Origin of the sequence: Roseibium sp., assembly GCF_048261595.1 — a bacterium.
GTDB lineage: Bacteria > Pseudomonadota > Alphaproteobacteria > Rhizobiales > Stappiaceae > Roseibium.
Genome location: NZ_JBLXFW010000004.1, coordinates 230,687 through 345,558, shown reverse-complemented (window position 1 = coordinate 345,558; position 114,872 = coordinate 230,687). Strand labels below are relative to the sequence as shown.

The window sequence follows — 114,872 nt, the reverse complement described above, 5'->3', positions numbered from 1 at the left end:
GCTGCGAGAAATGTGGTCACCAATATGGCCACCGGAGCCATTAATCTTCGCCGCAGCAGACAGTTACCCAGAAACATCAATTTCTCCAAACCAAATGCCCAACAACAGGACGTCACTTAACAGGTTCCCGTTCGTGCCGATATTGCATTTGGATCACGCTGCGGAAGCAATAGTGAAAATCATCCGCTCGTGAGCGTGTTCCGGGCACTGAATGCGAGCCCTTTGAGTGAAGGCGGTCCGACCTTGTGCCGTCGTCGATCGCGAGCGCGACTATCGCGTCGAATGCACTTCACCTGGCCAAGAAGGCCCGGACGGCTGTGATTTCCTGTCTCGCGATAAAGCGATGGTCGGCATATCCTCGGAGCAGGTCTATGGCATCGGCACAATGCACGTTTGCCCGCCGGGTCCCGAAGTTCAGCCAGCAACCAGAAATATTTTGACATCATACATGTCATTATGACATTCCTATTGTCATGATGAAGTCGGAAGATCTTTACAAGGTTATCTGGATGTCCCGCCCTCTCATGCAGGCCGCCGAGGCGCTGGTGGAAAAGGGACTCCAGGGTACAGGGCTGACCGTGAGGGCGCGTGCGGTGCTTGAGATTCTGCTGAGGCACGGCAGCCTGAGTGTGCCGGACATCGCCTTCCATCTGGAGATCAAGCGGCAGTACGTGCAGGTAATGATCAATGAAACGCTGGCCGAAGACCTGACCCATAAGCTCGCCAATCCGAGACATAGGAATTCGCCGCTCATCGCCCTGACCGAGAAAGGCCGGCACTTGATATCTCAGGTCTCGGAGCGCGAGCTCGAGATGGTCAATGCGATCGGCGCCGATCTGGATCCCGATGATGTCAGGGTCACGCTTGAGGTCACCCTGGCACTTGTGGAGAAACTGAAGACCTTCGTGAGGGAAGAGTGAGAATGACTTGGCTGTTCATCGCCATTCCCGTTGTCGCGGCGCTTGTCTGGGTCTTCAACGGCATCCGGCTGATCGGAAAGGTGAGCCGGGGCGAGCGGATCGGGGAACGACCCAACAGGGCGTTGTTGCTGATTGATCTGCAGACCGTCTTTTGGGATGGCGGCGCCTACAACGAAGAGGCGAGAGCGAAGGCGGAATCGGCGATATTGGCCGAGATTTCGGCCGCGAGAGCCAGTGGAGTGCCGATCATTGCCGTACGCCAGGAATGGTCAATCCCGTCCACGCGGCTCATTGCCCGGGTGATGATGAAGGGTCAGGCAATCGCCAGGACCCCGGGCACGGAACTCGCCGATCCGTTCAAAGGGGCAGCGGACCACAACATGGTAAAGCGGGTCCAGGACGCCTTTGAAACCGGGGAGCTGGATCAGTTGCTGCAGAGACTGGATGTCGGCCGCATCCGCATCGCAGGGCTGGATGCGAGTTATTGCGTCGCCAAGACGGCTCTGGCGGGTCGTGCGCGCGGCTATAAGGTCGAGCTTGCGGCTCCGGCCATCCTGGCAGCCGATGAGAGCTCCAGGCGGAGGGCTTTCAGGCAATTGGAAGATTCTGGCGTCGTTATTCAATAGGTCGCCTCCGGACGAACCGACCTTGTGCGCTCGTCAGTAGCATCCTATGTGTCTCAAGCTTTGAACTGATCCGGACTTGCCGATGTTTCCCGCTGCCTCCCGTGCCATTTCCCAGGTCTTCGAACCGCCTTTCCGCAAGATCTTCCTGAAGATGCTGGGCTTTACGCTGGCTGTGCTGCTGGTCATCTGGATCGCGCTGCAGGGTGTGGTCGCGGGCTTCGTCGAGCTCCCCTATCCCTGGCTCGAAACAGCCCTTTCGATCCTGACCGGCGTCGGCGCGATCATCGGCCTCGGTTTTCTGATCGCTCCTGTGTCGGCTCTCTTCGCCGGCCTGTTTCAGGACGAGATCGCCGATATTGTCGAGGCGCAGGATTATCCGAACGATCCTCCGGGCCGCGCAATGGCAGTCATTCCGTCGATCATCCTGGCGCTGAAGTTCACCGGAGTTGTCCTGCTCGGAAACCTCTTTGCCCTGTTCCTCCTGCTGATCCCGGGCATCAACCTGGTCGCCTTCTTCGTCGTGAACGGCTACCTGCTCGGCCGCGAGTTCTTCGAGTTCGCCGCGACCCGTTTCATGCCTGTCGAGGAGGCCAAGCGCCTGCGCAAGGCCAGGAACGGCACGGTGTTCATGGGTGGGCTGGTGATTGCCGGCGTTCTGGCCGTGCCGATTCTCAATCTGATCACGCCGATTTTCGCCACCATCTTCATGATGCACCTGTTCAAGCGGGTACGTGCCGGCGCTCCGGTCTGAAAAGGCCGCGCGTTATCGTCAGTCAATAGATGAAAAAGTAGGCAGTCAGTATAACCAGCCGTAGAGCTGAAACGGTTTAGCCAGCTGATATCGTTCAGAATCTGGGCGCTCCCTGCGTGATTCCACCTTTTCGAGCATAACTCTTTTAATATTCGTCCATAGGATGCTTTGACGAGACGGGGTCTTGGCGCTAGAACGCTTCTAGACAACGCCTTGGATTGCTTACGCTTACGTAAACGTAAGATGGCGTCGTACGGGAGAGAAATTCCATGTCGAATGCCGACCTGAGGGGCAATCGCCCTCTGTCGCCCCATCTTCAGATCTACAAGCCGATCCTGACGATGGTCATGTCGATCCTGCACCGTATCACCGGTGCGGCTCTTTATTTCGGGACGCTCCTGCTCGCCTGGTGGCTCATTGCTGCTGCAGCCGGTCCGGCCTACTTCGATTTCGTCAACGAGATCTTCGGCTCGATCATCGGCCGCCTGGTTCTCTTTGGCTTCACCTGGGCTCTTGTTCACCACATGCTCGGCGGTCTGCGCCACTTCATCTGGGACATGGGCGCCGGTTTTGGCCGCGAGGCCCGCGAGTGGCTGGCGCGTGCCACGATCATCGGTTCCGTAGCGCTGACGATCCTGCTGTGGGTCATCGGCTACATGGTTCGCTGAGGGAGACTGACATGACCGATATGCGCACCCCTCTGAACAAGGTCCGTGGACTTGGCTCGGCCAAGGAAGGCACCGATCACTTCTGGAAGCAGCGCGTCACCGCCGTCGCGAACGTGTTCCTGATTTCCTTCTTCGTCATCCTTGTCATATCGCTGCAGGGCGGTAGCTACGAAGACGTCGTCAGCCGCCTGAGCAACCCGCTCGTGTCGATCCTGATGCTGCTGGTGATCCTCTCCGGCATCTATCACATGAAGCTTGGCATGCAGGTGATCATCGAGGATTACGTTCATGGCGAAGGCGTCAAGTTCCTGACGCTGATGGCCAACTCCTTCTTCTGCGCCGTGATCGGCCTTGGCTGCATCTTTGCGGTTCTCAAGATCGGCTTTGGAGGCTAACCCGAATGCCCAAGACATATGAATTTGTCGACCACACCTACGACGTCGTGGTGGTTGGCGCCGGCGGCGCAGGTCTGCGCGCCACGCTCGGCATGGCCGAGCAGGGCCTGAGAACGGCCTGCATCACCAAGGTTTTCCCGACCCGCTCCCATACCGTTGCTGCCCAGGGCGGCATTGCTGCCTCGCTCAAGAACATGACGCCGGACAGCTGGGAATGGCACATGTACGACACGGTGAAGGGGTCCGACTGGCTCGGCGATACCGACGCCATGGAATACCTTGCCCGTGAAGCCCCCAAGGCTGTCTACGAGCTGGAGCACTACGGCGTTCCCTTCTCCCGTACCGAGGACGGCCGTATCTACCAGCGCCCGTTCGGCGGTCACATGCAGAACTACGGCGAAGGCCCCCCCGTGCAGCGCACCTGCGCGGCTGCCGACCGGACCGGCCACGCCATCCTGCACACGCTCTATGGCCAGTCCCTGCGCCACAATGCCGAATTCTACATCGAGTACTTCGCTCTCGACCTAATCATGTCCGACGACGGCGTGTGTCAGGGCGTGATCGCGTGGAACCTCGACGACGGCACCATCCACCGCTTCGCGGCCAAGATGGTTGTTCTGGCGACCGGCGGCTATGGCCGGGCCTATTTCTCCGCAACCTCTGCCCACACCTGCACCGGTGACGGCGGCGGCATGGTGGCCCGCGCGGGTCTGCCGCTGCAGGACATGGAGTTCGTCCAGTTCCACCCCACCGGCATCTACGGCTCCGGCTGTCTGATCACCGAGGGCGCGCGCGGCGAAGGCGGCTATCTGGTCAACTCCGAAGGCGAGCGCTTCATGGAGCGCTATGCACCGTCGGCCAAGGACCTGGCATCGCGTGACGTCGTGTCCCGCTGCATGACCATGGAAATCCGTGAAGGCCGCGGCGTCGGCAAGAACAAGGATCACATCTTCCTGCACCTGGATCACCTGGATCCGGCGATGCTGGCAGAACGCCTTCCGGGCATTTCCGAAAGCGCGAAGATCTTCGCCGGCGTGGATGTCACCAAGGAGCCGATCCCGGTTCTGCCGACCGTTCACTACAACATGGGCGGCATCCCGACCAACTACTGGGGCGAAGTGCTGAACGCGGACGGAGCCAATCCGGACCGTATCCAGCCGGGCCTCATGGCTGTCGGTGAAGCCGGCTGTGCCTCCGTTCACGGCGCCAATCGCCTCGGCTCCAACTCCCTCATCGACCTTGTGGTCTTCGGCCGTGCGGCCGCGATCCGGGCCGCCGAGGTTGTTGATCCGAAGGAAGCCGTGCCGACCCCGAACGCCGCTTCCTGCGAAAAGATCATGGATCGCTTCGACCGCCTGCGCAATGCGGACGGCGCGACGCCGACCGCGGATCTGCGTGACAAGATGCAGCGGACCATGCAGGAAGACGCAGCTGTTTTCCGCACCCAGGAAAGCCTGGAGCAGGGTTGCAAGCGCATGAGCGCAATCTGGGGCGAGATGAAGGACCTCAAGGTCTCCGATCGCTCCATGATCTGGAACTCGGACCTGGTCGAGACCCTCGAGCTGGAAAACCTGATGGCCAACGCCATCACCACCGTCTACGGCGCCGAAGCGCGCAAGGAATCGCGTGGCGCCCATGCCCGCGAGGACTACAAGGACGGTCCGCTCGGTGGCCGCAACGACGACGAATGGCGCAAGCACACCCTCGCATGGGTGAACGACGCAGGCGACGTCAAGCTCGACTACCGCCCGGTGGTTCTCGATCCGCTGACCAAGTTCGAGGACGGTGGCATCGACCCGAAGAAGATCGCGCCCAAAGCGCGCGTCTACTAAGGAGCGGCAGGACCCTTGAGCGCGACCGCGACCCTCATGGACACGACGAGCCCCTTCGGCACTTATCCTGCCGAAGGTCTGGTCCGCTTTGCCTGGAGGCTGGCGGACCGGCACGACCTGTCCAGGGGACTGCGCAAGCGCATCCGGTCCTTCGTGGGCCGGGTCTTCAAGGGCCCCTACGATACGGAAGCCGACGGTCTGAAGTTCCGGATCTATCCGTCCCAGAACTATGACGACCGCAAGATCCTGGCCAAGGGCCGCCTGCCGGAAAAGGCCGAGCACAAGCTGCTGAAGCCCTACCTCAAGGCGGGAACGGTCTTTGTCGACGTCGGCGCCAACATCGGCAGCTACAGCCTCTTTGCCGCAAGCTGCGGCGCAGAGGTGCTGGCGGTGGAAGCCAACCCGGATACGGCGGCCAAGCTCGCCTTCAACCTGAAGGCCAACGGCCTGACGTCGGTGAAGCTGGCGGAAGTTGCGATCGGCGACAAGGAAGGAACGCTTTCCCTGTGGTCCGAGCCGTCCAATTGCGGCTTTGCCACCCTGGTTGAGGACCTGACCACCGGCGAATGGGCCGGCGACTGGTCTCCGAGGGAAGTTGCCGTGCGCCCGCTCGCCGACGTGGTCGCGGATGCGGGCCTTGCCCGGATCGATGTTCTGAAGGTGGACGTGGAAGGCTTCGAGGACCGTGTGGTTCTTCCCTTCCTTGCTGCCACCGACCGTGGCCAGTGGCCCCGTGTCATCATGCTTGAAACCAACTGCCGGCCGCATTGGGCCGAGGACTGTACTTCCAGGCTGGAAGCCCTCGGATACCGCGCGGCCGGATCGACAAACGACAATACGGTCTTCGAGCTCGCCGCTTGAACACCGAGGAATGTGGCCCGGACGCGATCTAAAAGGGCCCAAACGCGGAGCGATGAAAAATGGTTCAGCTGACGCTTCCCCGAAACTCCCAGGTGACTGAGGGCAAGGTTTGGGACAAGCCGGAAGGCGCCACAAACCTTCGGGAATACCGGATCTACCGCTGGAACCCGGACGATGGCCGCAACCCGCGGGTCGACACCTATTTCGTCGACACCGACGACTGTGGACCGATGGTCCTCGACGGTCTCATCTACATCAAGAACAAGATCGACCCGACACTGACCTTCCGCCGCTCCTGCCGTGAAGGCATCTGCGGCTCCTGCGCCATGAACATCGACGGCACCAACACCCTGGCCTGTACCAAGGGCATGGATGAAGTCGCCGGCGACGTGGTCAAGATCTACCCGCTGCCGCACATGTCGGTGGTCAAGGATCTCGTTCCGGACATGACCCGCTTCTACGCCCAGCACCGCTCCATCGAGCCTTGGCTGCAGACGGTCTCTCCGGCTCCGGAAAAGGAATGGCGCCAGTCCCATGAGGATCGCCAGAAGCTTGACGGCCTCTACGAGTGCATTCTGTGCGCCTGCTGCTCGACTTCCTGTCCGAGTTACTGGTGGAACGGCGACCGCTACCTCGGCCCGGCCATCCTGCTGCAGGCCTACCGCTGGCTGATCGACAGCCGCGACGAGGCAACCGGCGAGCGTCTGGACAACCTGGAAGACCCCTTCCGCCTCTACCGTTGCCACACCATCATGAACTGCTCTCAGGCATGCCCGAAGGGTCTCAACCCGGCCAAGGCAATTGCCGAGATCAAGAAAATGCTGGTCGAACGCCGGGTTTGATATTCAGCCGCAGCCAATGAGTTCGAAAGGCCGTCCCCCGGGGCGGTCTTTTTGTTTGCGCGATGGTCATGTCTTCTCCCGTCATCCCCGCCTTGTGCGGGGATCCAATGCGCATCGCTGCGAACCGGAAGGGCCGGAAAAGGCACGGCGTATGAGGCGAGTCTTGCAGACGCCCCAAGTGCTCCGGGAACGAATGGATCCCCGCACAAGGCGGGGATGACTCCTGTGGCTGTTCCTCCGTCTTGGTCGCATTCCCCCGCCATCACCGGCTTCGACGGAGCCTGCCCCGAGCTGATCTGGGGGGCGATCCATGCCGTTCCCGCTTGTTCCCCTCTCCCCCCTTGAGGGGGAGATGTCTCCGCCAGGAGACAGAGGGGGTATGCGCCTCTCCTCCTCTATGCGCCGCTTTTGCTTTCGCTCCACGGTCTCGCCCCTCTGTCTGCGTTCGCCGTCCCGGCCTTGTGCCGGGACCCCATTGATAGATACTTTTTTCACTGCATTGAGATGAGTACCGATCCCGGATCTTCGCTTCGCTGCGTCCGGGACGGCAGGCCGGAGAGGTTTGTCATCAACCTCGTTTCTTCCGTATCTCGTTCCAGACACGGGGCTGATGACCTGCTCCAGCACGAAGAGCGCCGCGAGGCTTGCCTCCGGCGTTTTGGCAGGTGGTCCGTGGGAAATGCCACGGGATGGCAGGCGCGCCGGACTTGCCGGGCGAATTGGGTTGGTTGGGTGAGTGGCAAGGCGTCGCGCCTGCCCGAAGGCCTGTCCCAGGCATCTCGCCGAGTGCTCCGGTTTCCATCCGCGTGCCACTGCGGACTGCGAGGAGGGCTGTCAATTCTCCCCGACCCGTCGCCTCTCTGACCGGGCTGCCCCACGTCTGTCACCCGTGGCGCCTTCGGCTTGAGCGATCCGCCGGACCACGCTACCGGTCCGTTAGGCCGCAAGCCCGCCTGATCTCCGGTTCCCGCCACCCACGAACGGTCGGTCCGTTGTCGGCCCCGTGCGGGCAGGAACGGCATCCATGATACGGCAGCTCCGAGGTGTGGGGGATAAACGATGTTCGAAGTAATGATTTCAATGGGTTGCGGGAAACCGAGGAGGCATAAGGATGTTTCGGAGCTCTTGTGCTGCCTTGTCCTGAGTGAGGAAAAGCTGTGCCGCACTGCCCTTGCATCGATCCGCAAGTCTCTGCTCACTGTCAGCATGAGGCCGGCATTCGAATTTGCCCCCCCATCCATTGTCATTCCAGCGAAGGCTGGAATCCAGTATCCGCTTTCGGCGGTTGATTGCATTGAGAGGTCTCCGCGTACTGGACCCCAGCCTTCGCTGGGGTGACAAGTCTGGGCTTGGGGCCAGCCCTTGCCAAAGATGCTTCCGTCACCCCGGACGAAGGCCCAGCCGGAGATCCGGGGCCTACTCGTTCGCAGAGCGGTTAAGGTGAGGAATTGTCGTGCGGCTAACCTGTGTCACAACACGGCAGAGCTTCGGCAAGCGGACCTGCGAGTGGGTCCCGGCTCGCGCTTCGCTTGGCCGGGATGACGGCAGAGGAAGCGGCGTTGCCCTAGGCCAACGCATCGTCATCCTCGGACTTGATGGAGCCTGCCCCTGACCCTCGGGGGGATCCATACCGTGACGTGACCGGGATGGCAGCCGTGTTTGAGGCAATGGCACGGCATGAATGCCATTGTCGAGCCAAGGCAAGACGAAGCAAGGCAAGCTGATGAACCATGGCAGCACCAGGCGCGTAGCGCTTGCCCGATTGAACGGATCCGGTCGTCAGACGTTGTCAAAAAACGACCCGGCGCATTTGGCCTATCGTCAAAGCAAGGTAAGGTCGCCGAAACGGCGGAAATGATTCTGGAGACCCCATGAGCGGATTGCTTGCCCTTCTCGATGATGTTGCGGCCATTGCCAAGGTTGCGGCGGCTTCCGTTGACGATGTGATCGGGCAGGCGGCCAAGGCCGGGTCGAAGGCGGCAGGAGCCGTCATCGACGATGCTGCGGTGACGCCGAAATACGTCTCGGGCTTCCATCCGGCCCGCGAGCTGCCCATCGTCTGGCAGATCGCGCGCGGCTCGCTGAAGAACAAGCTGATCTTCCTGCTGCCCATTGGCCTGCTGCTGAATGAATTCCTGCCCTTTCTCATCACGCCGTTGCTGATGCTGGGCGGCGCCTATCTGTGTTTCGAGGGGGCGGAGAAGATCGTACACATCTTCAGTCCGCACCATGTCGACGCCGACCAGCCCGCCGACCTGATCCAGGATCCGACCCACCTTGAAAAACAGAAGGTTTCAGGCGCGATCAAGACCGACTTCATCCTGTCTGCGGAAATCATGACCATCGCACTGGCGGAAATTCCGGACGGGTCGATCTGGATGGAAGCAGCGACCCTTGCCGTGGTTGCCATCGGCATCACGGTGATGGTCTACGGTTCCGTCGCACTGATCGTGAAGGCGGACGATGTCGGCCTGATGATGGCAAATGAAGGCCGGTTTTCGCTCACGCGGGCCATTGGCCTCGGTATCGTCAAGGCAATGCCAAGCCTGCTGAAAGTCCTGATGACGGTCGGTACTGCCGCCATGCTCTGGGTCGGCGGCTCGATCGTTATTCACGGACTGAAGGAACTGGGGGTCGCGGCCCCCTATGACACCATCCATCACCTGGCCGAAGGGCTGGCCCACGCAGTCGGGACCGCCGAAGGTTTCATGATGTGGCTCGGTACGGCAGCCATGGACGGCGTCGCGGGGCTGGCGCTCGGCCTGATCCTGATCCCGCTCGTCACAAGGATCATCGAACCTGTGTGGGCCATGATCCGTGGCAAGAAGGCAACGGCTGCGGGCCACTGAGGTCCGCCCAACGCCTCATGTCGTCTGCAGCACTTCAAGCAACCGGGTGACGTCGCCATCGCAAACAGCGCTGGCAACAGCAAGAGCTTCGAGGCGGCAGGATTGAGGCCCGGGCGAGAACATCAGGTAGACAGGTTTCGCTAGTACATGCCCGCAGGCGGCCTCCATCAACGTATTGGCGCCGATGTAGCCGCCGATGCCATGCTTTGAATAGTTGGCTATGATCACGGCATCCGACCGTCGGATCTCTTCGAAATAGTCAGTCAGGTAGACCGCCTTTCGTGCGACCGCTTCAGCCTCCGAGGCCTTTGCCCAATCGAATGTGGTTTCCTCACGAACGGGCGTCGCCACGTCGTATCCAGCATTGACGAGCGTGCGGGCGAGAGCCTCCATTTCATCGATGAACGTCATGGAGCCGCAGATGCATAGAGATCGGCGGCCTCTCCGCTCTGGTGACTGGCCGGGCATGGTCCCTCCGAAATAGCTCAATCGGTTGTCGGCGAAACTCCTAGCACAGGTTTGTCACGCTACGGTGTTCTCGCATTCGTGTAGGGTCGTGAGTTGCCTTTCTTCAGTGCTCAGCTAGCAGTAGGGCAGGAAGAGAAGGAGCTCGTCCATGTTCAGATCGCTTGCCCTGTCCGTTGCCCTTGTTGTCGGAGCGGGTCTTGGATCCGTCCCTGCAAATGCCGAAACGGCGATCCTCGCGGGCGGCTGTTTCTGGTGCGTTGAATCGGACCTTGAGGCCGTTCCGGGTGTGCGCGAAGTGGTGTCCGGCTATGCCGGGGGAACGACGCCGAACCCGACTTACAAGAGCTATGAAAAGGGCGGCCACCGGGAAGTGGTGCAGGTCGATTTCGACGAGACAAAGCTTAGCTACCGGGACCTCGTCGACATTTTCCTGCGCACGGTCGACGTGACGGATGCGGGCGGCCAGTTCTGCGACCGCGGCCATGCCTATTCCACGGCCATCTATCCGTTGACCGATGCCCAGGCAAAGGCGGCTAGGGCCGCAATCGCCGACGGTGAAAAGGCGTTGGGCCGGAAGATCGTTACCCCTGTCGAGAGTGCGGCCCTGTTCTGGCCGGCGGAAGACTATCACCAAGGCTATTATCTCAGCGGCAAGCGCACGTTGACCCGCTTTGGCTATGTCACCCGATCCACCGCCTACAAGGGCTATCGCGGCGCTTGCGGCCGCGATGTCACGGTGAAGAAGGTCTGGGGCGCAGAGGCCTACAAGGGCATCCCCAAGCCCGGGTCTTGAGGTTGGAGGGCGGCCCCAGTCAAACGCCAGCCTCGAAGGCCTCCACGACCTCGATGAACTCGCGGCCGTATTTCTCTAGCTTGCTCTGGCCAACGCCCGAGACTTCAAGGAGCGCCATGTAGGTTCCCGGTCGGGCCTTGGCGATGCCGGCCAGCGTTGCGTCCGGAAACACAACGTAGGGCGGCACTTCGTTCTCGCGGGCGATCTGGGTTCGAAGGCGGCGCAGGCGTTCGAACAGCAGACGATCCTCCGGATCGAGTTCATCTGCGAGCTGTGCGGAGCGCTCGCCGCGGGTCTTTTTCAAGCTGGCGGCCGCCCGGTCCTTCCTGAGGGGTACGGTCTTCTCGCCGCGGAAGACTGCCCGGGCATCCTCGGTCAGGACAAGAGCGCCGAAATTGGCGTGGTCCACATCGACGAGACCGGCCGCCACCAGCTGGCGGGCGACCGACTGCCAGACCTTCTGGGAATGTTCCTGGCCGATGCCGTAGACCGACAACTTGTCGTGGCCGAAGCGGGTGATCTTGTCGGTTTCCTTGCCGAGCAGCACGTCGACGATGTGACCTGCGCCGAACCTTTGCTCCGTGCGGTAGACGGTGGACATGAACTTTTGCGCCGCTTCCGTGCCGTCCCAGGTTTCCACCGGCGACAGACAGGTATCGCAGTTGCCGCAAGGCTTCGGGTAGGTCTCGCCGAAATGGGCCAGAAGCGCCTGCCGGCGGCAGCCGGAGGTTTCGCAGATTCCGAGCAGTGCGTTGAGCTTGGCGTTCTCCGCCCGCTTGATCTCGTCTGGCGCATCGCCTTCGGAGATCATGCGTCGGCGCTGGACCATGTCGGCCATGCCATAGGCCATCCAGGCTTCCGAGGGAGCGCCGTCACGGCCCGCACGGCCGGTTTCCTGGTAATAGGCTTCGACGGACGAGGGCAGGTCCAGATGAGCGACGAACCGCACATCCGGCTTGTCGATGCCCATGCCGAAGGCAACCGTGGCGACAAGGCAAAGCCCTTCCTCGAGCAGGAAGACGTCCTGGTTGGCCGCGCGCACCTCAGCCGGAAGACCTGCATGATAGGGCAGGGCGCGCACGCCCTTGGCGTTCAGCCATTCTGCAATGTCTTCGACCTTGTTGCGCGACAGGCAGTAGACGATGCCACTCTCGTCCTTGTGGCGGGCCAGGAAATCGAGAAGTTGCTGGCGCTGGTTGGTGCGCTCGACGATTTCGTAGCGAATGTTCGGCCGGTCGAAGCTGGTCGAGAAGACCTCTGCCTTGTCCAGCTGCAGCCGGGCGATGATGTCCTCGCGGGTATGCGGATCGGCGGTCGCGGTCAGGGCGACCCGCGGAACGCCCGGATATCGGTGCCCAAGCGCGGCAAGGGACAGGTATTCGGGCCGGAAATCGTGACCCCACTGGCTGACGCAGTGCGCCTCGTCGATGGCAAAGAGCGCAATCTCCAGCGTGTCGAGGAACCGGCGGAAGCCTTCGGTGGCCAGCCGTTCCGGAGTCACGTAGAGCAGCTTCAGAGCACCGCTCCGCGCCTTCTCGCGCACTGCATCCTGTTCTTCAGGCGACAGGGAGGAATTGAGAGCTGCCGCCTCGACGCCGGCGCCGACAAGCGCACCGACCTGATCTTTCATCAGCGCGATCAGGGGCGAAATGACTATGCCTATGCCGGGCCTGCACAGGGCCGGTATCTGATAGCACAGAGACTTGCCCGCCCCCGTCGGGAACAGGACGACCGCATCGCCGCCCGCAACCAGAGTGTCGATGACTTCCCGCTGCTTGCCTCGAAAATCCGGATAGCCGAAGACGCTTTGCAGCACCTCCTGCGGGTTCGCGGGCTGTTGGGCGGAAAGACTCTGGTCCTGTGCGCTGGCCGAAAGCGGCTGCGATGCGAGCATGTGCGGCTGATTCCCTGATTCGCCGCAGTTTCGCTTATTCGCGGGCCCCGGGCAAATACAAGCCTGTGGACGGTGCTAGAGGCGTCTGCGAATGATCATACGCTCCAAAGCGGGCTCGTGAAAATGCCGATGATGGAGAAGACCGACGCGCCCCAGGCGAGGGACCGTGGCGTGGCCCGATCGGTGTAGTAGCAGAAGATGAAGATCAGCCGCAGGCCGATGAACAGCACGGCCAGCTTATCGATCCATTCCACCGAGCCGCCCTGCCACAGACCGACAATCACGGCCACTGCGAAAAACGGAAAGGCTTCGAAACCGTTCTGCTCAGCCGCCTTCGCCCGGGCGCGGAAGCCGCTCTTCCAGTAGCCCGGATCGCGCGGGTTGGCGTTGTCGAAATCCTTGTTCAGCTTCGCCGGAAAAACCGTGATCATCGGCAGAATGGCGGCAATCAGGATGCACCAGATGGCAGTCGGCATGAAACGCAGTCCTCTTCACAGTGATTTCGGCGGTGGGGACAGGCGGAAAGAATAGTTTCACTTGAGTGAAATCAACGCGAACCTCTTTCGCCCCCGGTACGGAAAACGCCATAGACACACTCGTGGAGAGAGTAAATGGCCGTATCCGATTGGCAAGCCTTCATTACCCAGACCGATCACCGCATGGGAGAACTTCGCTCCGGCATTCCGGGCGTCACCAAGGGGTTCCACGAGATCGCTCGCTCCGCGATCAAGGAAGGTGTTCTGGATTCCAAGACAAAGGAGCTGATTGCCCTCGCAATCGGTATCACCGCGCGCTGCGACGGTTGTCTTGCCTATCATGCCAAGGCCGCCGCAAAATATGGTGCCACGCGCGAGGAGGTGATGGAGACAATCGGCGTCGCCGTTTACATGGGCGGAGGGCCGTCGATGATCTACGGGGCGGAAGCTCTTGCTGCATTTGATGTTTTTTCAGGGAACGAGTGATCCGGGACAGCGTTTGTGATCCGGGCCATGCAGTCAGGGACGCCAGCTCCCGACCGCGGCTGCATCTTTGCCAAACGTCACAACCCCGTTGCAGGACGGGGTTAGACCGAGCGCATGACGGCCCGAATCAATGAATGAATCGGAGAGTTGACGTGCACGAGATCACTGTTCTGTTCGTATGTCCCGACAATGGCCTGTTGAGCCCGCTGGCCGAGGCCTATGTCAACGCGAAGGGTCTTGGCTTCGTTCGTGCCTTTTCGGCCGGCATGAAGCAGAGAGCCGCGATTCATCCCGGCGTACGCCGGCTACTGGCTGAAACCGGGATCCGTGCGGAAGCCCTGGAGCCGAAGACAATCGACGTTTTCCAGATGCCTATGGCACCGCGGCCGGACATGGTGGTGTTTCTCGGCGGTGTGGAAATCGCGCCTTTGCCGCCGGAGTGGCAGGGCAGCGTTTCCGTGGTGCATCTGCCGCTTGAGCCGCGTGCTGAGGGAAATGCCTTGCAGCAGCATCGGGAGGCGTTTCAGCGTATCCGCGCATTCGCCGACCAGGAATTGCTTGGCGATTTCGACGAAAACATCGCCGCTTGACCAGCGGAAGGGGAAGGCGGCCGAAAGTCGCCTCCCTCGTCAGTCTGGGGACATCAACTCAGTTCAACTTTGTGCAAGCGGGCCGGGGACCTGCGGCAGATGGCGTGCGAGCCATGCCCGCAAGCGTTGGCCTGGCCCGGGTCTGGGCGGCGAGAGATGGCCGATCACGTCTCCTGCCTGGAAGGTCATGTCGGCAGCGAACTTTCGGGCCAGCGCCTGCATGTGCCGGTTGGTCGCAAGGCAGTTGATGTAGATGTGGCTGTTGCCGCGACGGCGGGCTTCCTGCAGCAGGAGATCCATCAGCCGGGTTCCGATGCCCTGGCGCCGCCAATCGGTTTCCACACAAAAAGCAGCTTCCGAAGCGTCGTCTGCTCCAAGGGTTCTCAGCTCTGAAGTGCCGCGCACAACACCATCTTCGATGTAGGCGTAGATCACGGTATCGAGCGTGAAAGAGGTTTCGACGTAGTTGCGAAGGAAAGCATCTGTCGCATGCATGGCAAAGCGATTGCGCCGGGTTTCCGGGTCCAGCCGAAGCAGGTGGTCGCGGAACAGATGCTTCTCGGTCCCGTTCAAACGCCTGATTTCACCCGCGCCGAAAACGCGATCAGCCTTTTTCCCGCCCTGCTCAGTAACGAACAGGCCGAACAGATTCTGCAATGATAATGGAAGCTGCATGGAGCGCTCCTGAATGACAAAAACTGTCCTCCCGGCGCTCCCCCAAGCGCTGAAGGACATATATCAGTCGCATTCGTCCTGATTCAATAGGATCAGGTCTTAGACTTCGGTAGGACTTTGCCTTTCTGAGCGCTCCTGCGCTAAGAAGAAGCAGTTCGCGGCGGAACGAGGAATGATTCGATATGAAACGTGGATTGGCGGTAACGCTGGCGCTCACTTGTGCAGTCGTTGTGACCGGATGCCAAAGGCTGTCCGGAAGCCGGAATTATGCAGCTCCACTTCCGGCGACACCGACGACAGCGGTTGGTCAAGCCGAACTGCAGCCGCTTGACCCGCTTGCTCCTGTCGGCGCGGCCTCCGTGGATGGCGCCCAGGGAACCGATCTGGCGGCCGCTTCTGCTCCCGAGCCTACGGGCGCACTCGAGATCGGCCGCAGTGACATGGCAGGCGGCTGGAAGATTTCCTCGGCGGGCGACAACTGCATGGCCTTCATGGCGCTGACGACCTGGTCCGGAGGCTACCGTGCCAATACCCGCGGCTGCGCGACGCCTCTTCTGTCCGGTGTCTCTGCGTGGGACCTCAATGGCAAGCAGGTAAGTCTGAAGGACGGTAGCGGAAATGTCGTTGCACAGCTTTATGCGACCTCTGCCGAACAGTTCAGCGGGCAGACGTCAGCGGGTTCGCCAATCACTCTATACCGTTAGCGGATGCGTGGTTTAAACAACCTTAGGTAAAATTGACTGGATCTTTCGCGTCTTGGGTGTAAACTCTCTTCTGGCTTTAGGAGGGGTTCATGTCCAAATACGATCCGCTGCGAGAACACTTGGCTCATCTCGATGACGTTGTCTGGGCCGCCAAATTGGTCGACCTGGAAGCGATCCTCGGGTCCGATCTTCCCAAAAGCGCTCGTGAGCACCGAACATGGTGGGCAAACTCCGGCGGCAGCCTCGTTCATCAGAATGCATGGCTCGACGCCGGGTGGCGGGTGGAGCGCACGGATCTTCCGCGTGACGTTGTCGTCTTCCGCCGACTGCGGATCGGCGGCACGGCGCTGGCACAAAGCCAGGACACCGCCACTCGCCACAAGTCGGAAAGCCGGAGGGCCGGTGAGGGCGCCTTGGCCAGGGTGATGCCCGATCTGCGCCAGCCGGTTACGGTGACCTTGCGCGCCGAATGGACCCCTATTGGCGAGGTGCACAAGTTGCCGTGCTCTAGCGCCACCATCCCGGCAGGATGCGGTATCGTGCGGATCGTCTTTCAGCGACAGGGTGTCACCAATGTCATCCTTGTCGACACGGAAGCAGTGCAGCCCTTCTATCGTTCCCTGCGGCTGGATCTGAAATCCGCAGGTGAGTTGAACGAACCTCCTGTGGCGAATGACAACGGGGCCGACGCGTCTGACGCTTCGGCCGGGAACGGGGTTCTAAAGAAGCTCGGCCTGCTCCCCAATGAGCCGATGGAAGTCGACGTCGTGCAGGCGGGCAATGCCTGGCTCTTGACCGACGGACGCGGCCGCAAGGCGGATCTGGAGCTTCCGGAAGAGCGCGCGCTCGTGGCTCAACTGCTTCTCCTGCAGGCGCGCCAGAGCGCCCTGAAAGCGCGTCTGGTCAAGAGATGACCCAGGCACAAACCGCGGTTCCGGCAAGACTTCCCTGATCCGGAGGCAGGTCTGGTGGAATCGCACGGGTGCGCCCGATCGTGATTTTTTGATCATGAGCCAAGGAATGGCGCCACGATCGGTCAAATTGTTGTCCGAAGCCGTCTTTTCGTGCCTCTTCTGTGTGCAAATAAACCTTTTAAATGGATTTTACCGTTACTTCGGCAGCTCAAGACTGTTTCCGATGCTTGCATCTTGATTGGTTTGACCTTATGCGAGCGGCGGGGCGACAGTTTGGCGCACCCTGATGTTCAGGGGCGCGGACGAAATGTCAAAAACGGAGCGCCGAAGTGGAAGTGGAACTGCCGGTCAGTCGGGCTCTTCAAAGCCGATATGAGGCATTGGTATCCTCCGGGGACATCAGCGAGGATCCAATACAGTTGGATATCGTTCGACGCCTCGACCGCCTCAACACTGACCTTTCGCAGCTTCGCCTCGCATCCAAGAAAAGTTCCCTCGGTTGGCTCTTCGGCCGCAACAAGAAGAACCTGCCGACAGTGCGCGGGCTTTATGTCTGGGGCGGTGTTGGCCGTGGCAAGACCATGCTCATGGACCTGTTCATGGAAGTGGCCGTGGTCAAGCGCAAGCGCCGGGCGCATTTCCATGAGTTCATGGCCGAGACCCATGACCGCATTCATGCCTATCGTCAGGCGCTCAAGCGCGGCGAGGTGAAGGGCGATGATCCGATCCCGCCGGTCGCCCAGCAGATTGCCGATGAAACCCGGCTTCTGTGTTTCGACGAGTTCTCCGTAACCGATATTGCCGATGCGATGATCCTCGGCCGGCTGTTCACCCAGTTGTTCTCGCTCGGGGTGATCGTGGTGGCGACATCGAATGTCGATCCCAAGGACCTCTATCGCGACGGGCTCAACCGTCAGCTGTTCCTGCCCTTCGTTGCGCTGCTGCAGGAGCATGTCGACGTGGTGATGCTCGACAGCCCGACCGATTACCGTCTGGAAAAGCTCGGTGGCGCTCCGGTCTATGTGACCCCGCTTGGTCCGCAGGCGAATGGCCAGATGGACGAGCTGTGGCGCAAGCTGACACATGGGGTCGCGCCGCACGCCGAAGAACTGGAGAACAAGGGGCGCAAGATCCCCGTTCGCGCAGCCGCCGCGGGTGCAGCACGGTTCACTTTCGACGACCTTTGCATGCAGCCGCTTGGCGCAGCCGATTACCTGCGCATTGCCCATGCCTACGGAACGGTGTTCCTGGAAGGTGTGCCGGTCATGAGCAAGGCGCGACGCAACGAAGCCAAGCGCTTCATCAATCTCATCGACGCACTCTACGACAATGGCATCAAGCTCGTGATCTCGGCTGAAGCCGAGCCGACCGGGTTGTACGTCGCCGAGGGCGGTACGGAAGCATTCGAGTTCGATCGCACGGTGTCCCGTCTCATCGAGATGAGATCGGAGGCATACCTCGCGGGAGAAGAAACGCGCTTACGCGCATAGGTATGCATTCCCTATAGGTCACTTAGTGACGCGGGAGTGTTGGTCAAATGTTTGGCTCAGGAGCGCAATAATCTTTTGGTTAGCTTGCGCGGGGCCAACAAAGGGAGTAGTGCCATCCGCAGTCATCAGCGGATGACATGAGGTTCCATCTTACGTAAAGGGAAACTTTCGGATATGGCGCGGAACAAGATTGCTTTGATCGGCTCTGGTCAGATCGGCGGTACGCTCGCTCATCTTGCTGGCTTGAAGGAACTGGGGGACATCGTTCTCTTCGACATCGCGGAAGGTACCCCGCAGGGTAAGGCGCTCGACCTCGCCGAATCTTCCCCGGTCGACGGTTTCGACGCAAAGCTGGCCGGCGCAAACGACTATGCAGCCATCGAAGGCTCCGACGTCGTCATCGTGACCGCGGGCGTTCCGCGCAAGCCGGGCATGAGCCGCGACGACCTCCTCGAGATCAACCTGAAGGTCATGGAGCAGGTCGGTGCCGGCATCGCCAAATACGCTCCGAACGCTTTCGTTATCTGCATCACCAACCCGCTCGACGCGATGGTCTGGGCCCTGCAGAAGTTCTCCGGTCTGCCGAAGAACAAGGTCGTCGGCATGGCCGGCGTTCTGGACAGCGCCCGTTTCCGCTACTTCCTGGCGGAAGAATTCAACGTTTCCGTTGAAGACGTCACCGCATTCGTTCTCGGCGGCCACGGCGACACCATGGTGCCGCTGACCCGCTACTCCACCGTTGCCGGCATCCCGCTCACCGACCTGGTCAAGATGGGCTGGCTCACCGCCGATCGTCTCGAAGAGATCGTTCAGCGTACTCGTGACGGCGGCGCGGAAATCGTCGGCCTGCTGAAGACCGGCTCTGCCTTCTACGCACCGGCTTCCTCTGCCATCGCAATGGCGGAAAGCTACCTGAAGGACAAGAAGCGCGTCCTGCCGTGCGCTGCAGCTCTCGACGGCCAGTATGGCCTGAAGGACACCTATGTCGGCGTACCGGTCGTCATCGGCGCCGAAGGTGTCGAGCGCGTCATCGAGATCGACATGAACTCCGATGAAAAGGCGATGTTCGACAAGTCCGTCGCTTCCGTCGACGGTCTCGTCGACGCCTGCAAGAAGATCCAGCCGGCGCTCGCATAAGGCAGGCGCTGCCGCATCCTTTCAAGATGACCGTCGCCCCTTCCCGGCGGCGGTCCTCCGAAACGGGGGAAACAGATGAACATCCATGAATATCAGGCCAAGGCGGTACTGAAGGAATATGGTGCGCCGGTCGCGGAAGGCGTTGCCATCTTCTCCGCCGACGAGGCAGAAGCCGCAGCAAAGAAGCTTCCCGGACCGCTCTGGGTCGTGAAGTCCCAGATCCACGCAGGTGGTCGCGGCAAGGGCAAGTTCAAGGAACTCGGCCCTGACGCAAAGGGCGGCGTCCGCCTTGCCTTCTCGCTGGAAGACGTCATCAAGAACGCCAAGGAAATGCTCGGCAACACCCTTGTCACCGCCCAGACCGGCGATGCTGGCAAGGTCGTCAACCGTCTTTACATCGAAGACGGCGCCGACATCGAGCGCGAGCTGTACCTCTCCATCCTGGTAGACCGTTCCGTCGGCCGCCCGGCATTCGTTGTTTCCACCGAAGGTGGCATGGACATTGAAGCCGTTGCCCACGACACCCCGGAAAAGATCGTCACCCTGCCGATCGATCCGGAAACCGGCGTCACCGACGCCGATGCCACCCAGCTTTGCGACGCCCTGGAACTGTCCGGTGCAGCGCGCGAAGACGGCATGAAGCTGTTCCCGATCCTCTACAAGGCGTTCATCGAGAAGGACATGAGCCTTCTTGAGATCAACCCGCTGATCGTCATGAAGGACGGCCGCGTGCGCGTTCTCGACGCCAAGGTTTCCTTTGACGGCAACGCCCTGTTCCGTCACCCGGAAATCATGGAACTGCGTGACGAGACCGAGGAAGACGCCAAGGAAATCGAAGCGTCCAAGCACGATCTCGCCTACGTTGCTCTCGACGGTGACATCGGCTGCATGGTCAACGGCGCCGGCCTGGCCATGGCGACCATGGACATCATCAAGCTCTACGGCGCAGAGCCGGCCAACTTCCTCGACGTCGGTGGCGGCGCCACCAAGGAGAAGGTGACGGCAGCGTTCAAGATCATCACTTCCGATCCGAACGTGAAGGGCATCCTGGTCAACATCTTCGGCGGCATCATGCGCTGTGACGTCATCGCTGAAGGCGTGATCGCAGCCGTCAAGGAAGTCGGTCTGCAGGTTCCGCTCGTTGTCCGCCTCGAAGGCACCAACGTCGAACTCGGCAAGAAGCTGATCAACGAAAGCGGTCTGAACGTGATCGCCGCCGATGATCTCGACGACGCCGCCCAGAAGATCGTGAAAGCCGTTAAGGGGGGCGCGTAAATGTCGATCCTCGTCAATAAAGACACGAAAATCATCGTTCAGGGCCTGACCGGCAAGACCGGTACGTTCCACACGGAACAGGCGCTGCAGTACTACGGCACCCAGATGGTTGCCGGCGTGCATCCGAAGAAGGGCGGCGAAAGCTGGACCTCCGGACTTGATGCCGACGCCAAGCTTCCGATCTTCGCCTCCGTCGGCGAAGCGAAGGAAGCGACCGGCGCCGATGCGTCCGTGATCTACGTTCCGCCGGCAGGCGCGGGCGCTGCGATCATCGAAGCCATCGAAGCGGAAATCCCGTTCATTGTCTGCATCACCGAGGGCATCCCGGTTGCCGACATGGTCAAGGTCAAGGCGAAGCTTGAAAAGTCCAAGTCCCGTCTCCTCGGCCCGAACTGCCCGGGTATCCTGACCCCTGAAGAATGCAAGATCGGCATCATGCCGGGCTCCATCTTCAAGAAGGGCTCCGTCGGCGTCGTTTCGCGCTCCGGCACGCTGACCTACGAAGCAGTGTTCCAGACCTCCAACGCCGGCCTTGGTCAGACCACGGCTGTCGGCATCGGCGGCGACCCGGTCAAGGGTACCGAGTTCATCGACGTCCTGGAAATGTTCCTCGCAGACGACGAAACCCAGTCGATCATCATGATCGGCGAAATCGGTGGTTCCGCTGAAGAAGAAGCGGCGCAGTTCCTGATCGACGAAGCCAAGAAGGGCCGCAAGAAGCCGATGGCCGGCTTCATCGCAGGCCGTACTGCGCCTCCGGGCCGTACCATGGGTCACGCCGGTGCCGTGATCTCCGGCGGCAAGGGCGGAGCAGAAGACAAGATCGCTGCCATGGAAGCGGCTGGCATCAAGGTCAGCCCGTCCCCGGCAAAGCTCGGCGAAACCCTTCTCGAAGTATTGAAGGGTTAATGAGACCGATTATGCTGGTTCCGGCACGTAAATTGTTTACGTTTCGGTAGGCATAGTGACGCGATACGGTCAAGACGCCCGAAAATCGGGTGCCTTGACCGGTAAATATGAGGGGGTCGGTGATCTCATCGGCCTGAAAAGGAACCTTAGGCCGGGCTCGTGTGGGTCCGCCTTGAAGAACAAGGGCGGGGACCTCTCCGCTGGATGGACATGGCACGGCAGGAAGCGAACAACGTATTCGCACTGACGTCGTTGCTTTACGGCGCCAACGCAGCCTATATCGAAGACCTCTACGCTCAGTACAAGGAAAACCCGAGCTCGGTCGATGCCGAGTGGCAGGATTTCTTTGCGGCTTTCCAGGACGAGAAGGAAGCCGTCCTGAAGGAAGCGCGGGGGGCTCCGTGGAAACGCAAGGATTGGCCGCCTGCGGCCAGCGGCGACCTGGTCAATGCCTTTGACGGCAACTGGGCTCCTATCGAGCAGAAGCTCGGCGACAAGCTGAAGAAGCAGGCAGATGCCAAGGGCACACAGATGTCCGACGCGGATGTCCATCAGGCCACGCGCGACTCCGTGCGCGCCCTGATGATGATCCGCGCCTATCGCATGCGCGGCCATCTTCATGCCGATCTCGATCCGCTTCGTCTGTCGCCTCCGGGCGACCACGAGGAACTTCATCCGTCCTCCTACGGCTTCACCGAAGCTGATTGGGACCGCAAGATTTTCATCGATCACGTTCTGGGCCTGGAATACGCCACCCTGCGCGAGATGATGGACATCCTGAAGCGGACCTACTGCTCCACGCTCGGCGTCGAGTTCATGCACATCTCCGATCCGGCAGCCAAGGCCTGGATCCAGGAGCGCATCGAAGGTCCGGACAAGCATGTTGCCTTCACCAAGGAAGGCAAGAAGGCAATCCTGAACAAGCTTGTCGAGGCCGAAGGCTTCGAGAAGTTCCTCGATGTGAAATACACCGGCACCAAGCGCTTCGGCCTTGACGGTGGTGAAGCGCTGATCCCGGCGCTTGAGCAGATCATCAAGCGCGGAGGCCAGCTTGGCCTCAAGGACATCGTTCTCGGGATGGCCCACCGCGGCCGCCTGAACGTCCTGACCCAGGTCATGGGCAAGCCGCATCGCGCGGTGTTCCACGAGTTCAAGGGCGGTTCCTACGCGCCGGACGACGTGGAAGGTTCCGGCGATGTGAAGTACCACCTTGGTGCATCTTCCGACCGTACCTTTGACGGCAACGACGTTCACCTGTCGCTGACAGCGAACCCGTCGCACCTGGAAATCGTGAATCCTGTGGTTCTGGGCAAGGCCCGTGCGAAGCAGGATCAGCTTTCGGCTGTCGACGGCAAGTGGCAGATGGACACGACCAACGTCGAGCGGTCCAACGTACTGCCGTTGCTGCTGCACGGCGATGCCGCATTCGCGGGTCAGGGCGTGGTTGCCGAATGTTTCGGCCTCTCGGCCCTGCGCGGTCACCGCACCGGCGGCTCGATCCACGTCATCATCAACAACCAGATCGGCTTTACGACGAACCCGCGCTTCTCGCGTTCCTCGCCGTATCCGTCCGACATGGCAAAGGTGATCGAGGCTCCGATCCTGCATGTGAACGCAGATGACCCGGAAGCCGTGACCTTCGCGGCCAAGATCGCCATCGAGTACCGCCAGACGTTCGGACGTCCGGTGGTCATCGACATGATCTGCTACCGCCGCTTCGGCCACAATGAAGGAGATGAGCCGGCGTTCACGCAGCCGATCATGTACCGCAAGATCCGCAAGCATCAGACGACGCTGCAGCTCTATTCCGAACGCCTGATCAAGGAAGGCGTCGTGACGGCTGACGAAGTCGAGCAGATGAAGACCGATTGGCGTGCTCATCTGGATGGCGAGTTCGATGCCGGACAGGCCTTCAAGCCGAACAAGGCCGATTGGCTGGACGGCAAGTGGTCGGGTCTCAAGCGGGCCGATGACGAAGAAGATCCGCGCCGCGGCCAGACCGGTATTCCGGAAGACGAGCTGAAGGCAATCGGCAAGGCTCTGACGACCGTGCCGGATGGCTTCAACGTCCATCGCACGATCTCGCGGTTCCTGAACAACCGTCAGAAGATGATCGAGACCGGCGAGGGCATCGATTGGGCTACCGCCGAAGCGATCGCCTTTGCTGGACTGCTCAAGGAAGGTCACGCTGTTCGCCTGTCCGGTCAGGATTGTGAACGCGGCACCTTCTCCCAGCGTCATTCCGTGCTCTACGACCAGGAAAACGAAGGCCGTTTCATCCCGCTGAACAACCTGGCGGAAGGCCAGGCGCGCTACGAGGTCATCAACTCGATGCTCTCCGAAGAAGCGGTTCTCGGGTTCGAATATGGCTATTCGCTGGCCGAGCCGAATGCCCTGACGCTCTGGGAAGCCCAGTTCGGCGACTTCGCCAACGGTGCCCAGGTCGTATTCGACCAGTTCATCTCTTCCGGTGAACGCAAGTGGCTGCGCATGTCCGGTCTCGTCTGCCTTCTGCCGCACGGCTATGAAGGTCAGGGGCCGGAACACTCCTCCGCTCGCCTGGAGCGCTATCTCCAGCTCTGCGCGGAAGACAACATGCAGGTCGCGAACTGCACGACGCCGGCGAACTACTTCCATATCCTGCGCCGTCAGCTCAAGCGTGACATCCGCAAGCCGCTGATCCTGATGACGCCGAAGTCTCTTCTGCGTCACAAGCGGGCGGTGTCCAAGCTCAGCGAACTGGGTGAGAACAGCACCTTCCACCGTCTCCTGTGGGACGATGCGGAAATGGGAACTTCCGAAACCAAACTGGTTCCGGACGACAAGATCCGCCGCGTCGTCATGTGCTCGGGCAAGGTCTACTTCGACCTTCTCGAAGAGCGCGAGAAGCGCGGGATCGACGATGTCTACCTGCTGCGCGTGGAACAGCTCTACCCGTTCCCGAAGAAGGCCCTGTCGACGGAGCTCAACCGCTTCAAGAACGCCGAGATGGTCTGGTGTCAGGAAGAACCCAAGAACATGGGTGGCTGGTTCTTCGTCGAACCATACATCGAGTGGGTGCTCCAGCAGATCGGTGCGAAGATGACGCGTCCGCGTTACGCTGGCCGCAGCGCCATGGCCTCCACGGCCACCGGCCTGATGTCCGCACATCTCGCACAGCTCCAGGCCTTCCTCGAGGAAGCGCTCGGAAACTAATTGGCAAGGGGCTGCGACGGCGCGGCCCCTCGCACACCGGAAATGGCCAGGCAAACTTAAGAGAAGGCGACCATGGCAACCGAAATTCGCGTCCCCACGCTGGGTGAATCCGTATCCGAAGCAACGATCGCACAGTGGTTCAAGAAGCCGGGTGATGCCATCCAGGCCGATGAACCGCTGGTGGAACTGGAAACCGACAAGGTGACCGTCGAAGTGCCGGCCCCGGCATCAGGTACCCTTGAAAGCATCGTGGTCAACGAGGGCGACACCGTCGAGGTCGGCGCTCTGCTCGGCCAGATCGCGGATGGCGCAGGCGCCGCGGCTCCGGCTGCCAAGAAGGAAGCCGCCGCTCCGGCAGCAGCTTCTTCCGCATCCATCGTCGATGTCGTGACCCCGAGCGCTGGCGAAAGCGTGACCGAAGCTGAAGTCGGCGAATGGAGCGTCAAGGTCGGCGACGTGGTCAAGGCTGACGACGTTCTCGTCGAACTGGAAACCGACAAGGCGGCTCAGGAAGTTCCGGCTCCGGTCGGCGGCACCATCGTCAAGATCTCGGCCCAGACCGGCGACACCGTCGAACCGGGCGTTCTGCTCTGCCAGATCGACAGCTCCGGCGCACCTGCTGCCGCAGCTCCCGCCGCAGCCGCTGCTCCGGCACCGGCCGCGTCCGCAGGTGGCTCCTCCATGCCGCCGGCGCCTTCCGCTGCCAAGATGATGGCTGAAAAGAACATCTCTGCCGATCAGGTTGCCGGTTCCGGCAAGCGCGGCCAGGTGCTCAAGGGCGACGTCATCGCTGCCGCTGCCGCAGGCGTGACCGCTCAGCCGGCTGCCACCCCGGCCGCTCCGCGTGGCCCGGTTTCCGCCGACGACGCAAGCCGCGAAGAACGCGTCCGCATGACCAAGCTGCGCCAGACCATCGCGCGCCGCCTGAAGGATGCCCAGAACACTGCGGCCATGCTGACCACCTACAACGAGGTGGACATGGGCCCGGTCATGGAACTGCGCAAGCAGTACAAGGACCTGTTCGAGAAGAAGCACGGCGTGAAGCTTGGCTTCATGGGCTTCTTCACCAAGGCTGTCTGTCACGCGCTGAAGGAAATCCCGGCCATTAACGCCGAGATCGACGGCACGGACGTCATCTACAAGAACTTCTGCCACGTCGGCGTGGCTGTCGGCACGGACAAGGGCCTTGTGGTTCCGGTCGTTCGTGATGCCGACCAGATGTCCATCGCCGAAATCGAGCAGGAAATCGGCAACCTCGGCAAGAAGGCTCGCGACGGCAAGCTCGGCATGGCCGACATGACCGGCGGCACCTTCACCATCTCCAACGGTGGTGTCTACGGCTCGCTGATGTCCTCGCCGATCCTGAACGCTCCGCAGTCGGGTATCCTGGGCATGCACAAGATCCAGGAACGTCCGATGGCCATCAACGGTCAGGTCGTCATCCGCCCGATGATGTATCTGGCGCTTTCCTACGATCACCGCATCGTTGACGGCAAGGAAGCCGTGACCTTCCTGGTTCGCGTCAAGGAAAGCCTGGAAGATCCGCAGCGTCTGGTTCTGGATCTCTGATAAAGAGGTAAGGACAACGCCGGGAGAAGGAAGCCCATGACCCTGGAGTTTCTGATAACCGCCCTTGTGGTCGTTCTGGTTCCGGGAACCGGCGTTGTCTACACAGTTGCAGTCGGCCTTGGTCAGGGCCGGCTGGCGAGCACTGCGGCTGCCTTCGGCTGCACGCTCGGCATCGTTCCTGCCATTCTCGCGTCGGTGATGGGCCTCGCGGCCCTTCTCCACACCAGCGCGTTGGTCTTCCAGCTGCTGAAATATGCCGGCGTTGCCTATCTCCTTTATCTGGCCTGGATGACCTTGAAAGATCAGGGAGCCCTTTCACTCGGCCGCGATGCGGACCGGGGCACACGCGGCTTGCCGTCGGTCGCCTGGACCGGGTTTCTGATCAACATCCTCAATCCCAAGCTGACCATCTTCTTTTTTGCCCTTCTGCCGCAGTTCATTTCGCCGGGAGCCGTATCGCCCACGGCGGACATGTTGGGCATGGGCGGCCTTTTCATGGCGATGACCTTTTGTGTTTTCGTCATATATGGTTCGTTCGCCGCGTTGGTCGGCACGCATGTCTTGCGCAGCGAGACGGTCCTGACATGGATGCGCCGGACCATCGCCGTCACATTCGCCGGTTTCGGGTTGAGACTGGCGCTGGCCGATCGGTAGCAATGAGAGGTTCCACGATGTCCTGCCTGAACGCACGCACGCTGATCCGTCTCGCGGCCTCTGGCATCATTGCCATGTCCACCGTCGTTGGCGCGGCATTGCTGATCCCGGGCGGCATGTTCGCGGAAGCCGGGTTCAAGGCCGTGGTCAGCCCCACCAGCGTCGAACAGCTGGAAGGCACCTATTCGGTCGATGGCCGTAATCCCAACGGATCTCGTTACGAGGGTCGGGTGTATATCACGGCCAAGAATGGCATTGCCTTCTTCCGCTGGGAAATCAGTGGCCAGACATTCCATGGCCAGGGCGGCATGGCAGGATCCGTTCTGACAATCGATTGGGGTGAGAGCCAGCCGGTGATTTACCGGGTCAATGCTGATGGCACGCTCGACGGAACATGGGCCGGCGGCAAGGCGTCCGAACGACTGGTCCGGATCAAGTAGTCCGATGGGCGGCAAGGAGACACGATCGCAATGACCGAAGTGGTCTTGGTCACAGGTGGAAGCCGCGGTATCGGGGCCGCCGTCTGCCGGCGTCTCGCTGAAGACGGCCGTGCGGTCGTCGTGAACTATGCCGCCAACCGCGAAGCCGCCGATGCGCTCGTCACAGAGATTAAATCTGCAGGTGGCATTGCCGGTGCCGTTCAGGGCGATGTCCAGAATGAAGCCGATGTGCTCAAGATGTTCGAAGTTGCCGACGAGCTCGGTACCCTTGTCGGGCTGGTGAACAATGCAGGTGTCGTCGATCAGTCTCAGCGGGTCGATGAGATGTCGATGGATCGGCTGACTCGCATGTTCTCGATCAACGTCATTGGCTCGTTTCTTTGCGCCCGCGAGGCCATCAAGCGGATGTCCACGCGCCACGGAGGCAAGGGCGGCAGCATCGTCAATCTGGGTTCTGCGGCCTCAAAGCTCGGTTCCCCAGGCCAATATGTGGACTACGCTGCCGCAAAGGGCGCAATCGATACGATGACTGTGGGCCTTGCGAAGGAAGTTGCCGATGAAGGCATCCGCGTCAATGCTGTGCGCCCAGGCATCATCGAAACTGAAATCCATGCCTCCGGCGGTGTGCCGGATCGTGCGGCGGAGCTGGCCCCGACGCTTCCCATGAAGCGCGCGGGCACCGCCGACGAAGTGGCAAAGGCAATCATCTGGCTTCTTTCCGAAGATGCCAGCTACACGACTGGCGCGATCCTGGATGTTTCCGGTGGGCGCGCAATCCTCCCCTGATCCGCAACGCGGATCGTACGCAGAAAAGGCAAAAGGCGACCGAAATGTCCCAATATGATCTTGTCGTCATCGGCACCGGCCCCGGCGGTTATGTTTGCGCCATCAAGGCAGCTCAGCTTGGCCTGAAGGTGGCCGTTGTCGAGAAGCGTGCCACCCACGGCGGCACCTGCCTGAACGTCGGCTGCATTCCTTCCAAGGCGCTGCTGCATGCTTCCGAGATGTTCGCCGAAGCCGGTCACGGCTTTGAAACTCTGGGCATCAAGGTATCCAAGCCGAAGCTCGAACTTGGCACCATGATGAAGCACAAGCAGGACGTCATCGACGCCAACGTTAACGGTGTCGGTTTCCTCCTGAAGAAGAACAAGATCGACGCCCATCACGGCACCGGCAAGATCCTATCCGCGGGCAAGGTCGAGGTCACGGCAGAAGACGGCTCCAAGTCCGTTCTGGAGGCGAAGAACATCGTCATTGCTACCGGCTCGGACGTCATGCCGCTGCCGGGTGTAGAAATTGACGAGAAGCAGGTGGTCTCTTCCACCGGCGCGCTGGAACTCGAGAAGGTTCCGGGCAAGCTGGTTGTCGTTGGCGGCGGCGTGATCGGCCTTGAGCTCGGCTCCGTCTGGGGCCGCCTTGGCGCGGAAGTCACCGTGGTCGAGTTCATGGACAAGATTCTCGGTCCGATGGACGGCGATGTTTCCAAGAATTTCCAGCGCATGCTGAAGAAGCAGGGCATGGAGTTCAAGCTGTCGTCCAAGGTCACCGGCGTGACCAAGAAGGGCAAGGGCCTGGAAGTCACCGTGGAACCTGCAAAGGGCGGCGAAGCGCAAACCATCGAAGCCGATATCGTTCTCGTTGCCATTGGCCGCAAGCCCTACACTGAAGGCCTTGGCCTTGCCGAAGCCGGCGTCGCGCTGGATGAGCGCGGCCGCGTGAAGACCGATGGTCACTACGCGACAAATGTCGCAGGCATCTATGCCATCGGCGACGTGATTGCAGGCCCGATGTTGGCCCACAAGGCAGAGGACGAGGGCGTTGCCCTGGCCGAACTGCTGGCCGGCCAGAAGCCGCATGTGAACTACGACGTCATTCCGGGTGTCGTCTACACCCAGCCGGAAGTCGCTTCTGTCGGCAAGACGGAAGAAGAGCTCAAGGCAGCAGGTGTCAACTACAAGGTGGGCAAGTTCCCGTTCATGGCCAACGGCCGCGCCCGCGCCATGAACCAGACCGACGGTTTCGCCAAGGTCCTCGCTGACGCGGATACCGATCAGGTTCTGGGCGTTCACATCGTCGGCTTCGGCGCAGGTGAAATGATCCACGAAGCTGCCGTCCTGATGGAATTCGGCGGCTCGTCGGAAGACCTGGGCCGCACCTGCCACGCTCACCCGACCATGTCGGAAGCGGTCAAGGAAGCTGCTCTGGCGACCTTCGCCAAGCCAATCCACGCCTGATCGAATTTTCGGATCTGACGTTGAAAAGGCCGGGCCAACGCCCGGTCTTTTTATTTGGCCGGGACGTTTCGTGAAAGCCATCCCACGGTTTGACGAGGGGATCCAGGCCTGGGATGGGGGAGGTAGGCGTCGAGGAGCGCGCGAATGTGCCTTGATCACGAAGCCGTGAGAAAGCTTTGCATTCGGACGTGAGGCCCCTAGGTCACCCCCATGCAAAAACGCGCTATAGTTGATGTCAAGCCGAGCCGCTTGGCGCCGGAAGGGAGACCGTCTCCATGACCTGCAAACTCGTGACCCGCCGCACTCTCGTTACCTCAGCCGCTGCGACACTGGTTGCCGCAGCTTCTCCACGCCTTCTCGTTCCTGCGCAAGCCAAGGGCGTCGAGCCGACCCGTTCCATGCGCGGCGGCTCGAACAACTACCGGCCCGGGACACCGGTCGTCGACAGGATTGGCGGCGGAGGCTTCTGGATGACAGGCACCGTCCGGCGGGCCGGCGACGGCGCCCCGCTCGCGGGACAGCGCATTCAGATCTGGGCCCATACCACCGAAGGGCACGAGCGCGATCCGCAGAGCCACGGTGCGACCCTAACGGATGCAAACGGAGAGTTCCGGCTCGAAATGCCGCAGATCGTCCCGGCGTTCGGTCAACCGCACGGGCATCTGGCCTATGACAGCGGCGACTTCGAAACCGTGTTCCTGCGGCCCGTGATGGCAAGTGCCCGGGATACCAGCCTGGAAGCCCATTTCGTCCTTCAGCCTGTCTGACCAACACGGGATGCTCCCCGAATGACATCTGTGCGCGCGGCCCTGATCTGGACAGCTGTCGTGCTGATCATCGCCGCGCCAATTGCGGCGGCAGCAATGAGCCCTCTGCTGCAATGGCGCCAGCCGGTCTACATCGTGGCCGGGTTTGCCGGTGTGATGGCAATGGCGCTGCTCCTGCTGCAGCCTTTGCTCGCGGGCGGATATTTGCCCGGGCTTGCCGGGCTCAAAGGGCGGCGCCTTCACCGCTGGATTGGCGCGATCCTTCTGGCGGCCATCGTCGTTCATGTCGGCGGGCTCTGGATCACCAGTCCGCCGGATGTCGTCGACGCCCTTTTGCTGAGGTCGCCGACACCCTTCTCGGTCTGGGGTGTTGCTGCCATGTGGGCGCTCGTTGGAGCGGCGCTTGTGGCCCTTGTCCGGCGTCGCCTGCGTATTGCTCCCCGGACATGGCGCCAGTTTCATACCGGCCTTGCGATCGTCGTTGCCGCGGGCAGTGTCGTTCATGCCATGCTGATCGAGGGCACGATGGGAACCGCCACGAAGGCGTTGCTCTGCCTCGCGGTTCTCGTGGCGATGATCAAGACGGTCACGGATCTCCGCGTCTGGACAGTCCGCGGTCGCAGCAAGGACTGAGGGGCAAAAAAGACCTCTTCAGGGGCCTTTTGATGCTCAGTACATGGTCTTGAGATACTCGGCCTCGAGATCGGCGTCCTTCTTGCGCATCTCATCCATATCGGTAGGCGCTCCTGTCGTCTGATCGAGCAGCATCTGCATCAGTGATGGCAGCTGGCTGCGGTCCTGCCGATGCTCCGGATCCCACAGCCGGGAGCGGCGGAACGCCTTGGCGCAATGGAGAAAGGCCTCCCGGATCCTGATCACGATGGCGCTTCGGGGACTACGGCCATTGACCGCCAGGGCTTCGAGCAGGCCCGGCTCGGTGACGATGCTTGCCTTGCCGTTGATCCGAAGGGTTTCATCGAAACCGGGAATCATGAAAAGCATCCCCACATTCGGATTGGCGACGATGTTCACGAGCGTGTCGAGACGGTTGTTGCCGGGCCGGTCCGGTATCGCCAGAGTGTGCCAATCGATGATCTTGACGAAACCCGGTGCGTCGCCGCGCGGGCTGACGTCGGCGCTTCCGTTCGGTCCTTGCGTACCGATGCAGACAAAGGACGACAGTCTGATGAAGTCTTCGGCGTGCCGGTCGAGACCGTCCATGCATTTCAGGGATGCCAAGGTATGTGTTGCCTCATACAGGGCGCGCAGAGAGGCCTCGTCGGAAACGACGTGTTCCGGATCTATCTTGAAGTCCCTCATCGTATTGCCTTTCAAAAAAGCGGCGAGCCGGAAATCATCCGGTTGGCATCTAAAGGTGCAGAATATCAACAATGAGGTACGTACATCAAAAATACCAGGACTGTCAATTTCCGCGAGGAGGCAAGGCAACAGTCCGGGGTTTCAGCGCCCGGCTTCGGCAAGCCGGAGGGCCGTTTCCTCCTTGGCAGTTCGGATGACGATCATTGTGAAGAAACGAGCGACATTGTGCTGGTCGCGGAACAGCCTGTCGCAAAGGGCATCGAATTCTTCCATGTCATGCAGGCGCATCATGAGGACCACATCCGTTTCGCCGGTCACCGCATAGGCATGGGAAACCGCCGGCTCCCTGGTGGCAATGTCCAGGAACCGGCGCATGTGCTGTTCGCCGTGCAGCTTGAGCTCAACAGTGACGAGGGCCTTGATCGCACGCCCCGCCTTTGCCGGATTGAGGATGGCGACGATCCGCTCGATCACGCCCGTCTTGCGCAGGCGTTGGATGCGGCGCAGACAGCTCGACGGCGACAGGCCGACTTCCTCCGCCATGTCGACGTTGGTGCGCCCGGCGTCGCGTTGCATGAGATTGAGGATTTTGCGGTCGATACGGTCCATTTCAGGAGCATAACCGTTAGAAATGGCCTTGCAATAAAATTGCACTTCAACGCAATCTTTGACCAAAAATGCGAAGGACTTCGGAGTATCAAACCGGGGTCATTTCATGGGAGCACACGATGGCAAGGTTTGATCTGGTCAAGGAGAAGACGCGCGAAACGGTAGAGGTCTACTGGCTGCTCGCCCGCATCATGATCCCCATTGCGATCGCGACGGAAGTCCTGTCCAGGATGGGGGTGATCAAGGCCATCGCCCCGGCGCTCGAACCGGTGATGGGCATCGTCGGCCTGCCGCCGGAACTGGGTCTCGCCTGGCTGACCGGTATTCTCGTCGGCATCTGGGGCGCGCTGCCGCTGGTCTACACGCTTGTCGATCCAGCGTCGTTGACCGTGGCCGATGTGACGATCTTCTCATCCCTCCTGCTTTTTGCCCACGGTCTTCCGATGGAGCAGAAGATCATCCAGCAGGCGGGCCCGGGAATGACGGCCACGACCATCGTCAGGATCGCTGGAGCGTTGCTCTATGGCTTCATCCTGCACAGGATCTGCGAGGCGACCGGCTGGCTGTCCGAACCCGTCGATCCGACATGGATTCCGATGACGGCAACCACAGACTGGACCCAGTTCTTCTACGGTCTGGGCGAAACCATGGTCTGGATGCTGGTCATCCTCGTTGTGCTCGTATGGGGACTCGAACTGCTGAAAGCCAGCGGCATCCTGAAGCTGATCATGACGGCCCTGTCGCCAATCCTGCGCCTTGCGGGCATCAAGGGCGAAGCCGGACACCTGACCGCCGTCGGCCTGTTTCTCGGCATTTCCTACGGCGCCGGGCTGCTCATCCGCGAGGCACGCAGCGGCCTGGTTTCACCGCGCCAGATTTTCCTCTCCTGCGTCTTCATGGGCTTTGCCCACAGCGTGATCGAGGACACGCTGATCATGATTGCGATCGGGGCCGACGTTCACGGTGTGGTCACCGGCAGGGTCATCTTCGCAATCATCGCTACCGCCATCATTGCCGGCCTTCTGAACAGGCTGGAAGAAAAGCCCTTCTTCGCCCGTATCCTCCGCCAGCAAGGTGCTCACGCTGAAGGGTAAGGGCTGAAAGCAGAATGCGATGCCTTCAAAGAGATTAATCGCCGAACTGGACGGATTGTGCTAAGCGGGCCTTGCAATTTTTGCTTACTTTCCTGTTAGATTTGACAGGTATTTTTTGATGACTTGTTTCGGGGGGCGAAACGTGTTTTTCAGCCGGAAATTTTTTACGGGCTATGGATCCAGGCGCTGCAAGATACTTCTTATGGGGTGTTGCCTCGGTTTTTTGGCGCTTGGTCCTGTAGAAGAGGCGGACGCTTACGTCCTTCGGACAGCTGGTGCCCAGAATGCGATCACGCCCAGGATCATCACCTCAGAGGCAACCGGCCGCATCTCTGGAGACACAATAGCCTTCAATTGGGATTATGATGCGTCGACACCGTTTGCCGTCGGCGACCGCCTCGAATTTTCACTAAGTTCAGGGGCGACCTTTGCCGACAGCACCTATACGCTGGAAGGTGATGAGGGCGGCGCCGGCACCGGCGATTTGTCAGGCTCGACACTGCTGACTACTTCCCCCAATGGTCGGTCCACGATCGTCTTTCAGCTTAAAGCCACTTCGGGAACGTACCCTCTGGAAGATCAGGAGGGCGTGATCCTGAGCGGGGCAAGCATCGCGGGGCAACTTACCAATGTGAATCTTCCGCAGGTTCCTGGCGTCGACATCTATCTGACCGCTACCTTGCGCGACGCCTCCAACAACCTCAAAGGCTCTGCCACGGTCTTGCTGTTCGACAATACGCTGCAACGTATTTCAGATCAGGACTATCAGGCGGAAATTCAGAGCGTCCTGGCGACCCATATGACGAGCCTGACCAGTCAAAGCGTAGGTCTCGCCGGCCTTATGACCAATCAGGGCTTTGGCGACGGGGGCAGCAATTTCTCAGGTCTCTTTGGCGAGTATGGCCAGATCGCCAATGCCTTCTTCGCAACTTCGGGACTTTCCTTTCCAGGCTCCATCAATATCTCGGGTGGTCAAGGCGCCTTTGCAGCTAGTCTGAACCAACTGAGGGCGGCGAAAGGCATGCGGATGGCGGAAGGCGATCGTACTTCCGACGGAGAGGAGCCGAGCCCGATCAATGTCTGGATCAAGGGGCGCTGGGAAGCGGCAAGGGATTCCCGCAGCTCCACCACCATCGAAGCTGATTTCGGTGTCGTCTACACTGGCATTGATTATCGGGTGACGGAAAACACACTTGTCGGCGTATTGGCTCAGGCGGACTTCTATTCAAATACCTCTACCCTCAATAACGGCAAAGGGTACGGTGTAGGCTGGATGTTCGGTCCCTATTTCGTCACGCGTCTCGATGACCGCTTGATCTGGGACGGCCGGGTCAGCTGGGGATTGGCGAAACACCATTTCAAGTTGAACGGACCGAAGTGGGATGAGTTCGATAGCGCGCGCTGGCATTTCGAGACAAATCTAACCGGTCAGTTCGCCTATGAGGGATGGGACATCAATCCCTCGCTTGGCTTGAGCTACTTTGCCGAGCAGCAAGAGAGCTTTACGAGCGTCAACGGCACTGTTGTCGGTGCACAGACCGTGGACTACGGCAGCTTCAAGTTCGGCCCGGAGGTTTCCCGGGATGTGTTCAAGTCCGATGGCGTCAACGTACGCCTGCACACCGGTCTCAGAGGGATATGGGACTTCAGGGTTCCGGACAGCCTTCAATCCGGCAACGGTGTGCTGGGAAGCGAGCATTTCCGTGCCCGCTTCGAACTGGGCGGGAGCGTCAAGCTCGACGATTTCGGCGACCTCTATGGCCGCTATGCCGTCGACAGCACCGGTTCAGGGGACTACATGGCGCACAGTGTGGAAGTGGCGCTGAACGCACCGATCCGGCTTGGCAGTTCTCGCCGAACCGCCAGCCTGTCGGGGGCATTCAATCAGTCGCTGGGTGAGGATGTGGCCAGCAAGGTCAATCTCAAGCTGGTCGTCCCGCTCCACTAGCTGCGGCGTTTTTCTGCGGCGCTTCAGGTTTCTTTTTGCCATCTTGAGGCGGCCACGATCAGTCTTGGCCGCTCAATGCTCCCCCTCACACAGCCGGTGGTCGGCAAAGGCTTTCAGGATGGAGCAGTCGGCGGCGGTGTGGCCGCCATCACAGCTCGCCGAGATGCGCGCAAGCTCACTCTCCAGCTTCTGCAGCCGGGCAATCCTCTCACGCACGGCAACCAGCTGCTCGGCAGCAATCCGGCTGGCATCGGCGCACGGGCGTTCGGGATGAGCGCTCAGGTCCAGAAGACGGCGGATCGCCTCCATCGGCAGGCCTAGATCCCGGCAGTGACGGATGAAGCCGAGGCGCTCAAGGTCTTCGTCGCGATAGCGCCGCTGGTTGCCTTCCGTGCGAACGGGGTCCTCGATCAGGCCTTCCTGCTCATAGTACCGAATGGTGGCGACCTTGACGCCGGTGCGCCGGGACAGATCTCCGATGGAATATTTCATAAGACCCTCTTGAACCTCTAGCCGCTAGAGGAATTACATAAGGAGGGAACCTGATGATTCCGAGACCACGGAGACGAGAAAATGGGCGCCTGCTGCGGGCATGATCACGGAGCCGCATTCGATGGCCTTTCGCCGGACTACAAGCGGCGGCTTTGGCTCGTCATCTTCCTGAACGCAGGCATGTTCCTGGTCGAGATGATCGCGGGCCAGGCGGCTGGTTCTAAGGCACTTCAGGCCGACGCGCTGGACTTCTTCGGCGACGCGGTGACCTACGGCATTTCCCTGGCGGTGATCGGCGCAAGCTTGAGGGTGCGGGCGAGCGCGGCACTCGCGAAAGGAATCAGCCTGTTGCTGATGGGCCTTTGGGTGGCCGGTTCGACCGGTTATCAGCTGCTCGTGCTGGGGGTTCCGCAGGCAGGCGTCATGGGCGCCGTCGGCTTCCTGGCGTTGCTGGTCAACCTGGTCAGCGTGCTGGTCCTGATGCGCTACAAGGACGGCGACGCGAACGTCCGTTCCGTCTGGCTCTGCTCGCGCAATGACGCCATCGGCAATGTTGCGGTCATGCTGGCCGCCCTCGGGGTCTGGGGTAGTCAGACCGCCTGGCCGGACCTGATCGTCGCGGCCCTCATGGCAGGGCTGTTCCTGTCCTCAGCCGTCCAGATCCTGAGGCAGGCGCTTGGCGAATTTCGCCACAGCGCCCACGCCTGAGCCGAGTTATTCGGCCTTGCCGCTCTCCGGCTCCGGTAGGATCAGTGGCGTCTTCACCGCATCGTCCGGAAGGTCGTTGGTGGCAATCGCGACATCCGAAAAATCGGTCTGTGCGACGGTCATCTTCGACTTTGCCTTGGCGGTCTTGGCCCATTCGCAGGCGCTCGCCGGGGCGGAAACAAGTGCGGTAACGCCAAGGGCTGCAATAACTGCTGTCATGACACGCATGGCTTTCCTCCATCGTGTGATCAGCCACGCACCATAGCGCAGCTTCCCCTAGGGTAGGCGATCTGGAGGGAAACGCAAGTTTGGGCGCTGCGGCTACTTGCGTGTCAGAGTGTAGCTCTGGATGGTATCGGGAAACTGAGGGTCGTGCTTGATGTCTGTGACGAAGGCGTCGAGCCGGTCGCCGAAGCCGCGCACGTCGATATTCTTGACACCGAGAAAGCCGACCAGGAGCACGTTCAGCCCGCCGCCGTCACGAAGTTCGGCCTTGGTCCATCCCCACTTGCAGTCTCGCGGCGAGCATTTAGTGAAGGCGCGGATCCGCGCATGAACCTGATCGTTGACGCACTTCGTCTCGATCTCGAGGCGGGAGAGTTCCTTCGGTTTCGCTTGCCCGTTGACCCAGATGCCGTGTTCGGGCAACGGGCAATAGATGCGAGCCTCCGCCTCTTCGCCAATGGGCATGAGCAGAGCGATAACGAAACACAGGAAAATGAAAGGACGCATTGCGGCATCTCCTTGGATCGGAGCCTGTCGTCAAAGCGTTAGGGAAACGTTAACGGCATTCTGGGGCCGTTCGACCGGTTCCACGCGGGGCGCGCATGAACTGCGAAGCCTCTGGCGCGGAACCTGATCGGAAATCTGGCGCAGGCCCGAAGGCCTGCCGAGCAATTAGCGCTTGCGAGCGCCCGGAGCCAGACCTTCGCGCTGAGCGAGCTTGCGCGCAGCCTTGCGGGCGCGGCGGACAGCTTCACCCTTTTCACGGGCGCGCTTTTCGGACGGCTTTTCGTAAGCACGGCGGGTCTTCATTTCACGGAAGACGCCTTCACGCTGGAGCTTCTTCTTCAGAACGCGAAGGGCTTGGTCGACATTGTTGTCACGAACGAGAACTTGCAAGATGTCTCCTTTGGTTGTTAGCGAATGCCGCTTCGACAAGCGATGCAGGCAGCATGAATTGACGGGCCGCGCGCGAGGGCGGGCCAGGAAGGCGCGACACTACCAAAATTTTCGCAGAATGCACCCCCTAATTGGCAGAAAACTTGCCGAAGTATGCGTTTTTTTGACCCGCGCCCCATATCAGCGCCTCGGATGGGCCTGGTCATAGGCCTCGAGCAACCGCGCGGCGTCGATTTCCGTATAGATCTGGGTGCTGGAAAGGCTGGCGTGGCCGAGAAGTTCCTGGATCGTCCTGAGGTCACCGCCGCCGGCAAGTAGATGAGTCGCAAAGGAATGGCGCAAGGCATGGGGTGTCGCGCTATCTGGAAGGCCGAGCGCCCCCCGGAGCTTTTCCATTGCCAGCTGGATCATGCGCGGATTGAGCGCGCCGCCGCGCGCACCTAGGAACAGAGGACCGTCGGCTTTCACCACATAAGGGCAGAGCTTCAGATACGCCTCTATCGCCTCCGGAACGGCTGGCAGGATCGGCACGATCCGCTCCTTGCCGCCCTTGCCGACAATGCGCAGGCTCTTCGTGCCGGTCTTGGGCGCCGTGCGCCCGGTCAGGGACAGGGCCTCGGAAATGCGAAGGCCGCAGCCGTAGAGCAGGGTCAGGACCGCTGCGTTGCGGGCCTCGATCCACGGCTCTGATTCCATGGCCAGATCGCCACTCGTCAGGTCGATCGCATCCTTGGCCGATACCGGCTTGGGAAGCGTTCTGGCCTGACGCGGCGGGCGAACCGCATCGGAAGCGGCGGCATTTATCTCGCCGCGCCGTTCCAGAAATTTCAGGAAGGACCGGATGCCGGCCATGCCTCTGGCGAGTGATCGGCTTTGAGCGCCGCCGCGCCGCCGTCTTGCCATGAAGGCGCGGAAATCGGCCGGCCGCAGGTCGCGAATGTCCTTCAATCCCGGCGCGCCGCCCAGATGGTCGGTGAGAAAGCGCAGGAACTGGCGAACGTCGCGCTCATAAGCGACCAGTGTCTTGTCCGAGAGGCGGCGCTCGTCCGACAGGTTGTCGAGCCAGCGGCCAAGCCGGTCGTTCAGGTCCGGCCTCGCGATCACCAGAAGGGCGTCGAGATCCGAACTCTTTGATGTGGCGGATGAAGGCATGGCGCAAATCCTAGCCTTCATCCGGTAGCAATCGGTTAACGATGCCTTTGCCTTAGCTACTCAAGCCGTACAGGGCGTTGCGCGCTTTTGTCCCAGCGCCAATCGGGTCCGGCGAAACAGGTCACGCCACCATGTTGGCGAAGGCGTGGTCCACAGGTTTTCCAGTCCTTTTCCCCAGCGACAAGCGCCTTGCCGGTAGGCGTGAGCGAGAAGGAAGTCTTGCCCCAGTTCTCCATCGAGAAGTCATTGTCCGAGCTGGCAAGGGCAGGATCGTCCGCATCGCGGAGCCTCAGAAGCGTTCCAAGGAACATGAGGTCGCCGTGATAGGGCAGCGGATCCCGTTCCCGCATGAACGCGGCAAAGATCCTGCCCCAGTTCATCGGTCCGTCCGAGAGGATCTGCAGCACGGTTTGCTCGGTGAAGGACAATCCGTTGCGGCTGTCGGGCAGCTCCTGAAGGTAGCGGGTCAGTGCGCCTGCGAGGAAGGGCAGGGCCGTTCGTTCTGTCTGCGACAGCACATGCAGTTCCGTCGGATCGGGCCTGATCAGAGCCTTCCAGACCGCCTCGGCGTCCTTGTAGGCGGCCTCCGGCACGGGCTTGCGTTCGCCATACATGTGCCGGAGAGCGGCAGGCGACAGCTGGCCTATCCCGATGAATTTTGCGATTCCGGGAAAGCTGTTCAGGCTGATCAGCTCGACCTTGCGCGCGGTTGCTCCGACCATATTCAGGCGGCGCAGGACCGTGACCAGCAAGAGCTGATCATAGGGGTCATGTTCGAACCAGAGGACGATCCGGCCGTAGGTGCCGGACGCGGCAACACGATCCTCTGCCTCGCGCAAGCGCTGAAGGTTCTCCTCTTCGTCCTGACCGGGATATTCGCCTGCAATGAAACGTGCGCGAGTGCGCAGTGCCTCAGGTCCCTCAAGCACTGGTCCCTGGCAGACCGGGTCCGCGGACATGAGAAAATCACCGGCAAATCCGGCCCGCTGCAATGCTCGCTCGATGTCGTTGCCACAACGAATATGAAGCGTCGCCATATCGGCGTCGGGAGCAGGCGCTTTTCCCTCGATCGCCTGCCGTGCCGCGTCGATCTCGCCGACATGACGTTTCAGTGCAGGCCAGCTTGGAAGTCCGGCTTCCCGTGCGATGACAAGCTGTGCGTCCGCCAGTTTGAGGTTCATGGCGTCGAGCTGCCTGGCTCGCGGATGATGGTTCATCAGGCGCTCCAGCGCGCCGGAATTTCCAGCGCGCGCAGCGTCGCGGAGCGCCTTGGCGTGTTTCTTCTGCAGATCGAGATTGAGGGAAAGATCGCTGGAACTCAGCAGCGGCAGGTCCTGCGCATCGCGCAAGTTATCAGTCATGGTGACCCCCGGGCTCGGTTGTCGTCCAGTGTCCGCCTCTCCGGATCGAGCGGGAATCGGAATGTGCGGGCGCGATAACGCCCGAATTCAAGTCGGCGTGCACAGCTTTCCGCGGACCGGAGGCCCCGCCGAGGGCTCATGACCGAGAATAGGTCACCTCGTCAGGACGGTGCAAGTGGCCTCTTTCAGGGCAAAGAAAAACCGGCCTCAGGGGAGGCCGGTTTCGTATTTGCATTTCGCAGGTGCGCGATGTCGATCAGATGATCTTCTGGCCGGTCTTCGCCCAGTCGGCGAGGAAGGCTTCCAGGCCCTTGTCGGTCAGCGGATGCTTGACCAGCGCCTTCAGGGTGGACGGCGGGATGGTCGCAACGTCAGCACCGACCAGCGCACATTCCTTGACGTGGTTCGGGGTGCGGATGGACGCTGCGAGGATCTGCGTGTCGAAATCGTAGTTGTCGAAGATCACGCGGATTTCCTGGATCAGGTCCATGCCGTCCAGGTTGATGTCGTCGAGGCGGCCAATGAACGGCGAAACGTAGGTTGCGCCGGCCTTGGCTGCCAGGAGCGCCTGGTTGGCCGAGAAGCAGAGCGTGACGTTGGTCTTGTGGCCCTTGCTGGTCAGCGCCTTGCACGCCTTGAGGCCGTCGAGGGTCAGCGGCAGCTTGATCACGACGTTGTCGGCGATCTTCACCAGTTCCTCGGCTTCCTTCATCATGCCGTCGAAGTCTGTCGCGGCGACTTCAGCGGAAACGTCTCCGTCGGTGATCTTGCAGATCTCGGCGATGACTTCCTTGAAATCGCGGCCGGACTTGGCGATCAGCGACGGGTTCGTGGTCACGCCGTCGAGCAGGCCGGTTGCGGCCAGTTCCTCGATTTCTGCGGTCTCGGCGGTGTCGACGAAAAACTTCATGGACTTGTGCTCCGTAGTGGGCGCCTCTAAAGGCACATCCGCCCCCTTCCGATCGGGAGCGGTTGAAACTCGTATCGTCGTCTCTTTACCGTAGGATGCGATCGAGAAGAACCCCCGATTCGCTTTGGGGGTGATTTATGCGGTGCGTACCTCAGAACGGCGCGGGCCGCTTTGCAGACAAGAATCGAGAGCGTGCCGGGTCGAAGCCGGCAGTGGAAAGTGAACGCCTTTGCTGTTCGACGACGATCCGGCCTTCAGGGAGACCATTGCCAGCGTGCTGGTCCCCGTGGCGGTGCCCAGACCCTATACATACCGCGTTCCACCGGGCGTTTCCGTCACGCCAGGGACGATCGTCCGCGTGCCGCTCGGCCCGCGGGAAGTGTTGGGCGCGGTCTGGGATGGTGAGCCGGATGCGGCGATCAATCCGAAGAAGCTAAAGGCGATCAGCCATGTTTATGAGCGCGCACGGCCGCTCGACGCCGACTTGCGCCGTTTTGTCGACTGGGTCGCAAACTGGACCCTGGCGCCGCCGGGCATGGTCCTGCGAATGGTGCTGCGCTCCGAGGAGGCACTCGAAGACGAGCCGCCGGTGGCAGGCGTGCGCAAGGTTGGGGACCGTCTTCCCGAAAGGTTGACCCCGGCCCGCAAGCGCGTCCTTGAAACGATGGAAGACGGCTTGGCCTGGACGAAAAGCGGTCTGGCCCACGCGGCCGGCGTCAGCCCGTCGGTCGTCGACGGGCTGGTCGACCAGCAGGTGCTCGAAATCGTTTCCATGCCGGCAGCCCCGCCGCCGCCCTTGCCTCAGGTGGATTTCGCCACAGTCAATCTGACCCCTTCACAGACGACAGCTGCCGAAGGCCTCGTCGCCAGTTTCGACAAGGGCTCTGCGGTTTCACTGATCGACGGCGTGACGGGATCCGGCAAGACAGAAGTCTATTTCGAGGCCATTGCCGAGGCGATCCGGCGCGAGCGGCAAGTCCTCGTGCTTCTGCCGGAAATCGCCCTGACCGAGCAGTTCCTTCGACGGTTCGAGAAACGATTCGGTGTCTATCCGTCCGAATGGCACTCGGAGATCACGCCCAAGAACCGCGCCCGTGTCTGGCGCGGGGTCGCGAGCGGTGACGTGCGGGTCGTGATCGGGGCGCGCTCGGCGCTGTTCCTGCCGTTCTGCGACCTGGGGCTGATCGTGGTCGATGAAGAGCATGACGGCGCGTTCAAGCAGGACGACCGGGTTCCGTATAGTGCCCGCGACATGGCGGTCGTTCGCGGACATCTGTCGAAGTTTCCGGTGATCCTCGCCAGTGCGACCCCGTCCGTTGAAAGCCGGGTCAATGCAGACCTCGGCCGCTACACCAGATACGAGTTGCCCGAGCGCGCAACTGGCGCCGACATGCCGGAACTCAAGGCGATCGACATGCGCCACGAGGGCCCCGACAAGGGCCGCTGGATCGCGCCCGAGCTGCTGGAGGCGATGAAGGAGACCTTTGCTGAAGGTTCGCAGACGCTTCTGTTCCTGAACCGGCGCGGATACGCACCACTGACGCTTTGCCGCACCTGCGGTCACCGGTTCCAATGTCCTCACTGCAGCAGCTGGCTGGTCGAGCACCGGTTCCAGGGACGTCTCGTCTGTCACCATTGCGGTCATTTCGAGAAGGTTCCGCCCAGTTGCCCGAGCTGTTCTGCCGCCGATTCTCTCGTGGCCTGTGGACCGGGTGTGGAAAGAATCGCCGAGGAGGTCGAGGATCGTTTCCCGCAGGCGCGCACGCTCATCCTCTCCTCGGACCTTCCGGGAGGCCCGGAGCGGCTGCGACGGGAGATGAAGATCGTCGAGGAGGGCGGTGCCGACATCGTCATCGGCACGCAGCTCGTCGCCAAGGGGCACAACTTTCCGAAAATGAAGGTCGTCGGTGTCATCGACGCGGATCTGGGTCTTGCTCATGGCGATCCGCGTGCGGCCGAAAAGACGTTCCAGCTTTTGGCGCAGGTGACCGGACGCGCTGGGCGTGTGACCGGCGGCGGCCGCGGTTTTCTGCAAACCTATTCGCCGGACCATCCGGTGCTGAGAGCCCTGATGTCTCAGGATCGCGATGCTTTTTATGCAGCCGAGATAGAGGCGCGCCGAGCCGCGGGGCTCCCCCCGTTCGGGCGTCTTGCCGCGATTGTCGTATCGGGCGCCGACAGGCATCTGACCGAGGGTCTTGCCCGGGATCTCGCACGGGCCGCCCACCCGGATCCGGCCGTCACTGTCCTGGGACCCGCCGAAGCGGCGCTGGCCATGGTGCGGGGGCGCTTCCGGTTCCGGCTGCTTTTGATGGCGCCGCGCCAATATGATCTGCAGGGTTATATAAGGAGCTGGCTGGCGCAGGGGCCGCGTCCCGTGAAGGGCATGCGCGTCCAGGTCGATATCGATCCGCAGCACTTTTTATGACATCGGGAGAAAAAACAGCCCGAAATGGCGCTCTACCGCCTTTAGGTGAAGTTGCATGCGCAGAAACCCTGTGCTAATTGAGGCGCGGCTTTGGGGGAACGGTTCTGCCGTCTTACCTTCTGACCCTGAATTCGTTAATTATTTCAAAGACTTGCCGCCAATACTGGTCGACGGGGCTTTGAAATGCGTCAGAGAGCTCGGACCTGGTGACTGACAACGTATCTCTCGTATCCGGCGTGGCAAAGCGGTATGCGTCCGCCCTCCTCGATTTGGCCGAGGAAACTGGTGTGACCGCCGACGTGGAACGGGATCTTGGTGCTTTTGAGGGATTCCTCAAGGAGAGCGCCGATCTCGACCGTCTCGTGAAGAGCCCCGCATTCAGCGTTGAGGAGCAGCTTGCTGCCCTGACTGCGCTTCTAGACAAGGCGAAGATCTCCGGTCTCGCCGCAAATTTCGTGAAGCTGGCGGCGCGCAATCGGCGCCTGTTCGTGCTTCCCGACATGATCAAGGCCTTCCGCGTCCTGCTCGCTGAAAAGCGTGGCGAGACGACGGCCGAGGTCACTTCCGCAGCAGCGCTGTCGGATGATCAGGTCGCTGCCCTGAAGGAAGCGCTCTCCGCGTCTTCGGGCAAGTCCGTAAACATCTCGGCGAAGGTTGATCCTGCTCTGATCGGTGGCCTGGTGGTCAAGATCGGTTCGCGCATGATCGACACGTCGCTGCGTACCAAACTCAATTCACTCAAGTTCGCGATGAAAGAGGTCGGCTGATGGATATTCGGGCCGCGGAAATTTCCGCTATCCTCAAGGACCAGATCAAGAGCTTTGGCCAGGAAGCCGAAGTTTCTGAAGTCGGTCAGGTGCTGTCCGTCGGTGACGGTATCGCCCGTGTGTATGGTCTGGACAACGTTCAGGCTGGTGAAATGGTCGAATTCCCGGGCGGTATCCGGGGTATGGCTCTGAACCTGGAAAGCGACAACGTTGGTGTCGTTATTTTCGGTTCCGACCGCGACATCAAGGAAGGCGACACGGTCAAGCGTACCGGCGCCATCGTGGAAGTCCCGGTAGGCAAGGGCCTGCTCGGCCGCGTTGTCGACCCGCTCGGCAACCCGCTGGACGGCAAGGGCCCGATCGAAGCGACGGAAAAGCGCCGCGTCGACGTCAAGGCTCCGGGCATCCTGCCGCGTAAGTCGGTTCACGAGCCGATGTCCACCGGCCTCAAGGCAATCGACGCCCTGATCCCGGTTGGCCGTGGTCAGCGCGAGCTGGTGATCGGTGACCGTCAGACCGGTAAGACCGCCATCATCCTCGACACCTTCCTGAACCAGAAGCCGCTGCACGCTGGCAAGGACGAAGATGCAAAGCTGTACTGCATCTACGTTGCTGTCGGTCAGAAGCGCTCCACGGTCGCACAGTTCGTGAAGACCCTGGAAGACGCCGGCGCTCTGGAATACTCCATCGTTGTTGCCGCTACCGCGTCCGACGCAGCTCCGCTGCAGTTCCTGGCGCCGTTCGCAGGCTGTGCGATGGGTGAGTACTTCCGTGACAACTCCATGCATGCTCTGATCGGCTACGACGATCTGACCAAGCAGGCCGTTGCTTACCGCCAGATGTCCCTGCTGCTCCGCCGTCCGCCGGGACGTGAAGCATTCCCAGGCGACGTTTTCTACCTGCACTCCCGTCTTCTGGAGCGTGCAGCGAAGCTGAACGACGATCATGGCAAGGGCTCCCTGACCGCACTTCCGGTCATCGAAACCCAGGGCAACGACGTTTCCGCGTTTATTCCGACCAACGTGATCTCGATCACCGATGGCCAGATCTTCCTGGAAACCGACCTGTTCTACCAGGGTATCCGCCCGGCTGTTAACGTCGGTCTGTCGGTTTCCCGCGTGGGCTCGTCCGCTCAGATCAAGGCGATGAAGCAGGTTGCAGGTCCGATTAAGGGTGAGCTCGCCCAGTATCGTGAAATGGCCGCCTTCGCCCAGTTCGGTTCCGACCTCGACGCCACGACCCAGCGCCTGCTGAACCGTGGTGCGCGTCTGACCGAGCTGCTGAAGCAGCCGCAGTTCTCGCCGCTCAAGACCGAAGAGCAGGTTGCAGTGATCTTCGCCGGCGTGAACGGCTACCTGGATCCGCTGCCGGTCGGTCGCGTTCGTGAATTCGAGGAAGGTTTCCTCCTGTTCCTGCGCGGTGAGCACAAGGAGCTCCTGGACGCGATCTGGGAAAAGAAGGCTCTCGATGACGAACTGACGGGCAAGCTGAAAGCTGCGCTCGAAACGTTCTCCAAGAACTTCGCCTAAACGCAGTCGGGATAAGGAGCAGGGGCGGCCATGCCGAGCCTGAAGGACTTACGAAACCGCATCGCTTCAGTGAAGGCGACGCAGAAAATCACCAAGGCCATGCAGATGGTGGCCGCGGCGAAGCTGCGTCGTGCTCAGGAAGCTGCGGAGGCCGCCCGGCCCTATGCTGAACGCATGGAGCAGGTGCTGGCCAACCTCGCGGTCGCCTTTGAGGGCCGTGATGACGCACCGAAGCTGATGTCCGGCACGGGCAGCGACCAGGTTCATCTCCTGGTCGTCGCCACTGCCGAGCGCGGTCTTTGCGGTGGTTTCAACACCAACATCGCAAAGCTGGCACGCGAGAAGGCGCGGTCTCTGATTGCCCAGGGCAAGACGGTGAAAATCCTCTGCGTTGGCAAGAAGGGCTACGACGCCATCAAGCGTGAGCTCGGCAAGCACGTGATCGAGACAATCGAGCTGCGCGGCGTGAAGAACGTCGGCTTTGCCAATGCGAACGAGATCGGCAGCAAGATCCTGTCGATGTACGCCGCTGGCGAATTCGATGTCTGTACGCTGTTCTACTCCCAGTTCCAGTCGGTGATCGCTCAGATCCCGACGGCCCAGCAGCTGATCCCGGCCGACCTGCCGGCTCAGGCTGAAGGTCAGGAAGGCGGCGCTTCGGCTGTCTACGAATACGAGCCGGATGAAGCAGGCATTCTTGCCGATCTTCTTCCGCGCAACATTTCTGTTCAGATCTTCCGGGCACTGCTTGAAAACGCAGCGTCCGAGCAGGGGGCACGTATGTCCGCAATGGACAACGCGACCCGCAACGCCGGTGATATGATCGACAAGCTGACGATCAACTACAACCGCCAGCGTCAGGCGCAGATCACGACGGAACTGATTGAAATTATCTCGGGCGCTGAAGCGCTCTAAGAGCATCCCGCGTTCTTTCGAACGCGGACAAGATGTTCTGGAACTTTAATTCGATCAACCTTCCGCTTCCTGCGCTAGAGCAGGAGGCGGGTTGATCTAGACGGATCGAGGATTAGGGATATGGCTGACAAAATAGTCGGACGCGTCACCCAGGTCATCGGCGCCGTTGTCGACGTCAAGTTCGATGACCATCTGCCGCTGATCCTGAACGCTCTTGAAACTGACAACCAGGGCACACGTCTCGTGCTCGAAGTTGCTCAGCACCTGGGCGAGAACACGGTACGCACAATCGCGATGGACGCCACCGAGGGTCTGGTTCGCGGTCAGGAAGTTGTCGATACGGGCTCCGCAATCGCGGTTCCGGTTGGTGACGGCACCCTGGGTCGCATCATGAACGTCATCGGTGAGCCGGTCGACGAAGCTGGTGAAATCCCGCACGAAACCAAGCGTGCGATCCACCAGGAAGCCCCGGAATTCATCGAGCAGTCGACCGAAGCAGAAATCCTTGTAACGGGCATCAAGGTCGTCGACCTTCTGGCTCCGTATGCAAAGGGCGGCAAGATCGGCCTGTTCGGCGGCGCCGGCGTTGGCAAGACCGTTCTGATCATGGAACTGATCAACAACATCGCTAAGGCGCACGGCGGTTACTCCGTGTTCGCAGGCGTTGGTGAGCGTACCCGTGAAGGTAACGACCTTTACTGGGAAATGATCGAATCGGGCGTGAACAAGGAAGGCGGCGGAGAAGGCTCCAAGGCTGCACTCGTTTACGGCCAGATGAACGAGCCCCCCGGAGCACGTGCCCGCGTTGCACTGACCGGTCTGACCATCGCGGAAGACTTCCGTGACAAGGGCCAGGACGTTCTGTTCTTCGTCGACAACATTTTCCGCTTCACCCAGGCAGGTTCGGAAGTGTCCGCTCTGCTCGGCCGTATTCCTTCGGCCGTGGGCTATCAGCCGACGCTGGCAACCGACATGGGCGCCATGCAGGAGCGCATCACGACCACCACCAAGGGCTCGATCACCTCAGTGCAGGCCGTTTACGTTCCGGCCGATGACTTGACCGACCCGGCGCCGGCATCGACCTTCGCCCACCTGGATGCAACGACGGTTCTGAACCGCTCGATCGCTGAAAAGGGCATCTACCCGGCAGTGGATCCGCTGGACTCCACGTCCCGTATGCTGAGCGCCAACATCATCGGCGAAGAGCACTACGAGACCGCACGTGCGGTTCAGGGAACCCTGCAGCGCTACAAGGCCCTTCAGGACATCATCGCGATCCTGGGCATGGACGAATTGTCTGAAGAAGACAAGCTCACCGTTGCCCGCGCTCGTAAGATCGAACGCTTCCTGTCCCAGCCGTTCTTCGTGGCTGAAGTCTTCACCGGTTCTCCGGGCAAGCTCGTTGCTCTGGAAGACACCATCAAGGGCTTCAAGGGCCTCGTCAACGGCGAGTACGATCACCTTCCGGAAGCAGCCTTCTACATGGTTGGCTCCATCGACGAAGCGATCGAAAAGGCACAGAAGCTGGCTGCGGAAGCTGCCTAATTCTCTTTCGGACCGGGCGCAGAAACTGTGCCCGGTTCAGCCTCTTTGATGGCGCTGTCTGCCATCAGCAAAACAAGACTGACAAGGAAGACGCCAAATGGCTGAACTTTTCCAGTTTGAGTTGGTCTCGCCGGAGCGCCAGCTCCTGTCCGAACAGGTTCTGGAAGTCATCATTCCGGGAACCGAAGGCGAGTTTGGCGTTCTGAAGAACCACAGCCCGTTCATGTCCACCATCAAGCCGGGCATCCTCAAGGTCCGCAAGGACGGCGGTGCACTGACCGAGTACTTCGTTCGCGGCGGCTTTGCCGATGTAGCGCCGGGCGGACTGACCGTTCTGGCGGAACAGGCGATCCCGGTTTCCGAAATCAGCGCCGACGACCTGGCTGCGCAGATCAAGGATGCCGAGGAAGACGTTGCCGACGCAAAGGACGACGAAGCCAAGCAGAAAGCCGAACAGGCGCTGACGCAGCTTCGCGATGTGGCTGAGGCCCTCAAGGCAGCCTGATCAGGCTCGAAACACTCCCGTCACGGGATCATCAGACGCGGTCTTCGGGCCGCGTTTTTTGTTGGTGTGAAGGCGATCGGCAGCCGGGGGCGGTCACGCCCTTCTGGCCACCTGTGTAGGCTCTTCTTCCTGCTGAAAGAACTGGAAGCCGTTCCTGCCGAGTTTCTTGGCCCGATAGAGCGCGGTATCGGCTTGCTTGACGATTGCCTTGGGATCTACGTCGCCCGGAACGATCGCGGCGATACCAATGCTGCCGCCGACGCTCAGGTCATGACCGAGGCAGCGGAAAGGCGAATTCAGCTTCTTCACGATTCGGTCTGCTATCACCGCAACGATTGCGTCCGATGAACCAGAGCCTGCAAGGATGATGGCAAACTCGTCACCGCCCAACCGGGCGATCAGGTCGGAATTCCGAACGCATTCCTTCAGCCGGCCTGCTACCTGCCTGAGAAGATCGTCACCGGTATCATGGCCAAAGGTATCGTTGACTGGTTTGAAGTGATCCAGGTCGATCGTGAGAAGATGGCCGTGTTTGCCCTCGGCAGCCGCCGCCGATAGGGTCTCGTCCAAGGTGGTATTGAAGAGCGTTCTGTTGGCCAGGCCGGTCAGGGGATCGTGGTGTGCTGCGAATTCGATCTTTGCGGCAGCCTGTTCCTGTTCGGTGACATCTTCATGGGTACCAATCCAGCCGCCATCCGGCATGGGCGCGTGTACAGCACGGATAACCTTTCCGTTAGGATGCGGAAATTTGTGACGGACGACATCGCCGGATCTGAGCCGGTCCTGCAGATCCGCGACGTGCTGCTCGATATCGCCATCGAATTCGTTCCGATCCTTTTCCGCCTGCAAAAGTTCCGCAAGCGACGCGCCAGCATAAATTTCTCCCTCCGGCTTACCGAAAATGTCGATGTATCTCTGGTTCCAGAGAACCAGGCGAGCATCACCGTCGAAAACGCTCACGCCTTGGTTCATGTTTGCCAGGATTGCTGCAACCTGGTCGGCATGACGCCGAATTTCCTGCTCTCTTTGCGCGCTCAGTCCCTCTAGACGCTTGCGTTCGCTAACATCGAAGAAACTGGAAACGATGCTACCGTCCGGCAGCATGACGCCGCGAATTTCCAGGTCTTTGCCGTCTGGACTTTTTCGTTCGTACAGATACGGATCGACACGCTGAATGGCCACCAGCTTATCGTTCAACACCTGCTCAGGGTCGCCGGGGCCATAGTCTCCCCGATGGGCCAGATACCGCGCGATGTCGCTGAGTTCCGCTTTCTCCTCGATAAATTCTTGCGGCAGCGCCAGCAGCTTTTGAAACTCGTCATTGCAGACCGCCAGGCGTTTGCGTTGATCGTAATACACAAGGCCACCGGGCATGTTGTTCACGATCGCCTGCAGCGTATCTAGCTGCGATTTCGCCTCGGTGATATCTGTCAGCGTGATGACAACAAGGCCATCATCGATCCCACCCGATCCAGCCACCAACGCGGCGTCCATCCGGAGCCATACTTTCTCCGGGCTATCGGCGTATTCAACGCTCATGACGGTATCGTTCAGGCGTGAAGGTTCCGCCAGTGCGACGACAAACGGGTTGGCAAATCCTGCGAGACCAGCGTCTTCGAATGTAAAGGTCATTCTCAGATCGTGGGCCGATGTGCCAAGTAATGCGTCCTCGCTGGACCCCAACAGTTTTTCGCCCACGGGATTGATGGACACAATTTTCCCGCACCGGCTAAGTACCAGCACCCCTTCGCCGACGCATTCGAGGGTGGTCCGCTGGATTGCTTCTGATTGCATGAGCGAGCGTTCGGCAGTCTTCCGGCTGGTTATGTCGAGAAAGCTGATGACATACCGTCCGTTTGGCAGAGGCGTGATACGGGACTCCATGACGGTCCCATCTTGGGTCTCCCGCTCCATAACCGTCGGCTTTTTGTGTGCGTAGGCTTTTTCGTAGCGTGCTCGCGCAAGGGTTTCCGGGTCGCCCGGGCCATAGTCGCCACGCTCAGCGAGATAGATCATGTAGTCCAGCATCGGGAGCTGTTGCTGGATCATCTCTTCGGGAAAATTGAAAAAGTCCCGGAATGCGTCGTTGCAGGCCAGCAGCCGCATATCGTGATCATGATAGGCGAGCGCACCGGGAAAGTTGTCGAAAATGGCCTGGACCATCTCTGACTGTTGCTTGCGGTGCGTAATGTCCTGGAAACTGCCGACAAAGCGGGCGATCTCGCCGTCATGAAAGATCGGTCGCCCCACGGCGCGGACCCAGATGTCGCGCCCTTTCGCCGTCCTGAACGGCAACTCAAGGTCCCATCCCGTTCCGTTTTCAGTGGCGCTCTCGACTGCCGCGGTAATGATCTTCCCACTTTCTCCCGGATAGAAGTCGAGCGCCTGCTCGACCGTGGGGGTGAAGTCCGGGTCTACCTCGTGGATCTCACGGGTCTTATCGGTCCAGGAGAGGCTTCCGGTAGAAGGGTCGAGTTCCCAGCCGCCGACGCCTGAAACATTGGTGATCTCCTGCAGAAGGTCACTTTCACGCATAGCGGCGGCCTTATCCAGTCTCGCCTGCTCAAGCGCCTGATTGAGTTGGCCTGAGGTTTCGTGTGCCTTGAGAAGAGCCTCGACAACACGTGACATTCTCTGAAGCTGATTCAACTGCTGTTGGCTTGGCCATTTCGGCTCGTCGCCGATGACACAAAGGGTACCGAGGTTGTGCTCTCCATCGAGTGAGAGCGGCACACCCGCGTAGAACCGGATGTGCGGAGCACCTGTCACGAACGGATTGGTCTTGAAGCGTTTGTCGCAATGAGTGTCGGGAACGACCAGCGGCTCCCTGGAAAGGATCGTATGCTGGCAAAAGGAGATATTCCGCGGAGTTGTTTCCAGATCGAGACCGGTACAGGCCTTGAACCATTGGTGGTCTGTATCAACCAGGGAAACCAGGGCGATCGGACATTCGAAGATGTCGGCGACCGCCGCGACAACATCATCGAACTCGGCCTGGCGCTTCGTCCCGATGATTGACAGTGCATGCAGGGCATCCAACCGCGAATTCTCGTTGTCTGGATAGACTGCCAGCATGTGCGACGCTTCCTGCTCTGCGGCGCGAGGGCGCCTCTGTAAATAGAAATACGTACATCGGCTAGGTAAAGTAAGAGTTTAATTAGTGGAATTAGTGAGCGAACTAAGCGGGAAAGAAATATTGCATCGGTAAAACTATCAGTATTTCTATGGAGGCCGAAATTCTCAAAGACTGAATACCCGATCGCGGGCTCGCTCGCTCAATGAAACAAAAAACCCGGCCTTGCGGGCCGGGTTCGAATGACGCGATGGGGCGCGTGTGTATCTCGCTGATCAGGCGGCGATGCGCTTGAACGAGGTGTTCATGCCGCCGGAGCGGCTACGGCGACGCTCTTCCGGCGGAATGTAGACGATTGAGCGATGGTCGTCGCAATAGGAGACGCCCGGCTCGACGCGGTTCGAGCAAGGGAACGTGTAGCTGCCGGCATCGCCTTCTGCCCATTTGCAGCAGCCAGGACGCGGGAGGCTCAAAGTATCCATCGTATTTTCCTTTTTGTTCGTGCGCACGCGCAAAAGCGTTCGAGCATCCAAACCCTGGATCCGAACAGCGAGTGTCGTTTGACGGAATGTTCAATGCAGAGGCAAATCTGCAGCCAACGTATCGGCGCCTCAACCAATGCCCGGCTTACATAAGATGACCGTCATGAAAATGCAATACTCCAGGAGTCATGGGAGCCCTGCAATTCCTGCATAACAGGCATGTTGCCTAACAATTCATTTGGCTATCGGCGTGAACGACTTAATTCTTGTTATAATGACAATAAATTAACTATAGATTTACCACTATGTTGCGCCGCGATAGGAATCAAGGGCTTCCGGCGTATCAAGGTCGATATGCGCTCCGGGCCCGACCTCGACTTCCTCAACGAGGTGCCTGTTTTCCGCAATGATATGACGCGCCCCGACATCTCCATGCAGCTGCATCAGATCGGAAAAGAAGCGTTTGTCCCAAAGAACAGGATTGCCCCGTTTTCCCTGGCAGCTCGCTGTCACGATCATCCGATCGGGGTTCTCGCGATAGGCCTCGACAATCGCGTTGACGGTCTCTTCAGTCACGCCTGGCATGTCACCGAGCATGATGATCGCGGCACCTATATCCGGATCGAGTGCGCTCAGACCTGTTCGGATGGAAGTCGCCATGCCGTCGGCGAAATCCGGGTTGTGAACCACATCAGGGGTGTAGGCGCCGACGGCAGCCTGCACGTCGTCTGCCATGTGGCCGGTGACGACGAGAACCTGGGCCAGGCCGGCCTTGCTTGCGGCGGCAACGGCGTGGGCGACCAGCGGTTTGCCGTCCACTTGCTCTAGCAGCTTGTTGGCCGCTCCCATACGGCTGGACTTTCCTGCGCCCAGGACAATCGCGGCCACTTTCGTTGCCTTGCCGTGGCCGGGCTGCTCGCGCAACTGCGGGCGTGAGCCGATTTCCATGAGCAATCCTCCAACACCGAGGCCGGTGATATCTGCCGGTGTCACTTGAAGGTCGGCGAGCAAGCGGTCAAGAATCCAGTCGAAGCCGTTCTCCTTCGGGCTGCGCGCACAGCCGGGAGCGCCGATCACGGGGATCCCGGCCAGATCGCCAAGCAGGAGAAGGTTGCCCGGGTCCACGGGCATTCCGAAATAGGTGATGGAACCACCCGCCTGTTCGATGGCCGAGGGGAGCACGTCAAACCTGTCGACAACCGCAGATGCCCCGAAGAGGATCAGCAAATCGGCGCCGTCATCCCGTAAATGCCGCAGCGCATCCGCCACCTGGCCTGCTGCGTGATCCACCCGGATTTCATCGATAATGACGCTTCCGCTGGCCCGTAGGCGCTGTTCAAGAACCCGGCGGGTCTTGTCCATCGTGGAGGGTTTGAGATGATCCAGCCGCGTCGCGACCAACCCGACTTTTCTGGGGCGGAATGGTGCGATGCGCAGTGCCCGGTCGATACAGGCTTCTGCCTGTTCGACAAGCGACGACGGCGCGGCGAATGGAATGACCTTGGCGGTCGCGACCATCCGTCCGGCAGCGACCTTTTCATACTCGGGAAGGGTGGCAATGGTCAGGGCCGGGTCGATCCGGTTCATGGCATCGACGGCCGTGCGGTCGACAATCAGGAGACCATCTGTTTCGGCATACAGGTTCACCCGTCCGGTGAAGGGCGTATCGGTGCCAAGATTTCCGCCGCACGCGGCGAGGGCGATCCGGCGCGCCGAGGTGTCTTCATCCACGTCACCCGGATCCAGCCGTGCGACGACGATTTCATCATGACCTGCGCCAATGAGTCCCTGAATGTCGTCGCGGGACAGACGGTGCCCTTTCTTCAGGGTCTTGCCATTCAGCCGCGTGCTGTGTGCCAGAACGCAGCCTTCGGCGGTCTCTGTCGCCGCAGGGCCGAATTTCATCAGGTCGCTCCCGGCGCCTTGCGCAAGGCTTCGATGATGTTTGCGAGGACGGCAACGGCGATTTCCGCAGGCGATGCGGCACCTATGTCTGCCCCGATAGGGGCGTCGATGCGTGCGATCTGGTCGTCGGAAAGACCTGTTTCGGTAAAGCGCTCGACACGTTTGCCATGGGTCTTTCTGCTCCCCAGCGCACCGACATAAAAGCATCCGGTCTTCAGGGCTTCCATGAGGGGAAAGTCGTCGATCTTGGGATCGTGTGTCACAGCGGCGACGGCGGTGAAGGGATCGAGAGGTTGTGTTTTCAGGACATCCTCCGGCCATTCCGCTTTCAATGTCCCCCCGGCAAAACGCTCTTCGGTCGCAAACGCGGTGCGCGGATCGATCACCGTGACATCGAAACCCGCGATTTCCGCCATCGGCAGAAGGGCCTGCGAGATATGAACTGCGCCGATGATGACGAGCCGCGGCGAGGGGACTGAAACGGTCAGGAACGCGGAAGCTCCATCTCCCTGGTCAACGAGCCCGGACTTGCCGGAACGAAACCGGCTGCCGAGTTCTGCAGCCAATGGATCTTTGGAGAGGTCGTCACCCTTGCAGACCAGCCGCTGCTTGCCGCTGGACATGTCCGTAACGAGGATTGCTGCGCGGCGTGCATCGCGTTCTTTGTTCAGGGCTGAAAGAAGAGAGAGTTCCATGATTATCCGCGCTCGGTCGCAAGCTTGAGGCCAAGGCCCATCAGAACCGTACCGCCGATCCAGCGGGTCAGGTCTTGCCACCGGGACGACCGGCTCAGCCGATCCCGGACACTTGAGGCAAAGAAGACGACAAGGAGATCGGCGGAAGTGAAGGAGAAATTCACGACCGTGCCGAGGATGAGAAACTGCAGCCAGATCGGCAGCGATCCTTCCGGGGCGACGAACTGTGGCAGAAAGGCAATGAAGAAGAGCGCGACCTTGGGGTTGAGCACTTCGACCAGGATGCTGTCGAGGAACGAACGCTGGCGTGACTTCGGCGGCAGAACCACGTCGGCTTCGTTGCCGGCAATCCGGCTACGGATCATCTGGATGCCAAGCCAGATGAGATAGGCCCCGCCCAGCACCTTCATCGCGGCGTAAAGAGTGGGAACGGCGAGAAAGATTGCCGACAGCCCGAAGGCCGCGGCGAACACGTGGACATAGCAGCCAAGGTGAATGCCGAGGGCCGCTGAAAGGCCTGCGCTGCGTCCACGGGAGATTGTCTGCGCGGCCGTGTAGAGCAGGGCCGGACCGGGCATGTAGGCGAAGAGAACGGAGGCAAGCGCAAAGGCGAGCAGGGTGTCGACATCGGCCATTATGCGGCTCCGGCAGAGATGGGTTCCACATAAACGCGGATCCGTCCGCCGCAGGAGAGGCCAACCCGCCATGCGGTCTCATCCGCGACACCGAATTCCAGTGTCACCGGTTTCGCGCTGCCAATCACGTCGATTGCCTCGGACACGACCGCGCCCTCGACGCAACCACCGGAAACCGAGCCTTCAAAATTGCCTTCTTCGTCGATGACGAGATGGGACCCGACCGGACGGGGCGCGGAGCCCCATGTCTCGATCACGGTCGCCAGTGCAACCTTCCGTCCAGCGGCGCTCCAGGCTTCCGCGGTGGACAGGATATCCAGGTTCGATGTGGTCGTATCGGTTGCCATTTTTGCGCCTCCCTCCAGCCAGATCAAATATATGCACAAACAGTCCAGAAGGAAGGCGGACAGAAAAAAAGGTGTCGCAACCTGTCTGGTCGCGACACCTGAATAAGGGGTGTTGTTATTGTTCGCCGATTATTCCGCGGCGTTGCGCAGAGCCGGAGCCGCATCGCGGACCGAAACATCTACGTGTTCTTCAAACTTGGCGAAGTTGTCGATGAACATCTGGACAAGCTTGGCGGCCTGTGCGTCGTAGCCAGCCTTGTCTTCCCAGGTGCCGCGCGGGTCGAGGATGGAGGTATCGACGCCTTCCACGGACACCGGAACCGCGAAGCCGAAGTTGGCATCTGTGCGGAACTCGACGTTCTTGAGCGAACCCTCGAGGGCTGCATGAAGCAGCTTGCGGGTCGCCTTGATCGGCATGCGCTGGCCGACGCCGTAAGCACCGCCGGTCCAGCCGGTGTTGACGAGCCAGCAGTCGACATTGTGCTCGGCAATCAGGTCGCGCAGCAGGTTGCCGTACTCGGACGGATGGCGCGGGATGAACGGTGCGCCGAAGCAGGTCGAGAAGGTTGCCTGCGGCTCGGTCACGCCCTTTTCCGTACCGGCGACCTTGGCGGTGTAGCCGGACAGGAAGTGATACATGGCTTCGGCCGGGGTCAGCTTGGCGATCGGGGGCATGACGCCGAAGGCATCGGCCGTCAGCATGATGATCGTCTTCGGCTTCGGTGCTGTGCCGGTCTCACTCGCATTGGAGATGAAGTGGATCGGATAGGCTGCGCGCGTGTTCTCGGTCTTCGATCCGTCGTCGAAGTCGGGAAGACGGTTGTCATCCAGAACGACGTTTTCCAGGACCGTGCCGAAGCGCTGGGTGGTGGAGTAGATTTCCGGCTCTGCTTCCTGAGACAGCTGGATGGTCTTTGCATAGCAGCCGCCTTCGAAGTTGAAGACGCCTGTCTTGCCCCAGCCATGCTCGTCGTCGCCGATCAGCGTGCGGGACGGATCGGCCGAAAGGGTCGTCTTGCCGGTGCCGGACAGGCCGAAGAAGATTGCCGTGTCGCCTGCATCGCCGACATTGGCCGAGCAGTGCATCGGAATGACGCCCTGTGGCGGCAGCAGATAGTTCAGGAAGGTGAAGACCGACTTCTTCATCTCGCCGGCGTAGGACGTGCCGCCGATCAGGACGATCTTGCGGGTCAGGTCGCAGGCGATGACGGTCTCGGTCCGGCAGCCGTGGCGCGCAGGGTCGGCCTTAAAGCTCGGCAGATCGATGATGGTCATGTCCGGAACGAAGCCTGCCAGCTCGGATGCTGCCGGGCGCAGAAGCATGTTCCTGATGAACAGCGAGTGCCAGGCGTATTCGGTGTAGACGCGAACCGGCAGCTGATAGGCTTTCTCGGCGCCGCCGTAGAGATCCTGGGCGAAGAGCTCGAGGCCTTCCGCATGCTTCAGGAAATCGCTCATGAGCACTTCGAAGTGCTCCTGGCTCATTTCCTGATTGTTTTCCCACCAGACGGTGTCGGCGCTCACCGCGTCGCGGACAACGAACTTGTCCTTGGGGGAGCGGCCGGTGTGGATGCCGGTATCAGCGACAAGCGGGCCATTCGCAGCGATCTGTGCTTCGCCGCGAGAGATCGAATATTCATAAAGCGCAGGCTCACTCTGGTTCCAATAGACCGACTTCAGACCGTTCAGTCCGAACGTCTCGACACCGTAGGAGGGATTCCTGACACCTACTTCTTTCATGATCCCGCTGTCCTTGTGATCTGAATAACCAAACGCGGGCCCTGGCGAAAACAGCAACGCAGTACCCGTTGGCGCTGGGAACCTAGTAGATCAATGTAATTCCAACAAGCCGGACAAAGGAACGATTCCCGGTTTCAATCGATTAAAAATCGGCATCTTCTGATTGATAATTAATTTAGATGCCGAAATAATATTGATGATTTCGTTGGACTTGCATTCTGCGCGCGAAAACCAGTCAGCTGCACGTAAATTTCTTCGAAGACTTTCGATTTTAATTTCAAAATTTGCGATTTTTTCTGAGAAATGAAACAATGAGTCGTCTATCGCGTTAACCTCTCCAGAACCGGGAAGCGCGCTTGAGACGTTGAGTAGCTGCAAATCCTCCCAAGCATCTGGTATCAGGCCTTATCGCTTCCCATTTCAGCGATACCACCCGTGGCCACGCCTTAATTTGCGCGCATTTTCCAATGCATAGGCTAAGATTGTAATTATTGAGAATTGCCGATCTCGCCGGGGATCGACCAACAGAGGACGCTGGATCCGCAACATGCCGACTATCGCACTTGTCGACGACGACCGGAACATCCTGACTTCGGTGTCAATCGCACTGGAATCGGAAGGCTACCGCGTACAGACGTATACGGACGGTACTTCGGCTCTCGACGGACTGCAGAGCGATCCTCCGCAACTGGCCATCTTTGACATCAAGATGCCGCGTATGGACGGGATGGAGCTCTTGCGCCGCCTGCGTCAGACGAGCGACCTGCCGGTCATCTTTCTTACATCCAAGGACGACGAGATCGATGAACTCTTCGGCCTGAAGATGGGTGCTGACGACTTCATCCGCAAACCGTTCTCGCAGCGCCTGCTCGTAGAGCGGGTTCGCGCCGTCTTGCGCCGGGCGCAGCCGAAGGATTCATCGACCCCGCGTGAAGACGCGGAAAAGCTTCTCGAGCGCGGGCAGCTGGTCATGGACCAGGAGCGTCATACCTGTACGTGGAACAACAAGCCGGTGACGCTGACTGTTACCGAGTTCCTGATCCTGTCTGCTTTGGCGCAGCGTCCGGGCGTGGTGAAGAGCCGCAATGCCCTCATGGATGCAGCCTATGACGATCAGGTCTATGTCGATGACCGCACCATCGACAGCCACATCAAGCGCCTGCGCAAGAAGTTCAAGGTGGTTGACGACGATTTCGATATGATCGAAACCCTGTACGGTGTCGGATACAGGTTCAGGGAGGTCTGAAGACCCACCCCCAATGGCAGGCGAGAACAAGACCGACGAAACGGCCGCTGCATCGAGTGGCGGGCCGGAGCTCTCGCAGCTGCGCAGGCTCGGCAACAAGCGCTTGCGACGCCGTCTGCTCTCTCGCGTCGGCCGTTTGTTCGGTACCCACATTCTCTCATCGCTGACACGCCGCATCGTCGCGATCAATCTTGTCGGCCTGATCGCGCTCGTGATCGGCATTCTCTATCTGAACCAGTTCCGTGCCGGTCTGATTGACGCGCGTGTTCAGAGTCTTCTGACACAGGGCGAAATCATCGCAGGCGCAATCGCCGCATCGGCGACGGTCGATACCGGTGCGATCACGGTCGACCCGGAGCGTCTCCTGCAGCTCGAAGCCGGAGAAAGCCTGGCCCCGCGCAGCGACGATCTTGATACCCTCGATTTCCCGGTGAACCCGGAACGCGTCGGACCGGTCCTGCGGCGCCTCGTGTCACCGACCAAGACCCGCGCCCGGATTTATGATCCGGAGGGAATTCTCATTCTCGACTCCCGGCATCTTTATTCAAGCGCTCAAATTCTTCGCTTCGACCTTCCTCCGCCAACTACGGAGGAGGACGGAATGTTCGACGCGGTGTGGCGTTCGATCAAGCTCTGGTTCCGCCGCGGAGACCTGCCGCTCTACCAGGAAGCCGGTGGCGGTGATGGTCGCATATACCCTGAAGTCGAGGCAGCTCTTGCCGGTTCGCCAGCTTCGGTCGTTCGGGTGTCGCAACGCGGAGAGTTGATCGTCTCGGTCGCGGTTCCAATCCAGCGGTTCCGCGCGGTGCTTGGGACGTTGCTCCTGTCCACCCAGGGCGGTGACATTGATGCGATCGTTCGTGCCGAACGGTTGGCGATCATGCGCGTCTTTCTGGTGGCTGCCTCTGTGACGATCCTCCTGTCGATCATGCTGGCGGGTACGATCGCGGGCCCGGTTCGCCGTCTCGCGGCTGCGGCCGAGCGGGTCCGGAAAGGCTCGACGTCTCGGCAGGAAATCCCGGAATTCTCCGACCGTGAAGACGAGATCGGTCACCTTGCACGGGCTTTGCGCGACATGACCAACGCGCTCTACAACAAGATAGATGCCATCGAGCAATTCGCCGCCGACGTCGCGCACGAGCTGAAGAATCCGCTGACCTCGCTGCGCAGTGCGGTCGAGACCCTGCCGCTCGCCAAGAACGAGCATTCCCGCGCAAGGCTGATGGAGGTCATCCAGCACGACGTTAGGCGCCTGGATCGCCTGATTTCCGATATCTCCGATGCCTCGCGGCTCGATGCCGAACTTGCGCGGGCTCAGGCCGAGACGATCGACATCGCCGAGCTTTTGCGCAACATCACCGAGGCAACGAACCAGAGATCGGGTCACCCGGTGGAGGTGCGACTTACCGTTGCCGACGCCGGAAACGGTCATCCGTATCGGGTACTGGGGCACGATATCCGGCTGGGCCAGGTGATCCGAAACCTTCTGGACAACGCATGCTCGTTCTCTCCGCCGGAGGGGCATGTTCGCATCAGTCTGTCGCGAAAGGCCCGAAACATCCGCATCACCGTGGATGACGACGGTCCCGGTATCCGCGCGGAAGATCCCGACCGCATCTTCGAGCGCTTCTATACTGATCGTCCCGACGGTGAAGGCTTCGGCAACAACTCCGGACTTGGCTTGTCCATTTCGCGTCAGATCATCGAGGCGCATGGCGGCAGCATTGCGGCCCAGAACCGCTATGCCGACCCGGACGCCGGTCCGGACGGCGAAGTTCTCGGGGCCCGCTTTGTCATTCTTCTGCCTGCGGGAGACAGCAAGTGAGTTCCCGGACGCATCATGCCGGATGCGTCATCATCGGCACATTCGGTATCCTGATACGTGGCGCATCGGGCAGCGGGAAGTCGGCTCTTGCCGACGCCATGCTCGAGACGGCTCGCAGGAACGGCAACTTCACGGCTCTTGTAAGTGACGACAGGACGATCCTTGAGGTGCGAGAGGGGGCGCTGATCGCCTCTGCGCCCGAGCAGATAAGAGGGCTTGTCGAAATCCGCGGGGTTGGCATCTGTGGGAGACGGACCGAGCCGGAGGCGCGTGTCGCTTTGGTGCTCGATCTTGTGCCGCCCTCCGATGTCGAGCGGATGCCGGAAAACCTGCCGGATCCCGTTCTGCTTGAGGGTGTGAAAGTGCCGAGGGTAAAGATCCCCGAAAGGCAGTGTCACGCCTCCATCGGGATCGCGCGATGGGCCTTGAGGGGGCTTTTCCCCAATGCGCCGGACTACATTTGAGCAATTCATGGCAATTTTGCTTGCAACTCGGGGAACGGTTGCCGAGAGTGCAGCCGACATGCAACCGTCGCCCTTGCGGCACGAATAGACATCAGGGCACGAACACATGATCGGTCTCGTACTCGTTACCCATGGACGCCTCGCCGAGGAGTTTAAATCCGCATTGGAGCATGTGGTCGGACCCCAGGAGCAGGTGGAAACGATTTGCATCGGGCCTGACGACGACATGGAGCAGCGCCGGCAGGACATTCTCTCCGCCGTCGAGGCAGCCAATTCCGGCAAGGGCGTTGTTCTTCTGACGGACATGTTCGGCGGGACGCCTTCCAACCTCGCGATCTCGGTCATGGACGGCAAGTCCGTCGAGGTGGTCGCCGGGGTCAATCTCCCGATGCTGATCAAGCTGGCAAGCGTGCGTTCCGACAGGTCCCTCGCAGACGCCGTTGACGAGGCCCGACAGGCCGGACAGAAATACATCTCTGTCGCAAGCCAGGTTCTCTCCGGTCAGAGCTGATCATGACGACAGCAGCGCAAACCAGGGACACCACGCCGACAGTGCTCGAAAAAGACCTAACAATCGTCAACCAACGCGGTCTGCACGCCCGAGCGTCCGCGAAACTTGTGAAGCTGGTCGAGACCTTCGACGCGAATGTCGAGGTCTCCAAGGACGGTCAGACCGTTGGCGGCACCTCTATAATGGGCCTGATGATGCTGGCTGCGAGCCCTGGCTGCTCGATCCGGGTTGCAGTCTCCGGCGCCGAGGCGGATGAAGCCATGGCTGCAATCACCGAACTGGTCGAAGACGGTTTCGGCGAAGAAGACTGAATCCTTCCAATCGAAAGGCTTTTGACCCTCGCGGTAAGGGTTCATTCGTCTTGCGCACTTACGATATAAAGAAATCTTTATATCTCCATTGCTACGAATGCGGGTGCGCGCTATAACACCTGCCATAGGAGCGGGCAGGCGTGCGGCCTCCGCAACGAGGCAGCGATCGTATCGACCGCCTCCCTCAAACTCACCGCCCCAAATAGGCCGGGGCGAACCACTCAGGACGTTTTCATGAACGACTATATCGTCAAGGACATTGGGCTCGCCGGCTGGGGCCGGACCGAAATCGAAATCGCTGAGCACGAGATGCCGGGCCTGATGGCTTGCCGCGCCGAATTCGGTGACAGCAAGCCGCTCAAGGGTGCCCGCATCGCCGGTTCCCTGCACATGACCATCCAGACGGCCGTGCTGATCGAGACGCTGGTCGCGCTGGGCGCTGAAGTCCGCTGGGCGTCCTGCAACATCTTCTCGACCCAGGATCAGGCCGCTGCCGCCATCGCCGCTGCCGGTATCCCGGTTTTCGCCATCAAGGGCGAAACCCTGGAAGAATACTGGGACTACGCCGACAAGATCTTCGACTTCCCCGAAGGCGCCAACATGATCCTCGACGATGGCGGGGATGCAACCCTTTACATCCTCCTGGGCGCACGGGTCGAAGCCGGCGAAACCGGTCTGCTCGACAATCCGGGCTCCGAGGAAGAAGAAGTCCTCTTCGCCCAGATCAAGAAGCGTATGGCCGCTAACCCGGGCTGGTTCACCAAGCAGAAGTCCCTGATCAAGGGCGTCTCGGAGGAGACCACCACCGGCGTGCTGCGTCTGTACGAGATGCAGAAGAAGGGCCTGCTGCCGTTCCCTGCAATCAACGTCAACGACAGTGTCACCAAGTCCAAGTTCGACAACCGCTACGGCTGCCGTGAGTCCCTGGTCGACGGCATCCGCCGCGGTACCGACGTCATGATGTCCGGCAAGGTCGCCGTCGTTTGCGGCTACGGCGATGTTGGCAAGGGCTCGGCCCAGTCTCTGGCCGGTGCCGGTGCACGGGTCATCGTTACCGAGATCGACCCGATCTGCGCGCTGCAGGCGGCGATGGACGGTTTCGAAGTCAAGACGATCGAACAGGCGCTGCCGGAAGGCGACATCTATGTCACCGCCACCGGTAACAAGGACATCATCACCTTCGACCACATGCGTGGCATGAAGGACATGGCGATTGTCTGCAACATCGGTCACTTCGACAACGAGATCCAGGTTGCCGCGCTGAAGAACACCAAGCTGCGTCCGGTCAAGGACCAGGTCGACATGTACGAGTTCCCGGATGGCAAGCGCATGATCCTGCTTTCGCAGGGCCGTCTGGTGAACCTCGGCAACGCGACCGGTCACCCGAGCTTCGTGATGTCCGCCAGCTTCACCAACCAGGTTCTGGCCCAGATCGAGCTCTGGACCAAGGGTGGCGAGTACAAGAATGAAGTCTACGTTCTGCCCAAGCATCTGGACGAAAAGGTTGCCCGTCTGCACCTTGAAAAGCTTGGCGTGACCCTGACTGAACTGTCCGACAACCAGGCCCAATATCTGGGGATTAACAAATCCGGACCGTTCAAGTCTGAGCACTACAAATATTGATGGTTAACGCCCGATCCTACCATATGTAGAATCGGGCGGAAAAACCGCACTGCAAAAATTGTTAACGGGATTCTTCGATCTGAGGAGTTCCGTTAACTTTTCGGCAAGAGACTCTTCTGCGCGATTCCCAAAAAGGTTATGGTTTAACGAATCAGGGGCCAAGAGGCACAAGCTCCTGATTTGAACCGGTCTCTCCGGGGATAAAAGGCGGCGTAAGGGGATCACAAAATGCCGGTAAGCGGCTTTGACGGCGCGCGCAAACGCGCGACGTGGCGGGAAAGGATTCGGGCTTCGGTTAAGCTGACCGGCGTCAGTGCTGCCGCCCTTATGGCAAGCCGCATCCCAGCCAATGCCGAAGGCCTGGCGAACATCTCCTCATTGCAGATCAATGCCGACAACATGGTGTGGCTCGGGGCGCTTGGCGGCGTCTGTACCTTCGCCGTTACGGCAGCCGTCGCTTTCCTTCATCAGCGCCGTATCTCCGCAGGCCTGTCCGATCGGCTTTCCCGCACAAACGGTGATCTGAAGCTCAAGCTCGACAGGCTCGAGGCCATGCTCAACACGGATGAGCAACGGTCCATCGTCTGGACCGGCAACGGGGCGGTCCCGCAAATCTGGGGCGTCCTGCCAGAAACCTCGGGAGTGCCCCGGCAACCGGCACAGCTTCTTTCCTTCGGCTCCTGGCTGACAAGCAAGTGCGCAGCCGATCTCGAGATGAAGCTCGACACGCTCTTCAATACGGGCGAAGCGTTTTCACTCACACTCAAGACGGCTATCGGTTCCTATGTCGAGGCCTCTGGCCGCACGGCGGGCGGAGCGGTTGTCCTGCGGCTGCGGGATTTGACCGGCGAGCGCCAGATGCAGGCCGAGCTTGCGGCCCGCAACGCACGTATCTCGGGCGAGTTGCATATGCTGCACGCCTTGCTCAACGCCATGCCCGCGCCGGCATGGCAGAGGGATGCGGAAGGTTCCATCGTCTGGGCCAACAAGGCCTATGCCGAAGCTGTCGACGCGCCTGACGCGGCCAGTGCCATGCGCGATGGCGCGAGCTTTCTCGATGCAGCGGCCCGCGAAGCCATGCAGCGCGAGCGCGATGAGGATGGTTGCTTCCGCTCCCGCATGCCCATCGTGGCAGCGGGCGAGCGACGGGTCTTCGAAGTCACCGATGTCACGGCAAATGTCGGCAGTGCGGGGATCGCGGTCGACAGCAGCGAGCTTGAGCAGGTACGCAAGGAACTGGCCCGCGCCGAGGATTTCCACGGTCGCACGCTCGACCAGCTTCAGACGGCGGTCGCCATCTTCGGCGGCGATCGCAAGCTGCAATTCTATAATGCCGCCTTCCGTCAGCTCTGGGATCTCGATCCTGCCTTCCTTGAGGCGCACCCGGAAGACGGCGCATTGCTTGATGCTTTGCGCGCGGCCCGCAAGATCCCCGAACAGGCGGACTATCGCGGCTGGCGCAACAAGATGCTCGACGCCTATCAGTCCCTGGAGGCGCGCGAAAGCTGGTGGCACCTGCCCGATGGCCGGACGCTGCGCGTGATCGCCAATCCGCATCCGCAGGGCGGCGTGACCTACATCTACGAGAACGTCACCGAGCAGCTTGACCTGGAAAGCCGCTACAATGCGCTTGCCCGCGTCCAGGGCGAAACCCTCGACAATCTGTCCGAGGCAGTCGCGGTGTTCGGATCCGACGGCCGGCTGCGGCTCTGGAACCCGGCGTTCGGCCGCATCTGGGGCCTGCGCGAGGACCAGCTCGACGGCGTGCCGCATGTCAACGATCTGGCGGCTGCATGTGCCCTCGTCGAGGACGAGCGGGCCGCGTGGGAAGAGCTTGCCCGCAGCGTCACCGGTCTCGTGGACAGCCGAACCCAGGCGGCAAGCCGCATGGAACGTCACGACGGAACGGTGCTCGACTACGCAACCGTTCCGCTGCCCGATGGCGGTACGCTGGTCACCTTCGTCGACGTGACCGACAGCGTGAACGTGGAGCGAGCGCTCCTGGAAAAGAACGAGGCTCTGGAAGAGGCCGATCAGCTCAAGAACGCCTTCATCCAGCACGTTTCCTACGAGCTGCGCTCGCCGCTGACCAACATCATTGGCTTCGCTCAGCTTCTGACCAATCCGAAGTTCGGCGAACTGTCGGTCAAGCAGGGCGAATATGCGGATTACATCCGTTCGTCCTCGTCTGAGCTTCTGCTTATCATCGATGATATTCTGGATCTGGCGACCATCGACGCCGGCATCATGGAACTGGACCTCAGTGAGGTCGAGGTTTCCAAGACCGTTGCCGCGGCTGTGGAGGCACTCAAGGACCGCATCGCGGAAGCCCAGATCTCCCTGAACACCAGCGTTCCAGAAGATATCGGCACCATGGTGGCCGACGAAAAGCGCCTGCGCCAGGTTCTGTTCAACCTGGTGTCGAACGCAGTTCGGTACTCCGAGGAATACGGCACGGTCGATGTCAGCTGTACCCGGCAGGACAATCAAGTGGTCTTTGTCGTAAGGGACAACGGCTGCGGCATCCCGGCCGACGTAATTTCCCAGGTCTTCAATCGCTTCGTGGGCCATGGTGCCGGGTCCCGGCGCCAGGGCGCGGGGCTTGGCCTCGCCATCGTAAAGAGCTTCGTCGAACTGCACGGTGGTCAGGTCGATATCGAATCCGCCGAAGGACAAGGCACGACCGTCACCTGTACCTTCCCGGCAACTCCGCAGGCGTCCGGCAAGGTCGCTGCGGAATAAGACACAGGCGGAGCCATAATGTCCGCACAGGACCTGCGCCAGATTTCCTCACCCGATCTGCAGCTTTCACTCGCCGACGAGGCCGCGACCGTGCGCCTTGCCGAGGATCTGGCCGCTGTCCTGCAACCCGGCGACCTGATCTGCCTGTCAGGCGATCTGGGGGCAGGCAAATCGACCCTCGCCCGAGCCCTGTTGCGCGCACTCGCAGACGACCCGGATCTCGAGGTTCCAAGCCCGACCTTTACACTGGTGCAGAGCTACGAACTGCCTCGCTTTGCAGTTTCCCATTTCGATCTTTACCGGATCGAGGAGCCGGAGGAGCTGGAAGAACTTGGCCTCGATGAAATGCTCGAAACGGGCGCGGCTTTGGTCGAGTGGCCTGAAATGGGCAGTGAACTATTGCCGACAAACCGGGTCTGGCTGAACCTCGCCGGAGAAGACGACGAAACACGCACGGCGCAGTTCATGTTTGAAGAAACCGACTTCGGCAAGCGCCTGGAGCGGTCCCGTACCATTCGCGCCTTTCTCGATCAGGGTGGGTGGCATCGCGCACATCGCCGCCACCTGAAGGGCGACGCCTCCGCTCGCACCTATGAGCGCGTATTCGAGGACGACCGAAGTGCCGTCCTGATGAATTCGCCGGCTCTCTATGCGGAAAAAGCGCTTGGAGCCGAGCTCAGCTACAGCGAGATCGTTCACCTGGCGCAGGACGTCCGTCCATTCGTTGCCATCGGCGAGGAACTGTTCCGGCGTGGTTATGGAGCGCCGGAGATCTATGCTCAGGACCTTGGCGCGGGACTGCTTCTTCTGGAAGATCTGGGTAGCGAGGGCGTTCTGAAGGACGGTATACCGGATCCCGAACGCTATGAAGCCGCGACGCTTCTGCTGGCCCGAATGCACGGCGAATCCTGGCCGGAGCGTGTGATCCTGAGCTCCGCCGAAAACTATTCTCTGCCGCCCTATGATCGCCGCGCGCTCCTGGCCGAGGTCGATCTCTTCCTTGACTGGTATGTCCCGGAGATGACGGGCAAACCCGCGCCGGATGAATTGAGGGATGAATATCATTCCCTCTGGAGTGCTGCTTTCGACCGGATCGCTTCTGCCGAGACCGGATGGGTCCTGCGGGACTACCACTCGCCCAATCTCCTGTGGCGCGCCGATCGCGATGGTCTGGACCGTATTGCGCTGATCGATTTCCAGGACGCTGTCATCGGACCGGTTGCCTATGACGTTGGCTCGCTTCTGTTTGATGCCCGTGTCGAGGTGTCGCCGGAACTGGAAAGGCACCTGTTTCAAGCCTATCTATCGGCTCGAAAGGAGCGCCAGTCCGATTTCGACGAAGCGGCGTTCGAGGCGGCTTATGCGGTCATGTCGGCGCAAAGGATTGCCAAGGTTCTCGGCATTTTCGTGCGCCTGGCCCGGCGTGACGGCAAGCCGGGTTACCTCCGGCACCTGCCACGCATGAACACCTATCTCGACCGTGCCCTCAACCATCCGGTTCTCTCGGATTTGAAGCTCTGGTATGACAGGAACAGGCCCGTCAGCTCCTGACGGGACAAGACCGGTAACGAGCATGAGCAAGACCTCTTTCCGTCCAGACACGGCCATGATCCTCGCAGCGGGCATCGGCAAGCGCATGCGGCCGATCACGGCGACGACGCCGAAGCCTCTCATCGAGGTAAATGGCCAGGCGCTGATCGATCACGGCATGGATCGTCTGGTTGCCGCCGGTGTGAAAACATGCGTCGTCAACGTCCACTATCTGGCCGATCTGGTCGAGGTGCACGTGAAGCGGCGCAAGGATCTGGAGATCAGGATCTCCGACGAACGTGCAGCGCTCCTGGAAACTGGCGGGGGCATCAAGAAGGCGCTGCCGCTCCTGGGCGACAAGCCGTTCTTTCAGTTGAATGCGGATACGTCCTACTGGATTGAAGGCGTCAAGCCGAACCTGGAACACATGATCGATGCCTGGGACGATGAGCGGATGGATATTCTTCTGCTTGTTTCCGAAACGGTCACGGCGGTCGGCTACTCGGGCCGCGGTGACTTCGACATGGCCAAGGACGGCAGCCTGACCCGCCGCCCGGAACGGGGCGTCACGCCCTTTGCCTATGCCGGTGCAGCGCTTATCCATCCGCGCCTGTTCAAGGACGCTCCCGACGGCGCCTTCTCCATGAATGTCCTGTTCGACAAGGCAATTGAGAACGGCCGCCTGTTCGGCGTGCAAATGGAAGGCATCTGGCTGCACATCGGCACTCCGGAGGCTATCCGCGCCGCAGAATATGCCGTGCGCGAAAGCGCTGCGTGACGATGGCGGCAGGTGGGCGTAAGGACAACATTTACACTGTGCCGCCCTCGGTTCCTTTCCTGAGAACCCTGGCGGAAAAGCTGGTCGATGGAACGCTGGTTCCCGGGTTTCGGCCGCTGGACGATCCGCTTCTCCTGTCAACCCTGACACTCTACCTTCCGACCCGCCGTGCTGCCCGGCTTTTGCCGGATATCTTCCTGGAGCTTTTCGATGGTCGACCGGTGCTTCTGCCGGTGATCAAGCCGGTCGGCGATGTTGATGAAGACGAGCAGCTTTTGCGCGCCGATGCGGATGCTGAAGCCCTGCCACCTGCCATGCCCATGCTTGAGCGGCATCTGGCCATGACCCGGCTGGTGATGGCCTGGAAGGGTGCCTTGCGGCGCGAGGTCCTGAGCCTGCGCCTGGACGAACCGCTGGGGGTCCCGGCCTCTGCCGCCGATGCTGCCTGGCTTGCCGGCGACCTTCTGACCCTCATGGACGAGATCGAGACGGAAGAGGCCGAATGGTCCGATCTGGAAAGCCTGGTTCCCGAGGACCATGCCCGCTATTGGCAGCTCACCCTCGACTTCCTCAAGATCGTCCAGCAGGCATGGCCTGCTCATCTCGCCGAACAGGGCAAGATCGACCCCAAGGAGCGCCGGTCCCTCTTGATCCGGCGCGAGGCGGAGCGGCTGGCGGCCTTTCCGCCGAAGGGGCCGGTGATCGTTGCAGGAACCACGGGATCGGTGCCCGCGACGGCGGCGCTGCTGAAAGCTGTCTCCGAACTTGACCAGGGCGTCATCGTTCTTCCGGGTCTCGACACCCACATGGACGTCCGCTCCTGGCAAGCGCTCGGCGGACGCGACGCCAAGGTGACAAGAGACGCTTCCATGCCATGGAAGGCGGTCCAGTCGGTCCCCGGTCACCCGCAGTATGGGCTGAAGCAACTGCTGGAAATTCTGGGCAGGGACCGGCGCGAAGTGAGGTCCCTCGGCAATGCCATGACGTCGGCTCTTTCCGACCGGGAGAAGATCGTCTCCGAGGCCTTGCGACCGGCAGAGACCTCCGATGGATGGATGGGCTTTCTGGCCGGTTTCGACGAGCAGCGCCGGGAAGCCGCCCTTGAAGGGGTTGGTCGGATCACCGCGGCCAACGAGGCCGAGGAGGCGCTTAGCGTGGCGGTCGCGCTGCGCGAGGCGCTGGACCGCGGCGAAAGCGCCGCTCTTGTGTCCCCCGACAGGTTGCTGGCCCGCCGGGTTGCCAATGAGCTGGCGCGCTGGAACATCGAGGTCGATGACAGTGCAGGGCGTCCGCTGGATCAGACGCCGCCTGCGATCCTCGCCATTCTGGCCGCTCGGCTCGCCCTTGAAGGCTGCGACCCGATCGATCTGCTGTCCTTGCTGAAGCATCCGCTCGCTCGCCTTGGGCTGCCGGTGAAAGACATCCGCTCATCGGCAAGAGCGCTCGAGCGCGGCGTTCTGCGCGGACCACGGGCCAGGTCCGGCACCGCCGGTCTGCGCGAGGCGGTATTGGCGAGCCGAGATCAGGCCCGCGAAGGTCGGCCCCCGGCCCGCTGGAAGAAGATCCACGACGAGGACTGGGATGCGATCCTCGATCTTGTTGACCGGCTCGCCGCAGCACTGAAGCCGCTGGAAGATCTCGCCGACACGACGGGTCCTGTGTCGGTCGTGGATCTCGCCAAGGCGCATGCCGAGGTGCTGCATCTGGTCGGTGTCGACGAGAGTGGCTCCGATACCGAGCTTTATTCCGGAGAAACCGGCGATGCGCTGGCCCTGTTCCTGACCGGTCTTCTGGAGGCAGGTGCAAGCGGACTTGAGATCAGGCCGGTGGAATGGCCTTCGGTGCTGGCAGCCTTCATGTCCGGTTCGTCCGTTCGAAAAAAGCTGCCCGGGGACCCGCGTGTCCAGATTCTCGGTCCCATGGAAGCGCGCCTGCAGTCACCGGATCTCGTCATTCTCGGCGGTCTCAACGAAGGCGTCTGGCCTCAGCGGACCCGCAACGATCCCTGGCTGAACCGGCCGATGAAGCGCGATCTTGGTCTCGATCCGCCCGAACGGCGCATCGGCGCTGCGGCTCACGACTTTGCGCAAGGCCTGGGCGCTGCCCGCGTTCTGCTGTCGAGGGCGGCCCGTGCCGATGGTGCGCCGACCGTCGGCTCGCGCTGGCTGCAAAGACTTCTGACGCTGGCAGGATCCAGCGCGACGAAGCAAATGGAAGGCCGGGGCAATCGCTATCGCCAGCTTGCCGGAATGCTTGACCGGACACCGGGCAGGGTCATCTCGGCGGAACGGCCCAATCCGAAGCCGGCACTTGCCGCACGTCCGAAGATGCTCTCGGTCACCGAGATTGAGCGTCTGGTGCGCGACCCCTATGCGATCTTCGCAAGGCATGTCCTCGACCTTCAGCCGGTCGATCCAATTGGCGGGGAACCGGGAGCAGCTGACAAGGGTACCATCATCCATGATGCCCTGGCCGAGTTCCTGGAAGAATGGTCCGGCCCCTATGACGAGGCTGCCGTTGCGCGCTTGGTCGAGATCGGCGCGAAACACTTCGAACCGCTGGACGCCTTCCCGGCTGTACGTGCGCTTTGGTGGCCGCGTTTCGAGCGCATTGCCCGCGGGTTCATAGCCTTTGAAGCCAACCGCTCAGAGCGGATCGAGCATCGTTTTCTGGAGATTTCCGGCGGTGTGGATCTGGCGCTGCCGGGACTGGAGTTCCGTCTGAAGGGACGTGCCGACCGGATTGACCTGATGAAGGATGGCACCATCGCGATCATCGACTACAAGACCGGGCAGGTGCCGTCGTTCAAGCAGGTTGAGGCATTGCTGGCGCCGCAGATGCCACTGGAAGCGGCTATGGTTCAGCGCCTTGGCTTCAAGGACGTGCCGTCGACACAGCCGATCTCCGAGCTGCTTTACATCCAGCTGAAAGGCGGAACGGAACCGGTCATGCCCCTGCCGCGCAATCCCAAGGACAAGGACCTGGGCGAGCTCGCCGATGATGCCTGGCAGCGACTGGAACAGCTCGTCGTCCACTATGCCGACGAGGCGAACGGCTATTTGTCCCGCGCGCGCGTTATGATGGAAGGACGGACGGACGGTCATTACGACCACCTAGCCCGCGTCCAGGAATGGTCCGTCGGCGGGGAGGAAGGCGAATGAGCGGCTTCCAGATTCCCGAGGCGACAAGACTGCGGCAGGACCGGGCCTCGCAGCCCAGGGCCTCCGCATGGGTGAGCGCTAATGCCGGGTCGGGCAAGACCTTCGTCCTGTCCCGCCGCGTCGTGCGCCTGTTGCTCGACGGTACCGATCCGTCTCGCATTCTCTGCCTGACCTTCACCAAGGCCGCGGCCGCCGAAATGGCGACCCGTGTGTTCCGGATCCTGGGTGACTGGGTAACCTTGAGCGACGAGCGCCTGGCCGCAGAGCTTGCGGATATTGACGGCCGGAAGCCGGATGCAGCGCGTATTCGCTTGGCGCGCCGCCTCTTTGCTCACGCGCTCGAAACGCCTGGTGGGCTGAAGATCCAGACCATCCACGCATTCTGCGAGGCACTGCTGCACCAGTTTCCACTGGAAGCCAACGTCGCTGGTCATTTCACCGTTCTGGACGACCGTATTGCCGGCGAGCTGATGGCAGAGGCACGAGCCTCCGTGCTTCATGAGGCCGAAGGCGACCCGGACAGCGATTTCGGCCATGCGCTCGCCATGTTGATCACGCTGATGCCGGATGCGAGTGCGGAAAAGGCGCTGGACGAGCTGATCCAGTCGCGCGACGCATTCCGTCGCTGGGTCGATGATGAGGGCGGTCTGGAAACGGCGCTTGCGCATCTGGCGGCAGACCTTGGCGTGAGCGCAGGCGAAGGACTTTCCGGGATCGAGGAGCGTTTCCGGTCGGATAGCCTGATCGACGAGAACGCGGCGAAGTCCTATGCAGAAGCGTTGAGGAGCGGCACAAAGACTGACATCGAGCGTGCCGACCAGCTGGTTGCTGCCTATGACCGCAGGGATGCGCAGGCCTTCAAGGAAGCCTGGGTGCCGATCTTCCTGACGGCCAAGCTGGAACCGCGCAAGTCGCTCGCGACCAAGAAGATCGCGGAAGCCTATCCGCAGGTGACGGAGGTTCTTGAAGCAGAGCAGGTCCGCCTTCTGGCGCTTCTGGAAGAGCGGGCGTCTGTCGTGACCTTCGAGGGCACGCGCGCTCTCCTGCGCCTCGCCCATGCGGTGATCGAGCGCTACGAGGCCGCCAAGACCCGCAAGGGCTTCCTCGATTTCGAGGATCTGGTGGTGCGCACCGCCAATTTGCTGTCCCGCTCCGATGCCGCCCAATGGGTGCAGTACAAGCTGGATCAGGGTCTTGATCACATTCTGGTGGACGAGGCACAGGACACCAGCCCACGCCAGTGGCAAGTGGTGCGCTCGCTGGCAGAGGAGTTTTTCTCCGGCGAAGGCGCGCGCGGACAGACCCGCACGATCTTCGCCGTGGGGGACGAAAAGCAGTCGATCTATTCGTTCCAGGGCGCTGTTCCTGCCTATTTCGATGAGATGCGCCGCACCTTTGCCCGCCGCTCTGAAGAAGCCGACCGGGTGTTCCACTCGGTTGACTTGCAGCTCTCATTCCGCTCGACACCCGATGTTCTGGGAGCCGTCGATACGGTCTTTGCCACGGAAGACGCCTACAAGGGTCTGTCCCAGGAACTTCAGGCGCCGGTGCATGAAGCCATCCGCAAGGACCCTGGCATCGTCGACCTTTGGCCGCTTGAACAGCAGGCCGAAATCGAGGAGCCGGATGACTGGCGCACGCCCCTTGATCGGGTCTCCAGTGGCAGTCCCATGCTGCGCGTCGCGCGGCGGATCGCAGAGACGATTTCCGGCTGGATGCGCGAGGGGACCGCAGGGCCCGGAGATGTGCTGGTGCTTGTGCGCAAGCGCGGTCCTTTCGTCGAGGCACTGAACCGGGAGCTGAAGTCCTTTGGCGTTCCAGCGGCGGGTAGCGACCGGCTTGTTCTGACCGACCACATCGCGGTGAAGGATCTGGCAGCGCTCGGGCGTTTCATGCTGCTGCCTGAGGATGACCTATCCCTTGCCTGTGTCCTGAAGAGCCCGCTGCTCGGTATGACCGATGACGATCTTCTGGAAATTGCCCGGCCTGCGACACCGGAAAAGTCTCGGCCGGGAACACTCTGGCAGGCGCTGGTGCGCAAGTCCGAACAGGATGAGAAATGGCAGGCCGTTAGACGTCAGCTGGAGCTTTGGCGCGACCGGGCCGACTTCATCCCGCCTTACGAATTCTACGCAAGGCTTCTTGCCGGAGACGGTGGACGCCAGCGTTTCCGAAGCCGTCTCGGCGTTGAGGTCGACGACGTTCTGGACGAGTTCCTGGCACTGGCCATGAACTACGAACAGGTTGGCACACCCGGTCTTGAAGGATTTCTTGCCTGGATGGCCGCAGCGCCTACCGAAATCAAGCGCGAACTGACCAACTCCAAGGGCATGGTCCGCATCATGACGGTGCATGGTTCCAAGGGCCTGGAAGCAAAGATCGTGATCCTTGTCGATCCGGGCGGCGCACCGGTTAGCGCTATCCACGATCCGGCGTTCCTTCCGCGCGAGCGGCTCCGCAATCCGCTCCTTCCGCCCGCCCTTGTCTGGTTGCCGACCAAGAACGATCGCACTCCCTGGCATGCCGAGGCCATCGACGGGCTTCGCGAGGGCCAGGAGGAGGAATACCGTCGCCTGCTCTACGTTGCACTCACCCGCGCAGAGGACCGGTTGATTGTTTGTGGCTGGGAGCCGAAACGCGGTGCCCATGAAGCCTGCTGGTACAACATCGTTGCCCGTGCCCTGAAACCGAGCGCGAGCGAGATCAGGAACGAGGCGGACGAAGTGCTCGCGTGGCGTTGGCAGAAGTCGGGGGGCGAGCCTGAGCCAAAGGTAGCGGCAGGCGCAGCCTCTCCTGTGGCTCCTGTCGAGAGCGGCGAGGCGGATACGATGCCCGCCTGGTTGACGGAGCGTGCGCCTGCCTTCGTTCGTAAGCGCCGGCTGCAGCCCTCAAAGGCCTTCGACGACATGGAGGCAAAGGATGGCGTCGTTCCGGTTTCCGGGGCCTCCCGGCTCGAGGCCAGACGCCAGCCCGCCGCCTGGCCGCTGGAACGCGGGCGCCTTGTCCACCGGTTGCTTGAGATCCTTCCCGATCTTGGCGAAGAGCAGAGATGGCCCGCTGCCGAGCGATTTGTCGATCAGACGCTTTCGGAAGAGTTTGCCGACTATCGGCAGCCGCTGCTGGACGATGTTGCGGCCATTCTCCGGAAGGAAGATTTTCAGCCACTCTTTGGCGAGAATGCTCGCGCAGAAGTCTCCGTCGTGGGTAGCTTGCAGGCCGAAGACGGATCGGAGGTTGCCGTCTCCGGTCAGATTGACCGCCTTGTGATCGAGCGGGATCGGGTTCTCATTGTCGATTACAAAACGAACCTGGTTCCGCCTCAAACAGCGGAAGCGGTGTCCCTTGAATATCTTGCCCAGCTTGCGGTCTATCGCCGTCTGATGACGGATATCTATCCCGGCAAGCGTATCGAGGCAGCGCTCCTCTGGACGGCCTTGCCGGCCCTCATGCCGATCCCTGAAAATTTGCTGGATGAGACCTTCCGTCACCTCGGCACAGAGGTCTCCCGAACTTGACGGATCACCGTCGGCTACCTACGTTCGGCGCAACGCATTCCGGGGTCCGGCCCCGATGATTCACGAAAGAGACACAACATGGCTACGAACACCATCACCGATGCCAGCTTTGAAAACGATGTTCTGAACTCGTCCGAGCCGGTCGTTGTCGACTTCTGGGCCGAGTGGTGTGGCCCCTGCAAGATGATCGCTCCGGCTCTTGAAGAGCTGTCCGACGAACTGGCTGGTCAGGTGAAGATCGCGAAGATCAACATCGACGAGAACCAGGACGCTGCCATGAAGTATGGCGTTCGCTCCATTCCGATGCTGATCCTGTTCAAGGATGGCGAGCCGATGGCAACCCAGGTTGGCGCTGCGCCGAAGGGCAAGCTGGCCGACTGGATCAAGAGCGCGCTCTGATCCCGCCATTTGGCAGGCTGCAGCTTCTCCCCTGGAGCTGCGGCTGACATATTGGATCTTGACCGTTCGGAGCGGGTATGTTGAGAGCATATCCGCCCGAATTCTGTTTATGACAAGTAGTGCTACGGACCAACATGACCGACGAAAACAAGACCCCTGCCGATCAGGAGCCTGAAGTGACCGCAGCCGGTGCTCAGGACGCGGAAGCAGTGTCCGGTGGTGATGCCGACGTCGATCCGATCGAAGTGCTCAAGGCCGAGAACGCCGAGCTCAAGGACCGCGCCCTGCGCACCATGGCGGAAATGGAAAACCTGCGCCGCCGCACGGAAAAGGAAATCAAGGACACCCGGCAATATGCAGTTAGTGGCTTTGCCCGTGACATGCTGACCGTGTCCGACAACCTGCGCCGCGCTTTGGACTCCCTGCCCGAAGAAGCGCGCCAGAATGCCGATGCCGGCATTGCAGCTCTCATTGAGGGCGTGGAGATGACCGAGCGCGAGCTGCTCAACCAGCTTGAAAAGAATGGCGTCAAGAAACTCGACCCGGCGGGCCAGAAGTTCGACCCGAACTTCCACCAGGCGATGTTCGAGGTTCCGAACACCGACGTGCCGAACAACACGGTGGTCCAGGTGGTTCAGGCCGGCTACCAGATCGGCGAACGTGTTCTGCGCCCGGCCATGGTCGGCGTCTCCAAGGGCGGACCGAAGGAAGCTCCGGCTGCAGCCGATGGCGGCGCCGAGGCTGGCCAGACGGTCGACAAGAGCGCTTGATCGGCGATACCTGATATGAGCTAGGAGAGCCGCTTTCCGGACGCACCGGAGAGCGGCTTTTGTTTTGGGGGATGAGGAATGCTGCTGCAGCTGTTGGACTACCTGGGTGTCGCGGTCTTCGCGATTGCGGGCAGCATTGTTGCATCCCGGAAAGGCCTCGATTTCGTCGCGTTTCTCTTCTTCGCAACCCTGACAGGGATCGGAGGAGGAACTTTGCGCGACCTTCTGCTCGATGTGCCGGTCTTCTGGCTGAAGTCGGAGGGATACCTGCTGGTCTGTCTCGGCGTCAGCATCTTCATGTGGTTCTTTGCCCATATTGTCGAAGGCTTCGGCAAACCCCTGCGCTGGGCTGATGCCATCGGGATGTCGGCCTATTCGGTCATGGGAGCGGCCAAGACGCTGAGCGTCGGCGATACGCCCGTGGTCGCGGTGCTGATGGGGGTTGCCACGGCGACGTTCGGCGGCGTCCTGCGCGACGTGATCGCCGGTGAACCCTCGGCCATCGTGAAGTCCGAGATTTACGTCACGGCCGCATTCGTGGGCGCTGGCGGCTTTGTCGCGATGAAAGCGTTCGGTCTCAGCGGTTGGGTCGCTGCGGCCATTGCGGCATTGCTTGCATTGCTGCTGAGAGGTGGCGCGATCGAATTCGGCTGGTCCATGCCGGGCTACAAGAACAACAAACGCAAGGACACATGAAAAAGCCGGCCATGGGCCGGCTTTTTTCATCATGGGACGGGCGTTTGCACTCAGGCAATTGCGGCAAATGCCACGAACGCTGCAAGGCCGGTGAATACGGCCGGTAATGTCCCGATGTAAAGCAATGTTCTGAACATGGCTTGGCTCCACATGTCGTTCTGACAACGACAGCAGCATGCCTTAAATCGGTCCTTCACTCTGTGACGCAGAACACGTCGCTGCGCATTCAGGTGCGAAGGAAAACGTGCCCTGCTGTAGCGAGGTCCGGCAGACCGTTGCTGTCGCCACTCATGAACAGTGTCACTTGCCCGTAGAATCGTCGGCCTGCCTTGGTTCCCTGGGTCAGTTCCCTCAGGTCCGCGGCTACATCCTCAAGCCCGGAGGCGATGCTGTCGTGCCGGTCGCCGACAAATAGACGCGCGGCTTCCAGCAGCCTTTGCGGCAATTCGTCCGCGGTGTTGACGAGGTCGACATGCACCCCGGACTGGACATCGTGGCTGCCAAGCAGCGCAAGTCCGTCCCCATGGACGCAAATGACGTCTGCGCCTTCCAGAGCGCCCTCGATGTCATCAGTGCAGGCAAAGGTCGTCTTGGGGAAGGTGGAACTGGCGGTCAAGTTGCGACAGGTTTCATTGGCATCCCCGATGAAAAGCACGGAACGGATGTCCCGTACGCACCTGTAGGCCTCAAGCATCTGTGCGAACCTTGGCGGCGAACCCAGAACCAGAAGCCGCGTCGCATCTTCTCTGGCCAGGTAATGCACAGCAAGGGCATGCTGGGCACAGTGTCGCCATCCTGCCAGGGCGATCCCGTCAAGAAGGGCGACCGGTTGCCCGTGTTTGCCGGACATGAGGAGATAGGCGCTGGAAGCAGGGGACTTGGCGTCTGCCGTATCAATCGAGAGGCTGCAGCCGATGTAACCCCGATCATCATGTCCCTGCAGGGCGAAGTTGGTCCAGGCGGGAGACATGGTCATCGTGGACGCATTCCCGCCTGTGCGTTCGATCGAAAATCGTGCCGGTTCCGGCACGATGGTTGCCGATCTGTATGCACGTCGAAGCGTTTCGATGACTTCCGGAAATGTAAGGGTGCTCTCGATCTCGTCGCTGGAAATGAGTCTCATTCAATCCAAGTCCCGGATCGAGCGTCAGGCCGCGCTACGGCTATCGGAGCCGGGGAGTGCCGGAGCGGAAGACGCCAGCTCCTTGGTTTCCCGCAACTGGTCTGCCTCGCGGTGCCACTTGTCTGCCTCACGCCGCTTCACCCGCGCTTCCTTGCGCCATTTGCCCTGTTTGGCCCACGCACCAATGCCACCGAGCAGAATGCCGACGCCGAGAGAGGCGAAAAAGACCCAGAACAGCGGAATGTCGACAATCGTCAGATTGGGGTCCGCCGGATCAAAGGGATTTAGGGAGATCGAAACCGGGTGACGGTTGGCAACCGACAGAGGAACCAGAACGATCGCAACTGCGATCAGGATCATGTTCTTGATGAAACGGGTCACATGTGTCTCCCATGAGCAGGTCAGTCACGAAACGGCAACACCAGCCGAAAACCACCGGACGCAGTCTGCCGGATACGCAGCACAGCGAATGCGATTGCCTCGTGACCTGTTTAGCTCTTAGTCGTCGCCGTGGTCCACACCGTCATTCAGTCGCACCCGCATTTCTTTTCCGGTCTTGAAGAAGGGAACGAATTTTTCCTCGACTTCGACTTTCTGGCCCGTGCGGGGATTGCGACCGACGCGCGCCGGGCGGTTCTTGACGGAAAAAGCTCCGAACCCTCTAAGTTCTACCCGATCACCGCGCATCAGTGCCTCAGTGATCTCGTCCAGGATCGCATTGACGATGTTCTCGACGTCGCGCTGGTAGAGATGCGGGTTTTGTTCGGCTATTTGCTGAACCAACTCCGACTTAATCATTGGCCGCCCCCTCGAACTGCTGACTTTTCTTGTGCCGCTCCCGGAGCCTGCCAAACGGACACGAGGCCGTCAAGCGTAATAGCGGGAGAAATCAGCCATTTAGCGAGGTCCATCTCGTCAATTAGTCCATTTGCAATGCCGAGTCCGACCCCTTTGGCCATTTTCACGGAAATCGGCAGGCTTTCCTCCGTGTCCTTGGAGGACCAGTCGAGTACCGGCAAATCCGCCGGTACGGACTTCTCGTTTTCCAGCCAGGCAATGGCCGCCTTCTCGCCGCCGATGGCGTCGATCAGGCCATTTGCCTTGGCCGCATGTCCGGAATAGATGCTGCCATCGGCGAGTGCTTTCGCGCGGGCCGCGTCGAGATCTCGACGTTCAGCCACCAATGCCACGAACCAGTCGTAGCTGTCGTTGACCAGCGTCCCAAGCATGGCTTTGGCTTCCGGTGATGTCTCGGAGTAGAAATCCGGTTCGGCTTTCAGTGGCGCGCTTTTGACTGCATCCATCTCGACGCCGATGTTTTCCATCAGCTTTGCGATGTTGCCGTACTGAAACAGAACGCCGATTGATCCTGTGATCGAGTTGTAGCGCGCAACGATGTGATCAGATGCAAGTGCGATCATATAGCCGGCGGACGCCCCGACCGTGCGAATTTCGGAAACCACCGGTTTGGATGCGCCGAGTTCCCTCAGGGCCTCGTAAAGCGCTTCCCCGCCGGTTGTGCTGCCGCCCGGAGAATTGATGGAGACAATCACACCCTTCACGGCATCGCTCTTGCCGATTTCCTCGATCAGCTTCAGCTGCTGGCGGTTTTCAAGGATTACACCGTCGATCGCAATGCGGGCGACATGCGGCCGCCGCTTGGAAAACTCGTTGAGTTCCGTCGTCGCAAGGATTGCTGCAATCAGCCCTACGGCCAGGATAACGAAGGTGGCAACACGCCAGAAACTCAGCTTCCGGCGCATTCTGCGTCGGTCAACCAAAACGTCGGCATCCAGGCTCATGACGTCGCAAACTCCTCGGGGCGTAGTGATCGCTCGCCCCTAGATAGGGTGGAAATCAGCATCATTGCAATTCCAATCACGTCGAACTGCTGCCTATTGCGGAGCAATCATCTGTTCATGACCGGGCACTTACGCTGCTGCCTTGTCTCGTGAGCGGAAAACCACGATCAGGAAAAGGACCATCGAGGCCAACGTCAGCACCGAGCCGAGTTTCGCGAATAGTTCACCCTTTTCCTGGATGGCTAGCACGATCCCGGGAATGACCAGCCAGAAACCCACGCTCGCCACGGCAAAATGGACCTTCGGCAGGAGACCGGCCGCGGCCCGCGGGACGGCGTGGTAGTAAAGGCCGAACAGCCCCATGGTCACCCAGCCGATCAGGTTTATGTGCGCGTGAACCGGTGCAAATGTGTAATCGTGGGACGCGGACATGTGGATGCCGAGAGCCATTCCCACGATCACATAGACCACACCAGTGAAATAGAACCAGAAAGCAAGGCCACGCATCGTCTCTCCCCCCGCGCGTTATTTGGTATTCCCAAGGATAACGTTACGGGAGAAGGGGCCTTGGTGCCAGATATTCTGCCGCCGAAAGGGTCAGGCGATGGCAACGAGCGAGAACGCGAAGGTCAGGTCCTTGCCGGCCAAGGGATGGTTTGCATCCAGAAGGACTTCAGTTTCAGAGACTTCGGCAATCATGACCGGCATGACCTGGCCATTCGGGGTCTGGACCTGCAGTTGAGTTCCAACCTGAAGAGGGATGTTGTCCGGGAACTGTTCGCGTGGAACCGGCTGCATCGCATTCGGGTCCTTCGCGCCGTAGGCTTGCTCGCTCGGAATGTGGACGGTTTTTTCCTCGCCGACTGTCATGCCCGGTATGGCATTGTCGAGGCCGGGGATGATCTGACCCGAGCCAACTGTGAATTCCAGCGGATCGCGGCCTTCAGAGCTGTCGAAAACCGAGCCGTCCGAAAGGGTGCCCGTGTAATGGATGCGAACCGTGTCGCCCGACTTGACTGTGGTCATCGGCGTGTCTCTCATTCTGTTTTTAAAGTGAGTTTTTGAGGCCACGCGCTTGGCGCAGGTACTCAGTGTGATTGCTCCAGCGTAGCGACTGTGGACCAAAAGTCAAAAGGGCGGCCCGATGGACCGCCCTCAGCTTTATTGGAGATGGACTGCGACCGTTACTTGTCGACGCCGCCCCAGATGGCTTCGGCTGTCTTGACCACAAGCTCCAGCTTTTTGCGCTGATCGTCCATGGTGACCTTGTTGCCTTCTTCGGTCGATGCGAAACCACACTGCGGGGCGATGCCCAGCTGGTTGATGTCGCAGTACTTGCCGGCCTCGTCGAACTTCCGCTTCAGATCGTCGATGTCTTCCAGTTCGGGAGTCTTGGTCGTGATGAAGCCCGGCAGAACCCGCTTGGAGCCCTTCGGCAACAGGCGGAGCGGCTCCAGGGAGCCGGCGCGGTCCGTGTCGTACTCCATGAAGTAGATGTCGATGCCGGTCTTGTTGAAGATGGCATCAGCCGCCATGTCGTAGGCGCCTTCGGCAGCGTGCGTTGAAGCGAAGTTGCCGCGGCACAGGTGCATGCCGATCTTCATGTCTGCAGGACGGTCCTTGATGGCCTCGTGCATCATCCAGGCGTAGCGATCAATCAGCCAGTCCGGATCCTGTCCCAACGCTGCCTTGGCTGCGCGATGCTTGGGGTCGCACAGGTAAGCGAAGAAGATGTCGTCCATTTGCAGATAACGGCAGCCGGCCGCGTAGAATGCCTCGACAGCCTTCTTGTAGGTGGCGGCGAGATCCGCGAACAGGACATCCAGGTCCTTGTACTCGGCAGGTGTGATGTCTTCCGGTGCCGTGCGGAAATGGCAACAGGATGGGCCCGGAATGGAGATCTTCGGCTGGACCTTCGTGTTCGCCGCGACGAACTTGTAGTGTTCCAGCATCGGATGGTCTTCGGGGAAGTCCAGCTTGCCGGTGATCGTCGGGTGCGTGGGCGGAATTGTCACGCCGTGGAACTGCACGCCGACGGCGCGTTCCACCAGGGTGAAGCCCGTCAGCATTCCCATGAAGTCGAAGTGCCAGAACTTGCGCCGGAACTCGCCGTCCGTGACGGCCTTGAGGCCGACGTCTTCCTGAAGCTTGATGACGTCGGCGATGGCCGCGTCCTCGATTTCCTTCAGCTCGTCTGCACTGATCGACTTGTCTTCGTAGAACTTCTTGCGTGCTTCCTTGACGCTGTCCGGCCGCAGCAAGCTGCCGACATGGTCTGCGCGATAAGGTGCGCCAGTGACTGGCTCGGTCATCGGATCCCCCCTGGTATCAAACGATTGCTTTGTTAAGTGTCACCTTACCTATAGCGCGTCGCGGGGTTCGTAAAGCGGCAACAAAAAAGCCCGGCGTTTCCGCCGGGCTTTTCCAGTCTTGCCAAGAGTATTGGCAGGACGTGTCTTATTCGTCGGAGCCAGCCTGCTTGAGAGCGGCACCCAGAATGTCGCCGAGGGACGCGCCGGAGTCAGAGGAGCCGTACTGAGCGACTGCTTCCTTCTCTTCTGCGATTTCCAGGGCCTTGATCGACACGCCGACCTTGCGGGTCTTCTTGTCGAACTGGGTGATGCGGGCGTCGAACTTGTCGCCAACCGCAAAACGCTCCGGACGCTGGTCACCGCGTTCGCGGGACAGGTCGGCACGGCGGACGAATGCGGTCAGGTCGCTGTCAGCGATCTTCACATCCAGGCCACCTTCCTTGATGTCGACAACTTCACAGGTGACGACTGCGCCCTTGCGCAGTTCGCCGGCTGCACCGGAGTCCATCGGGTCACCGCCGAGCTGCTTGATGCCGAGGGAGATACGCTCCTTGTCGACGTCAACATCGAGGACAACGGCCTTGACCATGTCGCCCTTCTTGTACTCTTCGATGACCTGTTCGCCCGGACGGTTCCAGTCGAGGTCGGAGAGGTGAACCATGCCGTCGACGTCGCCGTCGAGGCCAATGAACAGGCCGAATTCGGTCTTGTTCTTGACTTCGCCTTCGACTTCGGTGCCGGACGGATACTGTTCAGCAAATGCATCCCACGGGTTCTGCAGGGTCTGCTTGAGGCCCAGGGAGATGCGGCGCTTGACCGGATCGACTTCCAGGATCATCACTTCGACTTCCTGGGAAGTGGAAACGATCTTGCCCGGATGGACGTTCTTCTTGGTCCAGGACATTTCGGAAACGTGGATCAGGCCTTCGATGCCCGGCTCCAGTTCGACGAATGCACCGTAGTCCGTGATGTTGGTCACGCGGCCGGAGAACTTGGCTTCGATCGGGTACTTGGCTTCGATGCCATCCCACGGATCGGTTTCAAGCTGCTTCATGCCGAGGCTGATGCGATGCGTGTCCTGGTTGACGCGGATGATCTGCACCTTGACGGTCTGGCCGATGGTGAGAACTTCCGACGGATGGTTGATGCGGCGCCACGCGATGTCGGTGACGTGCAGCAGGCCATCGATGCCGCCGAGGTCGACGAACGCACCGTAGTCGGTGATGTTCTTGACGACGCCTTCCACGGTCTGACCTTCTTCGAGGCTCTGGACCAGTTCCGAACGCTGTTCGGCGCGGGTTTCTTCCAGAACGACGCGGCGGGAGACCACGATGTTGCCGCGGCGCTTGTCCATCTTCAGGATCTGGAACGGCTGCGGGGTGTGCATCAGCGGGGTAACGTCGCGAACCGGGCGGATGTCCACCTGGGAGCGCGGAAGGAAGGCAACAGCGCCATCCAGATCGACGGTGAAGCCGCCCTTGACCTGGTTGAAGATCTGGCCAGTAACCTTTTCGTTGGCTTCGAAAGCAACTTCGAGGCGAACCCAGCTTTCCTCGCGGCGTGCTTTTTCACGCGACAGGACGGCTTCGCCGAGCGCATTTTCGACGCGCTCAAGGTAGACTTCGACTTCGTCGCCGACCTTCATTTCGCCGTCGCGGCCCTTGGCGCCGAATTCCTTCAGCGGCACGCGGCCTTCGACCTTCAGGCCGACGTCGATGACGGCGAGGTCTTTTTCGATTGCGACAACGGTACCCTTGACCACTGCACCTTCATAAAGGTCGGTCTGGGTAAAGGACTCTTCGAGAAGAGCTGCAAAATCCTCGGTGGAGGGATTCAGTTCAGACATTGAAACTCCTGGTGCCAATCCTGGCAGGCCGCCGGCGGGTTTGTGTTGCATTGAGGATCCAGAAGCCGCCCGGAACAGAGCCTTTGGCCTTGTTCTTCCGTTGCCGATTGGCAACGGGCCGGCGGGGCGAGCGGCATTGGTTCCCTTGTCTGCCCTGACATTCCGGGGAGTGTCAGAACAAATTCCAAGCGGACCGAGCGCTTCGGGGAAGCAATACCATCCGCAAAAATCTATGGTTTGATAAGCTGCGCCTCAGGCACGGCTTGTCGCGTCAGGCTGGCATGAAAGCATAAGTGCCAACGCGTGGACCTGATCCGGAGCGAAAACTCTTGGAGCAGGCTTGTGACGAAACAACTACGCAGCGCGTGCTTTTTCGACGATATCCACAGCCGCCTGAAACGCCGTCTCTATATCCATTTCCGTCGTGTCAAGCAAGTGCGCATCCGCAGCCTGCTTCATCGGAGCGACCGTCCGCTGGCTGTCGCGCTCGTCACGACGCTTCAGATCGGAGAGCACGGAGGCATATTCCGCCTCCTGCCCCTTGGACAGAATCTCGTCTGTCCGCCGCTTTGCGCGCGCTTCTGGCGAGGCGGTGACGAAGAGCTTCACGGTTGCGTCGGGGCAAACGACCGTGCCGATATCCCGTCCGTCCAGGACAGCACCTGGTGGCGTTGCGGCAAATTCTTTCTGAAGGCGAACGAGCTCGCCACGAAGCCCACCCAGAACCGCTACGCGCGAGGCGGCTTCGCCAACCTCATGCGAGGAAAGCAACGACTTGTCCATCTTGGCAAGGTCGAGATGCCGGGCCATCTCAATGGCGATCTGTTCGTCGCCGAGCGGCAGGCCCTTGGCCAGCAGTGCCGCGGCGACCGCCCGATAGGTCAACCCGGTATCGAGGTGGCGCAGCTTGAAGTGTTCTGCCAGGCGGCGGGCGAGGGTTCCCTTGCCGGACGCGGCCGGACCGTCGATCGCGATAATCATGCCGCCTCGCTGTCGTTGCCGAGAAACTCCGCACCAAGACCGGCAAACAGGCTGGTGAAAGTCGGGAAGCTGGTCGCGATGACTGCCCCGTCGTCAACAGTCACCGGCTTGTGCGCCGCCATGCCCAGGACCAGGAATGACATGGCGATGCGGTGATCGAGGTGTGTGACGACCGTACCGCCACCGATCTGATCGGCGCCGCCCGTCACGGTCAACGTGTCTTCGGTTTCGGTGCAGGGAATTCCGTTTGCCTCAAGGCCGCGAGCGACCGCGGCAAGGCGATCGGACTCCTTGACCCGCAGCTCATCCAGCCCGGGCATGAAGGTATCACCTTCGGCAAATGCGGCCGCAATCGCCAGCACCGGATATTCGTCGATCATCGACGGTGCCCGGTCGGCAGGAACGGTAATGCCCTTCAGCTTGCTGTGCTTGACGCGGATGTCGGCAACTTCCTCACCGCCGGCACTGCGCTTGTTCATCAGCTCGATGTCACCACCCATTTCGATCAGGGTGGTGATCAGGCCCGTCCGGTGTTCGTTCAGCATGACGTTTTCGATGGTCACGTCCGATCCGGGAACAATCAGCGCGGCGACAATCGGGAAGGCGGCCGAAGACGGGTCGGCTGGCACATCGATGTCCTGCGGCTTGAGTTCCGGTTGACCCTGAAGCTTTATGACCCGCTCACCAGCATCATTGACCGTGACCTTGATGTCGGCTCCGAAGCCGGCCAGCATTTTTTCGGTATGGTCTCGTGTCGCAATCGGCTCGATCACGGTTGTCTCACCCGGGCAATTCAGGCCAGCCAGAAGCACGGCGGATTTGACCTGGGCCGAGGGCATGGGAACCCGGTAGGTGATTGGCAGCGGCTGCTTGGCGCCGCGGATAGACGCGGGCAGGCGATCTCCGGAGCGTGCGATCACATTCGTGCCCATGTCACGCAAGGGATCGAGGACACGACCCATCGGGCGCTTCGATAGCGAGGCATCGCCGACAAAGGTTGCGGCGATATCGTGAGTGCCGAAAATCCCCATGGTCAGACGAACGCCGGTCCCGGCGTTGCCGAAATCGATCACGCCTTCCGGCTCAAGCAAGGAGCCGAGGCCGACGCCGTCGATGACATAAGTGCCATCGTCCTGTCGTGCGATCTTGGCGCCGACTGCCCGCATGGCATCAGCTGTCGCCAGAACGTCCTCTGATTCCAGAAGGCCCTTGGCGGTAGTGCGGCCGACTGCGAGCGCCCCGAACATGAGGGCCCGGTGCGAGATCGACTTGTCGCCGGGAACGCGAACAGTGCCGGTCAAGGCGCCGGTGGCACGGGCGGTCAGGGGAGCGGGCGTGGAGCCGTGGGACATGCGTAAACTTTCCGATGCAGATTACTCGAGACGAAAGCGCCTCTTGCTACCATGAGCAGGGCCATTCGTCATCCGCTCAGATCCTTGAATTTTTACCTGTCTCGTGCAGAAGTTTGGACGACTTCGAAATTTTGAGTGATTTGGCTTTGACAGGGGGGCGCTTCCAAGGTTATGGGGCGCCGAGAGACATAGAAGACGAAGGGTTAGCACAGTGGCAAAACCTGAACTTGGCACAAAGCGGCTGTGCCCAAGCTGCGGCGCAAAATATTACGACCTCAACCGTGATCCGATCACGTGCCCGAAATGCGGCGGGGTCTTCCAGGCGGTAATGACCTCACGTTCGGCTAAGGCCGCAAAGGTGCAGGAAAAGCCGGAAGACGATGAGGATGAAGAGGATCTGGCCGGGGCTGAAATGGTCACCCTGGAAGAGGCCGATGCCGAAGCTGAAGGCGACGGCGACGATGTGCCGGATCTTGACGGCGACGACGACGTCGATCTCGATGACGACGACGACGGTGATGACGACGTCTTCATCGACGACGAAGACGAAGACGATGAAAGCGTTCCAGGCATTCGCGTCGACATGGAAGACGATAGCGAAAGCTAAGTGGCTGTTTCTGAGGGGAAATTATCCTCCAGAAATTATCCACAGAGGGATTTGAAATTCGTCGCAAATTCCTCTTGATCGATACGGGCGGCACGACTATGTTCCGCCCACATCGACGCCGGGCACCCAAGCCGGCCATGGAGATCGGGGCTATAGCTCAGTTGGGAGAGCGCTTGAATGGCATTCAAGAGGTCAGCGGTTCGATTCCGCTTAGCTCCACCATCTCCGGTACGATGTTACTCATCTCCCCAATCAACATAATGACGTTGGCGTTTTCCTTGAGCCGGATGATGATTCGGATCTGGTCGCTCGTTCAGGCCACAGCGCGATGATCGCGGCGAGCTCGCTTGCGGGGCTGTTTCTCGTCTCGTTTCTGGCGGCAACGATTCTTCCGGCGCAGTCGGAACTGGGTCTGTCCGGCCTTATCGCCGCCGATGCGGCATCCGTTCCGCTCCTGATCGCCGTCGCGAGCATCGGAAATACGCTCGGATCAGTGGTCAACTGGCTGCTTGGCCGCGGCGTCGATCAGTTCTCGGACCGCCGCTGGTTTCCAGTGACGCCGGACAAGCTCCAGAGGGCATCGCGCTGGTACCAGCGCTATGGAAAGTGGAGCCTGTTGCTGAGCTGGGCGCCCGTTATCGGGGATCCGCTGACGCTTGCGGCGGGGGTCCTGCGTGAACCCTTCCTGCCGTTTCTCATCCTTGTGGCGATTGCCAAGACCGGGCGTTACCTTGTGGTGGCAGCTATTACCCTGGGTTTCGTCTGAGGGACGTCGTCAAAGTCCGAACACCCATCTGCCGAAGGTCATGGCGACGATAAAAGCTCCGAGGATCGCGACGACGTCGAGAACGGCTCCCGCGCGCAGCATCTGCGCGGAAGAGACGGCGCCGGAGCCGAAGACGATGGCATTCGGTGGTGTCGCCACGGGAAGCATGAACCCTAAGGACGCGGCAAGCACCACCGGCATGGCCAGGGCCAGGGGACTTTCCCCGATCCCGACGGCCGCCGCTCCCGCAACGGGGAGAAAGACCGCCGCCATGGCCGTGTTCGAGGCAAGCTCACCGAGATAGACAATCACGACCATCACGGTGAGAACGAGCAGATAGGGGGGAAGATCCCCAAGCGCGGTGACCGAAGATCCGACCCAGTCGGCAAGGCCGGTACTCCCGATCGCCTGAGCCAGCGCCAAGCCGCCGCCAAAGAGGATGAGCACATCCCAGCGCAGGGTCTTGAGATCGTCCCAGCCGAGAATCTGTGTGCCGCGTGAAAAATCGTCGGGCAGGATGAACAGCAGAATTGCGCCTGTCATGGCGATGCCCGCGTCGGTCAATGGCAGACCGGGAAAAAAGTGCAGGATCAACGGGCGAAGGAGCCAGCTGAGTGCGACGGCAATCATGACCAGTGCGACGGTCTTTTCCTGCCGGTTCATCGGCGGGAGGCGCTCAAGCACCGGTTTCGAGACGCCCGAACCATCCTGGTCGAGCTGGGAGGGAATCCTGAACGATATTCTCGTGAGTATGAAAAAGGTCAGGGGCAGCAGCAGCGCTACCGAAGGTAAGCCGATCATCATCCAGGATGCGAAGCTGACATCCAATCCGTAGGTCTGCTGCAGGAAAGCTGCAAAGAGCGCGTTGGGGGGCGTGCCGATCAACGTCCCCATGCCGCCGATGGTGGCCGAGTAGGCGACCGACAACATCAGGGCCGGCGCAAACATTGTGTCCACCATTCGGTCCTGCGTTGTTCCGCGTCCCTTGAGGCTGCCAGCAATGGACAGGGCGATCGGCAGCATGACCATCGTGGTCGCCGTGTTGCTGATCCACATGCTGAGAAATGCGGTTATGCCCATAACGCCTGCGATCAGGGCCGCGGGCCTCTCACCGGTACGGGATAGCACTGCATAGGCCAAGCGGCGGTGGAGCTTCCATCGCTCGAGACCCTTTGCGAGGATGAAGCCTCCAAGAAAAAGGAAGATGAGCGGGTTGGCGTAGGCCGTTGCCGTTTCCTCGAAGCTCGAAATCGAGAGCAAGGGAAAGAGAACCAGCGGCAACAATGCGGTGACAGCCAAGGGCGCAGCTTCGCTCATCCACCAGATGGCAATGAGGACCGCTGCGGCTGCCGTTGCATGCGCTTCCGGCGGCAGACCTTCGGGATGCGGCAGCAGAAAGCCAAGCGCAAACGCGGTGATACCCACGACGAGCCCGATTTGCCTGGCATGCTTTCCGGCCGCAGTTTCCGTCATCTGCTTGTCTGCCACCTTCGGGCCCCTTTCTGACCTGGCCGTATTCAACTGCCATAGTCGGGCACCCGGTCGTGTTCGGCGTTGAGCGGGGTCAACTGCAGGCATAAAAAAACCCGGGGTCGTTGCCCCGGGTTTCGATCTGTTGGATGATGCGGCAGTCGTCTAGGCAACTGCCGAATGGAGGCGGGACTGCACAAGGGCCGAGCCCTTCAGGCCCGAGAGCGTCTTCGCACCGGCGAGGACAGCCAGATCTGCGAGAGGCTCCATGATGACGACCATCATGTAGGCTGCGCCGAAGCTGAAGACCGACGTCATGTTCTCGGCTCCGAAGCCCTGACCGTAGAAGGCCCAGAATGCTACCCAGCCGACAACGCCGCCCTGGTAGGCGGTGGAAAGGGCGAGAGCCTGTCCGTAGTTGACGTCAACATAGGCAGTCTTTTCCGGGATGATCTTGCGAGCAACAGCAGCGACCGCAAGGAGCGGAACAAGAAGCGTCGTGACGTTCATGCCGTACTGGGGCAGATCGAACGGTGCAAAGAACAGGCCCTGAAGCAGAAGGCCGGCAGCCAGGCCGATAGCAGAGGCGCCGGCACCGAAAATGAGGAACAGGGTCGAGCCGAGGATGAAGTGAACCTCGGAAACGCCAACCGGGTAGTGCGGGAGAATCTCAAAGAAGCTGAAAACCAGGGCGGTCGTCAGGACGCTGCGGGCTGCAAGTCCGGTGATCCCACCGTCCTTGTGCAAGGCCTGCGCGGACATCTTCGCGACAAGTCCAATGGAAGCAATAGCAGTTGCGTAGCTGAGGGTGAGCTTGGCACCATCTACGATGCCCGGTTCGATATGCATGTCTGTCTCCTGTCCACACCCACCGTGCGGGAGGTTTCCTGATGTACCGGCATGCGCCGGCGGCTTTATGGCAGGTCTCCTGGCTTGCAGCTCTGCGCCTGTTCCGCCTTCCCGGATGCTTTTCGTCGCTCCAGTGGCCTTTGGAACAGGCTTGCCGCTTACAGTTGCGGGGGCAGCCACGGTCTCGGTCCCTGTTGGGTACGCCTCACCGTGTTCCCTTTTAATCCGCCGCACCGTTTGATTGGCGGAACCATGACATTCACAATTGCGAGAAATCACACCGTATTGCAAGCATCTTTTGCCGGACCCTGCCGGTTGGGTCCAGTTGGCGGTCCTGGCCGACCGGGGCAGAAACGGGTTTTCAGTTCTTTGTCGGTTTCATCGGGGGTGAGGGACTGAAGTTGCCATCCCGTATTGGCAGGACTGGCAGGCAGTGTCCGGTGTCGAAGGGCGGGGTTAGACGGTGTCCGTCACGCTGTCTCACGACTAATTGATTGATATAAAAGGGAGATGCGCCGTCCCGTCATGGCTTGTCTCCAACAAAAGCGTCATTGTGTTGCATGAAAAAGCACGAGGCCTCTTCCATGTTCGTTTGGACTGTCGTTTAATGTTCATATGAGCGACATATGGCGTTCATATGAAAACAATACGAAACGCAGGCGTTATCAAGACGGGCGGCCGAATGAGCCATTTTGGAAGTCCGGATACTCAACTGCTGATCGGGGCGACCGCCCCAAGGATGGGAGCAAAAACCATGGCTTATCGTAAGACTGTTGCCGGCGTCGTGGCCGCAGCGGCCCTGCTGGGCACCTCAACCGTTACCTTTGCCGCGACGGAGATTTCCTGGTGGCATGCGATGGGTGGCCGCTTGGGCGAAGTCGTTGTCGACATCGCGAACGGCTACAACGTGTCCCAGGACGCCTGCCAGATCACCCCGGTTTTCAAGGGCACCTACGAAGAGACCCTGACGGCCGGCATCGCGGCATTCCGCGCTGGTGAACAGCCGAACATCCTGCAGGTCTTCGATGCCGGTGCTGCTACCATTATCGGTGCCAAGGGCGCTGTGGTTCCCGCTCAGGACATCCTTGAAGGTGCAGGCGTTGCCTTCAACAAGGAAGACTACATCGAGGGCGTCCGCAATTTCTATGCTGACAGCGCTGGCAAGATGATCGGCATGCCGTTCAACTCTTCCACGCCGATCCTCTATTACAACGTCGATGCGCTCAAGAAGGCCGGCGTTGAAGCTCCGAAAACCTGGGAAGAGTTCGAGGCAATTGCGCCGAAGCTCAAGGAAGCCGGTTACGTGCCGCTCGCCCAGTCTCACCTGCCGTGGATCTTCACCGAGAACTTCAAGTCTCGCCATAACCTGCAGTTCGCAACCAACAACAATGGTTACGACGGCGCAGAAGGCACCAAGCTGGTCTTCGGTGACCCGATCAAGAACCACTTCAAGGCCGTCAAGGGATGGCTGGACCAGGGTTACTTCGGCTTCTACGGCACCGGCTGGGATGACAACCAGACCCCGTTCAACAAGGGCGAAGTTGCCATGTGGCTGGGTTCGTCGGGTTCCTTCGGCGGTATCTCCAAGACGGTCGAATTCCCGTTCTCCGCGACCTACCTGCCTTACTGGGGTTCGGTTGAAGGCGCCGGTACTGGTACCTTCATCGGTGGTGCCGCCCTGTTCTCCATGGCCGGCAAGCCGGACGATCAGAACAAGTGCGTTGCTTCCTTCTTCACCTACCTGACCTCTCCTGAAGTCCAGTACATGTGGCACAAGGAAACCGGCTATGTGCCGATCACCAACGCCGCTTACGAACTGGCGAAGAAGGATGGTCACTACGACCGCGCTCCGGCTGCCGAAGTTGGCATCCAGCAGCTGACCCTGCCGGGCGGCGAGTGGACCAAGGGCTACCGCATGGGCTTCTACGTCCAGATCCGTGACGTAATGAACCGTGAATACGGCAAGATCCTCTCGGGCGAGACCTCGGTCGAGGAAGCATTCGCCACGATCGAAGCCGACGGCAACAAGCTGCTCGAGCGGTTTGCCAAGACCACGGCAAACTGACACCCGGAAATGTCGATATGCGGAGGCGGCTCTCGCCTCCGCAGCACAAAAGTCTCGGCGAACCTCAAGCATTCGAATGAGGTTCGCCTTGGCCATTTGGTGGGGCGATGAAAAAAGTTCAGTTCCAGTCGCGGCTGGTCCCTTATCTGCTGCTTTTCCCGCAGCTTTCCATTGTCGTGGTGTTCTTCCTCTGGCCGGCGGCCGAGGCCGTCAGGGCTTCCTTCTATCTGGAAGATCCGTTCGGCTTCGGATCAACCTTTGTCGGCATGGACAATTTCTTCGACATGGTCACGTCGACTGACTACGGCCGCGTGGCAAGGTTCACTGCCGTATTCACCGCCCTGGTCACTTTCCTGTCGCTTGGGGTGGCATTGCTTCTTGCGGTCAAGGCCGACAAGGTTTTGCGTGGCTCATCGACTTACAAGACCCTTCTCATGTGGGTCTACGCGGTTGCCCCGCCTGTTGCGGGTCTGATCGGGGTGCTTCTGTTCGACCAGCATGTCGGACCGATCGTTGACTTCGTTGCCATGTTCGGCTGGAAGCTGAACATCGGTGTCGATTATTACGACACCGCCTTCGCAATGACGATCACGGCGGTCTGGAAACAGGTTCCGGTCAATTTCATCTTCTTCCTGTCCGGTCTCCAGGGCATCTCGAAGTCGGTTCAGGAAGCTGCGAGCATCGACTGCCGGTCCGGTTTCCGCAGGTTCTGGACGGTGACGTTCCCGCTCCTCGCTCCAACCGGCTTCTTCCTTCTGATCATCAACATCACGTATGCCTTCTTCGACACCTTCGGGATCGTCGACATCCTGGTGAAGAACGAGCCCGGCAACAATCCGGTGACCCTGGTCTACAAGGTCTACCTCGACGGTTTCCGTGGCAACGACCTTGGCGGATCGTCCGCTCAGTCCGTGATCCTGATGGCGCTTGTGTTCATCCTGACCGTTATTCAGTTCCGCCTGATCGAACGGCGCGTGCATTACAATTGAGGAGAGACAACGTGACACGACTTCGCCTCTCCGATCATCTGATCCTGATCTGCGGCGTCATCTTCATGGTGGCACCGGTCCTGATCGCGCTGATCACCAGCACCCACGACGCCATCACGATCTACAAGTCGGGTCTTCAGTTCCTGCCCGGCGGGCAGATGCTGGAGAACTACGAGACTGTTCTGTTCCGCGCCGGCGGCTTCACCAAGGAGGTCAATGGCCTCGTGATGATGAAGAACTCTCTGATTCTGGGGCTCGGGTTCGCGATCGGTAAGATCGTCATTTCGATGCTCGCGGCCTACGCGATCGTCTATTTCCGGTTTCCCATGGCGACTTTCTGCTTCTGGGTGATTTTCTGCACGCTGCTGCTTCCGCTGGAAGTGCGCATTCTGCCGTCCTACGAAATCGTCCAGTCTTTGGGTCTTACAAACACCTATACGGGCCTGATCGTGCCCTTGATCGCCTCGGCGACAGGGACGTTCTTCTTCCGCCAGTTCTTCATGTCCGTCCCGGACGAGCTGCTGGAAGCGGCACGGATCGATGGCGCCGGTCCCTGGAAGTTCTTCATCGACATTCTGGTGCCGCTCTCCAAGACCATGGTCGCGGCCATCTTCATCATCATGTTCGTCTATGGCTGGAACCAGTATCTCTGGCCGACCCTCATCACCACGGATGAAGCGCTCTTCACTCTGGTGCGCGGCATCAAGCAGATCATGCAGGTCTGGGTCGGCGCTCAGATCCCTGCGCTCAACGAGGCGATGGCGCTTGCGATCCTCGCAATGCTGCCGCCGGTGATCGTGGTGGTCATCTTCCAGAGCTGGTTCATCAAGGGGCTCGTCGAGAGCGACAAGTGAGGTTTTAAATGGCAACGATTACTCTCGATAAGGTCCGCAAGGTCTATGCGGGGAACGTGGAGGCGGTCAAAGGCGTCTCCATCGACATCGCGGACGGCGAATTCATCGTGCTGGTCGGCCCGTCGGGCTGTGGAAAGTCCACGCTCCTGCGCATGATCGCCGGCCTGGAGGAAATCACCACCGGCGAAATCAGTATCGGCGATCGTGTCGTCAACAAGGTTGATCCGGCTGACCGCGACATCGCCATGGTGTTCCAGAACTACGCGCTTTACCCGCACATGAGCGTGTACAACAACCTTGCCTATGGCCTGAAAAACCGGGGTATGGACAAGGCCGAGATCGACCGGCGCGTCAAGGAAGCCGCTCGCATCCTGGAAATCGGCGACTACCTGGATCGCAAGCCCCGCGCTTTGTCGGGCGGACAGCGCCAGCGCGTGGCCATGGGCCGTGCGATCGTACGTGAGCCGGCTGCGTTCCTCTTCGACGAGCCGCTGTCCAACCTTGATGCGAAGCTGCGGGTGCAGATGCGTGTCGAGATCAAGCGGCTGCAGAAATCTCTGGCGACGACAAGTGTCTATGTGACCCATGACCAGCTTGAAGCCATGACCCTGGCGGATCGCCTCGTGGTTTTGAATGGCGGTAACATCGAGCAGATTGGTGCTCCGATCGAGGTCTATGACAACCCGGCTTCCGTCTTCGTGGCAAGCTTCATAGGTTCTCCGGCGATGAACCTGTTTCAGGTCAGCGGCACGTCCTCCGGCCTAGCGCTCGCAAAGGGCAGCGGCTTGAGCGGGGGCAATCCGCACGGCAAGTCGGCCTACACGCTCGGCGTTCGCCCCGAACATCTGAGCGTCGTGGAATCCAAGGGCGATGGAACCGCCGGTCTCGATCTCGAGATCAAGGTCAACGTCCTCGAACCGGTCGGAGCGGAAAGCTACATTTACGGAGAGTTCGTCGAGGGAGGCGAGGAGATCGTCGTTCGGGTCGAGAGCCACGCCCGCTACGAGACGGGTCAGAAGCTTTTCCTGCGTGCCGAGCCGAAGGATGTTCATTTCTTCGATGCGGAAACCGGACGCCGCATTGATGGCTGATTGGCGGTAAGGGCAATTCTACGAGGGCGTTGCCTTTTCGTCCAAAACCGCGCCGGCATGCCGGCGCGGTTTTTTGTTGCATGGATGCTAACGGACGGCCGCTGTCGATGTCAGATGCTTGAGCCGCAGCATTGCGACGATGCCGAAAGCGGGACCAAGGGCCATGATCGAGAAGACGACCGGCCAGGACACTGCATCGGCAAGAACAGGCGTCACCTGCACGGTAAGGAAGGTCAGAGCGAAGCCCAGCGCGGTCTGGAAGGTCATCAGGCTGCCGGCCTTGTCGGGGGGAGAGTGATCCGCGACAAGCGCGGAGAATTGCGCGGAATCTGGCAGGATCGATGCACCCCAGACAAGTGCGCAGATGCAGGTCAGCCAAACCGGGCCGCCGAAGCTTGCAGCTGTCGCAAGAGCGCTGGCACAGCTGACCGCGAGCGCAATGAGAGCGATCGTCTCCTTGCCGAGACGGTCCGCGTAAAGGCCGCCAATGATGCAGGCAATGCCACCTGCCGCGATGGCGCCGAAGGCGATGATACGGCCAAGCGTCACGGCTTCGGCCATTACCATGGTCAGCGAAAACGACGCGGTGGTTGCGACCCCGATCCACGCCCACATGGCATAAAGCTCCCACATGTGGCCGAGGTACCCGGCATAGGCGAGCCGTACCTTCCTGTCGGTCCAGGCTGTCGCGATGGCCCGAATGTCGAAGTGCCCCGATGAGGCGTGATACGGTCCGAGCGTAGATCCGAGAACGAGCAGACCACCGGCCAGAGCAGCAATTGATGCGACGGAGACCGTCCAGCGCCAGTCCGCACCGCCAAGAAGTGCAAGCAGATGCGGCGCCGCAGAGCCGAAGGTCAATGCGCCGACCAGAATGCCGACCAGCAGGCCGCGGTCGTCCTTGCCCCAGCCAACGGCAATCTTGAGACCGACCGGGTAGACCCCGGCGAGAAGGGCGCCCGTTGCAAAGCGAGCCGCAATCGCAAGATCGCTGCCAGGAGTGGAAATGAGCAGGGAAAGGTTGGCCATGGAGGCGCCAACGGCGCAAAGGGCAAAAAGCCTGCGCGGGTCATAGCGGTCTGGCAAACCCAGGATGGCCGATGCAAGGGCACCTGCAACAAAGCCTGCCTGAACCGCGCTGGACAGAAGCGCTTGCCGGGAATCGGAAATTGCCGCTTCAGCGGTCATATCCGGCAGGATGGCGGACGACATGAACCACAGGCTCATCCCGGCGATCTGGGCAACCATCAGGAATGCAAGGGACCTGAGTTTGGACGAGGCGAGTGGAGTGGGCGTCATAAAAGATTTGTCAGTCCGAGATCGTTCCGGAGCTTTCGTGTCAGCTTGGAAGCGATGATTTTGTGGGCGGCGGTGATGTAAGCCTCGATCGCTTCATCGTCCAAAGCATGGGGGTTCTCAATGCGAACCCACTTGGCGCGGGCAAGGTATGGCGCCGGATTGATCCCGTCCTGCTGGGTGAGTAGCGAATAGGACATGTCGGAGCACTTGAAATTGATCCGGTAGTCCCCCTCGCTGCCCCAGGAGGAGCAGATCGCGAAGATCTTCCCGCCGACTTTCCAGACAGATGCATTGCCCCATTGGACAACATGTGTGGCGGCCGGGAGAGCGGCAAAGAAGGTGTCGAATTCGTCGCGGGTCACGAGATAGCCTGAACTTGGAAGAAGGACGGGGCGAGACTTCCAGCTTTTCATTTCAACGGCAAGCCGTCGATTTTCTCTGCGGCTTCAATAAAACGTGTCACACATTCCGTCGCACTGCCCTCTAACGTATCAGACGAACGAACAGGACGCGGTATCATGACGGCAGTTTCGAAGGATCTAATCGCGGCAGCCCAGGCAGGCGACCAGCGGGCGCTTGAGGCGGTTCTCATCGGGATCCAGGATCGCATGTATCAACTCTCCATGCGGTTTCTGGCCAATCCGGACGACGCGCTGGAGGCAACACAGGAAATCCTGATCCTGATTTTGACCAAGCTCTCCACGTTCCGGGGCGAGAGTGCATTTACCACATGGGCCTACAGGGTCGCGAGCAACCATCTTCTGAGCGCGAAAAAACTGCGGGAGCGGGACCCGGCTTTGACGTTCGAGGCTTTCAGAATCGATCTGGAATCGGGGCTGGTTGCGGAACCGCCACAATCTCCCGATGACGTCGTGATGCTCAACGAGCTCCGGGTCTCCTGCACCATGGCAATGTTGCTCTGTCTCGATTTCAACCATCGGATCGCCTATGTGCTCGGCGACATTCTCGAATTCGATCACGCGGAAGCGGCGGAAATACTTGAATTAACTCCGGCCAATTTCCGCAAGCGACTGTCACGGGCCCGCCAGGAAGTCATTGCCTTCACGTCGGCATCCTGCGGCGTCGTTTCGGACAAGGCCAAATGCAGTTGTCATCGCCGCCTTCCGGCAGCGATGAAGTGTGGCCGCGTCAAGCTGGATACGCCGTTCCACGGATCGGCCGGTGCGGAGCAGTATGATCGTGTCGTCGCCCGGATCGAGGGGCTTGTGGGCGACTTGAAGACGCTGAAGTTGCAGCAAAGCGTTCCCCGGCACCGTTTCCCTGACGGCCTTCTGAGCAAGATTACAAGTATCGTGACCTTGCCGAACTGATCGCAACTTCCTGATCAGCCCGAGTTTTCCTGTTTTCCCCTGCCGGTCGCCGCGGGACCGATCCCGCTTGTCCGGCGACAGCCCCGAGAAAGGACCAGAAATGACCTTCAGACCCCTTATCGCCGCCGCAGCCCTGGCCGCTACTGCGATGTTTCAAGCCCCTTCCAATGCAACGGAGACACCTGAAATGAACGAGACCCAGAAGCAGATTCTCAAGACGATCGAGACCATGACGTCAGATTTCCAGAATGCGGACTACGACAACGTGCTGAAAGCCTATGAGGCCAGTGCTTCGGTTGCTTTTGAACCCGGCAATCCCGTCTCTGACCCTGATGCCCTGCGCAAGGGCTTCGAAATGTTCGGAGCGGTCCAGCCGAAATTCACCTACGCGGGCCACGAGGTCATCGTTGAGGGCGATCTGGCCGTCCACATCGCGCCGTGGTCGATGACCGGTACAGCACCGGACGGTACGGCACTCGCCCAGAACGGTTTGTCCGTCGCCGTGCTACGCAAACAGCCTGACGGGTCGTGGAAGATGGTGATCGACAATCCGCACGGTCAGCGGTTGATGCCTCAATAGGCGCCATCGTCTGCCATCGGGAAAAACACTTGTCGGCCCGGCAGGTAACCATAGTCACGAGGGCTGTGGTTGTCTGGCGGGCCGAAGCTTGAAAGATGAGGCTGCAAGCGCCATATTCGGTCGTGAAACGGAGCGAAGAACGCTCCACACCGGATGCCTAAGATAAGGGTCCGGACGCAAGGTCGCTTTTACAAGGACTGGACGATGACTCGCATGTCAGCGTTTTCAAGCCCGTTCATGCTCGGGTTCGATGATATCGAGCGTGTGCTGGATCGGGTTTCCAAGGCCGCAAACGACGGATATCCACCCTACAACATCGAGCGGTTGCCGAAGACGGACGCTCAGGGTGACGTGATCCGCATTACACTGGCGGTAGCAGGGTTCACCCGCGATCAGCTGGACGTCTCCGTAGAGGAAAGCCAGCTTGTAATTCGCGGACGTCAGGTGGACGACAAGACCCGCCAGTATCTGCATCGGGGCATAGCCGCCCGACAGTTCCAGCGCGCATTCGTGCTGGCCGAAGGGATCGAGATCCTCGGTGCGGATCTGAAGGATGGCCTCCTCTCAATTGATCTTGCGCGTCCGGAACCGGAGCGAGTTATCCGGAAAATTGAAATATCCAGCGGCGATTGACGCCCCTCCGCCGGACCAGTTTGGAGTCATCATGACGCGTAATCCGAATGACGCCGCCGTCGATGCGCGCGCGGCAGAGCTTGCTGCGATGAGCGAAGAGGTTCTTGCCGATCTCGGTATCGGCATCATGGCCTATGTTCGCAAGTTGCATCCCAAGGACATGGAAAGTCTTTTCCCGGAGGTCCCGCCTTTGCAGGACAACGTGACCCTGTGGGCCCTGTTGAATGCAGATGGCACGCCGATCCTCTTGGCAGACAGCCGCGAGGCAGCGGTTGCCAACGCCTTTGAACACGATCTGGAGATGGTCAGTCTGCATTGACGGATTGATCACTCAAGCGACATCCGAAAGCCGGCTCACATGCGTGGGCCGGCTTTTTTCGTTCAGCCTGCCGCTTCCACCGATCGCGATGTCACATGTGACTGGCGCGCGTGTTCGTCATGGGCCGGAGCAGGCTTCGGAGTCTTGCGCCAAGGCTGACCCTTGAACCATGCGACCGAATAGGCGACTGCGATCAGAGCGGCGAACCCAAAAAGATTGGAGAGGATTTGCGGGATCCAATCGCCGCGCCCCCAGACCATGTCGCGCATCAATCCTGCGGCCTGGGCTATGACGAGGCTTGCCATGAAGACCGCGAGAGACTGCTGTCCGACTTTCTGGACGATCCGGACGAATCCGCCCCAGATGCGGCCATGGCCGAACAGGCGCAGTCCCTTGTCACCGGCCGCCACCCAAGCGAGATACGCCAACGCCAGGAAATGGATGTAGCGGAAAAAGCCGAACTCGGTCTTGATCCAGAGCGGCCTGATGGCATCGCGAGCGGCCTGGATCTCCGGAACGTTGCCGTGAATGCGGAAATACGCGAAGGGCAGCGACACAAGCAGGACCGCGACGGCAAGGCTTATCAGCACCTTGTTGACGGGCGGGGCTGGAATCCAGCCCCGCATGAAGGCGAAGCCGGTAAAGAAAACGAGCTGCCACGCGAAGGGGTTGAAGAACCAGGGCCGGTCCGACCAGGGCTCTGCCGGCAGGTTGAGCAGGCCGAAGTTGGCGGCAAGCCATAGGCCCGCCGAGAGCGCAAAGGCAAGCCACGCAGACATCCTCGCGGTCGCCATGATCACAGGGATGAGGGCTAGGATCACGATGTACATCGGCAGGATGTCGAAATAATTCGGTACATACGTCAGCGTCAGCAGCCCGAAGAGGTTCTGTGGCGTGTCGTTGAAGAACGGCCAGAGATTGAGCGAATTGACGTAGTCTTCTGTCAGGTCGCAGCAATCATTCAGGAAACCGCTCTGGTGAAGTGCCGCGATCCCGCAGGCGATCACCAGGAACTGGCAGATATGCGCCCAATAGACCTGCCACATACGGTGGGCAACGCGCGCGATTCCCATGGGGATGCCATGCACGTCGAAGACCTTGCCGAATGCGAGCGCGGACGCCATCCCCGAACAGAATACGAAGATTTCGGTGGCGTCGGAAAACCCGAAGCGGGCAGGAATCCAAAGCGACCACCAGTTCCATGGCAGATGGGCTATGTAGATGATGAACATGCCGAGACCGCGGAAAAAATCGAGGCGAGGGTCTCTAAACTTCACAGGACTGGACTGAGCGTTCACGGTTTGGCTGTTTCCAAATGGGGTATGTTTGACCGATGTATCCGGCGCGATCCTAGGCCGGGACAGCGCGCAATCTCTCATCAAGCATGATCATCGACGTTCTGCGCATCGTATCGCACGTTTCAAGCCTTTGCGCACCGAAGTTGTCGGGCGCACCCCTGAAGCGTTCCCGGTCCTTGATCAAGCCCTCGGCGTCCTCGAATAGTCCGGCGCGCAGTGCAGCGTCAATCGTCAGCCGTTCGAAGACGTCGCGCTGGGCGTGCGAGCCGCCGATCATGTGCAGGTTCTGACGCGAAGACGACAGCAGATGGAAGGCCGAGGCGTAGTTCCCTTTTCGGTACTGTTCAAGACCCAGCCCCGCCGAGACGCCTGCATTGCGCGAAACCAAGCCAATGTCCCCGGTATCAGAGGAACGTGTCCTCAGCCCGTTGATCAGTCGTTCGGCGCTCATCCGACGGCCTCCATTCAACAGGGCGAGCAGGTAGTGAAGGTCAGCGAAGACATTACAGCCGTCTTCTGCACGCTTGTCCGACAGGAGGGCGAGTTCTTCCCACCGCGCACCGACATTCACACCCTCGATCTCAAGACGGACGAGCAGGGATGCTGCGTTGGAAATGTCGCGATAGTCATCGGTTCGCTCCCGTCGGATTTCACTATCGTATAGGGCGAGGGCTTTATCCGTGTGGCCCTGGTCCAGATACATCAGGGCAAGGTGCCACCACACATGAAAGCCGAAGTTGTTGCAGTGCGCCCACCCGTCAGGTCTCGATTCAAGCCATTTGACGCCGTCGTCTGAACGACCCGTCATGTCGTGGACATGGGCCACGGCATGCAGGCCCCAGGCATCGTCGCGGGCGTGTTCCAGCCCGGCACGACCGCTGGTTTCCGCTGCTCGGTAGTCGCCGGTTTCTTCAAGCGCAAACGCACGGCAGCCAAGGACATATCCATAGAAGGGATGTGTCTCGTTATAGGCGGGGAAAGCAGATTCGATGGAAGCGCGCATGCCGGTGCTATCGCCCAAGACGAAGCGGACGGCGTGGACAAGCTTCAGCAGCAACGCGTCGCGAGGATAGGCTTTTAGTGCGGCATCCAGTCGGTCTGCACACCGTGACGGCCAGCCGCTCAGCCAGTCGCCAAGCGCATGAACGACGGCGGTCTCCCTGTCGGAATGTTCTGACTGATGCAGCGACCGGGTAGCGATGTCATGGCACTCCCGTGCCGGGGCGAGAAGTTCCCGCCGCCCGAGGAGCAGGCAGAAAAGGCCGCGGCAGGCATGACCAAGGGCAAAACCCGGGGCGAGTTCGAGCGCGCGCTCCAGGTGGATTGGCGTTTCCTTGCCGTGCGCCAGGAACGCATGGATAGCGGAATTCCAATGCGGCAACGCGTCGGTTGAGGCGATGTTAAGGTCGTAGCCAAACTGGTCAGTCGTGCGCATGTAAGACCTCTTCGGCTGCCGGTCGGAAGGATTGAGATCAACATCGTCAAGGACCTGCGAGCAGCAGGCGATAATGCGATCTGAGCCATTCCAACTTCCGCAGGCTGCCCATGAACTGCAAAACACAAAATGGTGTTACGCTCGTGTACGCTTTGTCCGGCCACGGTGCACAGAGCCTGCGAGCCGCATGTGAGGCAAAGCATGTAGCTTTTTGCTTGTTCCCATTGAACGAAGCCCCTAGAGCATCACTATGACCATTTCGACCACATCCTTCTCGCAGCCAGCTCCGCAAAAAGCGGTCGTGCTGCTTGCACTTGCCGGACTGGCTCTTGTCGCGTTTGGCGCTTACCAGCTTGGAGGAGCGCGTCAGGCAGGAGCGGCTCTGATCGGCGGTCTTGCAGGCCTGTCTCTGTATCATGCCAGTTTCGGCTTTACGGCTGCATGGCGGCATGTCGTGACCGAAAAGCGCGGAACGGGTCTGCGCGCGCAGTTCGTACTGATACTTCTCACTTCCGCCGTTTCCTTCCCCCTTATCGCGTGGGGCAAGGACCTCGGATGGCCAACCGGCGGCTTCGTCTTCCCCTTTGGCTATTCTGCCGCCGTCGGTGCCTTCATGTTCGGTCTCGGAATGCAGCTTGGTGGTGGCTGCGCCTCCGGAACACTCTTCACGGCAGGAGGCGGGTCCACGCGCATGATGCTGACCCTTGCGGCCTTCATCCTCGGCTCGGTGATTGCCACGGCGCACACCCACCTTTGGGGGCAGCTACCCAAACTGCCGGCCTATTCGCTGGTAAAGGACTTCGGGCCGGTTGGCGCCTTTGCCCTGACTGCGGCGGTTCTTGGGGCAATCGCTGTCGCTACCGTGCTCATGGAGAAGCGTGTACACGGACGTGTGCTGCCGGCAAGGACGACTGAATCTCTTGTGACGGGACCATGGTCGCCGATGCTCGGCGCGGTCATGCTTGCCGTCGTCTGCATACTGACGTTCGTCGTCGTCGGACGGCCGTGGGGCATCACCTCGGGATTTGCTCTATGGGGGGCAAAGCTGTTCCAGACCATAGGCATCCCGGTGGAAACCTGGCCGCACTGGCAGTGGCAGACAAAGGCGCTGGAAGCGAGCGTTTTGCGTGACACGACGTCCGTGATGAATTTCGGAATCATCGCCGGAGCGCTGGGTGCAGCCGCGCTTGCCGGAAAGTTTGCACCGATCTGGAAGCTCTCCACCAAAGACATCCTGACTGCGGTGATCGGCGGGCTTCTGATGGGCTATGGCGCTCGTCTTGCCTATGGCTGCAATATCGGCGCGTACCTCGGAGGGCTCGTGTCAGGATCGATGCATGGCTGGGCTTGGCTGGTCTTTGCCTTCGCCGGCAGTCTTCTGGGAACGCGGTTACGGCTCAGGCTCGGCATGGGCTGAGCCCGCCCGGTGGGCAGGTCCGATGTGCCTTCTGCGTGAAATATCGCGAGGGGTCTTGCGGGCTGCCAAAGCGGCACTACCTAAATCTTATCGTCAACAGCGTGAAAGGAGGTGTGCCCATGTCTAGTGAGACCCTGAATACGGCCCTGATGTCTGGGCAGAGCGTGAAGGTACTGGAGCAGCCTCTGGCACTGGTAGGTTCTGCCGGGATCTGATCCGGACATCTGGTCTATCTGATCTCATGGGAGGCTCGCAGTTGCGGGCCTCTTTGCTTTTCGGGGGGAGCTACTGGTAATTGGTTTCATGTGTAACTAATATCTGCCGCATCGTCTGGCGGGAGGGAACCAATGAGCAGACCGATCCTTCATTCCTATTTCCGCAGCTCAACGTCGTTTCGGCTGCGCATCGCCCTCAACTTGAAGGGTGTCGAAACCGACTATGTGGCTCATCATCTGCGCCTCGGTGAGCAGCGCTCCGAAGCGTTTCTTTCGATAAATCCCCAGGGGCTGGTGCCGGCTCTCGAATTGGCCGACGGTACCGTTCTGCTCCAATCAATGGCGATTATCGAATACCTGGACGAAACCGTTCCGGAGCCTCCCCTGCTTCCGCGCGATGCAGCGGGCAGGGCGAGGGTAAGAGGGCTGGCCCAGATGGTCGCCTGTGAAATTCACCCGGTGAACAACCTGCGTATCCTGAACGATCTAAAGACCCGTTTCGGGGCGCATGAAGACACGGTCGCGGATTGGTTCCGGCATTGGGTTGCCGAAACTTTTGCACCGATGGAAATCCTGCTGGCGCAAAGTCCCGACACAGGAACCTACTGTCACGGCGAAAGCCCGGGGCTGGCCGACATTTGCCTTGTGGCACAGGTCATCAACAATCAACGGTTCGCCGTCGACATGGCGCCCTACTCGACGATACGGCGCATTCATGAAGCCTGCATGCAGCTGCCGGCCTTCCAACAAGCAGCGCCTGCCAACCAACCGGACGCGGAGTAGCAGGTATCGGCGGCGCCTTAGGCAGATATCCAATACACTCGGATGATCGCCAATCGAAAGCGCCGTCGCATATGCGCAGTGCCACTGATGGCCTTTCGTTCAGATCAGGCCGACTGCCCTCCGGACGCTTTCCTCGCGCAAGGAGCAGTCGGTTCCCACATAGTCATCACCGGCTTTTCCAGCCAGCCAGCAGATGGTTTCGCCGACCCACTCTGGCGGGATATGGACGTCTGGATCGAGCTGGCTTACCGGATTGATGCCGGATGCCTTGATCGCAACCTGCATTTCGGTACGAACGGTGCCCGGGCTGAGCCCCAGAACACGAACTCCCTTGTCGCCATACTCCACATGAGCGCATTTCGTCAGCGACAGGACTGCAGCCTTTGAAGCGCAGTAGTGGCTCCAGCCTTCCAGCGCGCCTGTAGCTGCGCCCGAGCTGATGTTGATGATCGTTCCGCTACCTTGCGCGAGCATTACGGGCAGCGCCTCTCTCAGGCCGTAGTAGACGCCCTTGACGTTTACATCGATGACCTTGTCCCAGGCTTCCGGGTCTGATTCATCCAGACGTGCAATCGGTTCAATCAGACCGGCATTGTTGACGAGCAGATCCAGGCGCCCGAATCTCTCGGTGCAGGTACGGATTGCCTCGGTGACCGCGGCGTGATCGGCCACGTCACAGGCAACGGCTTCCGCCTTGCCACCAAGGCTCTGGATGTCTTTTGCGATACGCTCGATATCGGCAGTCGTACGAGCCGCCAGCACGACTGCAGCGCCGTATTTTGCCAGGCATCGCGCGGCCGCTTCTCCGATGCCGCGGCTGGCGCCGGTAACAAGGGCAACTTTTCCAGTCAGATCAGGCACGTTGGTCACCATCAGGGTCTTGGGTCAAACATCATGGGTAGTTTCCTGAAACTAAGCCCTTGGAAGAAAATTTAAAATGGCGGAGTTGCGCAGCTATCGCGTTTATGGGACTTGCGTCTATCCGATCCATCGCAACGCACAGCTTGCGTTTCCCGCCGTATTTGCCATTCTCCGCGAATGACTCCTTCTTTCCAGACCTTGCGCGGTCATCTCCGGCACCTTTATTTCGGCAACTCGCTGACTGCGCGCGCCTGGCGCTACAGCCTGCTCGCTTTCGACATCGTCACCATCGGGTATTTCATCATTTCGTCGATGCTTGACCCGGGACGTCTGCATCACGAGCTGGATTACCTGATCGCCGCAGTGCTTTTGCTGGACTACGTTGGCCGCCTGATGGCTTCAACGAGGCCGGTGAAGCACGCATCGGAATTCACGTCCCTCGCGGATGTGGTCGTCATCGTGTCGCTGATTGCGCCGGCCTTCTTCGAGAACCTCGCGTTCCTGCGGGTCATCCGGATGCTAAGGCTCCTAAGGTCCTATCATCTGCTGAAGGAACTGCGCGAGGCATCCACCTGGTTCAGGGCGAATGAGGAAATCATTCACTCGGCGATCAACCTGGTGGTCTTCATATTTGTCGTCACGGCACTGGTCTATGTGGTCGAGGATGACCGCAATCCGGCGATCAACAATTACCTTGATGCGCTTTACTACACGGTCACCACGCTGACCACGACCGGGTTCGGCGATATCACGATGACGGACAGTACCGGCCGCCTCATGACGGTTGGCATCATGATCTTCGGGGTCGCCCTGTTCCTGCGGCTCGTGCAGACCATTTTCAGGCCGGCGAAAGTCAACCTGCCTTGTCCTGATTGCGGCCTGAGCAGACATGACCCGGACGCGGTACATTGCAAGCACTGCGGACGGGTCTTGAATATCCCGACAGAGGGCGATTGGGGCTAGGGGGAAGCAGCCGCAGTCTGCTGTCGGGGCCTCAGCCCCTGAGGGCGAACTGCTGATTCACGAACGCGAATTCCACCAGCTCATCGCAGGTCATCGGTTTTGCCAGTGCGTATCCTTGCAGGATATCGACGCCCATCTCCCGCAGGATCTTGATGTGCTGGATGGTCTCCACGCCTTCGGACACGACTTCCAGATTGATCGACTTGCCCATGTCGACGACAGCCTGGAGCAGCCTCTTGTGCTCTTCTGATGTCGCGATCGGGTTTACCAGAGCCCTGTCAATCTTGATCCGCCGGGGTGAGGCAGACCACATTCCCAGGAACGAGGATTGGCCGGTCCCGAAATTGTCGATTTCGATGTCGATACCGAGGTCGGCAATTTGCCTGATCTGGGACCGCAGATCCTCGTTGGCGTGGTCGAGCATTGTCGACTCGTGAACTTCGAACGCCAGTCGGTCCCTCGGAAGGTTCAGTTTCTTCAGAAGGTTGATCAGGAACGGATTGCTCATGCGTTGAGCGGAAACGTTGACGGCGACACGTAACGGCGGAGCTTGCCGCGCTTCCCAAAGCTGCATGTCTGCCAGTGCCTTTTCCAGGATCTGGTGGTCGATCTGGTCAGCGGCGCCGAGGTCTTTCGCTGCATCCAGAAAAGCGGGCGGGGCCAGGACCCCAAGGACCGGATGATGCCAGCGGGCAAGTGTTTCGACACCGACCAGCTCGAGGCTCTTGGCATCGAATTGCGGCTGGTAGACGGGAAAGAACTCACCCTTTTCGAGGCCGTCCAGAATATCGTCCGAGATGCGTTTGCTCCGCTCGATTTCCTTTTGAAGATCCTTGGAGAAGAAGGTGAAACGGCCGCGTCCCTCACGCTTTGCACGATAGAGCGCAATGTCTGCGTTCATCATCAGGCGAGACGGGTCCGTCGGATCGTGGCTGAGATCTTCACTCATGCTTGCGATGCCAACGTCGATGCCGATGCTGGCACCAAAGCGGCACAGCTCATTCTCGTAAGGAACGGGTTTGCTGAGCTCGGTGATGATCTGGTCGGCGAGGTATTCCAGTTCCTCCCGCGCAACGTTTGACTCCCGCAGAACGATGAACTCGTCGCCACCAATCCGGCAAACGAAATCGTTTTCATCAGAGTTCTCTCGCAGAACACTTGATACATGCTGCAGGATGAAATCCCCGGCGGCGTGGCCCAGCGTGTCGTTGATCGCCTTGAAACGGTCGAGATCGATCTGGAGAAGCGCGAGCTCCTTTTCACGACTGCCCTTGCGCCACTCTCTGAGCCGCTGGTCAAGGAAACGTCTGTTCGGCAGGCCGGTCAAGGGATCGTGCAGGCTGTCGTGCTCGGCTTGCGATTTGGTTTTCTGAAGAACTTCGTTCTGCTCTTCGACCGCACGTCTTGCCGCAAGAAGTTCCTTCTCCCGGCGCTTCAGGTCGGAAACATCGGTGATCACGCCGATGACATAGCGGTCACCGCTGTCCGTGACAGCGAGGCTCTTGCTGGAAATGTAATTGGCGGAGCCGGATTGAGCGGCAGGGCCGAATTGCTCCTCGGTACGCACCAGCTCGCCGTTCAGGAGAACCTGTCTATCCATGTTTTCCAGGATGACGGCTTCGTCCGGCGAAAGACACATATGGGCCGACTGACCGATGAAGTCCTCTTGCGACCTGTTGAACATCGTCGCAAAGGCCTTGTTGACGATGGCGTATTTGAGGTTCTCATCTTTTGCCGCAACAGGGGTCGGCACGCGGTCCAGAATGAGCTTGGACAGTTCAGTGACCCGCAATGCTTCCTTGAGCGCCTGCTCCTTTTCCTTCAACTTTGTCACATCGTTGAAGACAGTCACGACAAAGGCGTCGCCGTTTTTGGTTTTGGCGAGCGATTTGCAAGTGATCGAGGCAAGTGTCCTGCCACCCCCGATCGGCACGTCTTCGTCAGTCTCGCTGGTCTCGCCATAGGTCAGAACGGTGCGGTCACGCTGTTCCAGGTGAGCGACGAGCTCGGGGGGGAAGAAGCTGGACGCCGATTTGGCGATGATTTCCCCGCGATCCTTGTCGAGCATGTCGCAATAAGCCTCGTTGGCCATGACATAGCGAAGCGCGCTATCCTTGATGACTACAGGATGATGCAGCTGGTCAAGTACGGCCTCTGACAGTTCCGCGCGTTGCAGTGCCAACTTCAGGCTTTCGCCTTGTTCGCGAAGCTTTGTGACGTCGGACAGGATCCCGATCACGTATTTCTTGCCCTGACTGTCAAGGAACGAGTGTCGGTTGAGGAAATTGAGCGCCTTGCCGTCCGGACGAATGATCGTCGACTCGAACTCGATCGGCTCACGTGAGGCAAATATCTCGTCACTTTGCTGGTTCACCAGCCGTGCGAGTTCCGGTTCTATGAAGTCGTGCGTCGATTTCCCGACGATTTCGTGCGGCCTGATCCCGAAAAGCTTTGCGAAGGCATCGTTGACCATCGTGTAGCGGTGATCACTGTCCTTGACCGTGATAGGACTGCCGAGCTGGTCCAAAACGTGTTTCGACAACTCCGCAGTTCGCAAAGCTTCCTGCAATTGCGCTTGCTGTTCTTTGTAGCGCGTCACGTCATGGATGGACGTGATCGTGTATCTGTTCCCGTCACTGCGTCGAACGAGAGTCTTTTGTGCCTCGGTGACCTTGCGCGTCCCGTCCGATGAAGTATGGCTTGCTTCCTGGGTCGAAGCCTCGCCGGTTTGCAGCAGCCGGGTATCGGCATTGATGATTTCCTCGGCCAGGTCAGGCTCGAAAGTCTCCTCGGGCCGCTTGTTGTGTGTTTCCTCTGCAGTGGCATCGAAGAACTCGAGGTATGCCTTGTTGAACATCTTGCATCGGTGGTCCTCGTCTCGCACGATGATCGGCGTTTTCAGATGCTCGATGACCTCCTGCGCAAGTTCCGCATGCGCAACGGCATTCGACAGGGCAAATTCCTTGCGCTTCAATTCGGTGATGTCGTGGAAGACTGAGACCAGGAAAAAGTCTCCGGACGGCGCCTCGACACGGCTCTTGTGCGTTTTCGAGATAACCGCATGGCTATTCGCCCGCAGGATCGTTTCGACCAGATCAACGCTCTTGCCGTTCGTGAGAATTGACGCATCCAGTTCCTGGACTTGCTGAGCCCGGCTGTCTGTCAGGAACTGGTCGTCTCCGCGCCCTATGATGTCGCTGTCCGTGACGTCGAAGAGTTCGCGGTAGGCATCGTTGATGAACACGTACCTGTTTTCGGCATTCTTGATGCTGACTGCGTGACCGATCTGGTTCAGCGTCGCGTCGGCCAAGTGGCTATGTTCGAGGGCTGCGGTCAGTTCGTCCTGCTGTTTCTTGTAATGGGTAACGTCGAAGTAGGTCATCATCCGGTCGTTTCCGACCGAGAGTGACGAGTAAAGCAGGGTGCGCCCGTCAGGCAGGCGTATTTCCTGCTCCGTTGTATTGCCGAACCGGGCGGCCGCCTCACGTTCCGCAACGAACTGGCGCCAGTCGCCCTCGTCAGAGAACTCATCGCCGAACAGCCCAAGTCTTCGGGCGCGGTTCAGCATGTCGCTGAATGTCTTGTACTTGTGAAGTTCCTCGGGCCGGATATGCCAATATTCGAGGCACTTGTCGTTCATGAGCTTCAGGTTCAGATCCTGATCCATGAACATGACGCCATAGTCGATGTTCGCCAGAACGGCAGTCAGGCGCTTCTGATATTCCTCGTTTTCGCTGTCGACGATCAGGTGCCCAAGCGTAAGCGCCGGTCCGTCGCCTACCACTGTTGTCCGCTCGACGAGCCGCAGCTTGTGCGTCTCCGGGCCAGCGCATTTCAGTGTATAGGAACCGCTTGTGGCGGGGTCCGAAACGGCCTGGACCTCGCCTGTTGCCGTAGCTCTGATTTCCTCGAGCGTTTCTGCGGCGGTCTTTGCTGCCGGGTCGCGGGTAATCGCGGCATCGAAGGACTTGTTCGAGTAGATGAGACGATCGTTACCATCAAGCGCATAGGCAGGTGTCGGAAGGTCATCAAGAACGCGCCTTGCAATGCGTCCAAGATGCAGGTCCGTGATGTCTTCAATCGAAAGCTTGTAGGTCGCGCCCGGCAGTACCGACATTTCCAGTTTAAGAACGCGCCCGTTCAAGCAGGGAACTTCAGTTTCAAAATTCGTTCCGGCGGCCATTGCCGACCTGATGGCGTCGATGAGGTCGCGGCAGATTGAGGAATGAAACACACCGTCTGACGAGAGGCCTTCCATGAAGGCATCTATCGAACGCGCATTCGTCGCGGCCTCAGCCCCAGCGGTCAGAAGACCGGATGCTGCAGGATTTGCGTAGATAAGACGTTCCGCATCGAAGAGAACGATGCCATTCGAGCACGACGCAAGTAGTGACTTGATGAGGGCATCCGCCAGTTCGCCTTGCGGAGTGCTTTCGTCGATGCTGTTTTGTCCCATCACCACACGCTTTTAACTTCGTACTGAACGAGATGGATTGTTGCGTGTGGAGTATTAAGAAACGATTTTAAATAAATGGAACTAATATCAGTAGATTTTACTATCAGTATTTATTGGGATAGTTGTTCGGGTGAAGAGTTTCGGTATTGCTCCTGAATGTGTGATCGGCCGACCGAGCAGGATGCGATAACCTCTCCAGAACACAGCATACCAAGCAAGTGCAGGTGTCTGAATGAGAGTGCCCTTTGCAAACTACGTGATCGCGATAGTGGCGATCGGTTCCGCGCTTTTTCCTGAAACGGCCAACGCGTGCGGCGGCGATCAGGCATGTGAAGTGGGAAATGGGCAATACTACGTGCTGCCTCAGGAGGCGCCTCCAGCGAACAAGGGGGGGGCCGCAATAATCTTCCTCCACGGTCATCGAGGCAGTGCGCTCAATGCTGTAAGAAATCCCATGTTTCGAAGGCTTGCCGATGAGCTCGGTGTCGTTTTCGTTGCAGTGCAGGGCATCGAGGGGACCTGGTCCTTCCCCTCCGCACCGCACAAGCGAAGGGATGAGTTCGCCTTCTTTGATGCAGTGCTTCAAGACCTTTCCATGCGTCACGGCGTGGATCCGGATCGCACCATGCTCACGGGGTTTTCGTCTGGCGGATTCATGACCTGGTACCTTGCGTGTGACAGGCCGGAACGCTTCGGAGGCTACGCACCGATTGCCGGTGCGTTCTGGCAACCGCTTCCACCCAGTTGCGCAGGGCCCGTGCCTTATCTTTTTCACGTGCACGGCACCACCGACGCAGTGGTTCCGCTCGAGGGCCGCGCGCTGGGCGGAGGTCGCTGGCGTCAGGGGGATGTCTTCCAGAGTTTTGAAATCTGGCGTCGGCAACTCCCGGCCGATGCAGATAGCCGGCAATGGGTCGAGAGTGGGGCAACCGAATTGAGGTGTGAAAGTTGGACTCCGGCGATCGGCTCCCTCGAACTTTGTCTGCATGACGGCGGACATAGCCTTAGAGGGGAATGGATATCCCGGGCCTGGCGGAGATTGTCGCAACTCAGGAACTGGAACTAGGACCTGTAGCGTTTAAACCGACGTCCCATGCGCTGACGAACTCGTGACCGACATGTCATTGCAACGGGGCGTGTCTGGCTTGACGTCACCAAGCATGGCTGGCTCAACTGGGCGAAATGCTCCAAGGGAATTCAGTGACACAGCCCTCTATGCCTACCGGCCCGCTCGCGGGTCTTCTTGTTCTTGATCTTTCCCGGATTCTGGCAGGGCCGACCTGTACCCAGATTCTTGGGGATCTGGGTGCCGAAGTCATCAAGATCGAACGGCCGGGAACGGGCGACGATACACGTGGTTGGGGGCCTCCCTTCCTGAGGAACGAGGCAGGACAGGATACCCACGAAAGCGCCTACTATTTGTCGTCCAATCGCAACAAGAGGTCCGTTGCGGTTGATCTGGCCTCGGACGCTGGACAGAAGCTGATCAAGGGTCTTGCCGCAAAGGCTGACATCCTGGTCGAGAACTTCAAGGTCGGAGACTTGAAACGTCGAGGTCTGGACTACGACAGCCTGAAGATCTGCAATCCGGGCCTGATTTACTGCTCGATTTCCGGCTTCGGTCAGACCGGTCCATACGCGTCACGCGCAGGCTATGACTTTCTCATCCAGGGTATGGGTGGAATCATGTCTCTGACCGGGTTCCCTGATGAAGCAGGTGGCACGGAGACAAAGGCCGGTGTTGGGATCGCCGATGTCATGTGCGGCATGTATGCGACCGTTTCGATCCTCGCTGCCCTCAATCATCGCAATATGTCCGGCAAGGGGCAGCACATCGATATGTCCTTGTTCGACAGCCAGGTGTCCTGGCTGATCAACCAGGGCGTCGGTTATCTGGTATCCGGCGAAGTGCCGGGGCGACTGGGGAACGGGCACCCGACAATCGTGCCCTACGAGACGTTCCCGGCCAGCGACAAGTCTTTCATTCTTGCCGTTGGCAATGACAGCCAGTTCCGCAAATTCTGCGAGGTCGCCGGGGCCTTGGAGCTTTTCGACGACGAGCGTTTTTCGACAAATGCCGCACGAGTGCGCCATCGCGATGAACTGGTCCCGATCATCCGGCGGCTGACAATCGAGAAGCCGGCCGCAGAATGGATAAAATTGCTCGAAGAAAGACAGGTGCCATGCGGGCCCGTGAATGACCTAGCCGCCGTTTTCTCCGATCCGCAGGTGCTCGCACGCGACATGCTGATACGTATGCCGCATCCGGTGGCCGGTGAGGTTTCCCTTATCGGCTCGCCGATCCGGATGAGCGAGACGCCGGTGACCTATCGCAGGTCGCCGCCTTGCCTTGGCGAGGGAACGTTCGAGGTCTTTGCCACGCATCTCGGTCTCTCGGAAGAGACCTTGCTGGGTCTGAAGCAGGCTGGTGTCATTCAATGGGCTGACCGTGAAGAGGAGGTCGAGCGTGCGTACAGGGGCTGATGTCATTGCTGAGAAGCTGAAGCTGGCAGGATGCAGGCATGCCTTCGGCATACCCGGAGGCGAGGTTCTTGCGCTCATGGATGGCCTCGATAGGGCGGGCCTACGCTTTGTGCTGGTGAAGCATGAAAATGCAGGTGGCTTCATGGCAGAGGGCGGATGGCACGCCGACGGTGCGCCTGGGGTTCTGCTGGCAACGCTTGGACCCGGTGTCGCGAACGCCATCAATGTGGTTGCCAACGCCTGGCAGGACCGTGTCCCACTGATCTTTCTGACCGGCTGTGTCGATGCAGTCGATGCCGAGAGCTATACCCATCAGGTTTTCGATCACCAGCAACTGCTTCGTCCAATTGTGAAGGCGAGCTTTACGGCTCGCACGGGGGCAATTGATGCGATGATGGAAAAGGCCATCGCCCTCGCGACCGATGGTCAGCCTGGCCCCGTGCACATCGATGTGCCGATCAAGGTTGCGGAGAGTGCTTGCGACGAGGTCCCGTCGGCCTGGAGGGCGCCAGCACCAGCAGGTATCGCGGAGGCTGCCGACCTGCAAATCGCACTGGATCTTTTTGCCAATGCCCAGAAACCCTTGGTTATCGCTGGCGTGGATGCCGTCAACGAAGGTGCCGGGTCAGCTATAACGGAATTTTGTCAGAGGTTCTCAGTCCCACTTGTTACGACCTACAAGGCCAAGGGTCTGATGGATGAACGTAGCGAGCTAGCCTTGGGAGGCGCCGGGCTTTCGCCGAAAGCCGATGCAATCCTTCTGCCTCTGCTCGCTGAAAGCGATTGCGTTCTGCTCTTGGGATACGACCCGATCGAGATGCGGGTGAATTGGCGCAATCCGTGGCCCGATGACGCGCCGGTCATAGATGTCACGCCCATCTTGCGCACGCACGGAATGCATCGTTGTCGCGTCGAACTGCGGGGGACGGTGTCATCGGCGCTGAAGTTATTTTCTCGATCGAGGGCCCCCGATGCCAGGGCCTGGCCCGGAAACGAGCCGGAGACTACGCGCGGGCAGCTTGAAGAGGCGTTTGCCCCTGAGGCCGAGGGCTGGGGGCCGGCAACTGTTTTTCATACGCTTCGTCGGGTGTTGCCGGAAAGCACGACTGCCACTGCCGACAGTGGCGCGCACCGAATTCTCGCAAGTCAAATCTGGAAGTGTTACGCCCCGCGCGGAATGCTCCAATCCTCGGCGCTGTGCACTATGGGCTGCGCGCTGCCATTGGCAATGGGGCGGAGCCTGGTTGACGAGGCGCGTGCTCCGGTCATCGCGTTTGTCGGCGACGCCGGTCTGGAAATGTGCCTTGGCGAGCTTTCAACGCTTCGAGACTTGCAGTTGCCTGTCATCATTTGCGTTCTCGTTGACAGATCGCTGTCACTCATCGAGCTCAAGCAACGTGCCGGGCAGCGCCGGAACCTGGGTG

The 114,872-nt window shown here is 60.2% G+C and carries 105 protein-coding genes, 1 tRNA gene and 1 riboswitch (2 of these 107 running past the window's edge); of the genes, 66 read left to right on the top strand and 40 right to left on the bottom strand.

Features of this window, described 5'->3' with window-relative positions; all coding sequences use genetic code 11:
* Positions 1–20, bottom strand: the start of a protein-coding gene (locus ACN0SY_RS15145) for a hypothetical protein (protein WP_417688513.1). 682 nt of this gene lie to the left of the window's left edge; the window shows 20 of its 702 coding nt (coding positions 1–20); the start codon lies at positions 18–20; the stop codon falls past the left edge of the window.
* A gap of 453 nt (positions 21–473) precedes the next feature.
* Between ACN0SY_RS15145 and ACN0SY_RS15140 the strand changes: the two genes are divergently transcribed.
* The 9 genes from ACN0SY_RS15140 to ACN0SY_RS15100 all read left to right on the top strand — a co-directional run bounded on the left by ACN0SY_RS15140 (position 474) and on the right by ACN0SY_RS15100 (position 9,744).
* On the top strand, positions 474–920 hold the full coding sequence (locus ACN0SY_RS15140) for a MarR family winged helix-turn-helix transcriptional regulator (RefSeq protein ID WP_417688511.1): 447 nt from the start codon (positions 474–476) through the stop codon (positions 918–920).
* Positions 921–922: 2 nt separating this feature from the next.
* Positions 923–1,546 carry a cysteine hydrolase family protein gene (locus ACN0SY_RS15135; protein WP_417688509.1) on the top strand — a complete coding sequence of 208 codons (624 nt, stop codon included), beginning with the start codon at positions 923–925 and terminating at the stop codon, positions 1,544–1,546.
* 82 nt (positions 1,547–1,628) lie between these two features.
* Positions 1,629–2,297, top strand: a complete 669-nt coding sequence (locus ACN0SY_RS15130) for a sulfate transporter family protein (RefSeq protein WP_417688507.1) — start codon at positions 1,629–1,631, stop codon at positions 2,295–2,297.
* 269 nt (positions 2,298–2,566) lie between these two features.
* The gene (gene sdhC, locus ACN0SY_RS15125) at positions 2,567–2,965 is read left to right on the top strand and encodes a succinate dehydrogenase, cytochrome b556 subunit (RefSeq protein WP_417688505.1); all 399 of its coding nucleotides are present in this window, start codon (positions 2,567–2,569) and stop codon (positions 2,963–2,965) included.
* An 11-nt stretch (positions 2,966–2,976) separates the two neighbouring features.
* Positions 2,977–3,360, top strand: coding sequence for a succinate dehydrogenase, hydrophobic membrane anchor protein (gene sdhD, locus ACN0SY_RS15120; protein ID WP_417688503.1), 384 nt, complete (start codon positions 2,977–2,979; stop codon positions 3,358–3,360).
* Positions 3,361–3,365: 5 nt separating this feature from the next.
* Positions 3,366–5,192, top strand: a complete 1,827-nt coding sequence (gene sdhA, locus ACN0SY_RS15115) for a succinate dehydrogenase flavoprotein subunit (RefSeq protein WP_417688501.1) — start codon at positions 3,366–3,368, stop codon at positions 5,190–5,192.
* Positions 5,193–5,207: 15 nt separating this feature from the next.
* Complete coding sequence (locus ACN0SY_RS15110; RefSeq protein WP_417688499.1) at positions 5,208–6,053, top strand: FkbM family methyltransferase; 846 nt, start codon at positions 5,208–5,210, stop codon at positions 6,051–6,053.
* Positions 6,054–6,112: 59 nt separating this feature from the next.
* Positions 6,113–6,895: a succinate dehydrogenase iron-sulfur subunit gene (locus tag ACN0SY_RS15105; protein WP_417688497.1), complete on the top strand. Its 783-nt coding sequence runs from the start codon at positions 6,113–6,115 to the stop codon at positions 6,893–6,895.
* 1,871 nt (positions 6,896–8,766) lie between these two features.
* Positions 8,767–9,744, top strand: coding sequence for a DUF808 domain-containing protein (locus tag ACN0SY_RS15100; protein ID WP_417688495.1), 978 nt, complete (start codon positions 8,767–8,769; stop codon positions 9,742–9,744).
* A 15-nt stretch (positions 9,745–9,759) separates the two neighbouring features.
* On the opposite strand, the gene ACN0SY_RS15095 is transcribed toward ACN0SY_RS15100, so the two are convergent.
* The gene (locus ACN0SY_RS15095) at positions 9,760–10,155 is read right to left on the bottom strand and encodes a hypothetical protein (RefSeq protein ID WP_417688493.1); all 396 of its coding nucleotides are present in this window, start codon (positions 10,153–10,155) and stop codon (positions 9,760–9,762) included.
* A 205-nt stretch (positions 10,156–10,360) separates the two neighbouring features.
* On the opposite strand from ACN0SY_RS15095, the gene msrA reads away from it, so the two are divergent.
* A complete protein-coding gene (msrA, locus tag ACN0SY_RS15090; RefSeq protein ID WP_417688491.1) occupies positions 10,361–11,005 on the top strand; it encodes a peptide-methionine (S)-S-oxide reductase MsrA in 645 nt (214 codons plus the stop codon).
* Positions 11,006–11,024: 19 nt separating this feature from the next.
* Here msrA and recQ read toward each other — a convergent pair whose 3' ends face one another.
* Positions 11,025–12,899 (bottom strand): DNA helicase RecQ, encoded by a 1,875-nt coding sequence (recQ, locus tag ACN0SY_RS15085; protein WP_417688489.1) that lies wholly within the window; start codon positions 12,897–12,899, stop codon positions 11,025–11,027.
* Positions 12,900–12,994: 95 nt separating this feature from the next.
* The gene (locus tag ACN0SY_RS15080; RefSeq protein WP_417688487.1) at positions 12,995–13,375 is read right to left on the bottom strand and encodes an MAPEG family protein; all 381 of its coding nucleotides are present in this window, start codon (positions 13,373–13,375) and stop codon (positions 12,995–12,997) included.
* Positions 13,376–13,510: 135 nt separating this feature from the next.
* Between ACN0SY_RS15080 and ACN0SY_RS15075 the strand changes: the two genes are divergently transcribed.
* A complete protein-coding gene (locus ACN0SY_RS15075) occupies positions 13,511–13,861 on the top strand; it encodes a carboxymuconolactone decarboxylase family protein (protein WP_417688485.1) in 351 nt (116 codons plus the stop codon).
* A gap of 152 nt (positions 13,862–14,013) precedes the next feature.
* Complete coding sequence (locus tag ACN0SY_RS15070) at positions 14,014–14,451, top strand: low molecular weight phosphatase family protein (RefSeq protein ID WP_417688483.1); 438 nt, start codon at positions 14,014–14,016, stop codon at positions 14,449–14,451.
* Between the two features lie 63 nt (positions 14,452–14,514).
* Here ACN0SY_RS15070 and ACN0SY_RS15065 read toward each other — a convergent pair whose 3' ends face one another.
* Positions 14,515–15,126 (bottom strand): GNAT family N-acetyltransferase, encoded by a 612-nt coding sequence (locus tag ACN0SY_RS15065; RefSeq protein ID WP_417688481.1) that lies wholly within the window; start codon positions 15,124–15,126, stop codon positions 14,515–14,517.
* A gap of 182 nt (positions 15,127–15,308) precedes the next feature.
* Here ACN0SY_RS15065 and ACN0SY_RS15060 point away from each other — a divergent pair, with 182 nt between their 5' ends.
* From ACN0SY_RS15060 to ACN0SY_RS14995, 14 genes are all read left to right on the top strand, one after another.
* The gene (locus ACN0SY_RS15060; protein WP_417688479.1) at positions 15,309–15,830 is read left to right on the top strand and encodes a protease inhibitor Inh/omp19 family protein; all 522 of its coding nucleotides are present in this window, start codon (positions 15,309–15,311) and stop codon (positions 15,828–15,830) included.
* Positions 15,831–15,919: 89 nt separating this feature from the next.
* Positions 15,920–16,744 carry a hypothetical protein gene (locus ACN0SY_RS15055; protein WP_417688478.1) on the top strand — a complete coding sequence of 275 codons (825 nt, stop codon included), beginning with the start codon at positions 15,920–15,922 and terminating at the stop codon, positions 16,742–16,744.
* A 335-nt stretch (positions 16,745–17,079) separates the two neighbouring features.
* On the top strand, positions 17,080–18,234 hold the full coding sequence (gene zapE / locus ACN0SY_RS15050; protein ID WP_417688738.1) for a cell division protein ZapE: 1,155 nt from the start codon (positions 17,080–17,082) through the stop codon (positions 18,232–18,234).
* A gap of 174 nt (positions 18,235–18,408) precedes the next feature.
* Positions 18,409–19,371 carry a malate dehydrogenase gene (gene mdh, locus ACN0SY_RS15045; RefSeq protein WP_417688476.1) on the top strand — a complete coding sequence of 321 codons (963 nt, stop codon included), beginning with the start codon at positions 18,409–18,411 and terminating at the stop codon, positions 19,369–19,371.
* A gap of 75 nt (positions 19,372–19,446) precedes the next feature.
* The gene (gene sucC / locus ACN0SY_RS15040; protein WP_417672503.1) at positions 19,447–20,646 is read left to right on the top strand and encodes an ADP-forming succinate--CoA ligase subunit beta; all 1,200 of its coding nucleotides are present in this window, start codon (positions 19,447–19,449) and stop codon (positions 20,644–20,646) included.
* On the top strand, positions 20,647–21,555 hold the full coding sequence (sucD, locus tag ACN0SY_RS15035) for a succinate--CoA ligase subunit alpha (protein ID WP_417672505.1): 909 nt from the start codon (positions 20,647–20,649) through the stop codon (positions 21,553–21,555).
* Between the two features lie 210 nt (positions 21,556–21,765).
* Complete coding sequence (locus tag ACN0SY_RS15030) at positions 21,766–24,750, top strand: 2-oxoglutarate dehydrogenase E1 component (RefSeq protein ID WP_417688474.1); 2,985 nt, start codon at positions 21,766–21,768, stop codon at positions 24,748–24,750.
* 72 nt (positions 24,751–24,822) lie between these two features.
* Positions 24,823–26,319: a 2-oxoglutarate dehydrogenase complex dihydrolipoyllysine-residue succinyltransferase gene (gene odhB, locus ACN0SY_RS15025; protein ID WP_417688472.1), complete on the top strand. Its 1,497-nt coding sequence runs from the start codon at positions 24,823–24,825 to the stop codon at positions 26,317–26,319.
* 36 nt (positions 26,320–26,355) lie between these two features.
* Positions 26,356–26,973 (top strand): LysE family translocator, encoded by a 618-nt coding sequence (locus tag ACN0SY_RS15020; protein ID WP_417688470.1) that lies wholly within the window; start codon positions 26,356–26,358, stop codon positions 26,971–26,973.
* A gap of 2 nt (positions 26,974–26,975) precedes the next feature.
* Positions 26,976–27,413 (top strand): hypothetical protein, encoded by a 438-nt coding sequence (locus tag ACN0SY_RS15015; protein WP_417688468.1) that lies wholly within the window; start codon positions 26,976–26,978, stop codon positions 27,411–27,413.
* A 30-nt stretch (positions 27,414–27,443) separates the two neighbouring features.
* Positions 27,444–28,199, top strand: a complete 756-nt coding sequence (locus tag ACN0SY_RS15010; RefSeq protein WP_417688466.1) for an SDR family oxidoreductase — start codon at positions 27,444–27,446, stop codon at positions 28,197–28,199.
* 44 nt (positions 28,200–28,243) lie between these two features.
* Positions 28,244–29,647, top strand: a complete 1,404-nt coding sequence (gene lpdA / locus ACN0SY_RS15005; RefSeq protein ID WP_417688464.1) for a dihydrolipoyl dehydrogenase — start codon at positions 28,244–28,246, stop codon at positions 29,645–29,647.
* A 275-nt stretch (positions 29,648–29,922) separates the two neighbouring features.
* A complete protein-coding gene (locus ACN0SY_RS15000; protein ID WP_417688462.1) occupies positions 29,923–30,414 on the top strand; it encodes a twin-arginine translocation pathway signal in 492 nt (163 codons plus the stop codon).
* A 21-nt stretch (positions 30,415–30,435) separates the two neighbouring features.
* Positions 30,436–31,047, top strand: coding sequence for a ferric reductase-like transmembrane domain-containing protein (locus ACN0SY_RS14995; RefSeq protein WP_417688460.1), 612 nt, complete (start codon positions 30,436–30,438; stop codon positions 31,045–31,047).
* Positions 31,048–31,083: 36 nt separating this feature from the next.
* Here ACN0SY_RS14995 and ACN0SY_RS14990 read toward each other — a convergent pair whose 3' ends face one another.
* Entirely contained in the window at positions 31,084–31,734 is a 651-nt protein-coding gene (locus tag ACN0SY_RS14990; protein WP_417688458.1) for a pyridoxamine 5'-phosphate oxidase family protein, read from the bottom strand.
* Positions 31,735–31,875: 141 nt separating this feature from the next.
* The gene (locus ACN0SY_RS14985) at positions 31,876–32,343 is read right to left on the bottom strand and encodes an Lrp/AsnC family transcriptional regulator (RefSeq protein ID WP_417688456.1); all 468 of its coding nucleotides are present in this window, start codon (positions 32,341–32,343) and stop codon (positions 31,876–31,878) included.
* A gap of 119 nt (positions 32,344–32,462) precedes the next feature.
* Here ACN0SY_RS14985 and ACN0SY_RS14980 point away from each other — a divergent pair, with 119 nt between their 5' ends.
* Positions 32,463–33,437 carry a nucleoside recognition domain-containing protein gene (locus ACN0SY_RS14980; protein ID WP_417688454.1) on the top strand — a complete coding sequence of 325 codons (975 nt, stop codon included), beginning with the start codon at positions 32,463–32,465 and terminating at the stop codon, positions 33,435–33,437.
* Positions 33,438–33,639: 202 nt separating this feature from the next.
* Complete coding sequence (locus ACN0SY_RS14975; protein WP_417688452.1) at positions 33,640–35,385, top strand: autotransporter outer membrane beta-barrel domain-containing protein; 1,746 nt, start codon at positions 33,640–33,642, stop codon at positions 35,383–35,385.
* A gap of 72 nt (positions 35,386–35,457) precedes the next feature.
* On the opposite strand, the gene ACN0SY_RS14970 is transcribed toward ACN0SY_RS14975, so the two are convergent.
* Positions 35,458–35,877, bottom strand: coding sequence for a MerR family transcriptional regulator (locus tag ACN0SY_RS14970; RefSeq protein WP_417688450.1), 420 nt, complete (start codon positions 35,875–35,877; stop codon positions 35,458–35,460).
* 81 nt (positions 35,878–35,958) lie between these two features.
* On the opposite strand from ACN0SY_RS14970, the gene ACN0SY_RS14965 reads away from it, so the two are divergent.
* Complete coding sequence (locus ACN0SY_RS14965) at positions 35,959–36,585, top strand: cation transporter (protein ID WP_417688448.1); 627 nt, start codon at positions 35,959–35,961, stop codon at positions 36,583–36,585.
* Positions 36,586–36,591: 6 nt separating this feature from the next.
* Here the strand turns inward: ACN0SY_RS14965 and ACN0SY_RS14960 are convergent, their stop codons facing one another.
* The 6 genes from ACN0SY_RS14960 to fsa form a co-directional block, all read right to left on the bottom strand.
* A complete protein-coding gene (locus tag ACN0SY_RS14960) occupies positions 36,592–36,813 on the bottom strand; it encodes a hypothetical protein (protein ID WP_417688446.1) in 222 nt (73 codons plus the stop codon).
* Between the two features lie 93 nt (positions 36,814–36,906).
* The gene (locus tag ACN0SY_RS14955; RefSeq protein WP_417688444.1) at positions 36,907–37,317 is read right to left on the bottom strand and encodes a serine/threonine protein kinase; all 411 of its coding nucleotides are present in this window, start codon (positions 37,315–37,317) and stop codon (positions 36,907–36,909) included.
* A 165-nt stretch (positions 37,318–37,482) separates the two neighbouring features.
* Positions 37,483–37,707 carry a 30S ribosomal protein S21 gene (gene rpsU / locus ACN0SY_RS14950; protein ID WP_417668460.1) on the bottom strand — a complete coding sequence of 75 codons (225 nt, stop codon included), beginning with the start codon at positions 37,705–37,707 and terminating at the stop codon, positions 37,483–37,485.
* Between the two features lie 180 nt (positions 37,708–37,887).
* Complete coding sequence (locus tag ACN0SY_RS14945; RefSeq protein ID WP_417688442.1) at positions 37,888–38,859, bottom strand: tyrosine recombinase XerC; 972 nt, start codon at positions 38,857–38,859, stop codon at positions 37,888–37,890.
* Positions 38,860–38,915: 56 nt separating this feature from the next.
* Positions 38,916–40,220, bottom strand: coding sequence for a DUF1835 domain-containing protein (locus ACN0SY_RS14940; RefSeq protein ID WP_417688440.1), 1,305 nt, complete (start codon positions 40,218–40,220; stop codon positions 38,916–38,918).
* Between the two features lie 256 nt (positions 40,221–40,476).
* The gene (fsa, locus tag ACN0SY_RS14935; RefSeq protein ID WP_417688438.1) at positions 40,477–41,130 is read right to left on the bottom strand and encodes a fructose-6-phosphate aldolase; all 654 of its coding nucleotides are present in this window, start codon (positions 41,128–41,130) and stop codon (positions 40,477–40,479) included.
* A 232-nt stretch (positions 41,131–41,362) separates the two neighbouring features.
* On the opposite strand from fsa, the gene ACN0SY_RS14930 reads away from it, so the two are divergent.
* From ACN0SY_RS14930 to ACN0SY_RS14905, 6 genes are all read left to right on the top strand, one after another.
* Complete coding sequence (locus tag ACN0SY_RS14930) at positions 41,363–43,558, top strand: primosomal protein N' (protein WP_417688736.1); 2,196 nt, start codon at positions 41,363–41,365, stop codon at positions 43,556–43,558.
* A 206-nt stretch (positions 43,559–43,764) separates the two neighbouring features.
* Positions 43,765–44,325 (top strand): F0F1 ATP synthase subunit delta, encoded by a 561-nt coding sequence (locus tag ACN0SY_RS14925; RefSeq protein ID WP_417688436.1) that lies wholly within the window; start codon positions 43,765–43,767, stop codon positions 44,323–44,325.
* Positions 44,325–45,854 (top strand): F0F1 ATP synthase subunit alpha, encoded by a 1,530-nt coding sequence (gene atpA / locus ACN0SY_RS14920; RefSeq protein ID WP_417688435.1) that lies wholly within the window; start codon positions 44,325–44,327, stop codon positions 45,852–45,854. The genes ACN0SY_RS14925 and atpA overlap by 1 nt, the downstream gene beginning before the upstream one ends.
* Before the next feature lie 30 nt (positions 45,855–45,884).
* The gene (locus ACN0SY_RS14915) at positions 45,885–46,769 is read left to right on the top strand and encodes a F0F1 ATP synthase subunit gamma (RefSeq protein WP_417688433.1); all 885 of its coding nucleotides are present in this window, start codon (positions 45,885–45,887) and stop codon (positions 46,767–46,769) included.
* A 120-nt stretch (positions 46,770–46,889) separates the two neighbouring features.
* On the top strand, positions 46,890–48,314 hold the full coding sequence (atpD, locus tag ACN0SY_RS14910) for a F0F1 ATP synthase subunit beta (protein WP_417688431.1): 1,425 nt from the start codon (positions 46,890–46,892) through the stop codon (positions 48,312–48,314).
* Between the two features lie 97 nt (positions 48,315–48,411).
* Positions 48,412–48,819, top strand: coding sequence for a F0F1 ATP synthase subunit epsilon (locus ACN0SY_RS14905; RefSeq protein WP_417688429.1), 408 nt, complete (start codon positions 48,412–48,414; stop codon positions 48,817–48,819).
* Positions 48,820–48,912: 93 nt separating this feature from the next.
* Here the strand turns inward: ACN0SY_RS14905 and ACN0SY_RS14900 are convergent, their stop codons facing one another.
* The 8 genes from ACN0SY_RS14900 to ACN0SY_RS14865 form a co-directional block, all read right to left on the bottom strand.
* The gene (locus ACN0SY_RS14900; RefSeq protein ID WP_417688427.1) at positions 48,913–51,894 is read right to left on the bottom strand and encodes a PAS-domain containing protein; all 2,982 of its coding nucleotides are present in this window, start codon (positions 51,892–51,894) and stop codon (positions 48,913–48,915) included.
* A gap of 273 nt (positions 51,895–52,167) precedes the next feature.
* Entirely contained in the window at positions 52,168–52,374 is a 207-nt protein-coding gene (locus ACN0SY_RS14895; RefSeq protein ID WP_417688425.1) for a hypothetical protein, read from the bottom strand.
* 303 nt (positions 52,375–52,677) lie between these two features.
* Positions 52,678–54,279 (bottom strand): NTP transferase domain-containing protein, encoded by a 1,602-nt coding sequence (locus tag ACN0SY_RS14890; RefSeq protein ID WP_417688423.1) that lies wholly within the window; start codon positions 54,277–54,279, stop codon positions 52,678–52,680.
* Positions 54,279–54,974 (bottom strand): XdhC family protein, encoded by a 696-nt coding sequence (locus ACN0SY_RS14885; RefSeq protein ID WP_417688421.1) that lies wholly within the window; start codon positions 54,972–54,974, stop codon positions 54,279–54,281. The genes ACN0SY_RS14890 and ACN0SY_RS14885 overlap by 1 nt, the downstream gene beginning before the upstream one ends.
* A 2-nt stretch (positions 54,975–54,976) precedes the next feature.
* Complete coding sequence (locus ACN0SY_RS14880; RefSeq protein WP_417688419.1) at positions 54,977–55,609, bottom strand: LysE family translocator; 633 nt, start codon at positions 55,607–55,609, stop codon at positions 54,977–54,979.
* Positions 55,609–55,956, bottom strand: a complete 348-nt coding sequence (locus ACN0SY_RS14875; RefSeq protein WP_417688417.1) for an XdhC family protein — start codon at positions 55,954–55,956, stop codon at positions 55,609–55,611. Before ACN0SY_RS14875 ends, ACN0SY_RS14880 begins: the two co-directional genes overlap by 1 nt.
* 129 nt (positions 55,957–56,085) lie before the next feature.
* The gene (locus ACN0SY_RS14870; protein WP_417688415.1) at positions 56,086–57,696 is read right to left on the bottom strand and encodes a phosphoenolpyruvate carboxykinase; all 1,611 of its coding nucleotides are present in this window, start codon (positions 57,694–57,696) and stop codon (positions 56,086–56,088) included.
* Positions 57,697–57,786: 90 nt separating this feature from the next.
* Positions 57,787–58,074 (bottom strand): hypothetical protein, encoded by a 288-nt coding sequence (locus ACN0SY_RS14865; RefSeq protein WP_417688414.1) that lies wholly within the window; start codon positions 58,072–58,074, stop codon positions 57,787–57,789.
* 169 nt (positions 58,075–58,243) lie between these two features.
* Between ACN0SY_RS14865 and ACN0SY_RS14860 the strand changes: the two genes are divergently transcribed.
* From ACN0SY_RS14860 to ACN0SY_RS14795, 14 genes are all read left to right on the top strand, one after another.
* The gene (locus ACN0SY_RS14860; RefSeq protein WP_417688412.1) at positions 58,244–58,942 is read left to right on the top strand and encodes a response regulator transcription factor; all 699 of its coding nucleotides are present in this window, start codon (positions 58,244–58,246) and stop codon (positions 58,940–58,942) included.
* A gap of 13 nt (positions 58,943–58,955) precedes the next feature.
* Positions 58,956–60,767 carry a stimulus-sensing domain-containing protein gene (locus ACN0SY_RS14855; RefSeq protein ID WP_417688410.1) on the top strand — a complete coding sequence of 604 codons (1,812 nt, stop codon included), beginning with the start codon at positions 58,956–58,958 and terminating at the stop codon, positions 60,765–60,767.
* The gene (locus ACN0SY_RS14850) at positions 60,764–61,231 is read left to right on the top strand and encodes an HPr kinase/phosphorylase (RefSeq protein WP_417688408.1); all 468 of its coding nucleotides are present in this window, start codon (positions 60,764–60,766) and stop codon (positions 61,229–61,231) included. The genes ACN0SY_RS14855 and ACN0SY_RS14850 overlap by 4 nt, the downstream gene beginning before the upstream one ends.
* A 106-nt stretch (positions 61,232–61,337) precedes the next feature.
* Entirely contained in the window at positions 61,338–61,742 is a 405-nt protein-coding gene (locus ACN0SY_RS14845; RefSeq protein WP_417688406.1) for a PTS sugar transporter subunit IIA, read from the top strand.
* Positions 61,743–61,744: 2 nt separating this feature from the next.
* Positions 61,745–62,053, top strand: coding sequence for an HPr family phosphocarrier protein (locus ACN0SY_RS14840; RefSeq protein ID WP_417688404.1), 309 nt, complete (start codon positions 61,745–61,747; stop codon positions 62,051–62,053).
* Between the two features lie 234 nt (positions 62,054–62,287).
* The gene (ahcY, locus tag ACN0SY_RS14835; RefSeq protein ID WP_417688402.1) at positions 62,288–63,676 is read left to right on the top strand and encodes an adenosylhomocysteinase; all 1,389 of its coding nucleotides are present in this window, start codon (positions 62,288–62,290) and stop codon (positions 63,674–63,676) included.
* 228 nt (positions 63,677–63,904) lie between these two features.
* Positions 63,905–66,418, top strand: a complete 2,514-nt coding sequence (locus ACN0SY_RS14830; protein ID WP_417688400.1) for an ATP-binding protein — start codon at positions 63,905–63,907, stop codon at positions 66,416–66,418.
* A gap of 18 nt (positions 66,419–66,436) precedes the next feature.
* The gene (gene tsaE, locus ACN0SY_RS14825; RefSeq protein WP_417688398.1) at positions 66,437–67,969 is read left to right on the top strand and encodes a tRNA (adenosine(37)-N6)-threonylcarbamoyltransferase complex ATPase subunit type 1 TsaE; all 1,533 of its coding nucleotides are present in this window, start codon (positions 66,437–66,439) and stop codon (positions 67,967–67,969) included.
* Between the two features lie 22 nt (positions 67,970–67,991).
* Positions 67,992–68,726: a nucleotidyltransferase family protein gene (locus ACN0SY_RS14820; protein WP_417688396.1), complete on the top strand. Its 735-nt coding sequence runs from the start codon at positions 67,992–67,994 to the stop codon at positions 68,724–68,726.
* A 2-nt stretch (positions 68,727–68,728) separates the two neighbouring features.
* On the top strand, positions 68,729–71,887 hold the full coding sequence (gene addB / locus ACN0SY_RS14815) for a double-strand break repair protein AddB (RefSeq protein WP_417688734.1): 3,159 nt from the start codon (positions 68,729–68,731) through the stop codon (positions 71,885–71,887).
* Positions 71,884–75,402 carry a double-strand break repair helicase AddA gene (gene addA / locus ACN0SY_RS14810; RefSeq protein WP_417688394.1) on the top strand — a complete coding sequence of 1,173 codons (3,519 nt, stop codon included), beginning with the start codon at positions 71,884–71,886 and terminating at the stop codon, positions 75,400–75,402. Before addB ends, addA begins: the two co-directional genes overlap by 4 nt.
* 78 nt (positions 75,403–75,480) lie before the next feature.
* Complete coding sequence (gene trxA / locus ACN0SY_RS14805) at positions 75,481–75,801, top strand: thioredoxin (RefSeq protein ID WP_417688392.1); 321 nt, start codon at positions 75,481–75,483, stop codon at positions 75,799–75,801.
* 134 nt (positions 75,802–75,935) lie between these two features.
* Positions 75,936–76,571, top strand: a complete 636-nt coding sequence (grpE, locus tag ACN0SY_RS14800) for a nucleotide exchange factor GrpE (RefSeq protein ID WP_417688390.1) — start codon at positions 75,936–75,938, stop codon at positions 76,569–76,571.
* A 78-nt stretch (positions 76,572–76,649) separates the two neighbouring features.
* Positions 76,650–77,267, top strand: coding sequence for a trimeric intracellular cation channel family protein (locus ACN0SY_RS14795; protein WP_417688388.1), 618 nt, complete (start codon positions 76,650–76,652; stop codon positions 77,265–77,267).
* A 226-nt stretch (positions 77,268–77,493) separates the two neighbouring features.
* Here the strand turns inward: ACN0SY_RS14795 and ACN0SY_RS14790 are convergent, their stop codons facing one another.
* From ACN0SY_RS14790 to aroA, 10 genes are all read right to left on the bottom strand, one after another.
* Complete coding sequence (locus ACN0SY_RS14790; protein WP_417688386.1) at positions 77,494–78,390, bottom strand: ornithine cyclodeaminase; 897 nt, start codon at positions 78,388–78,390, stop codon at positions 77,494–77,496.
* Positions 78,391–78,414: 24 nt separating this feature from the next.
* Positions 78,415–78,771 carry a DUF1049 domain-containing protein gene (locus ACN0SY_RS14785; RefSeq protein WP_417688384.1) on the bottom strand — a complete coding sequence of 119 codons (357 nt, stop codon included), beginning with the start codon at positions 78,769–78,771 and terminating at the stop codon, positions 78,415–78,417.
* Between the two features lie 117 nt (positions 78,772–78,888).
* Entirely contained in the window at positions 78,889–79,188 is a 300-nt protein-coding gene (locus ACN0SY_RS14780) for an integration host factor subunit beta (protein WP_417688383.1), read from the bottom strand.
* Positions 79,185–80,192, bottom strand: a complete 1,008-nt coding sequence (sppA, locus tag ACN0SY_RS14775) for a signal peptide peptidase SppA (RefSeq protein WP_417688381.1) — start codon at positions 80,190–80,192, stop codon at positions 79,185–79,187. The genes ACN0SY_RS14780 and sppA overlap by 4 nt, the downstream gene beginning before the upstream one ends.
* A 129-nt stretch (positions 80,193–80,321) precedes the next feature.
* The gene (locus ACN0SY_RS14770; protein WP_417688379.1) at positions 80,322–80,699 is read right to left on the bottom strand and encodes a hypothetical protein; all 378 of its coding nucleotides are present in this window, start codon (positions 80,697–80,699) and stop codon (positions 80,322–80,324) included.
* A 90-nt stretch (positions 80,700–80,789) separates the two neighbouring features.
* On the bottom strand, positions 80,790–81,218 hold the full coding sequence (locus ACN0SY_RS14765) for an FKBP-type peptidyl-prolyl cis-trans isomerase (protein ID WP_417688377.1): 429 nt from the start codon (positions 81,216–81,218) through the stop codon (positions 80,790–80,792).
* A gap of 158 nt (positions 81,219–81,376) precedes the next feature.
* On the bottom strand, positions 81,377–82,504 hold the full coding sequence (locus tag ACN0SY_RS14760; RefSeq protein WP_417688375.1) for a 5-methyltetrahydropteroyltriglutamate--homocysteine S-methyltransferase: 1,128 nt from the start codon (positions 82,502–82,504) through the stop codon (positions 81,377–81,379).
* A gap of 145 nt (positions 82,505–82,649) precedes the next feature.
* Positions 82,650–84,350 (bottom strand): 30S ribosomal protein S1, encoded by a 1,701-nt coding sequence (rpsA, locus tag ACN0SY_RS14755; protein ID WP_417688373.1) that lies wholly within the window; start codon positions 84,348–84,350, stop codon positions 82,650–82,652.
* Between the two features lie 354 nt (positions 84,351–84,704).
* Positions 84,705–85,331, bottom strand: a complete 627-nt coding sequence (gene cmk, locus ACN0SY_RS14750; RefSeq protein WP_417688371.1) for a (d)CMP kinase — start codon at positions 85,329–85,331, stop codon at positions 84,705–84,707.
* The gene (aroA, locus tag ACN0SY_RS14745) at positions 85,328–86,683 is read right to left on the bottom strand and encodes a 3-phosphoshikimate 1-carboxyvinyltransferase (protein ID WP_417688369.1); all 1,356 of its coding nucleotides are present in this window, start codon (positions 86,681–86,683) and stop codon (positions 85,328–85,330) included. Before aroA ends, cmk begins: the two co-directional genes overlap by 4 nt.
* 211 nt (positions 86,684–86,894) lie before the next feature.
* Here aroA and ACN0SY_RS14740 point away from each other — a divergent pair, with 211 nt between their 5' ends.
* The 3 genes from ACN0SY_RS14740 (at position 86,895) to ACN0SY_RS14730 (ending at position 88,056) form a co-directional block, all read left to right on the top strand.
* Positions 86,895–87,290: a TIGR02300 family protein gene (locus ACN0SY_RS14740; RefSeq protein WP_417688367.1), complete on the top strand. Its 396-nt coding sequence runs from the start codon at positions 86,895–86,897 to the stop codon at positions 87,288–87,290.
* A 146-nt stretch (positions 87,291–87,436) separates the two neighbouring features.
* Positions 87,437–87,512: transfer RNA gene (locus ACN0SY_RS14735), tRNA-Ala, on the top strand.
* Between the two features lie 106 nt (positions 87,513–87,618).
* Positions 87,619–88,056 (top strand): YqaA family protein, encoded by a 438-nt coding sequence (locus tag ACN0SY_RS14730; protein ID WP_417688365.1) that lies wholly within the window; start codon positions 87,619–87,621, stop codon positions 88,054–88,056.
* A gap of 9 nt (positions 88,057–88,065) precedes the next feature.
* Here ACN0SY_RS14730 and ACN0SY_RS14725 read toward each other — a convergent pair whose 3' ends face one another.
* Together ACN0SY_RS14725 and ACN0SY_RS14720 are read right to left on the bottom strand one after the other, a co-directional pair.
* Entirely contained in the window at positions 88,066–89,544 is a 1,479-nt protein-coding gene (locus tag ACN0SY_RS14725) for an SLC13 family permease (RefSeq protein WP_417688363.1), read from the bottom strand.
* Positions 89,545–89,691: 147 nt separating this feature from the next.
* On the bottom strand, positions 89,692–90,375 hold the full coding sequence (locus ACN0SY_RS14720; RefSeq protein WP_417688361.1) for an energy-coupling factor ABC transporter permease: 684 nt from the start codon (positions 90,373–90,375) through the stop codon (positions 89,692–89,694).
* Between the two features lie 51 nt (positions 90,376–90,426).
* Positions 90,427–90,645, bottom strand: a riboswitch (cobalamin riboswitch).
* A gap of 484 nt (positions 90,646–91,129) precedes the next feature.
* Between ACN0SY_RS14720 and ACN0SY_RS14715 the strand changes: the two genes are divergently transcribed.
* The 4 genes from ACN0SY_RS14715 to ACN0SY_RS14700 all read left to right on the top strand — a co-directional run bounded on the left by ACN0SY_RS14715 (position 91,130) and on the right by ACN0SY_RS14700 (position 95,374).
* Entirely contained in the window at positions 91,130–92,440 is a 1,311-nt protein-coding gene (locus ACN0SY_RS14715; RefSeq protein ID WP_417688359.1) for an extracellular solute-binding protein, read from the top strand.
* Positions 92,441–92,547: 107 nt separating this feature from the next.
* Positions 92,548–93,429 carry an ABC transporter permease subunit gene (locus ACN0SY_RS14710; protein ID WP_417688357.1) on the top strand — a complete coding sequence of 294 codons (882 nt, stop codon included), beginning with the start codon at positions 92,548–92,550 and terminating at the stop codon, positions 93,427–93,429.
* An 11-nt stretch (positions 93,430–93,440) separates the two neighbouring features.
* A complete protein-coding gene (ugpE, locus tag ACN0SY_RS14705; RefSeq protein WP_417688355.1) occupies positions 93,441–94,283 on the top strand; it encodes a sn-glycerol-3-phosphate ABC transporter permease UgpE in 843 nt (280 codons plus the stop codon).
* Positions 94,284–94,291: 8 nt separating this feature from the next.
* Positions 94,292–95,374 (top strand): sn-glycerol-3-phosphate import ATP-binding protein UgpC, encoded by a 1,083-nt coding sequence (locus ACN0SY_RS14700; protein WP_417688353.1) that lies wholly within the window; start codon positions 94,292–94,294, stop codon positions 95,372–95,374.
* Positions 95,375–95,461: 87 nt separating this feature from the next.
* On the opposite strand, the gene ACN0SY_RS14695 is transcribed toward ACN0SY_RS14700, so the two are convergent.
* Both ACN0SY_RS14695 and ACN0SY_RS14690 read right to left on the bottom strand, forming a co-directional pair.
* Positions 95,462–96,673 carry an MFS transporter gene (locus tag ACN0SY_RS14695; protein WP_417688351.1) on the bottom strand — a complete coding sequence of 404 codons (1,212 nt, stop codon included), beginning with the start codon at positions 96,671–96,673 and terminating at the stop codon, positions 95,462–95,464.
* Positions 96,670–97,086, bottom strand: a complete 417-nt coding sequence (locus ACN0SY_RS14690; RefSeq protein ID WP_417688349.1) for an MmcQ/YjbR family DNA-binding protein — start codon at positions 97,084–97,086, stop codon at positions 96,670–96,672. Before ACN0SY_RS14690 ends, ACN0SY_RS14695 begins: the two co-directional genes overlap by 4 nt.
* 105 nt (positions 97,087–97,191) lie before the next feature.
* Here ACN0SY_RS14690 and ACN0SY_RS14685 point away from each other — a divergent pair, with 105 nt between their 5' ends.
* The 4 genes from ACN0SY_RS14685 to ACN0SY_RS14670 all read left to right on the top strand — a co-directional run bounded on the left by ACN0SY_RS14685 (position 97,192) and on the right by ACN0SY_RS14670 (position 99,536).
* Positions 97,192–98,004, top strand: a complete 813-nt coding sequence (locus tag ACN0SY_RS14685; protein ID WP_417688347.1) for an RNA polymerase sigma factor — start codon at positions 97,192–97,194, stop codon at positions 98,002–98,004.
* 100 nt (positions 98,005–98,104) lie between these two features.
* Positions 98,105–98,584: a YybH family protein gene (locus tag ACN0SY_RS14680; protein ID WP_417688345.1), complete on the top strand. Its 480-nt coding sequence runs from the start codon at positions 98,105–98,107 to the stop codon at positions 98,582–98,584.
* Between the two features lie 204 nt (positions 98,585–98,788).
* On the top strand, positions 98,789–99,217 hold the full coding sequence (locus ACN0SY_RS14675) for an Hsp20 family protein (RefSeq protein WP_417688343.1): 429 nt from the start codon (positions 98,789–98,791) through the stop codon (positions 99,215–99,217).
* A 31-nt stretch (positions 99,218–99,248) separates the two neighbouring features.
* Positions 99,249–99,536, top strand: coding sequence for a DUF1150 family protein (locus tag ACN0SY_RS14670; protein ID WP_417688341.1), 288 nt, complete (start codon positions 99,249–99,251; stop codon positions 99,534–99,536).
* A 62-nt stretch (positions 99,537–99,598) separates the two neighbouring features.
* Here the strand turns inward: ACN0SY_RS14670 and ACN0SY_RS14665 are convergent, their stop codons facing one another.
* Both ACN0SY_RS14665 and ACN0SY_RS14660 read right to left on the bottom strand, forming a co-directional pair.
* Positions 99,599–100,813 carry an OpgC family protein gene (locus ACN0SY_RS14665; RefSeq protein WP_417688732.1) on the bottom strand — a complete coding sequence of 405 codons (1,215 nt, stop codon included), beginning with the start codon at positions 100,811–100,813 and terminating at the stop codon, positions 99,599–99,601.
* Between the two features lie 73 nt (positions 100,814–100,886).
* On the bottom strand, positions 100,887–102,269 hold the full coding sequence (locus ACN0SY_RS14660; RefSeq protein WP_417688339.1) for a tetratricopeptide repeat protein: 1,383 nt from the start codon (positions 102,267–102,269) through the stop codon (positions 100,887–100,889).
* Between the two features lie 250 nt (positions 102,270–102,519).
* Here ACN0SY_RS14660 and ACN0SY_RS14655 point away from each other — a divergent pair, with 250 nt between their 5' ends.
* Entirely contained in the window at positions 102,520–103,686 is a 1,167-nt protein-coding gene (locus ACN0SY_RS14655; protein ID WP_417688337.1) for a YeeE/YedE family protein, read from the top strand.
* Positions 103,687–104,033: 347 nt separating this feature from the next.
* A complete protein-coding gene (gene maiA / locus ACN0SY_RS14650; protein WP_417688335.1) occupies positions 104,034–104,684 on the top strand; it encodes a maleylacetoacetate isomerase in 651 nt (216 codons plus the stop codon).
* 99 nt (positions 104,685–104,783) lie between these two features.
* Here maiA and ACN0SY_RS14645 read toward each other — a convergent pair whose 3' ends face one another.
* Entirely contained in the window at positions 104,784–105,545 is a 762-nt protein-coding gene (locus ACN0SY_RS14645) for an SDR family oxidoreductase (RefSeq protein WP_417688333.1), read from the bottom strand.
* A gap of 177 nt (positions 105,546–105,722) precedes the next feature.
* Between ACN0SY_RS14645 and ACN0SY_RS14640 the strand changes: the two genes are divergently transcribed.
* Positions 105,723–106,508 carry an ion channel gene (locus ACN0SY_RS14640; RefSeq protein ID WP_417688331.1) on the top strand — a complete coding sequence of 262 codons (786 nt, stop codon included), beginning with the start codon at positions 105,723–105,725 and terminating at the stop codon, positions 106,506–106,508.
* A gap of 31 nt (positions 106,509–106,539) precedes the next feature.
* On the opposite strand, the gene ACN0SY_RS14635 is transcribed toward ACN0SY_RS14640, so the two are convergent.
* On the bottom strand, positions 106,540–110,964 hold the full coding sequence (locus ACN0SY_RS14635; RefSeq protein ID WP_417688329.1) for a PAS domain-containing protein: 4,425 nt from the start codon (positions 110,962–110,964) through the stop codon (positions 106,540–106,542).
* A 454-nt stretch (positions 110,965–111,418) separates the two neighbouring features.
* On the opposite strand from ACN0SY_RS14635, the gene ACN0SY_RS14630 reads away from it, so the two are divergent.
* The 3 genes from ACN0SY_RS14630 to ACN0SY_RS14620 form a co-directional block, all read left to right on the top strand.
* The gene (locus tag ACN0SY_RS14630) at positions 111,419–112,030 is read left to right on the top strand and encodes an alpha/beta hydrolase family esterase (protein WP_417688327.1); all 612 of its coding nucleotides are present in this window, start codon (positions 111,419–111,421) and stop codon (positions 112,028–112,030) included.
* Between the two features lie 116 nt (positions 112,031–112,146).
* On the top strand, positions 112,147–113,448 hold the full coding sequence (locus ACN0SY_RS14625) for a CaiB/BaiF CoA transferase family protein (protein ID WP_417688325.1): 1,302 nt from the start codon (positions 112,147–112,149) through the stop codon (positions 113,446–113,448).
* A protein-coding gene (locus tag ACN0SY_RS14620) for a thiamine pyrophosphate-binding protein (RefSeq protein WP_417688323.1) crosses the window boundary here: on the top strand, positions 113,432–114,872 show its 5' portion. 173 nt of this gene lie beyond the right edge of the window; the window shows 1,441 of its 1,614 coding nt (coding positions 1–1,441); its start codon is at positions 113,432–113,434; the stop codon falls past the right edge of the window. Before ACN0SY_RS14625 ends, ACN0SY_RS14620 begins: the two co-directional genes overlap by 17 nt.

Coding starts and splice junctions, on each gene's coding strand:
- ACN0SY_RS14915 (WP_417688433.1), top strand. CDS start 45,885: ATGCCGAGCCTGAAGGACTTACGAAACCGCATCGCTTCAGTGAAGGCG.
- ACN0SY_RS14860 (WP_417688412.1), top strand. CDS start 58,244: ATGCCGACTATCGCACTTGTCGACGACGACCGGAACATCCTGACTTCG.
- lpdA (WP_417688464.1), top strand. CDS start 28,244: ATGTCCCAATATGATCTTGTCGTCATCGGCACCGGCCCCGGCGGTTAT.
- ACN0SY_RS14660 (WP_417688339.1), bottom strand. CDS start 102,269: ATGCGCACGACTGACCAGTTTGGCTACGACCTTAACATCGCCTCAACC.
- ACN0SY_RS15030 (WP_417688474.1), top strand. CDS start 21,766: ATGGCACGGCAGGAAGCGAACAACGTATTCGCACTGACGTCGTTGCTT.
- mdh (WP_417688476.1), top strand. CDS start 18,409: ATGGCGCGGAACAAGATTGCTTTGATCGGCTCTGGTCAGATCGGCGGT.
- addB (WP_417688734.1), top strand. CDS start 68,729: ATGGCGGCAGGTGGGCGTAAGGACAACATTTACACTGTGCCGCCCTCG.
- ACN0SY_RS14630 (WP_417688327.1), top strand. CDS start 111,419: ATGTTTCGAAGGCTTGCCGATGAGCTCGGTGTCGTTTTCGTTGCAGTG.
- ACN0SY_RS15080 (WP_417688487.1), bottom strand. CDS start 13,375: ATGCCGACTGCCATCTGGTGCATCCTGATTGCCGCCATTCTGCCGATG.
- maiA (WP_417688335.1), top strand. CDS start 104,034: ATGAGCAGACCGATCCTTCATTCCTATTTCCGCAGCTCAACGTCGTTT.
- ACN0SY_RS14795 (WP_417688388.1), top strand. CDS start 76,650: ATGCTGCTGCAGCTGTTGGACTACCTGGGTGTCGCGGTCTTCGCGATT.
- ACN0SY_RS14985 (WP_417688456.1), bottom strand. CDS start 32,343: ATGGACCGTATCGACCGCAAAATCCTCAATCTCATGCAACGCGACGCC.
- ACN0SY_RS14765 (WP_417688377.1), bottom strand. CDS start 81,218: ATGACCACAGTCAAGTCGGGCGACACGGTTCGCATCCATTACACGGGC.
- ACN0SY_RS14840 (WP_417688404.1), top strand. CDS start 61,745: ATGACGACAGCAGCGCAAACCAGGGACACCACGCCGACAGTGCTCGAA.
- ACN0SY_RS15075 (WP_417688485.1), top strand. CDS start 13,511: ATGGCCGTATCCGATTGGCAAGCCTTCATTACCCAGACCGATCACCGC.
- ACN0SY_RS14830 (WP_417688400.1), top strand. CDS start 63,905: ATGCCGGTAAGCGGCTTTGACGGCGCGCGCAAACGCGCGACGTGGCGG.
- ACN0SY_RS14760 (WP_417688375.1), bottom strand. CDS start 82,504: ATGACCGAGCCAGTCACTGGCGCACCTTATCGCGCAGACCATGTCGGC.
- ACN0SY_RS14895 (WP_417688425.1), bottom strand. CDS start 52,374: ATGGATACTTTGAGCCTCCCGCGTCCTGGCTGCTGCAAATGGGCAGAA.
- ACN0SY_RS15060 (WP_417688479.1), top strand. CDS start 15,309: ATGAAACGTGGATTGGCGGTAACGCTGGCGCTCACTTGTGCAGTCGTT.
- ACN0SY_RS15065 (WP_417688481.1), bottom strand. CDS start 15,126: ATGCAGCTTCCATTATCATTGCAGAATCTGTTCGGCCTGTTCGTTACT.
- fsa (WP_417688438.1), bottom strand. CDS start 41,130: ATGAAGTTTTTCGTCGACACCGCCGAGACCGCAGAAATCGAGGAACTG.
- tsaE (WP_417688398.1), top strand. CDS start 66,437: ATGTCCGCACAGGACCTGCGCCAGATTTCCTCACCCGATCTGCAGCTT.
- rpsA (WP_417688373.1), bottom strand. CDS start 84,350: ATGTCTGAACTGAATCCCTCCACCGAGGATTTTGCAGCTCTTCTCGAA.
- odhB (WP_417688472.1), top strand. CDS start 24,823: ATGGCAACCGAAATTCGCGTCCCCACGCTGGGTGAATCCGTATCCGAA.
- msrA (WP_417688491.1), top strand. CDS start 10,361: ATGTTCAGATCGCTTGCCCTGTCCGTTGCCCTTGTTGTCGGAGCGGGT.
- grpE (WP_417688390.1), top strand. CDS start 75,936: ATGACCGACGAAAACAAGACCCCTGCCGATCAGGAGCCTGAAGTGACC.
- ACN0SY_RS15010 (WP_417688466.1), top strand. CDS start 27,444: ATGACCGAAGTGGTCTTGGTCACAGGTGGAAGCCGCGGTATCGGGGCC.
- trxA (WP_417688392.1), top strand. CDS start 75,481: ATGGCTACGAACACCATCACCGATGCCAGCTTTGAAAACGATGTTCTG.
- ACN0SY_RS14885 (WP_417688421.1), bottom strand. CDS start 54,974: ATGGAACTCTCTCTTCTTTCAGCCCTGAACAAAGAACGCGATGCACGC.
- ACN0SY_RS15015 (WP_417688468.1), top strand. CDS start 26,976: ATGAGAGGTTCCACGATGTCCTGCCTGAACGCACGCACGCTGATCCGT.
- ACN0SY_RS14655 (WP_417688337.1), top strand. CDS start 102,520: ATGACCATTTCGACCACATCCTTCTCGCAGCCAGCTCCGCAAAAAGCG.
- ahcY (WP_417688402.1), top strand. CDS start 62,288: ATGAACGACTATATCGTCAAGGACATTGGGCTCGCCGGCTGGGGCCGG.
- ACN0SY_RS14875 (WP_417688417.1), bottom strand. CDS start 55,956: ATGGCAACCGATACGACCACATCGAACCTGGATATCCTGTCCACCGCG.
- ACN0SY_RS14685 (WP_417688347.1), top strand. CDS start 97,192: ATGACGGCAGTTTCGAAGGATCTAATCGCGGCAGCCCAGGCAGGCGAC.
- ACN0SY_RS14855 (WP_417688410.1), top strand. CDS start 58,956: ATGGCAGGCGAGAACAAGACCGACGAAACGGCCGCTGCATCGAGTGGC.
- ACN0SY_RS15100 (WP_417688495.1), top strand. CDS start 8,767: ATGAGCGGATTGCTTGCCCTTCTCGATGATGTTGCGGCCATTGCCAAG.
- ACN0SY_RS14820 (WP_417688396.1), top strand. CDS start 67,992: ATGAGCAAGACCTCTTTCCGTCCAGACACGGCCATGATCCTCGCAGCG.
- ACN0SY_RS14720 (WP_417688361.1), bottom strand. CDS start 90,375: ATGCATATCGAACCGGGCATCGTAGATGGTGCCAAGCTCACCCTCAGC.
- ACN0SY_RS14780 (WP_417688383.1), bottom strand. CDS start 79,188: ATGATTAAGTCGGAGTTGGTTCAGCAAATAGCCGAACAAAACCCGCAT.
- ACN0SY_RS14905 (WP_417688429.1), top strand. CDS start 48,412: ATGGCTGAACTTTTCCAGTTTGAGTTGGTCTCGCCGGAGCGCCAGCTC.
- sucC (WP_417672503.1), top strand. CDS start 19,447: ATGAACATCCATGAATATCAGGCCAAGGCGGTACTGAAGGAATATGGT.
- ACN0SY_RS14955 (WP_417688444.1), bottom strand. CDS start 37,317: ATGCGTCCTTTCATTTTCCTGTGTTTCGTTATCGCTCTGCTCATGCCC.
- ACN0SY_RS14975 (WP_417688452.1), top strand. CDS start 33,640: ATGGGGTGTTGCCTCGGTTTTTTGGCGCTTGGTCCTGTAGAAGAGGCG.
- ACN0SY_RS14870 (WP_417688415.1), bottom strand. CDS start 57,696: ATGAAAGAAGTAGGTGTCAGGAATCCCTCCTACGGTGTCGAGACGTTC.
- ACN0SY_RS15140 (WP_417688511.1), top strand. CDS start 474: ATGATGAAGTCGGAAGATCTTTACAAGGTTATCTGGATGTCCCGCCCT.
- ACN0SY_RS14730 (WP_417688365.1), top strand. CDS start 87,619: ATGATCGCGGCGAGCTCGCTTGCGGGGCTGTTTCTCGTCTCGTTTCTG.
- ACN0SY_RS14900 (WP_417688427.1), bottom strand. CDS start 51,894: ATGCTGGCAGTCTATCCAGACAACGAGAATTCGCGGTTGGATGCCCTG.
- ACN0SY_RS14715 (WP_417688359.1), top strand. CDS start 91,130: ATGGCTTATCGTAAGACTGTTGCCGGCGTCGTGGCCGCAGCGGCCCTG.
- ACN0SY_RS14945 (WP_417688442.1), bottom strand. CDS start 38,859: ATGCCTTCATCCGCCACATCAAAGAGTTCGGATCTCGACGCCCTTCTG.
- ACN0SY_RS14690 (WP_417688349.1), bottom strand. CDS start 97,086: ATGAAAAGCTGGAAGTCTCGCCCCGTCCTTCTTCCAAGTTCAGGCTAT.
- ACN0SY_RS14880 (WP_417688419.1), bottom strand. CDS start 55,609: ATGGCCGATGTCGACACCCTGCTCGCCTTTGCGCTTGCCTCCGTTCTC.
- ACN0SY_RS15135 (WP_417688509.1), top strand. CDS start 923: ATGACTTGGCTGTTCATCGCCATTCCCGTTGTCGCGGCGCTTGTCTGG.
- ACN0SY_RS14670 (WP_417688341.1), top strand. CDS start 99,249: ATGACGCGTAATCCGAATGACGCCGCCGTCGATGCGCGCGCGGCAGAG.
- ACN0SY_RS14995 (WP_417688460.1), top strand. CDS start 30,436: ATGACATCTGTGCGCGCGGCCCTGATCTGGACAGCTGTCGTGCTGATC.
- ACN0SY_RS14680 (WP_417688345.1), top strand. CDS start 98,105: ATGACCTTCAGACCCCTTATCGCCGCCGCAGCCCTGGCCGCTACTGCG.
- ACN0SY_RS15020 (WP_417688470.1), top strand. CDS start 26,356: ATGACCCTGGAGTTTCTGATAACCGCCCTTGTGGTCGTTCTGGTTCCG.
- ACN0SY_RS14940 (WP_417688440.1), bottom strand. CDS start 40,220: ATGACTGATAACTTGCGCGATGCGCAGGACCTGCCGCTGCTGAGTTCC.
- ACN0SY_RS15130 (WP_417688507.1), top strand. CDS start 1,629: ATGTTTCCCGCTGCCTCCCGTGCCATTTCCCAGGTCTTCGAACCGCCT.
- ACN0SY_RS14675 (WP_417688343.1), top strand. CDS start 98,789: ATGACTCGCATGTCAGCGTTTTCAAGCCCGTTCATGCTCGGGTTCGAT.
- ACN0SY_RS14625 (WP_417688325.1), top strand. CDS start 112,147: ATGCTCCAAGGGAATTCAGTGACACAGCCCTCTATGCCTACCGGCCCG.
- ACN0SY_RS14790 (WP_417688386.1), bottom strand. CDS start 78,390: ATGAGACTCATTTCCAGCGACGAGATCGAGAGCACCCTTACATTTCCG.
- ACN0SY_RS14710 (WP_417688357.1), top strand. CDS start 92,548: ATGAAAAAAGTTCAGTTCCAGTCGCGGCTGGTCCCTTATCTGCTGCTT.
- aroA (WP_417688369.1), bottom strand. CDS start 86,683: ATGTCCCACGGCTCCACGCCCGCTCCCCTGACCGCCCGTGCCACCGGC.
- ACN0SY_RS14770 (WP_417688379.1), bottom strand. CDS start 80,699: ATGCGTGGCCTTGCTTTCTGGTTCTATTTCACTGGTGTGGTCTATGTG.
- ACN0SY_RS14970 (WP_417688450.1), bottom strand. CDS start 35,877: ATGAAATATTCCATCGGAGATCTGTCCCGGCGCACCGGCGTCAAGGTC.
- ACN0SY_RS14890 (WP_417688423.1), bottom strand. CDS start 54,279: ATGAAATTCGGCCCTGCGGCGACAGAGACCGCCGAAGGCTGCGTTCTG.
- ACN0SY_RS14700 (WP_417688353.1), top strand. CDS start 94,292: ATGGCAACGATTACTCTCGATAAGGTCCGCAAGGTCTATGCGGGGAAC.
- sdhC (WP_417688505.1), top strand. CDS start 2,567: ATGTCGAATGCCGACCTGAGGGGCAATCGCCCTCTGTCGCCCCATCTT.
- ACN0SY_RS15000 (WP_417688462.1), top strand. CDS start 29,923: ATGACCTGCAAACTCGTGACCCGCCGCACTCTCGTTACCTCAGCCGCT.
- ACN0SY_RS14980 (WP_417688454.1), top strand. CDS start 32,463: ATGGCAAGGTTTGATCTGGTCAAGGAGAAGACGCGCGAAACGGTAGAG.
- cmk (WP_417688371.1), bottom strand. CDS start 85,331: ATGATTATCGCGATCGACGGTCCGGCCGCGTCCGGCAAGGGAACCCTC.
- ACN0SY_RS14640 (WP_417688331.1), top strand. CDS start 105,723: ATGACTCCTTCTTTCCAGACCTTGCGCGGTCATCTCCGGCACCTTTAT.
- atpA (WP_417688435.1), top strand. CDS start 44,325: ATGGATATTCGGGCCGCGGAAATTTCCGCTATCCTCAAGGACCAGATC.
- ACN0SY_RS14695 (WP_417688351.1), bottom strand. CDS start 96,673: ATGACGCCCACTCCACTCGCCTCGTCCAAACTCAGGTCCCTTGCATTC.
- atpD (WP_417688431.1), top strand. CDS start 46,890: ATGGCTGACAAAATAGTCGGACGCGTCACCCAGGTCATCGGCGCCGTT.
- ACN0SY_RS14845 (WP_417688406.1), top strand. CDS start 61,338: ATGATCGGTCTCGTACTCGTTACCCATGGACGCCTCGCCGAGGAGTTT.
- ACN0SY_RS14635 (WP_417688329.1), bottom strand. CDS start 110,964: ATGGGACAAAACAGCATCGACGAAAGCACTCCGCAAGGCGAACTGGCG.
- sppA (WP_417688381.1), bottom strand. CDS start 80,192: ATGAGCCTGGATGCCGACGTTTTGGTTGACCGACGCAGAATGCGCCGG.
- ACN0SY_RS15105 (WP_417688497.1), top strand. CDS start 6,113: ATGGTTCAGCTGACGCTTCCCCGAAACTCCCAGGTGACTGAGGGCAAG.
- ACN0SY_RS14960 (WP_417688446.1), bottom strand. CDS start 36,813: ATGCGTGTCATGACAGCAGTTATTGCAGCCCTTGGCGTTACCGCACTT.
- sdhA (WP_417688501.1), top strand. CDS start 3,366: ATGCCCAAGACATATGAATTTGTCGACCACACCTACGACGTCGTGGTG.
- ACN0SY_RS15095 (WP_417688493.1), bottom strand. CDS start 10,155: ATGACGTTCATCGATGAAATGGAGGCTCTCGCCCGCACGCTCGTCAAT.
- recQ (WP_417688489.1), bottom strand. CDS start 12,899: ATGCTCGCATCGCAGCCGCTTTCGGCCAGCGCACAGGACCAGAGTCTT.
- ACN0SY_RS14990 (WP_417688458.1), bottom strand. CDS start 31,734: ATGAGGGACTTCAAGATAGATCCGGAACACGTCGTTTCCGACGAGGCC.
- sucD (WP_417672505.1), top strand. CDS start 20,647: ATGTCGATCCTCGTCAATAAAGACACGAAAATCATCGTTCAGGGCCTG.
- sdhD (WP_417688503.1), top strand. CDS start 2,977: ATGACCGATATGCGCACCCCTCTGAACAAGGTCCGTGGACTTGGCTCG.
- ACN0SY_RS14965 (WP_417688448.1), top strand. CDS start 35,959: ATGGGCGCCTGCTGCGGGCATGATCACGGAGCCGCATTCGATGGCCTT.
- addA (WP_417688394.1), top strand. CDS start 71,884: ATGAGCGGCTTCCAGATTCCCGAGGCGACAAGACTGCGGCAGGACCGG.
- ACN0SY_RS15055 (WP_417688478.1), top strand. CDS start 15,920: ATGTCCAAATACGATCCGCTGCGAGAACACTTGGCTCATCTCGATGAC.